Source organism: Anabaena sp. CCY 9613 (assembly GCF_963920895.1).
Classification (GTDB): Bacteria; Cyanobacteriota; Cyanobacteriia; order Cyanobacteriales; family Nostocaceae; genus Cyanocohniella.
On record NZ_CAWUDE010000011.1, the window covers coordinates 57,672 to 173,014 of the forward strand.

A 115,343-nucleotide genomic window follows, 5' to 3' on the forward strand; every position below is an offset into this window, starting at 1 on the left:
AAGTCTGCTCAGTTGAAAGGTATCACCAGTGTGCCGTTCTTCATGATCAATAACAAAATCAAGGTAGATGGTTCTCACTCGGTAGAGGTGTTCCTTCAGGCTTTAAATCGTGCCGCACTTATGGATATATCAGCAAAAATATGGTAATGGATATCAAGAAAACAAGTACATTTAACCTGCAACCAATTTGCCAAAGTGTTACGGTTAGTTTCAATTATGGAATTTACTTCACAAATAATTTGTTTGAGTTGAAAAATCCTACATTAGCCCAAGTGATTACAGCTGATGAGGAGACAAAACCGAAGAAAGTTGTAGCGATTGTCGATGCAGGGTTATTAGAGTTTTTTCCTGGTTTGCTTCAGCAATTAACGGCGTATACCAAGTTTTATGGGGAAGTATTAACACTCGCCCTTGAACCGATGATTGTTCCGGGTGGAGAAGCCGCTAAAAATAATCCCAAGTTGGTAGAGCAAATTCATCAGGTAATTGATACGGCTCGATTGTGTCGCCATTCCTACATATTGGCTATTGGCGGTGGTGCAGTGTTGGATTTAGTCGGATATGCAGCCGCAACTGCTCACCGGGGAATTCGCTTGATTCGGATTCCCACGACTGTGTTAGCACAAAATGATTCAGGTGTAGGAGTAAAAAACGGCATCAACGCCTTTGGAAAAAAGAACTTTCTCGGCACATTTGCGCCACCTTATGCGGTGATTAATGACTCTAGCTTCTTGAAAACCTTAGGCGATCGCGATTGGCGTTCTGGTATCGCTGAGGCTCTCAAGGTAGCGCTCATTAAGGATGCTAATTTCTTTGATTTTATTCATAATCGCAGTGCAGCCCTTGTCCACCGAGACATGGACGCCATGCAACAGTTAATTTATCGTTGCGCCCAATTACACCTAGAACACATTGCTAACAGTGGTGATCCTTTTGAAATGGGTTCATCTCGTCCTCTGGATTTTGGACATTGGGCGGCGCATAAATTAGAGCATTTGACAAACTACAATTTGCGTCATGGAGAAGCAGTGGCGATTGGTATTGCTTTAGATTGCACCTATTCTTATCTTTTAGGGCTACTTAGTAAAAAAAATTGGCAAAAGATACTGCATACTCTATCAGCTTTAGGTTTCACTTTGTATGTGCCGGAATTGGAAGATTCTCGTTGTTTATTTCGGGGTTTGACTGAGTTCCGCGAACATTTGGGTGGAGAATTGACTTTGACTTTGCTGCAAGGTGTTGGTAAAGGAATTGAGGTTCATGAAGTGGATCTATCTTTGTATAAGCAAGCAATATTGTTGCTGCACGAGTTTGTAGAAGATAAGCAGTCGCTGGTTGGGGTAAGCGTTCACTAGTTTTTTTTTGTAATTTGGTGTTTCAAAAATTAATTGAGGAGTGAGGAACGTAGATGCGTCAGCGGCTTTCCTGAGGATAGGGAGCAAAGTACACAAAGACCTCTTAGATAAATACTTTGGTGTGGCTACAAATATTCTTTAAGAGTTTCACGCAAAGGCGCAAAGACGCAAAGAAGAGTTTGGGAGAGTTCTTGCGTAAGAAGACACAAGGTATAGGAAATAAAGAGGATTGTTTACCCGCGTATTTTACATTTGTTAGGAATAAAAAAGATGAAAGTAGGAATTAATAATAATTTTCACTTAACCTATTGCTCTAATATTCACCCTGGTGAGGAATGGGAGCAGGTTTTTAGCAATTTAAAGCAGTATATTCCACCTCTTAAAGCCAGATTAGCACCAGATAAATCCTTTGGAATTGGGTTACGTTTGGCAGAGGTAGCAGCTAGCAAACTACTTCAAGGAAATGCCTTGAATGAGTTTAAGTTATGGTTGACAAAACATGATTTATATGTATTTACTTTGAATGGTTTTCCCTATGGTCAATTTCATTGGCAGGTGGTGAAAGACCAAGTTTATGCACCGGATTGGACTAAACAGGAACGGTTAGATTACACGTTGCAATTAACGAATATTTTGGCGGAATTGTTGCCTCATAATGTAGAGGGTAGCATTTCTACGCTGCCGTTATCTTATAAGCCTTGGTATGAGGGCAATCAACTTGTTCAAGCATTAGTTATGGATGATGCTAGTCTACAAATAGCCAATGTAGTAGCAAAAATGGTACACATCCGGGCGAAACAAGGAAAATTGCTGCACCTGGATTTGGAGCCAGAACCAGATGGATTAATTGAAAATGCTGCCGAAGTCATTGATTATTTCCAGGCGCATTTGTTACCTGTTGGTGGCGCTTATTTAGCCAAACATTTGGGAATTTCACAAGACGTTGCGGAAAGTCATTTATTAGAACACGTACGTATTTGTTATGATACTTGCCATTTTGCTGTCGAGTATGAAAACCCCCTCTCCGTTTTTCAGCAATTTCAAGCTGCGGGAATTAAAATAGGTAAAATTCAAATCAGTGCTGCGTTGCAGGTGCAGATACCAGAAGATATTAAACAACGCCACTTAATAGCAGAACGATTACGTCCTTTCGCTGAATCGACATATTTACATCAGGTAATCGCCCGCGAACCTAATAACAGATTGCTGCATTATTGCGACTTAGAAACCGCCTTACCCAACCTAGAATATACAAGCGCATGTGAGTGGCGAATCCACTTTCATGTACCAATTTTCATCCGCGATTATCAACTGTTACAGTCCACTCAAGATGACATCGCCAGCGTGTTAGATTTGCTGCAACATGACAACAGTTGCACCCATTTAGAAATTGAAACCTACACCTGGGATGTATTACCAGAAGCAATGAAATTAGATTTACTGGCATCTGTTCAACGAGAATATGAGTGGGTTCTAGCAAATTTATTAGCAAAACATTTAGTTGCTATTTAAAAAATATATGGGACTGTCGCAAAAACCCTTTTAATCTCTCTTTCCTTTGTGTCCTTCGCAGTACGTTTTCATGCAAAAAACTGTCGTTCTCAACATAGTAGGATTAACACCTAGCCTCATAGGTGAACATACACCTTTCCTTTCGAGTTGGTCATCCACCGGGATAGCATCAGTACAACCCGTATTACCTGCTGTCACCTGCACAGTACAAGCAACCTATCTCACAGGTAAACAACCAAGCGAACATGGAATTGTCGCCAACGGTTGGTACTTCCGGGATGAGTGCGAAATCAAATTTTGGCGACAGTCCAACAAACTAGTGCAAGCACCCAAAGTGTGGGAAATAGCCAAAGAACTAGATCCCAACTTCACCTGCGCCAACTTATTCTGGTGGTACAACATGTACTCATCGGTGAACTATGCAGTTACCCCCCGACCGATGTATCCTGCTGATGGCAGGAAAATTCCTGATATTTATACACAACCAGGAAAATTGCGATCGCAACTCCAAGCAGATTTAGGTCAGTTCCCATTGTTTAATTTTTGGGGCCCCAACACATCGATTCGTTCTACCCAATGGATTGCAGAATCAGCCAAATGGGTGGAAGAACACCATCATCCCACCCTATCACTTGTCTATCTACCACATCTAGACTACTGCTTACAAAAATATGGCCCTGATACAAACAAGGTAGCTCAAGACTTACAAGAAATTGATGCGGTTTGTAGCGATTTGATTCAATACTACGAAAATCGTGGCGTTCAGGTAATCGTTTTATCTGAATACGGAATTACATCAGTATCTCAACCTGTCCACCTGAATCGGATGCTGCGCGAACATGGTTTGCTAACAGTACGCCAAGAACTAGGAAGAGAACTGCTAGATCCTGGTGCAAGTAAAGCATTTGCAGTTGCCGATCATCAAATTGCTCATGTCTACGTCAACGATCCATTTTATATTCCTAAAGTGCGATCGCTTCTCGAAGAGACTGAGGGAGTTGCCTATGTTTTGGATAATGTCGAAAAGCCAGCCTATGGTTTAGATCATGCCAGATCAGGAGAATTAATAGCAGTATCTCAACCAGATACCTGGTTTACTTATTATTACTGGCTTGATGATAAAAATGCTCCCGATTTTGCCAGAACCGTAGATATCCATCGCAAACCAGGTTACGACCCTGTAGAACTTTTCCTTGACCCTCAAATCAAACTTCCCCAAGTCAAAATCGGTCTTAAACTTTTACAGAAAAAGCTGGGATTTCGCTACTTGATGGATGTTATTCCTTTAGATGCTGACTTAGTACGTGGATCTCACGGTTGTGTTCCACCTTCTCCCACTGAGGGGCCGTTATTGATTACCAAACAAACTCACTTGCTTGACTCTTCATCAATAAAAGCTAATGATGTTTGCTCACTCATTCTTAGTCATCTATTTTAAGATTGCCAAAATATCAGTATTTCTCGTATCCTGGCAAAACCAGGATTTTTTATTTCCCACATATACCTAAATATATAACTATAGGAAGAGGCAAGAAATCATAAATAGCATTCTTGAAAATTACTCATATATAAAAGTATAAAAACCAAATAAATTGTTACTGCTATCGAAGAATTGTTCATTTATTAGCTACTTTAAATTGAGTAGAATTTAAGAAATGATAAATAAATATTAATTGCATAATTTCTGGCAAACCTTCTTGAAATTGCCAAAACTTTAAAAAATCGAACTTGTTTAAATTTGAATTTAATCATGAGTAGCTTGTGACGAAGAACTAAGAAATATTCAGAGTAATTACCCATGATTGTTGACTCCCACTCCTACACAACACTTGGCAGTGTACATATCTTTCGCTCGGTTACAGAAGTTAACATGAATACTGCCCTGGAAAATATTCTATTCCACCTAAATTCTCAACGTGGAGGCTTGCTGAATAGCAGCTACGAATATCCAGGAAGATACAAAAGATGGGCCATCGGATTTGTCAATCCACCGCTAGAATTGACAACCAAAAAAAATACTTTCACTCTGACAGCATTGAACGATCGCGGTCAGGTACTTTTACCATTAATCTTCTATAATCTATCCGCATCTCCACAACTGCAAAATGTCATCCAAGATGATGATATTATCCTAGGTTCGGTAAAAAACACCCAAGAATTATTTACTGAAGAAGAGCGTAGTAAACAACCTTCAGCATTTACAGTAATTCGGGAAATACTACATATTTTCTTTAGTCAAGAAGACGAACATTTAGGATTATATGGTACTTTTGGTTACGACTTAATTTTTCAGTTTGAACCAATTGATCAGCAGTTAGAACGTCCCACAGACCAACGTGATTTAGTACTGTATTTGCCTGATGAATTAATCCTAGTTGACTACTATTTACAAAAAGCATTTCGACTTCAATATGAATTTGAAACAGCTGACGGTAGCACTAATAATCTGCCTCGTACAGGTGAATCGGTCGATTATCGAGGACAGCATCTCGTCCCGAATCAAACCGCTGATCATCAAAGAGGCGAGTATGCAAAACACCAAGTTGAGGCGGCACTAAATTACTTCCGTCGGGGCGATTTATTTGAGGTAGTTCCTAGTCAAAACTTTTTTGCAGCCTGTGAAGAACTACCCAGCAAACTATTTGCAACCTTAAAGCAAATTAATCCTAGTCCCTATGGATTTATTTTTAATTTGGGTGGAGAATACCTAATTGGTGCATCTCCAGAAATGTTTGTGCGGGTTGAAGGTAGACGTGTAGAAACCTGCCCAATTAGTGGCACCATTAGTCGGGGACAAAATGCTCTCGATGATGCCGATCAAATTCTTCAATTACTCAACTCACGCAAAGATGAAGCTGAGTTGACAATGTGTACTGACGTAGATAGAAATGATAAGTCCCGGATTTGTGAACCTGGTTCAGTAAGAGTCATTGGGCGTCGTCAAATTGAATTGTACAGCCACTTAATCCATACCGTGGATCATGTAGAAGGCTTACTCAGAAAAGAATTTGATGCTTTAGACGCTTTTCTCAGTCATACTTGGGCTGTGACAGTCACCGGCGCACCCAAAAGAGCCGCAATAGAGTTTATCGAACAGCATGAACGTAGCGCTCGCCGTTGGTATGGTGGGGCCGTTGGGTATTTAAACTTCAATGGCAATTTGAATACAGGATTAATCCTGCGGACAATCAGATTGAAAGACGCGATCGCAGAAGTACGAGTTGGTGCTACTGTTCTTTATGACTCCATCCCCCAAGCAGAAGAACAAGAGACAATTACTAAAGCAGCAGCCTTATTTGAAACAATTCGTCGAGCGCAGCAAAACGAAAAAACTGAAGATTGCAATTCCCTGATATCAAGCAAATGTGTCCCAGACGTTGCATCTGGTAAACGCGTCTTACTGATAGATCATGAAGACTCATTTGTGCATACCCTTGCCAATTACATCCGTCAAACTGGCGCAACTGTCACCACATTACGTCACGGCTTCCCTGAATCATTGTTGGATACAGAACAACCGGATTTAGTTGTATTATCTCCTGGCCCTGGTAGACCAAGTGATTTTCAAGTTCCCCAGACTGTTACCGCCTGTATGCGTCGTCAAATTCCCATATTCGGTGTGTGTCTGGGACTGCAAGGGATTGTAGAAGCTTTTGGTGGAGAACTAGGAGTTCTTAATTATCCCCAACATGGTAAATCCTCGCGGATTTTCGTTACCGATGCCGATTGTGTCTTATTCAAAAACTTACCAGAATCCTTCGCAGTCGGGAGATATCATTCATTATTTGCCCTACAGCAACAATTACCAAAAGAACTCAAAGTCACGGCGATTTCTGATGACAACGTAATTATGGCTATAGAACACCAGACACTTCCCATTGCTGCGGTTCAGTTTCATCCAGAATCAATCATGACTCTCACAGGAGAAATCGGTTTGGCAATGATTAAAAACCTGGTAAGTGCATATACGCAAACCAAAGAGTCATTAGTTATTAGATGAGCAGTTTATGAATATTCCAGTTGCCATTCATGGTCACATTCTCGAAGAAATTGTGTGGCACAAAAAGCCAGAAGTTGCACAAATGCAACAAGAAATATCTTTAGCATCTTTGCAACAACGGTTAACTGCTGCGCCACCTGTACGAAACTTCTTGACTGCGTTACAACAGAATCCCAGTCAACCCAGCTTAATTGCCGAAGTAAAAAAAGCATCACCCAGCCGCGGAATTATTCGGGCTGACTTTGACCCAGTAGCGATCGCTCAAGCATATGAACGAGGTGGTGCGGCTTGTCTATCAGTACTGACTGATGAAAAGTTCTTTCAAGGTAGTTTTGCTAATCTGCGGGCTGTGCGTTCTGCTGTAAAATTACCCTTACTGTGTAAAGAGTTCATCATTGACCCCTACCAAATTTATTTAGCACGGACAGTAGGTGCAGATGCTGTCTTATTAATTGCTGCTATCCTATCAGATACAGAACTCCAAGAATTTTTACACTTAATTCACGATTTGGGGATGAATGCCCTGGTAGAAGTCCATACCTTGAGTGAACTAGATCGAGTCCTAAGGTTGGAAGACCTGCGTTTAGTGGGAATTAACAACCGTAATCTAGAGAATTTTACAGTAGATTTACTAACCACACAGCAACTTTTAACACAGTGTCGGCAAAGAATCAAGAACTTGGATCTTACCGTTGTCAGTGAATCTGGATTGTATACACCTGCTGATTTATCCTTTGTGGCTGATGCTGGTGCGCGTGCAGTTTTAGTAGGAGAGTCTTTAATAAAACAAAGCAATATAGAACAAGCTGTACGTCGTATCTTGAGCTTATGAAAGCGATCGTGATCACAAACTTTGGCAGTCCAGAAGTATTTACACAACGGGATGTCAATAAACCCACACCAAAACCAAACCAAGTTTTAGTCAAAGTTTATGCAACTTCCGTAAATCCAGCCGATTGCGGAATGCGTCAAGGCTTTTTTGGACTCAGAGTAAAGCTACCCGCAATTTTAGGTTATGACGTTTCCGGTGTCGTTGAGGCAGTTGGTGAAAACGTCCAAGACTTTCAAGTCGGTGACGAAGTTTATTACGCCATTGAACTCATGAGTGGTGATGGTGCTAATGCTGAGTACCATGTTGCTGATGAATCAATTGTGGCGAAAAAGCCGAGAAATATCAATCATTTAGAAGCTGCTAGCGTACCTATTGCTGGTGGTACAGCCTGGGCTGCACTCATCACCAGAGCAAATATCAAAGTTGGTGAAACAGTACTAATTCATGGTGGTGGCGGTGGTGTTGGTACATTTGCTATCCAAATCGCTAAAGCCGCTGGTGCTTATGTTTACACAACCTGCGGTAGTTATGATGCCGAGTTTGTCAAGTCCCTCGGTGCAGACAGAGTAATAGATTACCGTAACGACAACTTTATTGAAATCATTCAGCAAGAAACAAACGGGAAAGGAGTTGATGTAACTTTGACTACCGTTGGGGGCGAAATTTTAGCTCAAAGTTTGGTAGTGACAAAAGCCGATGGTCGTGTTGTAACTGTCACAGGTGTTGAAGGTGATCTCAACGCCGCCATTTTCAAAAATATTACTATCCACTTCGTACATTTAGATCACACCCGTCCCAAGCTTGATGCTTTAAGAAACCTGATTGAACGGGGTCAAATCAAACCCGTGGTGGGGATGACTTTTCCATTAAATCAAGTCGCAGAAGCTCATAAAAAACTTGAATCACATGGCGAAGATGTCCGTGGAAAAATCGTGATTGAAGTTGCATAGAAACCATTTTTTGAGGTGAATTATCAAGATGGCTGCTATTTCTCATTCCTTTCAGACTTTACGCAATCGCCAACAGTGTGCTTTGATTCCTTTTATCACGGCTGGTGATCCTGACTTAGAAACTACAGCAGAAGCTTTACGCATCTTAGATCGCAATGGTGCTGACTTCATCGAGTTAGGCGTTCCCTACTCCGACCCCTTAGCCGATGGGCCTGTGATTCAAGCAGCCGCAACTCGCGCCTTGCAAAAAGGCATCAAATTAGAGCAAGTGCTAGAAATGTTGCAAGATGTTAGCCCTAGCCTCAAAGCACCAATCATTTTATTCACTTACTACAATCCCATTTTGCGCCGGGGGATTAAATCGTTCTTAGCAGAAATTGCTGTTGCTGGGGTGCAAGGGTTAGTAGTGCCAGACTTACCCTTAGAAGAATCAGAAGAATTAATACAAGCTGCCGCTGCCTTTGAAATTGAAGTAATTTTGCTTGTAGCCCCTACCAGTTCTAGAGAAAGGATAGAAGCGATCGCTCGTCAATCCCAGGGTTTTATCTACCTTGTCAGTGTAACTGGTGTTACTGGTATCCGCTCTCAACTCCAAGACCGAGTGCAGCATTTACTCACCGATTTACGCAGTGTTACCGATAAACCCATTGGCGTTGGCTTTGGCATCTCAGCACCAGAACAAGCACATCAAGTAAAAGAATGGGGTGCAGACGCAGTAATTGTTGGTAGTGCTTTTGTCAAACGATTAGCCGAAGGTAGCCCAACCGAAGGACTACAATCCGTAGAAAAATTTTGTCGAGAATTGAAAGCAGCAATTAGTCCCATATCTCTGCAACAACTTAGTGTCAAGTAAAAAATCCATCTCTCAAACTCTCACTCTCTGCGCCTTTGCGCCTTTGCGCGAAACAAATTCATCCTGAGTCCAAAGAGTAGCGTGCGCGCAGCACATACCGCCAAGGACACAAAGGAAATATCAAATTTTAAACAAAATAATTGCAGTAAGAGGTCTTAAACCGTGGTAAGTATATCAGACATCAAAAATACAATTGTGCAACCTGATTCCTTAGGCAGGTTTGGCAAATTCGGTGGGAAGTATGTTCCGGAAACATTAATGCCAGCATTAAGCGAATTAGAAGCCGCATTTCATCAATATCATAACGATGCGAGCTTTCAAACCGAATTGCAAAACTTACTACGGGATTATGTAGGACGACCCAACCCCTTATATTTTGCCGAACGCCTCACTACCCACTACGCCAAACCTGATGGCACGGGAGCGCAAATTTACTTAAAGCGGGAAGATTTAAATCATACCGGCGCTCACAAAATTAACAATGCTTTAGCTCAGGCTTTGTTAGCCAAACGCATGGGTAAACAGCGCATTATTGCAGAAACTGGTGCTGGACAGCATGGTGTGGCAACTGCTACTGCGTGTGCGCGTTTCGGTTTGTCATGTGTGATTTACATGGGCATCCATGATATGGAACGCCAAGCCCTGAATGTGTTTCGCATGAAGCTCATGGGGGCGGAAGTTCGTCCAGTTGAGGCAGGTACTGGCACTCTTAAGGATGCTACTTCCGAAGCGATTCGGGATTGGGTAACAAACGTAGAAACAACTCATTACATCCTGGGTTCGGTTGCTGGGCCTCATCCCTACCCGATGATAGTACGTGATTTCCACGCAGTTATTGGTAAAGAAACTCGCGTTCAGTGTCAGGATAAATGGGGAGGATTACCAGATATTCTCCTGGCTTGTGTGGGTGGTGGTTCCAATGCCATTGGATTGTTTCATGAGTTTATGAATGAACCTTCTGTGCGTCTAGTGGGAGTGGAAGCAGCAGGCGAAGGTGTAGATACAGAAAAACACGCAGCGACTTTAACGCGAGGCCAAGTTGGCGTACTGCACGGTGCCATGAGCTATTTACTACAAGATGATGATGGTCAAATCATTGAAGCACATTCCATTAGTGCAGGGCTAGATTATCCTGGCGTTGGGCCAGAACATAGCTATTTAAAGGATCTAGGTCGTGCTGAATATTACAGCGTGACTGATAAACAAGCATTAGCAGCATTTCAGAGGCTTTCGCAACTAGAGGGGATTATTCCCGCTTTAGAAACTGCTCATGCGATCGCCTATTTAGAAACTCTCTGTCCTCAATTAGATGGTAATCCTCGCATTGTCATTAACTGCTCTGGCAGAGGCGATAAAGATGTGCAAACTGTAGCCAAATTACTGCAATGATAGCCACAACTCAAGCTTTACCTCACAATATTCCCCTGTGTTTAGACTCCTACAACTGGTCAGCTTTATTGCAACAGTTACTTGACCGGCGATCGCTCTCTATTTCTCAAGCGGCGGATCTCATGCAAGGTTGGCTCACAGATGCCATTCCCCCCGTCATCTCAGGGGCGATTTTAGCGGCATTTCAAGCCAAAGGCGCATCCGCAGAAGAATTGGTTGGGATGGCTAGTGTTTTACAATCACAATCTTCTTCCCCCACTCCCAACTCACCACTCACCACTCCCCTGATAGACACCTGTGGAACTGGTGGAGATGGAGCTTCAACTTTTAATATTTCTACTGCTGTGGCCTTTGTCGCCGCCGCCGCCGGGGTGAAAGTTGCTAAACATGGCAATCGTTCTGCATCTAGTAAGGCTGGTTCGGCTGATGTGTTGGAAGCCTTGGGGATAAATCTCAACGCCAGTCCTGAGAAAGTGCAGGCGGCTGTTGCAGAAGTTGGGATTACCTTTTTGTTTGCTCCAGGTTGGCATCCAGCACTCAAAGCAGTTGCTGCTATGCGGAAAACTTTGAAGGTGCGGACTATTTTTAACCTGTTGGGGCCACTAGTCAATCCCATGCGTCCAACAGGGCAAATTATCGGTGTGAACGATCCACTTTTACTAGAAGCGATCGCGCAAGCCTTATCACAATTGGGATGTCGCCAAGCGATCGCCCTCCACGGACGAGAACGCTTAGATGAGGCTGGGTTGGCGGATGTGACTTACTTAGCTGTACTCCAAGGGCAAAAAGTACATTGCTTAACACTCAATCCTCAAGAACTAGGTTTAAGTCATGCACCAACTACAGCTATACGGGGTGGAGATGTCCAAGAAAATGCAGAAATCTTAAAGGCAGTTTTACAAGGCAAAGGCACTCAAGCGCAGCAAGATGTAGTTGCTTTAAATACAGCTTTAGCTCTGCAAGTTGGTGAGGCTATTGATGGCAACACAGATATTTTAGAAGGCTGTGTCAAAGGGATGATCGTTGCGAAAGAAGTTCTACGTAGCGGTGCTGCTTGGACAAAGTTAGAACAACTCACAGCCTTTTTGCAATAGTTACCAACTTCTATTAAGGATATTTTTGCGCCTTTGCGCCTTTGCGCGTTAGCAAAGCGGGGCGTAGCCCAACACAAATCATCCCACTAATCAGCAACGCCCAATTAATAATATAGAAAGGAAAACAAATGATTGTAGTACTTAAAAACGGAACACCCACTGACGAAATCACTCGCATTAGCGAAGATTTGCAAGACACTTGGGGAGTCACAGTAGAAAAAAGTGTCGGTGCGCGTAAAGTTATTCTGGGGTTAATTGGTGACACTACCACCATCGATAAAATGCAAATCCAGGAGTTCAGCCCTTGGATTGAACAAGTATTGCGAGTAGAAAAACCTTTCAAGCGGGTTAGTCGAGAATTTCGACATGGCGAAGCCAGCGAGGTTGTTGTACCCACACCCAATGGTCGTGTTTCTTTCGGAGAACATCATCCTATAGTGGTGGTAGCTGGGCCTTGTTCGGTGGAAAACGAAGCAATGATTGTGGAGACAGCAAAGCGGGTTAAAGCAGCCGGTGCAAAGTTTCTGCGTGGAGGAGCTTACAAACCCCGGACTTCACCTTATGCATTTCAAGGCTATGGTGAAAGCGCCCTAGATTTATTAGCAGCAGCGCGTCAAGCTACTGGTTTAGGCATCATTACAGAACTAATGGATGCTGCCGATTTACCAGCCGTAGCGAAAGTAGCTGATATCATCCAAATCGGCGCGCGGAATATGCACAACTTCTCGTTGCTGAAAAAGGTAGGCGCTCAAGATAAACCTGTGCTACTCAAACGCGGAATGTCAGCCACAATTGACGAGTGGTTAATGGCCGCAGAATATATCTTGGCATCAGGAAATCCCAATGTGATTCTTTGTGAACGAGGAATTAGGACATTTGATGGTAAATATGCTCGTAATACCTTGGATTTATCAGTGCTGCCAGTATTGCGATCGCTCACACATCTACCAATCATGATTGATCCGAGTCACGGTACTGGTAGATCTGAGTATGTTCCATCTATGGCTTTAGCTGCGATCGCAGCTGGTACAGATGCTTTGATGATCGAGGTTCACCCAAATCCCGCTAGAGCATTATCTGATGGGCCACAATCGTTAACTCCTGAAAAATTTGACCGCTTGGCTCAAGAAATGTCAGTTTTAGGTAAAGTAGTTAATCGTTGGTCTATACCTACATTGGTCACTTCTGTTTAGTTCTGCTCATACCTATTCTCCATAACATTGCACTTTTTAATATTAAGTGCATCATCATAGAGAATCAGTATCAGTTGCATTCAAAAGTAAATGTTGTGTAGCAAATAGCTTTATTAACTATCCAATATTTCTTTCATATTTGAATGCAACTTCTAGATAAATAATTGGCGCATGACATAGGACTATTATTTGCTTTTTGAAGGTGGGCATAGCCAAGCAAAAGGCTGATGTAATCAAGTACTGTTATCATGCGCTAAAATACGAAATTTTCTGAAATTGAAGGGAAAACGAGCCTTTAATTTTACATTTAAAGCTACCCAAATGATTAATATAAAACATAAAATATTATCATTAAAACCTAAAAATTATTCATTACTTTTCTAGCAAAAGCTTTCTAGAGTTGAATGTAAGATGAGCAAAAAATAATGAATATCTTGTTGTCAAACCAATAATTAAGATGTTCATTAACATGCATCGATTAATCTCAAAAATCTCATAACTAGCTAGAGAATTAGCAACAGAAAAGAATCAAAAAGCTGGTTAAATTTTCTCTATTTAATGTTCCAGCACTATCGAGATATTTATCTGAACAAGAGGAGAATTAATTTTCATGGAAGATTCAATGAATGGTGGTAACAGCAACTCCTCTCCTGGAGAACTACTTCGACAATCACCCTTTGGTGCTTTGTTCAATATTCCAGGTGTCACCGAAGAAACCATTATCCAGGGTTTTCTCAGCGCCACTGGTGGTAATGCTGGTGGAGAGAACCCTTTGGCTGGTGGCACCCCAAATGGAGGTGGCGCTCCCTCTGGAGGTAATCCCTTTACTGGCTTTGGCAACCCAAATGCTCCTGGTAGCCCATTAACTGGTGGTGTCAACCCTTGGGCTACTAATGGCGATTCCTTGACTGGTGGTGGCGGTAACCCCTTTGCTGGTGGTAGTGGTGATTCTTTGACTGGTGGTAGTGGTAATCCCTTTGCTGGTGGAGAGAACCCCTTTGCCGGCGGTAGTGGCGGTAATCCCTTTGCTGGTGGAGAGAACCCCTTTGCTGGTGGTAGTGGTAATCCCTTTGCCGGTGGAGAGAACCCCTTCGCTGGCGGTAGTGGCGGTAATCCCTTTGCTGGCGGTGGTAGTGGCAGTAACCCCTTCGCTGGTGGAGAGAACCCCTTTGCCGGCGGTAGTGGCGGTAATCCCTTTGCTGGCGGTGGTAGTGGCGGTAACCCCTTCGCTGGTGGAGAGAACCCCTTTGCTGGAGGTGGTGGCGGTAACCCCTTCGCTGGTGGAGATAACCCCTTTGCTAGTGGTGGTGGTAACCCCTTCGCTTAACCTATTTAACCAAATCCTTCCAATACCTTGTACACGGCATTGATGAAAAATTTCAATTGGCGTGGAATTAATTATGAACTACCCAGACTTACTTCATAGAGGTCTGGGTTTCTGCATTCAGATCACCAAATATAAAGTCTTCCAGACATTAATACATCATAGACTGCACTCTGTTAGAATACAAAGCTGCGGCACTTGCTCTGGGTCTTGGCGCTACTGCCCTTCAAACATTTATCCGTCCGCCTAAGACTGACGCCACCACAGGCGACAGGCCGATGTTAATTATGGAGTCTTATGTCTTTTTCTACTCTCGGCTTGTCAACTGAAATTATCCGTGCTGTCACCGAGCGAGGATACACCAAACCTACGCCAATCCAGATGCAGGCAATTCCTGCGGTGTTATCAGGTAGTGATTTGCTAGCTGGTGCCCAAACCGGCACAGGTAAGACTGCAAGCTTTACCCTGCCGCTACTACATCGATTGTCTTCTGAAAAGAATGTCAAAGGTACCTCTAATGGATACCCACCAATCCGGGCGCTGATTCTCACCCCGACTCGTGAACTCGCCGCACAAGTGGAATCAAGCGTACGCGATTACGGCAAGTACCTGAAGTTGAACACCATGGTCATGTTCGGCGGAGTCAGTATTGGTCCTCAAAAACAGCGTTTAAAGAGCGGCGTTGATATTCTGGTTGCTACCCCAGGGCGACTGCTAGACCATGTGCAGCAGGGTACGGTGAACCTGTCGCATATTGAAATTTTGGTGCTGGATGAAGCAGACCGAATGCTGGACATGGGCTTTATTCGTGATATCCGTCGTATTATCTCGCTCCTGCCTAAACAGCGACAAAACTTGCTATTTTTCGCCACCTTTTCCGAGAAAATCAAAGCACTCGCCGCGGGGCTGCTGAATCACCCGAAGATGATTGAAGTAGCACGCCGCAACGTTACGGCTGACACGGTGGTACAGAAAGTCTACAAAATAGAGCGGGACAGAAAGCGTCACTTACTTGCTCAACTGATTCGGCAAGATAACTGGTACCAAGTGCTAGTGTTTACTCGCACTAAGTTTGGTGCTGACCGTCTGGTGAAGCAGTTGAACTCTGAGCGCATTCAAGCACTGGCTATCCACGGTAATAAGAGCCAATCGGCGCGTACCTATGCTCTAGCGAAGTTCAAAAACGGCAGTTTACAGGTACTAGTAGCTACTGACATTGCAGCTCGTGGCCTTGATATCAGCGAATTACCCCATGTCGTCAACTTCGATTTACCCAATGTCCCAGAAGATTACGTTCATCGCATTGGTCGTACTGGCCGCGCTGGTGCGTCAGGTGAAGCTATCTCCCTCGTGTGCGCCGATGAATATCATCTATTGGCAGATATTGAAAAACTGATTGAACAGCGTTTGCCATTTGAAGTAGTCACTGGCTTTGAAGTCAATTCTCACACCAAGCCTGAAGCTGAAGCAATTCCAGATGGACACAAACACAAACCCAGTCCCAAAGGTAGCAAGCGTCCGGCTCGTGCTACTGCTAAACCTTCACCACAAACATCAGTTAAAAAATCGGCACCGCGAACCGTGGTAGGTGGCAAAAAAAAGTCCAATAGTAGTTCATCCGCATCACGCCGTGGGACTAAACGCGATCGCTGATCGAGTCATCAATACCAGATGCAATTGTCATCCTCCGCTCCCTATCCCTTATCCCCTCCCTACGAGTACGTTGAGGGTGGGGACTTCCTCGAGGCGTTAAACTCACTTTCAAAGTCGCTTTGATTTTTGATTAATAGATTCGATTCAAAATTCAAAAAAGGTCACTAGTCAGCGATCAGCCTTGCTTTCCTCAGCAGGAATTGAAGCACAGTATCTTCCCTAGAAATAATATCAACAGTACCCTCCATTCCCAGTTGGATCGCACATTGGTGTTGACTTTGACCTAGAGAAAGACTTTCTGGCTCAATCGTGATCTCGTAAAAGGCATTCATAGCAGATGTTTGTTGGCGAGTAGCTGTTATTGAGGTAGTAGTACTATTTCCTGGAGGTAAGGTCGCATCTGGAGCGATCGCCTTCACTTTACCCTTGAGAGTGCCATAATCTGGATACGGGCACGCAGAAACCCGCATCTGGACGTTTTGACCTGGTTTCAACTTGTTTCGATCTTGAAGCCCTACCATCGCTTTGACTTCCATACGAGCATTACTAGGGACAATGTGGGCAACCTCCCCTCCTGCAGGTACAGTTTGACCGGGGTTTCGCAGATTTAGCTTGAAGATGATACCGTCTGCTGTGGCTGTAATTACTGTCTGCTTAAGATCGTTATTAACTTGTTTAAATTCATGGGTATCGCGCTCTAGCTGTTTTTGAATTTCAATCCGGTTACTGATCAAAGCCTGATGTTCTTTATCTAATGTCGCGATCGCGGCTTCTCCCGCAGCTTTTTCTTGAGCCAGACGCTCAGAAGCGATCGCCACTTCTGCATTACTAGGATTGAGGGCAGTACGCAGGCGCTGTAATCTAGCTTTAGCAGCCTCAACAGCTTGTTCTTGCTGGCGCACAGCTAGTTTTGCGTCCTCAAATTGGTCTTGGGATAAAGCTCCCACTTTGACTACAGTTTCATACCTGTTGCGTTTGGTTTGGGCTGCTTGAAAACTAGCCATCGCCGCTTTAACGTTAGCCTCGGCTTCTTCGACATCAGCCGTAGTAATAATTTGCTTGTCTTGATAATCCCGGCTGCGGTGCGAAAGTTCAAATTCAGCAGCAGCAATCATGCGCTCAATTCGGTCAGATTCAGCTTGAATTTGACGAGCGATCGCGCTAATTTGAGAATCGATTTGAATCAGTTGTAATCGGCTCTGCTGCATGTTAGTTTGCAGTTGACTTTTTTTAGTTTGCAGCTTTGAGTTATCAATAGTAGCAATCACATCCCCTTTGTTGACAACTTGATTCTCTGCAACAAAAACTTGCATTACCTGACCCTCTGTAGCAGCTTGAACCAGTCGCAATTCCCCAGCCGGACGAACAGTAGCCTGTCCTTTGACTGTCACCTTATATTTAGTTACAGAGGCAATGGGGAGAGCTAGTCCCACAGCAAAGACAATAAACAATGCGCCGATAGTAGTCCAACGACCAATTGGTGGTAGAAACTCATTGTCTTGGATTGAAGGTAGGTAATCGGAGTTGGAAAGGTTAAGCATGATATTTTTATTTGCTGATAGCAGGAGATTTACCGTTCAGGTGAGAGTTGCAGTCTGGCAATATCAAGCTAGTGGTTGATAAAACAACACCGTCGAGGAAGTCCAAATGATCGCCAGATACTTGCCGTAGAGTTTCAGGAGTCCCTTGAATTTTCAAGTGTCCTTCCTCCAAAAGTACAATCCAATCTGCTCGCTCGATCACTTTGGGACGATGGCTAATTAAAATTGTGGTTTTCCCTTGTCGATGAGAAAGCAGTCTTTCTAGCACTTGGGCTTCACTCACTGGGTCGAGAGCGCCAGTAGATTCATCTAAAATTAGTACAGGCGGCTCGGTGACAATGGCTCTAGCGATCGCTAATCTCTGCTTTTGACCGCCAGAAAGATTCGCGCCAAATTCTCCTAAAACAGTTTGATACTTGTCGGGTAATTTAGTGATAAACTCATCCGCACCAGCAATCTCGCAAGCTTTAATAACTTGTTCAAAAGCAATTTGAGGATAGCTAAAGCGAAAATTTTCAATAATTGAACGACTCCAGAAATGAGGCTCTTGAGGAACTAAGACTACCTGTTGTCGCAAGCATTCCAAGGAGAGGTCTTGCTGATTGTACATCCCATAGCGGATATTGCCAGACTGAAGTGAATATAAACCAGCCATGATTTTGGCGAGGCTACTTTTACCACAGCCAGATTTACCAATCAAAGCCGTAACTTTACCACCTGGAATTGTCAGGGAAAAATCTTGCAGCAGGTCAACTCTACCTGCATGGTGGAAATTGAGATTAGTGCAAGTAATATCTGCATTGCCAGGAATTTCGCTCCAAGGCTTTTTGAAATCTTTTTCGTCTTCTGGAGTAGCATCAATCACCTCTGTCAGACGTTGGATAACAATTTGGGCAGTGATAAACTCATCAACTAAGCCAATAACCGAACTCAAAAAGCCGAGAAAGTTGCCACTCATACCGCTAAAGGCAAGCAACTGACCGATACTTAAGGTACGATTAATTACTAAATAACTACCTAACCAAAGTAAAGCGATACTAGTGCAACTAGAAAAAATACTAGTGATTGTGCCACTGTAAAGCCCTAATTTCATCGTACTCCAGCCCAAGTGAGCCAGACGACCGTAATTGGCCTGGTACTCTTGCCAAGCTTGGGGTGTGGCTTGGGTGGTTTTTAGCACCTGGACACCGCGAAAAGTCTCGACGAGAAAGCCTTGGTTTTCTGTACCTAAAACGATTTGGCTACGGGTTTTGGCACGTAAGGCAGGGAGAAACAACAGGTTGATTAAAGTGACAATCACAAAGGCAGCCAAGGAAGCTAAAGTTAGTCCCCAACTATAAAAGAGCATAAAACCCAAAGAAACCAAGGCGATAAAGAATTGGCTGGGTAAACCAAGGACAACTTCGGAAACTAGCTCATTAATGTGATCTATATCCGCAATGCGGCTGACTACTTCTCCACTGCGTCGCCCTTCAAAATACGACAGAGGCAAGCGCAACAGTTGTCGTCCGTATTCTAGAATTAGTCCTAATTGCAGCCGTTGACCAAAGTGACCGATTAAGTGAGATTGGACTAAAGCGATCGCACTGCTAAATAAATTCATGGCGATCGCCCCAATTGCAACTACAGTTAACAGTTGGGTATCTCCCCGCACTAGCACGTCATCGGTGAGCAGTTGCATCATTAAAGGAGAGACAAGGGAAAGTAGCCCAATGGCAATATTGATTGCAATGGCCTGAACGAGAATGGCACGATAGGGCAAAACTCGCTTCAGATAACGTCCAAAACCACCAATTTTTTCGTCCTGCTGCTCGTAAAAGCGGCTGTCATCTGGTATTAGGAGCAGCATCACACCATTACCCCAACCTTCGAGCAATTCTTTACGAGTGAGGTAGCGGATGCCTACAGCAGGGTCAGCAATTACATATTTTTTCCCTTTTTGGCCGTATAGAACTACCCAGTGATAGCCTTTCCAGTGAATGATTGCTGGTAAGGGGGCTTCATTGAGTTTGTCAATGAGTTGAGGAGTAGCTTTAACTTGGCGAGCATTGAATCCTAATGTTTCTGCACCTCGGCTCAAACCTAGTAGAGAGGTACCTCGCGCTCCCGTGCCGACTGCTTCGCGTAGCCGACTAATAGCAAGGGTGCGTCCGTAGTGTTTAGCAACTGTGGCAAGGCAAGCTGCACCACAGTCTTCTTCACTGTGTTGCAGAACTATTGGGTATTTCATCATCAAAGCTTTTAATAGAGAAAAAAGCTCGAAGAGCCACGAATTTATAAGCAGCCTTGCAAAAATAAATTGAATACTTTTAATTGGGAAGTAAGGCTATAGATTCTTCCAAATTAAATTTATCCAACTTATTTTTACATGATATCTAATAGACTTGTTACGTAATCGCTTAAAACACTTGTGGTATATTGGATTTATGTGCTTTTAGCACTATTTAGCAACAAATCTAAAGTCTTCAACTTGTTAGCTCAAAAATTTAAGTAGTTGGCTCTTCGAGTTGTATTAAACCAGGAAAATATAACCTGAGAGATTCAAAACAATAAATCCACTTGAGATTTACCTATTAAGCTACGCGATAGAGGTTGATATCGCCTCTATAAGAAGTTCTGCTGTCGGGTCGAAATTCATACCGACGATTATTGGACAAATTGTATCTGCGTAATTGGACTCCTGGGCGACGAACATCATAATCAAAAGCAACTATTCCTCCTCGTCCAGTAGTCCATCGTACTACCGAATTAGGGTTCGCGTTGAGTGTTCTTTTTCCATCAACTGTGTAAGGAATCCGAGCATTTGTTCGGTTAATAATAGTAAATCTCTCTAATGCACCTCCGCTAACTGTTTCAGCCTCTTTTTCATTTAAATCAACAAATAGGTCTTGATTAGCAGAAGTGCTTTCAGGTATTGCGTGATTTGACATGGTTTTGCTACTAATATTCAAGTGAATCAAAAAGCCTAAAGCTTTAAGTGAAGCGAGTTTAGGTTGTTTGGGTATTACCCATTTAACCTAAGCTCTTACTTATGTATCGGAGCCTAATTGAAAAACTATGAAAACTATTCAGCAGGTAAGTAATATATAAACGTTAGAAGCACATCTGCAAGCTACTTCTTGAGCTTCTGCAATGCTGCTGGGCAACTGAATTTAACAACTGGATTTCAAAGTTTTCATAATTTTTCGATTTATTACTGATATAGGAGTAAGGGCAGCTCAAGTGGTACTTACCATCTGGGCTACTGTCTTGCCAAACTATACCTTTTTCGTGCTAAAGCTTTTATGGACGAGCAGGAAGAACGCCTCCGCCAGTTAATTGCAGCTGCGTGTCAACACCCAGATGGCACTAAAGAATGGCGAAAAGCCATGAATCGGCTACTAATTGTGATTCAAGGACTACCAGAATTTAGGAAATACTCTGGACTAGACTGTCCCGACTATTTTTTAGATGCTTTAAATCAAACATGGGAGTGGTTGAGCCGCAATATAAGAAATTTTCAACCGCGTACATCTTCAATTCGCACCGATTTAATGAAATGGCTCAATACCTACCTTTACTGGCGATTGAAGGATTTAAAAACACCATCCTCCCTGACGGGAAAGATAAAATACTTATCTTTAGATGAAACTATTTCCGATTCAGATAGTGTAGAAATAGCAACTTGGCTGGAACGAGTATCACAAGAGGGACAACTGTTAGGAACACCATCTAACCCGCGTGTGCTCAGTGGGCTAGAAATTTATCTCGAACAACAGCAGCAACAGTCAGAACAGAACATAGTTACCAGCCTTGCACTTTACATTGAGCAAGATCCAGACAAGCAGCTACGAAATTGTTATCCTCGCCAACATCCTGAGTGTAATTGCCAGTTACTTAGCCAAAGATTACTGTTTATTTTTAAAAACCCACCAGACAAGCTGGCTGACATTGCCCATGAACGCAAAATCAATTACCAAACACTGGTTTCTCATTGGAAATTGAAGGGAATACCACTCCTGCAATCGATTGCCATTAAGCTTGGATACCAACCTAATTAACCGCCATGAATAGCTTAGAAACACAACGATATTTAACAGTCCCACTTGGACGAGAAGCCCATGTGATCGCTCACCAATTTGCTACTGAACAAATTACACCTCAAAAAGGAAAACAAATTTATTTGAATACGCTCGCAGTTTATGCGGTTCATCACTATCTCAAATGGCTACAAATCGATACGAATCTGAGTCAAAGTGATAGCTGGCATTCTCTAAAACGAGCATTATTTGATGTTGCCGATCTAGTTTTGACTGGTATTGGCAAGATTGAGTGCCGTCCTGTCTTGCCCGGAGAAACAGCATTTGCTTTACCTCTAGAAGTGACTGAAGACAGAATTGGTTATGTTGCTGTCGGTTTTAGCGATCGCCTCGATGAAGCACAGTTAATAGGATTTGTTAGGGTAGTTGATATTTCATCTGCTTTAGAATATGTAACGTTATCCGATCTCCAACCCCTCGATACTTTTCTTGACAGCATTCCCGATGTTGTAGAGCAACCCTTATCAAGTGTCAGTAAGGCGCGGGTGAACTTGAGCCAATGGTTGCAGAATGTTTTCACGACGGGTTGGCAGACTATAGAAGCAATGTTAAATGCAGAAGCTAGCAATTTTGCATTTGGTACTAGAAGTGTCGAGCAGTTGCGAGAAATTTACACTGATAGTCCAGCTATGAGTATCAGCGGCGCTAAGATAATCGACTTAGGAATGCAATTGGCAGGTCAGCAAATAATCCTCATTATTAAAATTACTCCGCAAGCAAAGCAGGAAGTAGACATTCGGCTGCGTGTTTGTCCGGCAGTAACTCAAAAGTATTTGCCGCCAAATCTACAATTAACGGTATGGGACGAAGTTGGGACTCAGTTGCAAGCTGAAGCTAGAAAGGGCGATAATTTTATACAATTAGAGTTTAGTGGCAAACTGGGAGAACACTTTAGTGCTAATCTAACTTTAGATAAGGTTAGCCTTACCGAAGACTTTGTGATTTAATATACTTATCGTATTTAAAAAATGGCCATGGGAAAGCAAGCCATCTTGACACTATTACGTGGTAGTTTTGAGCAGGGTTTCCCAGTCATTCTGCGGATTAGGGAAGATGGTGCTGCTGACACTGAAATTCAAGTTGAAGGTCATTTGCCTCCAGCAGTGGATATTCTGGAACCATTGGAAAATTGGCAGTCAAAATATCGCCAATCAGTAATATCACAAGAGCGCATTATTCCTCGACCAAATGCAGTGACTAACTTTTCTTGGATTGAGTTAAGCTCCCAGATGAGAGAGTATCTCAATAACTGGCTCAATTCCAGCTCTAGGGAATGGCGAAGAGTCCGCGATCAATTGCTTTGGAACTTGAGCGAAACTGATGATGAAATTCAGGTGCTAATTCAAACTAATGATGCTCAACTACGGCAATTACCCTGGAATTTGTGGGATTTATTCTCTGAGCAATACAGAAATGCAGAAATTGCCTTAAGTCTACCAGAGTTTAGACCGCCAAGACATAGATCGCTATCGGTTACCAACAATGTCAGAATATTAGCAATTTTGGGTGACACTACAAATATTGATGTCCAGCAGGATCGGGCAATACTTGAGCGATTACCGCAGGCAAAAATAGAATTTTTGGAAGAGCCTAAAAGAGATCAATTAAATAGGCAACTTTGGGAAAAACATTGGGATATTCTTTTTTTTGCAGGTCATAGCGATAGTAACGAGAGTGGTGAAATTGGTCGGATTTACATCAATCGCGATGACTGCTTAACCCTCGATGAGTTAGGGTATGCTCTAATAAAAGGGATTGAACAGGGATTAAAATTAGCAATTTTCAACTCTTGTGATGGGTTGGGATTAGCGCATAGACTAGCTACTTGGGGGTTGCCATACAGTATTGTTATGCGCCAACCAGTACCCGATGTAATTGCACAAGAGTTTTTAAAAAATTTTCTTGAGGCATTTGTCAGGCAAAAATCATTGTATATGGCAGTGCGGGAAGCAAGGGAAAAATTACAAGGGTTGGAGAAAGATTTTCCCTATGCTAGTTGGTTACCAGTGATTTGCCAAAATCCAGCAGCAAGACCTTTCAGTTGGTCTGAGCCTATGCATAATTCTATAAATGAATTGATTGCTTCTTCTGGGCAAGATCGGCTTGAGAATACTGACCAAACTTTGCTTTTTTCATCTACCCAGCCTGGGACTGAACTCTATCCAGTATCACCTTCTAATTCGCCAGAAAACTCAGATTTGGCTGCCGCAATTGCTCCAGATGAACCTAAACGTCACCAACCTCGCCAGCGTCATTTATATCATGTGATCTTTAAATATTTCACAATCTTATTGATAGGAGTGTCGATAGGATTGTTGACAAGGAACCCGTCGATCGTCTCTAACAGCCCTAACAGCCCTAGCCCAAGAGCTTGTAATTCGCCTGCGGCTGATGTCAGTGAAATTGCTTTTAGTCCGGATGGAGAGTATCTAGTCACAACTAGTTTAGACAAAACAGTCCGAGTTTGGAAGTTGAATGGAACGGAATTGACGCAAGTTGGTTGTGATGAGTCACACACAGATGGCGTAGTAGCTGTTAAATTTTCTCCAGACGAGAGAACAATAGCCACTGCTAGTTTGGATTCCAACGCACGCTTGATGCACATAACTGATAACGGCAGTATTGATAGTGACAGTTTCACACCTCTACGGCATCGATATCGGATTGATAATGACAAGTTTGTGTACCCTCCCGTGGTAGCACTGGACTTCAGCTCTGATGGAAAATATCTTGCTAGTGGTAGTACTGATGGCCGTGTCAGAATATGGGACACAAGTAACAGTGACGGAATCGCTTTTACACAAGAACTTAAGAATTATGTTAAGGGTGTTAGCTTCAGTCAAGATGGCAAATATTTGGCAATAGCTAATTTGAACAATAAAGCAAATGTATGGGACTGGGAAGCGAAAAAAATGATATCTTTAGCATCCGAAGATAATGTAATTGATGTTATCTTCAGTCCAAAAGATAATAATTATTTAGCCACAGTTAATGCTAACAGCATTATTCAAGTATGGGATATGAGCAGTAATTCCGAAATTAGCCGGCTTCCAAATCTTAACAATAACATCATCAATGTCAGCTTTAGTCCAAATGGGGAATATATAGCAACACTCAGTTCAGACAACAAGGCAGAATTGTGGAATTGGAGATTAAACCCAGACGCTATAAATTTGTCAAACAATGTAGCGGCAGTTGCTTTCAGTCCTACAAATGAGATTGCTACTGCTACAACTAATGGCAGTGTCCAAGTGTTGCAAGCTAATGGTGTAACAAGTAGAGACAAATCATTTTCTGATCAGGGCAATAGAAATAACAGCAAGGTAGTCAGCATTGCCTTTAACCCAAAAAATGATGACTACTTAGCTATAGCTAATGATGACGGCACAATAGAGATAAGAAAAAATGAGAACAATCAATCTAAATAATTCAATCACGACCACCCAAGTCTATCTTTAGTTTCTCTAGTCGCTTGATCCATTGCTTCATCAGCAGTGGAATCTCCTTTTATAGCTGCGCTGAGATGTTCTTGTAAAATCCTTGATGCCTCTTCATATTCAGGAATGCGTGGACGTGCCACCCAAGATTTATCAATCACATTCAGCAGTTCTGGATAATGATTGTATTTGGTCACAATTTTTGGCTCTAACAACAGTTTTCGATAACTTGGTACATATGGATGTGCTAAGGTAAATTGGCGTTGAACCGCAGCACTAGTGAAGAATTTAATTGCTTGTAAAGCTGCTTGTCTGTGTTTTGGTTTTATATTTTTAGCAATGCCAAAACCCCAACCTCCCAGGCAAGCACCACTTCTTTCTTTTCCAACTGCACGCACCATAGATGTAATAGCAATCTTGCCACGAACAGGAGAACCTGGTTTATTAGCCTCATCCCAGACATCGGGCCAGTTACGCATAAAAACTGCTTGACCATTTCGGAATAAGTCGCGAGTATCTTTTTCTTCATACTCAGTCATCTCTGGGGGAGAAATACCCTCCTCGATAGTGCTGCGTAAAAACTTAACTGCATCTTTTGCTTCTTGTTGGTTAAGTCCCACTGTTTTCTTTTCTGTATTAATCCATTCGCCACCATGGCCCTTAAGCACCTCAACAAACATTGCCGACAATGCTTCAGTTTTCCGACCCTGCCATAAGTATCCCCAACGAGCTTTGTTCTGTTTTTGCAATTCTTTAGAAATTTTTTTCAAATCATCAAAAGTTTTTGGCGGTGAGAACCCTGCCTCATCAAGCAAATCTTTACGATAGTAAAGCACGCCTACATCAGTGCGGAAGGGAATTCGGTACAACTTATCCTTATAGAACGCGTTGTAGACCTCACTCTCAAAAAATTCTGTTTTTAATTTATCCTTTTCAGGAAATTCTTTAGTCAAATCCATTAACCGATCATTTTCGACAAACTCGGGAACCCAAATAATGTCCATGTAAATCAAGTCATAAGACTGTGAGTTATTAAAAGCTGTGATATATGCGTTTTTTAACTCATCGGTGTTATCGCTATTAAACTTTGCTAGTTTAATCTTAATACCCTCGTTCTTAGCCTCAAATTGAGCAATTAGCGGTTGCCAATGTGGAGCTTCCTCCTGAGGCACAACAAAAGATAAAGTAACTGGCTCAGTTTCATTGTTAGCCCCAGCAAAAGGTAAAAGATCTAGCTTTAGGATTGTATTATATAGGAAAAAAATTAACGGGATTAACAGCAAAAAAAAGACAAGTCGCCTAAATTTAGGTAATCTGCGCTGGTGATGATTATTTTCCATCGTTGATACAGCCTGTAATAATCAAATAGTGAATAATTTTAATTTATTCATATCAGGACTTACTTTCACTGCATACTAATGAATGCGATCGCCTACTGCAAGCAAATGCAACATAAATTTAGCTAACTTAATGGGTAATGAGATGAAACTTGGATACTGCTGGCAAATATTTTTATCTTTTTGAGAGTAACTATAGCGTTTACTAAGCAACTGAGGTAAACCTGTATCTTCTTTAATAAGGTTAGTAGCTTTGAAAGTGTACCTCATTAGGTCTGGAACCGCTATATCAAAAGTGAAATAAATAAAAAGAGCATCAGAAAAATCAAAAACAAGAAAGAATTAAATGATTACGTTTAGTTAATCTGGCTGCCCAATTTAACTCCACAATAATTGTGCTAATTTTTTCCACAATAACGGCAGGGCCATTAATCTTATCTTCTGGTTGTAAATCTTCTCGTCGATAAACAGGTGTATCATGCCATTGGTCACCCGTAAACATTTTGACTATTTCAATACTTGAGGGAGCTGCATCTTGAGGTCGAGTACGAGTAATTAACGGTTCTTCAGGAGTATCCATTTTCTGAATTACTTCTACAGATATAGATTCGACAATTAAGGGTTTTTCTACTTGAATGAAACCGTAGCGAGATTTATGTTCAATTTCAAATTCTTGTCGCATTATCGCTACATTATCAGCAAAATTAATATTTAAGGTTGAGTTAGTTCCCTCATATTTTAAATTTAGTTTTTGGATAACTTCTGCTTCGCCATTGTCACCCTGTGAAGTTAATTCATTTCTTGCTTGGGTTTCTAAGGTTTTAATTAACTGCTGTAATTGCGGAATTAATGCTGGAGTTAAATGTTGTTCTACTCCTCTTTCTCTAATTGCTCGAATATCAGCCAATCCCATACCATAAGCAGATAAAACACCCGCGTAAGGGTGGAGAAATATTATTTTCATCCCTAAAATATCGGCGATTAAACAAGCAACTTGCGCCCCGGCGCCGCCAAAACAACAAAGGGTATATTGGCTGACATCATAGCCTCTTTGTAAACTGATTTTTTTAATAGCATTTGCCATATTTTCCACAGCAATAGCGATAAATCCGGCTGCTACTTGTTCGGGTGTACGATGATTTTGTGTAATTGCTGCAATTTCTTGAGCTAATTGGGTAAATTTGTCAAAAACAATATTTTTATCTAAAGGCAAATTACCATCTAAGCCAAAAACAGAGGGGAAATATTGCGGATGAATTTTACCTAACATCACATTGGCATCTGTAACTGCTAATGGCCCACCTTTGCGGTAAGATGCAGGACCAGGATTTGATCCGGCTGATTCTGGCCCGACACGATAACTAGAACCATCAAAAAAGAGAATGGAACCGCCACCAGCGGCAATGGTATTAATAGCTAAGACAGGAACTCTCATGCGCGCCCCAGCAATTTCGGAATTTAGTTGGCGTTCATACTCTCCTTTAAAATGGGCAACATCTGTACTGGTTCCACCCATATCAAAGGTAATAACTAACTCAAAACCTGCTCGTTGACTAGTTTGGACTGCACCGACAATTCCTCCAGCCGGGCCACTTAAAATACTATCTTTGCCTTGAAATTGTTGAGCCGCAACTAAACCACCATCAGATTTCATGAACATTAATTTGACTTCGGGTAATTGACTGGCTACTTGATTGACGTAGCGCCGGAGAATGGGCGTTAAATAAGCGTCAACAACTGTGGTATCACCCCGGCTAACTAATTTCATTAACGGACTGACTTGATGCGATACCGATATCTGCGTAAAGCCAATTTGTTGGGCAACTTGGGCTACCTGTTGTTCATGATGGTGATAGCGATCGCTATGCATAAATACTATGGCACAACTGCGAATACCTGTGTTGTAAACTGCTTGGAGGTCTTGTTTAACTTGTGAAATATTTACAGGTATTAATTCATTACCGTGAGCATCATAACGTTCATCAACTTCTATGACTTGTTCATACAACATGGTTGGTAAAACTATCTGCCGAGCAAAGATATCAGGACGATTTTGATAACCAATATGTAAGGCATCTTTAAAACCTTTGGTAATCAGAAGAACCACGCGATCGCCTTTTCGTTCCAACAGTGCATTGGTGGCTACTGTAGTACCCATTTTCACTACTTCTATTGCTTGTGTCGGCATCAATTCATTACTAGAAAGACTCAGGATATCCCGAATACCTTGAATCGCTGCATCGGCATATATTTCAGGATTTTCTGAAAGTAATTTGTAAACAATTACCCATTGCTGCCCAGGAATCGGCACAATTAAAAACCGCTCAGGATGTCGAGCAAGTTTATAAATAATTTCTGGATTATTAGTAATAGCAACTATATCTGTGAATGTACCACCACGGTCAGCAAATACTTTTAACATTTTTATTTCCTCAATGTTTGATATATCAAAAATTAAAATCTTGAGCAGCAACAATAATTTTGACCAACAAAACAAGTTTGTAATATTAATTTACATGAACCAGGTGCAAGTATTTGCTGATGTTGCCAGCCCGAACAGAACTGACACAGCAAGTTGTAAACTGACAAATAAAGAGCATTTTTAATAATTGAGAAGATGTCATTAACCCCTATTCCCTCGCTGCGTGAGCAACAACATCCCTTAATTCGCCAACTAGCTGATTGTATTGAAGCAGTTTGGCACAAGCACTTAGATCTATCACCTTACCACTTGCCTGCTGAGTTAGGCTATGTAGAAGGTAGACTAGAAGGCGAAAAACTGACCATAGAAAATCGCTGCTATCAAACACCCCAGTTCCGCAAAATGCACTTAGAACTGGCAAAAGTGGGCAATATGTTGGATATATTACATTGTGTCATGTTTCCTCGACCAGAATATGACATCCCGATGTTTGGTTGCGACTTAGTAGGGGGTAGAGGTCAAATTAGCGCAGCCATCGCCGACCTATCGCCTGTAAACTTAGAGCGTACCTTACCATTGGCATATAATACCCGACTCACAGCCCTGAGGCAGATCAACTTTTCCCAGCCACGTGAATTACCAGAATGGGGAAACATATTTTCCGATTTTTGCCTCTTTGTGCGTCCCAGTTCCCCAGAAGAAGAAACAACCTTTCTGTTACGTGTGCAAGAATTTTTAGACATTCATTGTACCCAGGCGATCGCCTCCAGTCCAGTTACCCCAGAAAAATCTCGACAAATCCTCGCCGGACAACGCAACTACTGCACCAAACAGCAACAAAACGACAAAACCCGCCGAGTCCTAGAAAAAGCCTTTGGCCAAGACTGGGCAGAAAATTACATGACTACAGTATTATTTGACCTCCCAGAATAACAGATGAGGGAGATGGGGGAAATAAAGGGGAAACTTTCTAGTCCCCAATCTCCATTAACCCTTATCTGTAGGTTCTGTTACGTTTTCCCAGAGCCGATGAATGTAGAATTTATTCAGCGAGAGTTTAATGGAGTAAGACAACATTAGTTTAGTTTTGGGATTAAATATCCAAAATATATAGATTGAGGTAAATAAACCTACAAATCGGTTGATCACCAATTTCAGGAAACTGTGATGTTTAGTACTTTATTTGAGATAAATTTGTAGTCTGTCGTTAACTCACTGAATACTCACTTCTGCCGTAAAAATGCTTTTTGAGACTGTTGGTATAGCCTCTCAAAAATCCAGCAGAAGTTATCGAAGTTTGAGAAAATGTTTGTCAATTTGTACTGGCAAATACTTATGTATGTAATGATATTTGCTGAATTTATACCAGGTTGCAAACAAAAATAGTTTTTGCATGATGTAACTCTCAATGATACTCAGAGCTACTGGAATGTCTTATTTACCAGGGTTGAGTGTTCATCAGGCAGTGGATTTTTAGCAAGACAAGCTCGAAATCACTGTTGTTTGTTTTTGTTGTTATCAGCTGGCCATTTACTAACAACTGTTTGGCGGAATTTAATTACCCCTAATTCGCTTTTTTTTATTTCCATCAGCACAATTCAAAAAGTGGGCAAAAACCATGTCAAGGGTGACTGAGAAGCCAAGCTCAAGAGAGCTGCTACTTGATCCGGAACAACCTAAGATTTGGTGGGGTATCGCTGTAGCCCTGCCAATTGTCATCGCCGCTGGGCTACTAACTACAGCTAAAGTTGAGCAGCTGAAAAAACTCGGCCCATCTGTACCCGTAAAACCATTGGCTAACAGCATTACTGCTGTGGGGCGTTTGGAACCCAAAGGAGAAGTGTTAAAGTTGTCGGCTCCTACGGCTGGATTGCAGTCTGCATCAAGAGTTCAACAACTCTTCGTGAATGAAGGCGAGCGGGTAAGGAAAGGTCAAGTAATTGCAATTTTAGACAACCATGACACTCAACTAGCAGCCCTAGAAGAAGCCAAAGCCAGACTACAAGAAGCACGGGCGAATTTAGCTCAAGTCAAAGTTGGCTCGCCTAGAGACATTGAAGCTCAAAATGCAATTATTGCTCGCCTACAAGCCCAATTAAACGGCGAAAGAGATGCTCAACAAGCAATGATTGCGCGGATAGCTGCCCAATTAAGTGGGGAAAAATTGACTCAACAAGCTACCGTTAATCGCCTAGAAGCCGAACTCAGAGGACAACAAGATAGTTTAAGCGCAACTGTTGCCCGCATCCGAGCCGAACAGCGCAATGCTCAAGTTGACGCTGGACGCTATGATATGTTGTACCGCGAAGGTGCTATTTCTCAGCAAGAACGGGATAGAAGAAGACTAAGTGCGGTAACTTCTAATCAGCAAGTTATTGAAAGCCAAGCCACCCTCAGACAAGTACAGGCGACTTTACGACAGCAACTAGCTGAAGCTAGAGCCAACCAGGTAAAAACTCTCGCAGTTTTAGAACAACAGTTGGTTGAAGCCAGAGTTAACCGCGATAAAACTCTAGTGAGTTTACAAAGGCAAATCGAAGAAGAACAAGCCAGACTGAATCGACTTGTAGAATTTCGCCCCACTGATATGCAAAGAGGACAAGCCCAAGTTAGTAATGCTATGGCTAATGTCAAAAGGGCAGAAGCAGAACTGAAATTAAGCTATGTCCAAGCACCAATTGCTGGCGAAATTTTAGCAATTCATACCAAAGCAGGAGAAGCCATAAACGCCCAAGGTATTGCTGAAATTGGACAAACCGAGCAAATGATAGTGATTGCTGAAGTACCTGAAGACAGTATTGCTCAAGTGAGATTGGGACAAACTGCTACTATCACCAGTGAGAATGGGGCATTTAGTGGAGAGTTAAAGGGAAATATCACGGAAATTGGCAGAAAAATTGGCAAAAGAGATGCATTAAGTATCGATCCTGTAGCAGATATAGACGCCAGAGTGGTGGAAGTCAAAATCGCCTTGAGTGCAGAAGATAGCCAGCGAGTTTCGGGTTTCACCAATGCCAGAGTAATTGCTGAAATTAGTAGACAAGTAAATACCGAAACAACAGTAACACCAAATTTTAAAAACAACACCACCGAGCAAAATAGTCCAACTCCCGATGAACCCTAACGCCTCTTAATTACGAATTAGCCTGTAAGCCTACCCAGCCGAAAAAATGAATCGTAAAATACCTCTATCGTGGTTACAACTGACGCGCGATAAAACTCGCCTAGCCGTGGCTTTGGCAGGAATTGCCTTTGCTGATATTTTGATGTTTATGCAAATTGGTTTTCGGGATGCACTCTATTATAGTAACGTCCGCTTACACGGTAGCTTACAGGGTGACATTGTGTTGATTAATAAACAATCCAATGCCTTACTAGCAATGGAACCCTTTTCTCAAAGGCGATTGTATAAGGCTTTAGAATTACAAGCTGTAGAGTCGGTACATCCAATATATTTGGATTATACAAGCTGGAGAAATCCTGTTACCGGTCGCCCCCGGAGCATTCTCATATTTGGTTTCAATCCAGAATCTAATTTGTTTGATTTGCCAGGTGTGCAAGATAATTTAGATAGATTGAAACTACCAGACGTGGTTTTATTTGACCGTTCTTCTAGGGAAGAATATGGCCCCATTGCTGCTGAATTAGATCAAGGAAATACAGTTACAGCAGAAGTACGCCGCAGGCGGATGAGAGTAGAAGGACTATTTACTTTAGGTGCATCCTTTGGCGCAGATGGTAACTTAATTACCAGCGACATTAATTTTTTAAGGATATTCACCGACCGTCAACGGGGATTAATTGATATTGGTCTAATTAAATTGAAGCCCGGCTCAAACCCTAATATTGTTGCTCAACAATTACGAAATTATGTGCCATCGGATATCAATGTTTTAACTAAGCAAGAATTTATCGACTTTGAGCGCAACTACTGGGCAGGTAGCACAGCTATTGGCTTTATTTTCACCTTAGGGACAATCATGGGTTTCATTGTAGGTACCGTGATTGTATATCAAATCCTTTATACCGAAGTTTCCGATCACCTGTCTGAATATGCAACTTTGAAGGCAATAGGTTATACACAAAGGTATTTATTAATAGTCATCCTCCAAGAAGCATTCTTATTAGCTTGCTTAGGATATATTCCTGGATGGATTGTGGCTATGTTTATGTATTCTAGCGCTAGAGAAGCTACATTGCTACCAGTATTAATGAGTTTTGGTCGAGCAACCACAGTGTTAATTTTGACCATAATTATGTGTTTTATATCCGGGGCGATCGCAGTACGTAAATTACGTTCGGCTGATCCAGCAGATATCTTTTAATAATTATCAATTACGAATTAAATATAAATGATAAATATTTATAGAGAAAAATCATTTATAATTTGTAAATGATATATATTCCACTCTTTACAGGCACTACAGTTCCGTCTCGGAACTATTAACACTTAACCAACCACTTTATCATGAGACAAGAACCTGTAATTGCCATTAAAAGCCTCAATCATTACTATGGCAAAGGCGCCCTAAAAAAACAAATTTTATTTGACATTAATCTCGAAATTTATCCCGGAGAAATTGTCATTATGACTGGGCCATCAGGTTCAGGTAAAACAACATTACTGAGCTTGATTGGTGGTTTACGGTCTGTACAAGAGGGAAGTTTAAAATTTTTAGGTGTCGAATTGTTTGGTGCTAGTCAAAATAAACTAGTGCAAATCCGGCGTAATATTGGTTATATTTTTCAAGCGCACAACTTGCTGGGATTCTTAACGGCTACGCAAAATGTGCAGATGGCGGTGGAATTGAATGATAATATCACTACCAGCGAAGCAATTGTGAAATCACAAGCCATGCTGGGTGCAGTTGGTTTACAAGACCGAATTAGTTACTACCCAGACAGTCTTTCTGGTGGGCAAAAACAAAGAATCGCCATCGCCCGTGCCCTAGTTAATAGTCCCCCACTGGTGCTAGCAGACGAACCAACAGCGGCTTTAGACAAACAATCAGGACGCGATGTCGTGGAAATCATGCAAGGGCTTGCTAAGGAACAAGGAACTTCGATCTTGCTAGTTACTCACGATAACCGCATCTTGGATATAGCCGATCGCATCGTCGAAATGGAAGATGGACTTTTAACCCGCGATTCGCAAACAGCAGTTATCGGTTACGATTCTGGAGTGGCAAATCATAATTCCTAACTCATACCATTGGGGATTTGAGACTTTAAATTGTGTTCAAGTTCGGATTGCTATTATATGGCAGCACCCTGAAGTCATAACTATCATTTAGCAGAGCCTGATTTTTTGACGCCCGGAGGATTCTGCGGTGCAGCAGCATTTCCTTGGCGACTAGTGCGAAAAGTCACATTCACGCCTTCATTAGATTGTTCCAGCACTAGTAAAGGCGTGGGTTTCGCTTTTTGATCCCAATGCATATAAGCAATCCGTCCTTGAATTGTCGGTTGCCAAGTATCCTCATCTTCAATGGGGCTAAGATAAGTTTCAATACAATCAATAATTTGGCTAATAGTCGCAGAAGTAGCTTGTGTTGGGAGCTTCATTAACCGGATTTGAATGCGAAACAATACTCGTTTAGCCGCAGTTGCACCTGCGCCAGTCTCATATTCGACATCAAAAATTTCATCTACCTGTCTTCCCGCACTACTAGCAATACCGACGATTCCTTGTTGGGCTTGATTGGGACGTAAAGCTTGAGATATTTTATCTTTGATCTTGATTTTAATTTGATTGATGATGGCAAAGTGAAATACTTCCTCTGACATCCGCATTCGCAGATAATCTAAATTAAAGTCTCGTGAGTTCACCAAATCAGGATTAGTTTCCATTTTGCGAATCGTTTCCAGCGCTAGCTTAAACTTCTTCTCGATTTCGCGCGATCGGAACTTTTCAAATTTGAGTGTTTTCTCAAACTTATCCATCTGAAATTTGCCATACACAATTAAAGCAATTATGCCTAAAGCCAGTCCTCCCGAAGTCATCACCAAAACAGGCGGTAGTTGGGCCTCACTTGCTTGTACTTGTTGAGATACGTTTTTTATCGGTGTCCTTGAGGATTGGGCCAGAAACATTGAAGTTAGCATGGTTGTCAAATATACAAAAGAGCAACAAGTGACTTATTATTTTTAGGATGCCCAAATCCTGAATCTCATCTAGCTGTATGATTATTATTTTTTACAGCATATGTATAGTCACTTAAACTCTCCTTCTCGGCAACCTCATCATCTCCCCCAACTGTCTCAGGCTTCTTGGAGCCAGATGCGTCTAATTGCTACAGATATGGATGGTACACTCACTCAACGAGGAAAATTTGCCGCCACTTTGCTGCAAGCTTTAGAAAATTTAGCGGCAGCTGATATCCAGGTATTAATTGTCACCGGACGTTCTGCTGGCTGGGTAAGTGGACTGAGTAGCTTAATGCCTGTCGTCGGGGCGATCGCCGAAAATGGCGGTTTGTTCTATCCATCTGGACAGGAGCAACTAGTAACTTTAACACCCATTCCTGATTTAGCAGCCCATCGACAGCGTTTAGAGTGGGCTTTTGCAGAATTAAAAACCAAATTTCCCCAAATTCACGAATCTGCCGACAATCGCTTTCGCATCACCGATTGGACATTTGATGTAGCTGATTTGAGTCCCAGTGAATTACAAACCTTGAGTAATCTTTGTCAACAAATGAATTGGGGATTTACTTACAGCAATGTGCAATGTCACATTAAGCCCCAAGGACAAGATAAAGCTGTGGGTTTGTTACAAGTATTGCGAGCATACTTCCCGGAATTTTTACCCAACCAAGTTGTCACCGTTGGCGATAGTCCCAATGATGAAAGTTTATTTAATCAAGATTATTTCCCCGTTTCTGTGGGTGTAGCCAATGTACTCAAATATACTAATCAGTTGCAACATCAACCTGTTTACATGACGACGGCGGCTGAAGGTGAAGGATTTTGTGAGTTATCTCAGTATATTTTGCAAAGTCGAAAAATCGAGCATTGAAAGCGATCGCCTGTTGGCATACTTCAATCACCAGAGTCAAAAGCTGCGGGAATATATTCTTGCAGATAAAATTGATATCCATCTGCTGATAAGCTAGCTAAAGGTTCTAGAGTCAGTCTTGATTCAGGGTATCGTGTTGAATAGTAGACAATAGCGACATCAAAACGACACAGGTACTCGGCTTTTTCAGGATACTGAGCTAAAAACATTGCCGCTGTCCGCCAAATTTTTACCTGCTTTTGTGGGGTAATGGCATTTCTACCCCCTGCATCCCAATTCCCGCAACTACGGGTTTTCACTTCCACAAAAGCTAATTGAGTCAGATGTTGTTCATGATGTTGGGCAATAATGTCGATTTCTCCCCAGCGGCTAGAAAAGCGACGATGCAAAATCATCCAACCTGTTGATTGTAACCATTGTGCTACCAGGTCTTCTCCTAATTGACCAATATCGCCATAATGAGAGGGAGGAGGGTTCGCCATTGGCTAAAAATTATGATGAATAATAGATTAAGTAAGGGAATTTGGGCAAGCATACTTAGTGTATTGCTTTGGTGTGTAGTTAGCATCACAGCTACTACAGGTTTTACCCCAACAGCATTAGCCCTCGAATACAACAAAGAAATTTTGGTAGAAGCTGATTTTTCTGGACGTGATTTAACAGACTCTAGTTTTACTAAAGCTAATCTGCGACAGAGTGACTTTCACAATGCTAATTTGCGCGGTGTTAGCTTTTTCGCAGCCAATTTAGAGTCGGCAAATTTGGAAAATGCTAATCTTTCATTTGCCACTTTAGATTCAGCTAGGCTGATTAAAGCAAATTTGACCAATGCAATTCTCGAAGGTGCCTTTGCTTCTAACGCTAGGTTTGATGGTGCAACCATTGATGGCGCAGATTTTACGGATATTTTGCTGCGTCAGGATGAGCAAGACAAATTGTGCCAACTTGCTAAAGGTACTAATCCCGTTACAGGACGAGACACGCGGGATACGTTGTTTTGTCCCTAACGATAAGGGAGGTAATCCTCTTTTCAAAAATTAAGAATTGTGTGGTTCATTGGTGTGAGAACATTAAAAATTATCAAGATGGTCTAAAGACGGTTAATGAAGTTTTAAGAAAATGGCACAACATCAGAAGTCAACAGTCGTGATCACGGGCGCTTCCTCCGGGGTGGGTTTGCAAGCCGCGAGAGCGTTTTCCCAAATGGGGCAATGGCATGTGGTGATGGCCTGTCGGAATTTATCGAAGGCGGAAGAAGCTGCCAAATCTTTGGGAATGCAGCCAGACACCTACACACTTATGCATATTGACTTAGCATCTTTAGAGAGTGTTAGGCAGTTTGTGAAGGAGTTTAGGGCCAGTGGTAAGTCTCTGGATGCCTTGGTTTGCAATGCAGCAATTTATATGCCTTTAATTAAGGAACCATTGCGTAGCCCAGAAGGATACGAACTGAGTGTGGCGACAAATCACCTTGGACATTTTCTTCTATGTAACCTCCTTCTCGAAGATTTGAAGAATTCGCCATCTCCAGAACCGAGATTAGTAATTTTGGGAACTGTCACCCACAACCCGAAGGAGTTGGGAGGTAAAATTCCCCCACGTCCAGACTTAGGTGACTTGCAAGGCTTTGAGGCAGGATTTAAAGAGCCGATTACCATGATTGACGGGAAGAAGTTTGAACCTGTCAAAGCTTATAAAGATAGTAAAGTATGTAACGTGTTGACCATGAGAGAGCTACATCGACGCTATCACGAGTCACACGGCATCACATTCAGCTCTTTGTATCCTGGTTGTGTGGCGACAACAGCATTATTCCGGAACCACTATCCGCTGTTTCAGAAAATTTTCCCCCTTTTCCAAAAGTACATTACTGGCGGTTTTGTAACTGAAGAAGAAGCAGGCGATCGCGTGGCGGAGGTAGTCACAGATCCCGCATACAGCCAATCTGGTGCTTATTGGAGCTGGGGAAACAGACAAAAGAAAAACGGTAAATCCTTTGTTCAAGAAGTCTCTAATGAAGCCAGCGATGATGATAAAGCTGAACGGATGTGGGAGTTGAGCGCCAAATTGGTGGGATTAGCGTAACACAACAAGATACCCCTGACATTGGATTGCGCGACATAAAGTGATCTTTGGAATCCCCCGCTACACCATGACGTTATAGATAACTTCAGGGTTAGCGGTGGGATGATGTCAAGAGGAAATTCTCATCACGACAAAGCACCATTAAAAATTTGGTTAGCAGTCAGTTTCAAATCTGGAAAAGTAAAAGATGTAATAAATTCGGTATTTCTAAATTGAGTGACTTGATATTCTTCATCAACTAAACGATAAATAGAAATGGTTGGTTGTTTGGGATTCCCAATAAATTTTCTGGCCCCCAGAGCTGCATAATCAACAATCCAATATTCGGGAATCTTCATGGCTTCATAATTCCCTAATTTAGTGTAATAATCATCTTCCCAGTTTGTACTCACAACCTCAATGACTAAAGGAATTGATTCACTTTGAGTGACGGTAGATTCTTTTTCCCACAATTCCTCATTGTGTAAATTAGCATCATTGATTAAAACCACATCTGGTGAGTAACCTGATGATTTTCTTGGTGGTTTTACTAACGCTGTTTTGGGGATAAAGTATGGCAGTTTCAAGCGCTTATACTCAACACTAATTTCCCCTGATAAAAATCCCGTGACTTTTTCATGTTTTCCGCTAGGTTGAGGCATTTCAACAATTATCCCATCGTGTAATTCGTAACGTTTCCCTGTGTTTTCCGGCAGCCACTTAACAAATTCTTCAAAGGTAAATAGTTTGGGTAAAGTTTGAGCCATATCAAAACCTCCACTTGTTTTGACTCTATCATTAATTTATACTTGTTGCTTTATTGCCTGTTGTGTAAGTGGGCAATGTTGAGCATTTACTCAATTTCCTGTTGTTATGAAAAACAAATTGTCATAGTTCATCAAAGCAAATCTGTAATGGAAAATTGTCTTTGGCGATCTAATTCTTGCAAACGCAGTTTTTCATTGTAGAAAGACTGATAATACGATTGCCATTTTTCCGGTTCGGTTTCTGCATCTGTTTGTTGCCAGAGTTCTAAAAAGTAACGATAGCGCTTCTCTCTTAATACTCTTTCCATACAGGCGATCGCCGCTTGAACTACTTGGGGTGTCCGCAGCATTTCTTTCTTGCTTGTCTCATTTACATGAAACAAATGGGACACTAATTCTATTTCTTCTGATAACTCTAAGTACCTATCTTGCAAACTTGAAACAAAATCTTCCTGTTCCCCTGTTGATTCTAAAATCTTCTGCCACAAAAATCGGTGGTGGGAAAGGCTAAATTCTAAATCTCGCTCTTCTAAGGTGTCAATAATAGTTTGCCTTTGTTCAGGACAGTGGAGGTAAATTTTGAGTAGTAAAGCTTCTGCTAATTCTAAAAGACTACGTTCGCCTGTAACCGAAGACTGGGTAATTTTTCTACTATCGCCTTTTTTCTTACTTGTTAAGGGTTGAGAATATGCCGCAGTAGTCGGAGCAATTTGAGTTAATAGATTTTCCACGCGTAAAGGTATCAGTCTCAAATCCCCTAAGCTGAGAATTTCGGCGCAGTGAGATACGTAATAGTTGCGTGTATCGCTGTTATCTATATTTTTTAGTAATTTTACTATCTGTTGCGTAACTTGTTGAAAATCGGTAGCTTGTTTTAAATCCCTTCCCGCAATTATTTGTTGAATCTGCCAATCAAGCCACAATGGGGCATTTACTAACAGTTGTTGATAATCTGCTGGTGTATGAGTATACAAGTACTCATCAGCATCCTTACCATCAGGGATGTTGAGAATCTTCAGCTGCACTTCCCCTTTGTATGCTAAATCAGCTATTTCCCCAATGGCTCGTTCTGCGGCGATATTTCCGGCTTTGTCAGCATCAAAGTTGAGGACTAATTGTTTAGATTCGGTGTATCGTAAAATTAATCTGACTTGTTCAATGCTTAAAGCCGTACCCAAAGAAGCCACAGCGTTGGTAATACCCGCAGCATGGAGAGCGATCGCATCAAAATATCCTTCTACTATCACAGCTTGATCAAGTTGGGAAATCCCTGTTTTGGCTTGATCAAGGGCAAATAAAGTTTTACCTTTACTAAAAAGCTCAGTTTCTGGTGAATTGAGATACTTCGGTTGCTCATCCGTCAGAGTTCTCCCACCAAAAGCAATGACTCGCCCTTGGATATCGCGGATGGGAATCATCAGGCGATCGCGGAATACATCATAGTAACCACTTCCTTCTTTCCGTGGCTTAATCAATCCCGCCTTTTCCACCAGTTGCACTGGATAATGTTTGTCTTCCACCAGATAGCGATGCAGGGTTTCCCAACCTGCGGGTGCATAACCCAAGCCAAACTGCTGAATTGTTTCTTCCTTCAGTTGGCGATCAGATTGCAGATATTCATATGCTGTTTTTCCTTGGCTTTGTCTGAGGGCGTGTTGATAAAACTGTCCGGCGGAAGCGAGAACTTCATATAACTGTTCCCGTAAAGAAATCTGACGCTGTAATTCTTGGCGTTGTTCGGGAGCGAGAGTTTGTACAGGTACTTGGTAACGCCGTGCTAAATCTAACACCACTTCCGAAAACGAGTGTTTGCCCAAATCCATCAAAAACTTAATGGCGTTTCCCCCAGCTTGACAGCCGAAGCAATAGTACATTTGCTTGGTTTGACTGACTGTGAAACTGGGACTCTTCTCATCATGGAAGGGACATAAACCCACAAAATCTTTACCACGCTTGCGTAAAACTACGTGTTCTGAAACCACATCAACAATATCAGCACGTTGTTTAATTTCCTCAATTGTGTCAGGGTGCAAGCGGGGAATTTGCATTTTGGCTCATGGGTTCGTAACTATCACTGCTGTGGGCTGACCCACTGATAGCTATTATATTCTTGTTGCCAAGCCAACAATTATGTATAAAATTGCTTACGCTTAATTTTCTTAGAGGAAATACTGACGATGGGACGTATTTTTATTTCAGCGGCTCACGGAGGCAAAGAAGCAGGAGGTATCGATCCTGGCTCAATTGCAGGTGGTACAACCGAAGCTAGAGAAATGATTCTGCTGCGGGATTTGATTGTCACAGAATTGCGATCGCGGAGTTTTGATGTTTTGGCAGTTCCCGATGACCTCAGTACTGTAGAAACTATTGCTTGGATTAATGCGCGGGGTCGTCGGGTTGATGTCGCCCTAGAAATTCATGCTGATGCTGCTAGCAGTCCGGCTGTGCGGGGTGCAAGTGTCTATTACATTGCCAACAATCAGGAGCGTAAAAGTAATAGTGAATTGGTTTTAATGGGGCTGTTGCGGCGTGTACCCCAGTTACCAAATCGGGGAGTCAAGCCAGACACCGATAGCGGGTTGGGGAGTTTAGCATTTTGTCGTCAAGTAGCTATTCCTTCTTTATTAATGCAAGTAGGCTTTATTAGCAGCCCTGAAGACCGCGCATTACTACAAAATCGTCGCCGTGATTTCGCTTTGGGAATTGCCGATGGCTTGGCATCTTGGAGTCGGGTAATTGACCCCACTGCGGTAACTCCCGTTGAACCAACTTATCCAGCAATTAATATTAATATTAATGGGCAAAAATATGCAGAGCAAGGAATATTAGTTAATGGTAATTCTTACATTCCTATTGATTTGGTAGATCAGTTACGAATTGATTTATCTAAATCACCCAATATTAACCGTATTAGTTATCGGAGAATAGTTTATATTAAAGCAGTAGATTTACGAGATTTTAATGTTGCTATTGGTTGGGATGCAGCAACTAGTACAGTTAGTTTACGCTCAAATTTATTAGTTTGCGCTGATAATCTTGACCGCATTATGTCACGGGGTAATACTTCAGAAGTAGAGTTGCAACTATTTCTGAGAAATAATAATGAAAATGCTTTGGTGACTTTTCCTGATATACCTAAATTGTATCGAGAAGAAGGTAATTCAGAGGGTGTGAATTATGACATTGCTTTTTGTCAAATGTGTTTAGAAACTGGATTTTTACGTTTCGGGGGTGATGTCAGACCCCAGCAAAATAACTTTGCCGGCTTAGGTTCCATTGGTGGTGGTGCTGAAGCTGCTTCTTTTTCTAGCGCTAGAATTGGTGTCAGAGCGCATATTCAACATTTAAAAGCGTACGCTAGTTTGGAACCTTTGGTAAATGAAGTGGTAGACCCACGGTTTCGCTTTATCACCAGGGGAATTGCGTCATCGATATATCAGCTTTCTGGGCGCTGGTCAGCAGATCTAGACTATGGTACAAAAATTTTAGCAATGATGAAACGACTGTATGAATCAGCACGACTTTTGTAATTCGTAATTCGGCACTAGGCTGATTTAAAAAATCGGATAATTTCGCGGACATGATCGAGAAATTGTCCGTCAGATGAAAGTTGAGCGATCGCACTTCTGGCTTCTCTGGCTAAACGTTCATGTTCGGTTTGATTTGTGGCCCGTAAATCTTCTAAACTAGCAGTTACCCTGGCTAAATCTCTGCGCGTTTCTTCGGTAAAGCGCTGTTGGGTTGCGGGTAATGAGTAATCTAGTTCTGGGTTGAGTTGTTGTTCTAAGCGTTTAACTGTGTCATCTAATTCATAAAAGCGATTACGGAGTTCCATTACATCTTCACGGGGATACCGAAATTCTTGGCTAATCATCCTCAACCGTGCATATAAATATTCGTAGGCGCGGATAGCTGGACGCAGGACGGTTAATAATAAAGCTGCACCAGAACTGATATATCCCACAGCGCTAATACCAGTGGCCGCAAGGGTATAAAGACCAACGGCTGAGAATAAGTGTAAAGCAACGGCTACCCAGAGCGATCGCTTGGCTAAAACGCTGACATACTTAACTTGCTTTTCATCTACAGGAATTTGTTTTTCCGTAGATTGTGCTGCTTCTGCTAAAACTTCTTTAGCCTGAAAATGTACACTCCAAGGTACAGTCACAATTACCAACAACCACCAAAAACTGGCACCACCAATTACCCAGTCTAGGAAGTTACCAGTAGGTATTTGGAACCATTGCAATACACCAAAACCCAGCAGTACTACAACTACAATTCCCACAATGGAACTGATGAAAAAATTCACATACATATTGCATAATCCCTAGTGAAACTATTACCTCAATCATGGCTACACATAAGGATTTATACGCAAATGCTTGTGATAGTTGTTCTAGCTGCACATCTTTGGGAACAATGTAGAGCCAATTCTCACAAGGTGTTTACAGGATTAGTGAAATGGGAAAAAATTCGGTTAATAAGTTGTCTGGAGCAGATGCTAACCGAGGCGGCGCGCAAGTGCAAGGATTGTGAAGGTGGGTGAGTACAAAGGTCCGGTGGGAAACACCGCCGAACTAGCCACATAGAGATTGTCAGTACCGAACACTCGACAATTCGGATCAACAACACCCTCTTCGGGTCGCCTAGCCATACGAGTGGTACCCATTTGGTGAGATGCATCGGTCATGTTCTCCAAACACGGCGGATCATTCTCGAAGTTAAAAAATCATCTGTTAGGAAAAATGGTTTTGCCTGAAAAGCCACAATCCGAGAATTTAAGTTTATGTATTACTTCAGAGGCGTTATCGCAAACAACCCTACCCCCACCTGTGGCGGTGATTTCCGGTTTAGAGGAAGTCAACTCTCAAGGAAAAGTCCTGAGTAAGCGTTTACCGCCGCCAGTCCGGCCACGCGGTGTTCATTTCTTTCTCGAAGAACTCGAACCCGGCAAATCTTACAATACTAAACAAACCCTGGTAGTTGAGCGTGAAGTGCTACAAAAAATTGGTGGTTGGGATAACCAGATGCGATCGCGCGTTCACTCAGAACTTTTTTTACGACTCAACCCAGCTTGCTCAATTATTGGTCTACCTAACATCACCTACCAGTTATATAACCACGGGGAGCCAAGAGTTTCACGCAATCCCATACTCCGCCAAGAAAGTTTTTTACGCCTAGTGCATAAACATCGTTCACTTTTTCAAGCCCATCCGCAAATGTTTGCTAAGTTTGTCTATCAACACGCTAACAAATGTTACGAAATGGGTTTAAAACGTGAAGCTTTCTACAATCTATGCTGGTCAATGCAACTAGATCCACTGCACATAGTGCCTAATTTTGCTGTCAAAATTTATCGGGCAGCTTGGCTAATTTCCGGCCGCACAATATAGTTATAGGCTGCTACATTGCTAGGAAGCGGTTCTATTCTCTCTTGAGCTACCAAAGTTTGGTGAATAAAAGCCGCCGCAGTGGCTCGTCTTAGAGGTTCATTTGGATTCAATACTTTGGGGTTGGGATAATTGACTACTAAATTCTTTTGCGTTGCTATTCCCACATAAGGAATGGCAGATTCAGGGATTTGGTCAGCATCTGTATAATATTCTCTTACAGTCCTAGCTAAAGGCTCGGCTACAGGAGTAGTAACTGGAGGTGTGGCTGGACGTGCTGCAACTACAGGCTGCATTAAAGAAGTCACAGCGAAAGGTAAATATATAGGTCTTCTGGTTGCTCGTCTTGTAGTTGTTTGGGCAGTTCGTGGCGCTAAATTTAAACCTCTAACTAAAGTGGTTAATGCCTCTACCCTAGAAACTGGTTGATTTGGGCGAAAATTCCCACCAGGACCACCGCTCATAAATCCTTGTTGAGCAGCTTCTTCTATTGGCTGTTCTGCCCAATATCCTTCAGGGACATCTTCATAGGCACTGCCACTTTCTATTTGCCTTACTGGCTCTTGATCAAAAGCTTGGCGAATCATAGCTGCAAATTCATCACGTTGTACAGCCTGTTCTGGTCGAAATGTTCCATCGGGATATCCAGCAATAATATTTTTTTGCGCTAAACGGTTAATAAATGGTTGTGCCCAATAGTCAGGTGGCACATCAGGAAAACTAGTTTGTGCTAAAGCAACAGAACTTAAACTTGCTGATAATCCTAAAGTTAAAAAAGATGCACTTAAGGCTGATAAGCCAGATAAAAAAGACATTTAACTTTTACCTCCACCCTATTTTGTGTATGGATACTTTTATATATAATTATAGTTTTTTTGCTTGCCTCAGTTATCTCTCAAATGATTTAAAAAATTATATCTAAAGTGATAAATTATGGTAGCATCAATGATTTAAGATTATATCAAGAGAAGGAAGTAAAAATAAAATTAAAATCATAAAATAAGGAGTGTAGATTTGGGAAAAATAATAATATGGCTCTTTATAAACTAAGAGATTTTGCTGGCGACTATAGAGATGCTGATTTTGATAATTATGAAATCAGAGATTTTGATGTTTACTCAGATATCAGCAATGAAAAAGTTGGCACAGTCAAAGATATATTAGTAGATGATGCAGGACGTTTTCGCTATTTAGTAGTTGATACAGGTTTTTGGATTTTTGGTAAGAAAGTTTTACTACCTGTGGGGCGTTCTCGCATCAGCTATGGTGATCGAACAGTCTATGCTACAGGGCTTAGTCGGGAACAAGTAGAAAGCTTACCTGATTTCCATGATTTAGAACGGATTGATTACGATTATGAAGAGCAGGTACGCGGAGTTTATCGTACTCCATTGGCAGAGAGATCCTTAGACACAGCAACGCCTCTAGAAGCTACATCACCCTTGGATACCCCACCAGCTTATGCTGATACTACACCAAGAGCAACTACACCTGCACCTACTTATGATCGCAATACTTATACGTATGAACGAGAACCAGAGTTGTACGACATGAGTGAGCAAAATCACCAAAACCTCAAATTGTACGAAGAACGTTTAGTTGCGAATAAATTTCGTAGGAAGACAGGGGAAGTAGCTATTGGTAAACATGTGGAAACCAATCAAGCAGAAGTTTCAGTTCCCGTGGAAAAAGAAAGAGTCGTAATTGAACGGACTACACCTACGGATGCGGGAAGAAAAGTTGCTCCTGGGGATGTAGACTTCCGCGAAGGTGAAGTTGCGCGTGTAGAGGTTTATGAAGAAACTCCTGACATCCGCAAAGAAGCCTTTGTTCGAGAAGAAGTTAATGTGAAGAAGGTTACGGAAGAGGATACAGTTGAGGCTCGAGAAACCCTGCGCCGGGAAGAATTAGACATTAATAAAGATGATCAATTGCGGAATAGAAAGAGCTAGTACCGCTGCGCGGAAGTCAAAAGTCAAAAGTCAAAAGTCAAAAGTCAAAAAGCTTTTATTAAGGTTATCAATTTAATTGATAGCCTTTTTGCTTATTTACAAAAATTAAAAAACCCGCCGAAGCGGGGTACCACACAACAAAACTATGAACTTCTGATTTAGCGGAAATATTGAATTTCTGCTTCTAGTTGATGAATCAACTGGGTGTCGCCCTTAGCCTTGGCTACTTGCAAACGATGCTCTAGGCTCTTTTGAATATTCACTCTATGAGTTTCTTGTGCTGTTCTCAAAGTTTGTAGTCTACTTTGACTCATAGTAACTAACTCCTATAAGTTTTATTATGTCTTGTATTGTTAACATAGCATATATTTTGTAGCTGTCGATACAGAAAATTATGTCTTAATATATTTTCATTATTTACTCATGTCCAAGTATCAAATCAGTCCATCATCGCTTCTTGTCCTGACGAGCGATTTTAGCGATCGCGATGTCTATGTAGGTGTAATCAAAGGTGTAATTGCCCAAATTAACCCCCAGTTAAGTGTAGTAGACTTAACGCACCAAATTCCGCCCCAGAATCTCGCCGCAGCTAGGTTTTGCCTGATGAATGCTTATCCTTATTTCCCCGTGGGGACAGTGCATATGGCAGTGATAGATCCAGGAGTGGGAAGTCAAAGACGAGCGATCGCAGTAGAATTGACCCAAGGGTTCCTGGTAGGGCCAGATAACGGGGTATTCAGTGGTGTACTCAGTCAAAGTCCAGCCGTTACAGCCGTCGAACTCACAAATTCCTATTATTGGCGAACTCCTGAACCTAGCAACACTTTTCACGGTAGAGATATCTTCGCACCAGTAGCAGCACATCTGGCCAGTGGTGTGCCGATTACAGAGTTGGGACAAGAAATCAATCCAGAAACTTTAATACAGCTGGATATAGGTGAGTGCAACCAAACAAATACTGGCGTCACAGGATGCATTCAATATATTGATTACTTTGGTAACTTAGTCAGCAATATTCCCCGAAGGTATGTGCAGCGTAAAACTTGGTGTGTGCAAGCTGCTGGGCTGTCCATACCAGGATGTGTAACTTACAGTGATGTGAAAGTGGGAGAGGTAGCCGCTTTAGTGGGGAGTCATGGCTGGGTAGAAATAGCGATTAATGGCGGTAATGCCCATTCACAATTACAGATAAATTTGCAAGATGCGTTACAAGTCTTATTTTTGGAGAAAAACCAAACCCCAGAAAATTGATAGAGTTAAAGTATAGTAGCAGCAATTTTAACTATGACTACACAAACATTATCTACACCAGAAGTTTATCAAGGTCAGTTTGGCGACTTTACCATCGATCAGAGCGATCGCATCGGTGTAATTATCTATCGTACTGGTTTAATAGTAGCGGCAATCAGCTTTGCCATAGGCAGCGCTTTGGTTTTGTTTAACAATAATCCCACTACCATCGCTGCCTTGACACCTTTATATGCCTGTTTTAGCCTGGCCCTGGGCGTGAGTTTAATCACTATTCACATCTACATGGCATTACTGCACCGACTGTTACAAGTTTTTTGGATAATTGGTAGTATTGCCGCAGTAGTTTTTGCCTTTTCTAGTAGTGAACCTTTAGCTGTGACAATTTACAACCAACCTCTAACATTATTTGGTGTCGGTTTTACATTTGTGGCATTGACAGGTATCTTTTTTAAAGAAGCTTTCTGTTTTCATCGGTTGGAAACAAAAGTATTAACCTTCACAGTACCTTTGCTGTTATTGGGTCATTTAGTAGGAATTTTACCAACTCAAGGCGAACAAATTTTATTAGGAGTTTGGGCAATTTTGTTGCTAGTATTTGCGGCGCGTAAGTCTGTGCAAGCAATTCCCGCAGATATTGGGGATAAGTCTGTATTTGCTTATTTACACAAACAAAAATCCGCTAAGATTTAACGTAAAATCATCAAAAATCCAGTTCAGACAACATCGATAAATGTGGACAACTACGGCTCAGGGATGGTTAATATTTCTGGTAATCATCGCTGTTGCCATATTTTATATCATTACTCATTTATACTCATTTCTCGCCGTAACTGCTCCCATCAAATCAGCAGATGCATTAGTCATTGAAGGATGGATATCAGACTACGCCATCGCTCAAGCATATACTGAGTTAAAAAGCGGCTCTTATAAATATATAATCACCATAGGAAGTTCCGTAGAACAAGGTTCATATTTAATTGAATACAATAATTTTGCGGAAATTGCCGCAGCAACGTTAAATAAAATGGGTATCCCCAAAGAAGATTTGGTAGTTGTTCCCAGTCAAGCGGTGGTGAAGGAGCGGACTAATGCATCTGCCATATCATTACTTCAGTGGTTATCACAGGCCAATTTACCCATAACATCCATAAATTTATTAACTTGTGATGCTCATGCCCGCAGAAGTTGGATGATATTTAAACATAGACTAGCTCCCCAAATTAAAGTCGGGATAATTGCTACTGAACCAGCAAATTATGACCCTGAAAAATGGTGGAATTCTAGTGAAGGAGCGCGGATAATTTTATCGGAAACCATTGCATATATATATGCTCAGTTTGTTAATTGGGAATCCTAATTGGGGAATACTCAAACCAGTAGACTGAGGATGACAAAGTGGGAGAAGAAAGGGCATATTGGCTGGCTTGGGCGCAAATTTCTGGAATTGGCCCGGTGTTGCTGCGACGCTTGCATCAGCATTTTGGTACTTTATCTACAGCTTGGAATGCCAACAAAGCCCAGTTAGCAGCAGTGGAAGGTTTTGGTGGGCAAACATTAGAGAAAGTCGTTCAACAGCGATCGCGTTTACATCCCGAAACATTACTTACCCAACACCAGCAAGAAAACCCTAATTTCTGGACACCAGCCGACGCAGATTATCCCCGCTTGTTACTGGAAACGCCTAGTCCGCCACCCATGTTGTACTATCGCGGTGAAGTTGACTTACAAGAAAATTCCGGACAAAAACCGCTGGTAGGGATTGTCGGGACACGCCGCCCTTCCGATTATGGTATCCGTTGGACGCGGCAAATTAGCACAGCTTTGGCGAAAAACGGTTTTACAGTTGTTTCGGGTATGGCTGAGGGAATCGATACAGAAAGCCACTTGGCCACGATGAAAGCAGGGGGAAGAACAATCGCAGTTTTGGGAACTGGTGTAGATGTGATTTATCCTCAGAAAAATCGGGATTTGTATAAACAGATTTTGAGTCAAGGTTTAGTAGTCAGTGAATATCCTGGCAAAACTCCACCCGATCGCACTCATTTTCCCCGGCGTAACAGAATTATTGCAGGTTTAAGCCGCGCTATTTTGGTCATGGAAGCCCCTGTAAAATCCGGTGCTTTAATTACTGCTACCTACGCCAACGAATTTGGCAGAGATGTCTATGCATTACCGGGAAGAATAGATGATCATCCATCCCAAGGGTGTTTAAAATTACTCAGCCAAGGCGCTTCGATGATTTTGCGGGAATTAGATGAACTGTTAAAGATGTTGGGAGCCATACCACAACTAGATGCTGTTGAGATAACACCAATTCCCGAAAAGTTAAGTGTGCCTAATTTATCACCAGAACTGCAACAAGTCATAGATGCGATCGCCTGTGATATCTTACCATTTGATTTTATTGTCCAACATACAGGCATGAATGCTGGTGAGGTTTCCAGTGCTTTATTACAGTTGGAACTGATGGGGTTAGTCTCGCAACTACCGGGAATGCGATATCAAAAAAATTAAATCCTCTGAAAAAAATTGGATATAAATTCAGGAATTGAAATTCTCAAATGCGTATTTACCTAAAGAGAAAAATCAAATCTACATCTAAGCTTTATGAAATCTTTCACTCCTGATTTAATTCGTGCTATCACCCCCCTATTTCTGGCAAGTATTGGAGCTTTTATTGGTGCGGCTGTGTTATTTTCACCCAAAATTAGTGATGCAAAATGGTCGGCTGGACTGGGACTAGCTAGTACTGCGATCGCAGGTGCGGCTGGCTTGGCTCAAACCAGTAAAAATGAGACAGACTTTTCAGTAAAAAAGCACGGTGATGATTTGCAAATTGAAACTCCATCAAATCAACAACACGACTAAATTATTGGCCCTTTGCTCCCAGAACTATCAACCGTAACCACAGCCATCCTAAACCACTGCCAATAAAATAATAGGGGAAATCTGCCCAAGTAAAGGAAGTCCCGATTAACATTCTTCCCCACCAAAATGAACGTACCCAATTGAGAAATGGTGGATGCCACAATTGCATAAACTCCAATAAGCAAGTAATTACCAATACCCATAAAGGTATTCGCCAAACTGAAGAGCGAGTGGTCATAAATAGAAAGGCGAATAAGCACCAAAATATCACATAAAAAATCCCTCCTATCTCTTGGTTTAACCACCAAATAGAATAGCGATAGTGACTATATAAAAGTCCAATGGTGAGAATAATACCCAAAGAAACAATAGTTCGCCCGCGAATATTTGTAAATAGTGGCATTATTGAGGATTTCCAATTAATTATGTACCCTCATCAGGGAAGATTCTATATTTTAATCTTATTTGAACTGTATATAAGTTATAGGGATATGTAATGCAGAAATATTGCTCATAACTGTTAAAAACTCAACCTACTTATCTAACGGTTGGATATCATGAAAATGCTGATAGTCAATATAGCGATGTCCCTCGGCTGTATGGTGCATAATATCTACAAAACTATGATTCCAAACAATTTCATTAGCACCATAAGTGTGACGAGCATGAACAACTTGTGCAACTGTTTCATCGATACCACTCATAGAGATGATGAGCAAAGTATTAGTCTGGGTTAATGATTCTGTAGTCATGTCATACAGAGGACTAGACTCATCAATTACATGCATTACAGACCAAGTTAATGTGAAGCTAGGGGATTGGTTTCTCACCAGTCTCAGGTCGTGAATCCGACGCATAAATTGTCCTTCTGCGGTTACTTCATCACGCATTAAGTAAACCTTCATCTGTGCCTCCAGGATCATGTTACGGCGCTGGTTAGCGGTGCGAAACATCAAAGTAGGTACTCCCTCATGAGGTATGATGACCACAAATCGACTAAACATAACACGAGCAGTAGGTTTAGAGAACCTAGCAAATGCTAGTCCTGTGATCACAGCAATTCCCATTAGTCCAACCATCGCTTCAATGGTGACAATAATATTGGCGTAAGTGGTTTTGGGATACATTGCACCATAGCCGATGGACGCTAGGGTTTGTACGCTAAAGAAAAAGAGATCTAAAAATGAGCCAGGTTGAGCATTAGCAATACAATCGCCCCCTACCCAGTAAGCCAGGGAAAATAAGATATTAATAGTTACATAAAAAGTACAAATGAGGATGATAAAGCAAGTCCAAGGAATTGTCAGCAGCAAATGGTAGGGATCACGCCAGTAGGAATACCATGCACCCATACCCATAATCTCAAATAGTCCATTTTGGATCTTAATGTGAATCCGTGGAGTGAGAGATTGTTTTTGCTTACGTGAAAGTTTAGTCAATGGAAGTTTCATTGGGAGTATTCAAAAAAACGGCGAATAGTGAGTATGAGTGGAGTTGACAAGCCGCTCACTAAAAAATTTGTGATTATAAATCAATACGGTTCATTTAAGAGGAAAAGTAGTAACTCACCAGTAGCTTTGGTTAAGCCATAGGGTAACCCAACAAAGCCTTGAGGTGTTGGGTTACCCTGTGGGAAAATGTATCAACTTTCAAGTGAAACTGTATGAGTCCTATCGGTTATTGTGCTAGCCACAAAGCCACATTCAACACATACATCTTAATGTCTTCTAAGGCACGTGGTTCAGTTTTCATACCATCTCCCGGTGGTTCATCCACAAATGTCGGACAGCCTTTAGTGATGTCCCAGTTGTAATCCACGAAGTGATGGAAACTCGAATTAGCTACTACACGCCCTATACGATTTCCCTGTGCGTCGGGATAGTGATCGAGGGCTACCACTAGATTAAAATCCCGACCTGTAGCCAAACTTTTACTCAGTGCAATTACTCGTGCATGGGGATTATCTGGAGACACTCCTATACCACCCTCGTGGGGATGTGATGGGAAAAACTCAATGAACCCAGAAGGAGAAAGGGGATTTTTTAACAGTTCATGAATCGGTGTAACTGGGGTGATTTGTTGATAGTCACCGTTAGCGCCAGAATAGTAGTTAGGCCAAGAAATATAAGTTGTATGTGGATCATCTCGACTCCAACGAGAATTATCGGGATCGGGATTTTGGGTATTGAAATAATGTAAATCGCCAATGTCGATTAAACCGCACATCGAACAGCCCATATCCTGATGATCGCGTGTCGTGAGAATTCCCCTTCCACGCTGATGAAAGGCGTTAATACCAGCAATATCTTTATCTGTTAACCCTTCGCCAGTATCTAAAGCAAATAACCACAATTGGTTAAAATCTGACTCACCCAAACTACTCAAAACCGGGTCATTACCTTCTGCATCACTGGTGCGATCGCGTGCTATAACTTCAAATAATTGGTTTCCTGCTGCGTCTTGCATAGATGCTAGATAATCCTGTAACAGTGAAAACCGGAAAATGCTCCAGTCATCTTCAGTTGTAGGAATGGTAGTCTGCAAAAGAATGCGAATTGGTGTTGTCATAACTTCCGCAACTTGATGTTCGAGCCAATGAATTTATTGGTCGTTATTACTGAGAGTACTGTACGACAAATTACTCTCTTATTTTCCTGGAAGTTATATTTGCTAAGTTTCTCCGTATTCCATACCATTCGCCTCAGCATAACGATGCAGAAATCGCATGACTCGCTCCCAATGGTCATCTTGCTCAACTTCAAATTGACATTCTACCCGTTGTAGTTCATCACCTTCGTCACCCCCGAAAATGAATTTGGTTGCGGAAGGCGTGACACTAATTTCGCCTTCTTCATCAGTTAACAGCAAGGAATTTAAAGATGGCTTGGTGAAGCTATTGAATCTTTCCAACGCTTGCAATTGACTAAAGAGCATCACAACGACACGTTTACCAGTGCGGACTTCTCGCCGCAAACTGATATTACTCAGTTCTTCAAAAATTCCTGCAAAAAATTGAATAGAGGGGGTGATAGATGTCATAAGCCATTACCGAAAATTTACCTAGAAGGGAAAGATTGCGGAGTCGAGAAAGGAGTTTGATTTCCACCTTGGGGGAGAGTATTTCCCATTGGGTTGGGTGTCGGGGAATTGCTGACTGGGTTCTGATAACTCGTGGGGGGAATAGTACTTGTCGGATTATGAGGTACAGAATTTTGGCTAAATTGTTGATAAGCAACGCGAGAAATCGAGCTAATCAGTTTTTCGGCGGCTGGGTCATTATTAGGGCGTTGTACCATCACAGCAGCGATGTAGCGTTTACCTGTGGGAATATCAATTAAACCAACATCGCCCAGCATGGTAGCAATATCGCCTGTTTTGTGATATGTTCTGGCTCCTGAACCTAACCCAGAAGGCAATAAATGATTTCTTTCAGTGCGGCGCATGATATCTAGCATTAAATCACGCGATCGCATACTCACAAAATTGCCCCGATTCACCATTGCCATCAAGTTACCCAATTCTTTGGGACTGGTGGTATTTGTGCCTTGTAAATCTGGTAGGGGATTGCGAATGGTAGTATTTGTTAATCCCCAACTTTGAAAACGCTGATTTAACGCTTCCATTCCTCCTAATCGGGCAATTAGCATATTGGTGGCTGTGTTGTCGCTGATGGTACTCATGCGTGTAGCCACTTCTAGTGCAGTGTACTGGGTGCCTACAGGTTGCGATCGCATATCTCCCGAACCACCAGCCACCATGTCTTGTTCCATCGTTAGCATTTCATCCAGGCGCACTTTCCCGGTATCGACATCTTGGAAAAAGGCAATCAAAATTGGCACTTTAATCGTGCTGGCGGACGAAAAAGGGGTAGAAGCATTGACATCTACGTAAGCACCAGTATCTAAATCAACCAAAAATACACCAGGTGTCAGATTGGCATTGGCCGCCGCCAAATTTTGCACAGCCTCTTTCAAAGGAGTAATTTCTTGGGAAAGGTATAAACTAGCAGCCGCATTGGGGGTAGGTTGTGGCTGATTTGTACCCACATTACTAGTGTTAGATTGTACCGCCGGATTTGTGGGCATTCTAGTAGCCGGATCTAATATTGACAATACCGTACCCACAATCGCCCCGATACCAACTCCAACAATTAACAGCCGCAGAGCATACAATAAGGTTCTGGCCATTGGCTTTAACCGTGTTTTCCGCGATACACGTCTGGCTACTTTGGGTGATAGCTGCTTCTGCGCCCGTACTGTCTTTAACTTCATCGGACTGGGATTATAAGCTGGTATGCTTCGCTGCACATGGGGAATGGGTTTGACTGCTGTTGGCATGACTACCCTTGATTTTGACCGCTGCGCCCCAGTAGCGACGGGAGAAGGGGTAATCGCAGGGGAGAAGCGCGTCAGAGCCACTTCTTGTTTAGCAACACGTTGTGGCTGAATGGGAACCTTGACTTTTTTCTTAACGACTTTTTGGTCTGGACGCTGACGCGGGCGGCGATTTGTAGGTTGTCGCCGGGGAAAAGCTTTGAAGTTGTCACTTGACTCTGACACTGTTACTCCTTGTGACTTAATAATTCGTAATTCGTAATAGAGCCTACGGCACGCTAACGCGAACGTAATTAATGGAAATTTATTTATAGAGATTTTTCAGGGAGGTGATCCATTTTTTCAGTTTCCGGATTCATTCCTGACTTAAAAATTACTTCTGAAGTTGCTTGATGCGGAAATTACCCTTGGCTACTCAGTAGCATTTTTGTGTTTAGTTTAAGCTATATTCGCTATTTTGGGGGAATAATTTCGTACATATTAAACGAAGAATTATGAGTTTTCATTTTCTCTGTGGTTTTTTATTGCCCATTCTATTTGTCGGAGAATCCCTCTGAGCATAGCTACCTCCTGAGTTTGGAGGTGAGCGCGATTATATAGCTGCCGGAATTTTTCCATGCGACTAGCTGCTGTATGTGGATACAAGTAACCAATATCTAGTAGTAGCGATTCTAATTGCTGGTAGTATGTTTCTACAAGATCCAAAGGAGCTAGTTCAGTTTGCCTTGGGGTTGGCGTTGCTGGTGGTGCTGCATATTGGGATAGTTCATAACAGCAGATGCCCACAGCAGTAGCTAAATTCAGGGAAGCATAATTTTCATGTGTGGGAATGCGGACAAACCGTTGGGCATAGTTTAATTCTTCGTTACTTAAACCCCGGTCTTCTCTACCGAAAATCAGGGCTGCGGGTTGGTCTGGTGCTTCTAGTAACCAAGGTAATGCCGTCCGGGGTGCTTCTAAAGGTGTTTCCCAATCACGCACACGAGCCGTGGTAGCGATCGCTCTAATACATCCTTGCAATGCTTCTGGTAATGTGGTTACCAATACCGCCGATTCTAAAATCTCTTTGGCATGAACTGCCATTTTCAAAGCTTCCTCTGACAGTGGATCGCATTGGGGATTGACTAATACTAAATGATGTAGTCCAAAATTCTTCATTACCCTGGCGATAGACCCCAGATTTATCGGGCCAGCTGGTTCCACCAAGACAATTCTTAACCCAGCTAATCCCATTGTTTACCTCCTGCGATCGCTTGTGCTGATTTTGTGCATTCTACCTAAGAGTTACCTCACGGTGAAAGTTTCACAAAAAAAAGAGTTTAAGGTACAAATCATACCCTAAAGCTCCTGTGAAGTAACGGTTTAACTTCCGATTCTGCAACCTATAATTGACGCTGACGGCGACGCAGATAAGTTAGCCCCATTCCCGCCAACAATATACCGCCAATTGTGTTTGGTTCTGGGACGGTTTTGCTAACAGTTCTGGGTGTGAGTAAGAAAGCTCGTAACTCACCGTTTTGATTTCTCCCGGAGCCAACAATCTCACCCTTATTGTTAATTGCATTTGCCCTCTCTATGCTCCAACCTAAATTAGGGTCAATAAGATTATTGAGGTCAAGTCTACCAGTCTTTTCACTCCAAAAAAAACCGCCAAAACCCACTACCTGAGTTTTATCGTTAATGCCAGTAGGTTGTACACCACTACCAATCTCAGTTATGCCAGTATCTTCATTCCATAAAAATACCGTATCGTTATTGAAGAAGCTGTCCCATCTAATCCCCACGACCTGACCCAAATTATTGATAGCATAGGCCTCACTATAAATCTGTTCATCCGGTTCCCAGCTAGGACTAGGAGCAATGGAGGTAAAGCCATCGCTACGACTCCATAAAAAGGCTCCACCTGGTACAGTTCCCAGAGAACCGACAATTTGACTAGCATCATTGATATCATAGGCAATAACACCGATACCACTACTGTTAAGAAAGTTTATCGGTACGCCAATGTCTTCACTCCACAAATATGGTTGTGCGCCAAAACGTCCACTAGCACCTACAACTTCTCCACGATTATTAATAGCATTAGCAAAGTCCCCATAGATATCACCCAGCAAGTCACCGATGGAGAACATACCCATGTCATTACTCCAAATAAATGATCTAGGTGCTGGCCTATATCCAAAACAACATTCAGCAAAGTCAACAGTAGAAGTTCCTACAACCTGACCTAGATTATTTATGTCATAGGCGACACTATCATACCTGAGACTAACAGATGAAATATCATAATCATCACTATATTCATCCTCAGGTAGATCTGGCAGGAAACCAAGGTCAGTCATGCCTATGTTTGGACTCCATAAAAAAGCTCGACTACCATTGCTGATACTAGAAGTACCCACCACCTGACCAAAATCATTAATCCCATAAGCGGTACTACTCGTCCCGCCTGGTAGAGTACCAAGGTCTGTCAGGTTATAGAAAATTGCTGCCATTGCAGAGGCATTCATACTCAGTGTCATCAGCACAGCACTACTACTAACAACAGCTAGTTTTTTCACTACTGCTTTGAGACTATTTATCTTCACCATATAATTTACTCCTCTCTCAACTCACAATAAACCGTAAGATACAGCTGAATAACCAGCTGTATCACCAAGCGAGGAAGGAATAATTCTAGGGTGCTTAGGGTTTTTGGGTAGAGATAGCTAACTTTGCTCCTTTTACCTGACGTACCTGATCCATTATTGTCACTACTTGACCATGCCCTACTTTTTCGTCAGCATTAATAATTACCAATGCTTCTGAGTTAGAACCAATTAAAGTCCGCAGCTGCTCTGCTAATGCATTAACGGTACTAGGTTCACGATTAACGCTCATAGCTCCTTTTTCGTCTACCGTAATGGTAATTCTCATGGGAACTTGCTGTTGTGTTGCTGTTGTTGCTGACGGTAAATTTACTGGTAATCCTTCAGACCTAGTTAAAAACAGCGTTGACATGATGAAAAAGGTTAAAATTGCAAATATGACATCAATCATCGGTAAGATGTTGATCTGTGCTGGTATATCAGCTTCATCTGGTAGACGCATAGCTTTTCTCTCCTCTTTCGTAGCGTCGGCGGTAAAGTAATTCTAATTGTCCCCCATACTCCTGAATGAGTGCTATTTGACGTACATATAGCCCCCGAAAGGAGTTGGCAAATAAAAGTGTAAATATAGCAACTACCAAGCCTGTTGCTGTAGAAACTAACGCTTCACTAATCCCAGCTGTGACTCCTGCCGTTTTCGTGCCGCCCACGTCACCAATATCTAAAGAAGCAAAGGACGTAATCAGTCCTAAAACAGTACCCAGTAGACCCAATAGGGGGGCCAGACCGATGATTGTCTCAAAAATGTTTTGAAAGCGTTTGAGTAAAGGTATCTCAGCTTGGGCTTCACTTTCTAAGGCTAAACGAAATTCTTCGGGATTTGCTTCTTCCAATTCCAAAGCTGCAAGAAAAATGCGTGCTAGAGGCAAGTCTGCATTTTTCCGTAGTTTATCCAATGCACCAACTACGTTATCTAGCCGATAGAGATTCAACACGTCTCTAATAACGCGGCTTTGACGGTTATTGATTCTCACCCAAAACCGGACACGCTCAATAATCAATGCCACTGCCAACACGGAAAAACCGAACAAGGGCAGCATCACAACGCCGCCTGCTGTAAACAGATTATTAATTCCCATCTAGTGCCTCTTTACAAATCAGTGATACACAGCCAGATTAGCAGAATTCCTGGGTAAATTGAGAGTCTTTATCAATAGACCTTAAAATATAATGTAAGTCTTTTTCAAGTACATGTTATTGTTATTTCTAATAAAACAACAAAAAAATTACATAAAATTACGTGTGGAAAAGAGTTTTGGCATACTCTGAGCAGTATTTATGTCAATAAATTCTCATTTGTTGTGGTGCGTTGCGTTGAACGACAACACACCTGGTATGGAAGTCTGACTAAGTTAATGGTAATGATGTAATTGTTGGCAAGAGCTTTTTGGATATTGTTATCAATTGTGGTTTTCAACCAGCTAGCGCTACTACCCACTGCTAATTTTCGCGGAAAAACGTTGATTTGTCCCAGTATTAGGGTGTTGATTCAGATGTCGATGATGGTTGCAAATTTCTAGCTTTGTAAAATAATTCTAAGCTATGGCGATCGCCTACAAAACGCCAGTGCCAAGGTTCATAACTCACGCCTTGGGGGTTATCTTTGGGAAAGGACATCTCAAAGCCAAAACGGGCAGCATTTGCTTGTAACCAATTAAATGCCTTGGTATTTTCAAAATTGCTTTGGAGATTAGTGGCTGGTACTGCTCCATCGCCAATATCTACAGCGTAACCAGTGTGATGTTCACTGTGACCTGGAGGCGCACTGAGGGCTGCCCTTTGTGATGGAGTTTGATTGCGTTGGGCACCAACAGCAAAAAACAACTGTTCCTGCTGCTTCACCGAGCGAAAGCCAGATATTGGCACTAAAATTACACCGTCTTTGCGTGCTGCTTGTGTCATTGCCTGATACCTTTGGGCAGCCGCTTTTAGCATTTTGATCCGCCCATCTGCGGTAATGGCCATGAGTTCTGATTCTGGTGCTTCTGGGTATTTTAAATGCCCTAGCAGCGCATCGCTGGGTTTGGCTGGTGGGTTGACAGAATTACTAGTATCTGTGTCTGGTGCAGTTGCCGTACTAGTTGATGCCGGTTGCGGATCAATGGCTGTTTTGGGGGCTGTTACGTAAAAGAAAAAACCAGTGATTAAAGCCAACAACAGAAAGCCCCCTACCCCTCCCATGACTAAAATTAGGGTTCGCAAAGATAGCTTGCGGGTAGCATCAGGAGTATCGCGTAAAGCCACTGGAATATCTTCACCAAAGACACCTGATAAATTTTGTGGTTGTTCAGAAAATCCAGCTTTATCCAAGACTCAACTCCTGCTTGTGTGCAATATTCATAACAGATTGTAGACTAGACAGAAATAAACATATTGGGTAGCATTTTACATCTATAATTCTTAGGCGCAATCTTGGCAAATCTCCTAGAACTATACGTCAAATTAGTGGGATTAGTCCTAGTAGGTTTTATTCTGGGACGTAAATTATCTAACACAGTTCCTAACCGTGTAGGTCAGTTGCTTTTTTGGGTGGGAGTACCTATAAGTATTGTAGCTTTTTTACGGGGAGCCGACTTGTCTGGGCAAATTTGGATTGCGCCGGCCATCGCCTATATAGCCATTTTTTTAGGAGCATGTTTGGCTTGGGTGGGCATTCAAGGACAAGCTTATTTCACAAATACCATTTCCCAAAAGCCCACTCAAGGTAGCCTAATTTTAGGGGCTATGGTAGGTAACACAGGTTATCTTGGCTTTCCCATCACCCTAGCGATGGTAGGACAAGAATATTTTGCCTGGGCTTTATTTTACGATTTGTTGGGGTCACTGTTCGGGGCTTATGGCTTAGGAGTAGCATTAGCATCTCATTATGGTGGTAGTACTAGTAATTATGGGCACATGACAAAGGCCATATTAATTAATCCTGCCCTGTGGAGTTTTGGCGTGGGCTTACTATTTCGGGAAATAAAACTTCCCAACTTTGTAGAATTTAGTCTGGAGAAATTAGGTTGGAGTGTCGTTGCTTTGTCTCTAGTATTAATTGGGATGCGACTTTCTCGACTAAATTCTTGGCATAGACTACCACAGGCAGGGATCAGCTTAGTAATTAAAATGTTACTAGTTCCCTTAGTTGTTGGCAGCACATTACCACTTTTTGGTGTAACTGGTGAACCAGCCCAGGTGATTGTCTTACAAATGGCTATGCCGCCAGCATTTGCCACACTAGTAATAGCTGAAACCTTTAATCTTGATCGTGACCTTGCAGTTACCTCCTTAGCCGTGGGATCTATGGTATTACTGGTTACGCTTCCTGTGTGGTTATGGATATTTTAATGTACTCTTTGCCATGTTAACTATTTGTTGATTTTTCCTGCTGATATTGCATTGCTTTAGCATAGTCTCCCAAGGCATAGCAAGCGACTTTTAAACTGGCTAGGGCTTGGTCTTCAATCCGGTGGTCTTTAATTTTTCTGGCTAACAATAAACGTTCTTCATAATATTTAATTGCCTTTTTATAGTCACCTAAAGCTTCACAAGCAACCCCTAAACTACCAAGAGACTGTTCTTCACTACGCTGATCTTTGAGTTCTTTGGCTAATTGCCAACGCTCTTCATAATAAAGAATAGCTTTGCCGTAATTGCCTGTAGCATAACAAGCATTGCCGAGATTTTTGAGTACCTGAGAAGCACTACGAAGATGGTTAAGTTTGCGGGCTATTCTCACACACTTTTCATAGTAGGCGATCGCTTGCGGATAATCATCCAACGCATAGTAAGCATTACCGAGGTTTTTAAGTACCTGTTCCATGCCCCAATTATCTTGAAGTTCTTGGACAATTTCTAAACTTTGTTTTTGATACTCAATGGCTTGTTTAAAGTTACCCACAGCTTTATAGACTAATCCGAGATTATTTAATGCGGCAACTTGACTGCGCTGATTAGACATCTGACGGGTAATTTTCAAACACTCTTCTAGATACTTAATTGCCTGATTATGGTCGTTCAAATGACGATAAGAATTACCCAAGTGAGAAAATGCCTGCATCTGTATGGATAAATCTTGGTTAGCTTTATCCAAGGACAGACATTGTTGGGAGTAAGCAATAGTACTTTTGTAATCCCCTGAGGCATAGGTTAAAAGTGCTAGACAAGAAAGTGCTTGTTCTTGATTTTCTATATCTTCAACTGCTTGAAACATTTCTAGGGCTTGTTGTAAAGACTGTAAAGCAGCTATTACTTCACCAGCTTGCTGCTGTTTCATGCCTTGATGCAGTAGCTTGCTTGCTTCCGATAACTGGTCTTCACTTTCCTGTGACAAAACCATTTCCCCCAATGAATTTTGGTCAAATTCATGAGTAATTGTGTTGCGTTTGATTTGTTTCAAGTGTTTTGCAGGCACTTGCAGAGGAAGTGTTTTGTTAATACTCTGGCTAGATTCACCGTTGGGCATCGACCAATTCCTGTTAAGTTTGGTGATAAACCTATTGTTCCCAAAACTGTAGTTTTATTTTCATTGGCGAAATAACAGGGAGATTAATCATGCAAAGACTGTTGGAACCAGAAGTTATGGATACCTGGGAAGAAGCCATTGAGTATGATGCAATGGACTTCACTGAAGTAAATACAGCTTTTGCGAAAGAAGCGATCGCTTTGGGGCCAAAAGAACAGGGTTTAGTCTTAGATGCTGGTACTGGCCCTGGGCGGATTCCTCTCTTAATGTCTCAAATGCGTCCCCAATGGCAAATTATTGCTATTGATTTAGCAGCAAATATGTTACAAATTGCCTCACAACATGTGCAAAAAGCTGGGTTACAACAGCAAATTCGCTTGGAATTGGTTGATGCGAAACAATTACCTTATGACGATGGTGTGTTTGATCTGGTTATTTCCAATAGCCTAGTTCATCATTTACCCGATCCTCTACCGTTTTTCCAAGAACTGAAGCGCGTCACCAAATCCTACAGTGGTATTTTCATCCGCGATTTATTGCGCCCAGTTGATGAGGTGACTATGAATGGCTTGGTAGAAAGTATCGGTAATGAATATGACGCCCAGCAGAAAAAATTATTTCGTGATTCTCTCCACGCTGCACTGACAATAGATGAGGTGAATCAGTTAATTTCGGCTGTAAATTTGACTGGGGTGGAGGTTTATCAGTCAAGCGATCGCCATTGGACGGCTAAACGAGGTGAGAGTTGCCAATGATGAAAAATAATTAGGTGCGTTTTGTCTACACAGACTGCACTACGCACCTTCCCTTTCTATGGGGTAATTTGACAAAATGCTTAATTTCAGCCCGCCAGTTTTATCGATTCATAGGTGTTTTTGTACTCCACACTTGTTCAAATTCAGCTTTGGTAATGCCAAATTCTTGAAGATCCTCTGCACCTAAAGGTTTATCGCATAACATGCCATGATTATCTGAAAAGTGGCTACCGTCATAAAATAAGACATTGCCATTTTCATAAACCTCTATTTGTCGCACGGCACATAAATCATGGCCCACTTCCATAAAATAGGTGCTGGTACCCCAAGCATCATAGTCACCGCCGAGAGATTCATCCCAGAACCATTTGCAATATTTCTTGATCTGTGTTGATAGAGACATAATTTCTTTACTCCTATAAGGGATTGCTGCTTTGAAGCTACTCTACGAGAATCTGCTTTTCTGATGTTGAGACAAGTGTGTCTTGAAAACTTGTGTGCAGCAACACGCTCTTGCAAGATAAGACTCTACGACAATTGGGTGGCTATCAAGATTAGTTTCACACTTTGAGATTGCTTTCCTCTAAGATACCCTTTGAGACGTCTGCAAGAGCAAGCATTAACAACAATAGTATTATTTTAACGTATTATTCTCCCCCATTGTCTTGTTGGTTAGGATGACACAGAATCTCACGCACTTCCATTAATATGATGCTCAACATATTTTTGCCGCTATTATTAGCACCACAACCCCAATAGTAGTCTTATCTTTAGCTATTTAAAACAATTATTTAAAGGAAACAACAACAACCTTGATAGTAAAAGCTTTACATCATAGAATACTAAAATAAAGTTTTTCTACGATGTAATCAAAGTTTATAAAGTAGGGAAATCAGTTAGAAGCAAGTTGATTAAATTAAAATAACCAAAGCGTATTCCAAAAACTCTAAATCAAGAACAGGTCAATCGTTTCATTGACGGATGTGCAAGAATAAGAGACAAATTTTTAATAACTCTTTTGTGTGAAAGTGGAATGCGAATTGGTCAAGCTTTGGGTTTAAGACATGAAGATATTCAGTCTTGGGATAATTTAATTACTATTGTTTCCAGGAATGATAATACTAACGGTGCAAAGGAGAAAACCAAAGACACTTACAACATTCATGTTTCTCAAGAGCTAATGGATTATATACCGACTATTTGCTCAAAGAATTTGATGAATGCGACAGCGATTATGTTTTTGTTAACTTGTGGGATGGAGTAATTGGACAGAAAAGATTATTGAAACTGCCAAGGCTAATGGCTGGCAGCGCCAAGTTGAAATGAACCAAAAAGTAAAAGAAAACTTAGAGCATATCATTTCCGCTCTGGAAGAAAACGACAATGAAACACCAGCGTAATATAAATGGATTGCGTCAAAATGCTCAGAAGAAGAGAGAAGAAGCATTTAACAGAACAGAAGATGCAATAAAGCAACTCATCAAAGATGGACGACCAATTAACTTTAAATCAGTAGCCGAGAGGGACAACTGTACACGCAGGAAAAGATTGAGGTGTTTGACCATGATTGGCCTATGCTGGCGACTGGGGTTGCTATTCCCCACGGGCTGTACGACATGACAGACAATGGGGGCTATATCCAGATTAGCATCAGCCACGACACCAGTGAATTAGCCTGTGACTCAATTCGCTACTAGTGGAACACTTATGGTAAGGTGCGCTATCATGCAGCAAACTCGATTCTGCTGTTATGCGATGGAGGCGGCAGCAATAGCTCTCGCTATTACATCTTCAAACAGGACTGACAGACGTTGGTCAATGAACTGGGCATCGAAATTGGCATTGCTCATTATCCGCCCTACACCTCCAAGTGCAATCTGATTGAGCATCGTTTGTTTCCAGTTATATTAGGATGCACAAAGTAGAATCTACACGACAAAATCAAGACTAAAATGACCTATTTAGAAACAGCCGCACAATTTTATAGTGAAGTTGCAGAAACTCCACAACTGGGACTTTGTTGTGTTCAAAGTACTCCCTTGCAATTACCAGGACTAAAGATTCCTCTGCCAATGCAGGAAATGAACTATGGTTGTGGTACTACTGTTCACCACACTGAACTCTCAAACCAACCCACCGTATTGTATGTAGGTGTTGGCGGTGGCTTAGAAGCACTGCAATTCGCTTATTTTTCTCGTCGTCCGGGTGCTGTGATTGCCATTGAACCAGTTGCGGCTATGCGAGAAGCCGCTACACGCAACCTCAAACTGGCCGCTACCGACAACCCGTGGTTTGACACCAGCTTTGTGGAAATTCGGGAAGGGGATGCCTTTAACCTCCCAGTGGCTGACGCTACCGTCGATATCGTGGCGCAGAATTGTCTTTTTAATATCTTTGAACCAGAAGATTTAACCCGTGCTTTAAAAGAAGCATATCGGGTGTTAAAACCAGGTGGACGCTTGCAGATGAGTGATCCCATTGCCACTGCGCCAATTCCCGCGCATTTACAGCAAGATGAGCGACTAAGAGCCATGTGTTTATCAGGGGCACTCACCTATGAAGAGTATACTCAACGCATTATTAATGCTGGTTTTGGTCAAATTGAAATTCGCGCTCGTCGCCCTTATCGTCTACTAGATACTCAGACTTACAACTTGCCCGAAAATCTACTTTTAGAAAGTCTCGATTCTGTGGCTTTTAAAGTCAATATTCCTGAAGATGGTGCTTGTATATTTACAGGCAAGACGGCAATTTATGCTGGTACAGAATCCTTTTTTGATGACTCGGCCGGTCATCTGCTACAGCTTGGTATTCCTGCGGCAGTGTGTGATAAAACTGCGGCTAAACTTGCCGCTTTACAACCAGCAGAAATCATGATTACTCCCTCAACCTGGCACTATAGCGGTGGTGGTTGCTGTTAACTTTTAACGCCACAAAAATGTTAATAATTAGTTTATTTCTAGCTACGCTGTTTTTAGCTTATGCAAATGGAGCCAACGACAATTTCAAAGGTGTAGCAACGCTGTTTGGTAGCCGGACAACTAGTTATCAAACAGCCATTTTGTGGGCCAGTGTCACAACTTTTGCTGGTGCAGTAACTTCTGTTTTTTGGTTAACAGGAATAGTTGAAAATTTTTCTGGACAAGGCATATTTGACGATAAGATAGCTAATGTACCAGAGATCCATTTAGCAGTGGCAATAACTACTGGTTTGACTGTGTTAATTGCCGCCCTACTGGGATTTCCCATTTCCACAACTCACACTATAACAGGCGCACTACTGGGTACTGGATTAGTTGCTATTGGACTCAAAGTTAATTTTTCAGTTTTAGGAACTTTATTTATTTTACCCTTATTTCTCAGTCCTATTATTGCTATTTTATTAGGAGCAGGAATTTATAAAATATTACAATATATTAATACAAAATTGCACTGGCAAGCTAACGAACAAGTAGTTGATACATGCCATTTTATCAGTTCTGGTTTTATTAGTTTTACTAGAGGATTAAATATCACGCCCAAAATTGTTTCCCTCGTTCTAGTTATTGATTATTTCTCTGTTCAAGGGGGAATGCTGACAATAGCAATGGCTATGGGACTTGGTGGGTTACTAAATTCGCAAAAAATTGCCCAAACCATGAGTGAAAAGATTAGTTCCATGAACAATACTCAAGGTTTATCTGCCAATATTGTTACTGGAATGCTGAGTATTGCTGCTATTTATTTGGGACTTCCTGTATCTATAACCCAAGTTTCCGTTAGTTCTATATTTGGTGTGGGACTGATTACTAAAAAATGTAATACGCGTATTTTTTATCAAATTTTGATTTCCTGGATGTTGACTTTACCTGTGGCCACAATTATTGGTGGTATAACCTATAGATTATTACAATAAATTCACTTCCTAAACTTGAAGTTTACCAATCCCCATAAAATTAGTTCCTTATGCAGACTATATCAACCACTCCTTTTCAAGATAAACTGAATTCTCCTTTGACAAAAAAGCAGATTTCAGTTTTACAAATTAATTTAGGTAAGCGTTGTAATCTTGCCTGTACACATTGTCATGTCGAAGCTAGTCCCAAACGTACCGAAGAAATTTCTCTCCAAATTTGCGAAGATTTAATTTCTTTAATTCATAAATTTCCCCAAATTCAGATTGTCGATTTAACTGGTGGCGCACCAGAAATGAATTATGGTTTTAAGCCATTAGTCGAAGCAGCAAGAGTTACTGATAAACAGGTAATTGTTCGGTCTAATTTAACCATTTATTTTGAAGAGGGATTTGATGATTTACCCGAATATTTTGCCCAACATCAAGTAAGGGTTGTGGCTTCCCTGCCTTGCTACTTAGCAGATAATGTCGATAAAATGCGCGGTAATGGTGTTTTTGATAGATCAATGCAAGCCTTGCAGTGGCTTAATAAATTAGGGTACGGGAAGCAAAAAAATTTAATTTTGGACTTGGTTTATAATCCGCCTTTGCCCACAAATGACAAATTTTCCTTGGCACCGGAACAAACTAAACTGGAGCAAGATTACAAAATATTTTTGCAAGAACATTTTGACATTGTATTTAACAACTTATTCACCATTACCAACCTGCCAGTTGGCAGAACAAAAATGCACTTAGAACGTCAAAAGTTGCATACTAGCTATTTGCAGTTTTTAGAATCGCATTTCAATGGCAGTACAGTTGAACATTTAATGTGTCGAGATCAACTGTCAATCGACTACCTGGGCAATGTGTATGATTGCGATTTTAACCAGATGATGCATCTACCTGCTAAAACTCATAATGGTGAGTTGCTTACAGTTGCCAAATTGCTAGAGTTTGATAATTTAGACTTAATTAATGAGATCCAAACGGCTAGCTATTGCTATGGTTGTACTGCTGGATGTGGTTCTAGTTGTGGTGGCGCTTTACTATAATGTCATCAAACCCAAACTGTGTAACAAATTCTATTACGTGTGCATCGCTAATAATTAAATGAGTTTATGATGAGGTGAGTTAAGTCTCCTCACACCACAGTAAAAAACCGTAGAATTTGATAATTTTCTACGGTTTTTATTTTTTATTGAGGATAAAATCAAACATTAACTAATAAATGTTAAATCAAAATGCTTTCAGCATTTTCGCCTGTTGGCATTCTCAAAATGCCCTTGGAGTATAGCTTTTACTAACTACGGAGTATTCGTTACTTGCAACAACAAAAGTAGCGTAGCCACACTAGCGACTGGAAACAAGTATCCAGGGAGGGGGCAATGTTAATTTGCTTAAGTAATGCTAGCGTCATCGAGTCAAAAAATTTCGTTACCAAAATTGTTACGAGCAACTTGCCACTTTGGCATTACTTTATGATGGTACTTAGTTAAGCTCCTCACACTACACCAAAAGCTATGCAATATTATTTTGCATGGCTTTTTACTTTTTACTACCGATGCTCAGGTTAAAACACTGAATTGAGTGTTGTGAGAAATCATTCAGAAAAAAGATGCAGCAATAATGAAAAAAGTAGTGTAAGAATTACCACTCACAAAAATTGCAAAATGAGTTAAATTTGTCTGTGGTACGCTGAAAAGCCAGACCATACCCATGACTCTGTTCCCCGTTGCTCGTTCCCTATTTGCTGGGAAATAACTCATACTAAGTTAAAATCTCAATTCCCACTCAGTGTTCTAGGCTAAAGTCCTTTTTCCTATAGCTTGTACAGTGTTTGAGGATAGTTGAGAAGATTTTCGTTTAATCAAATCAATACTAAATTAGCCTTGACATCCTGGTTTTCAAATCCTTACCACCAAGAACCATTCATACCTGCCGCCGAACAAACTCCTCGACAATTTCAAATTCGTGCGGCTACAACTGCTGATTTGCCCAGTATTGCTCAAATTATTGCCGAAAGCTTTCACTCACAAGATGGTTTTTGGGGATGGGCTTTTCCGCTGCTACGTTTGGGTATTTACGAAGACCTAAGGTATCGCTTATCATCACCTGCACCTCATCATGTTTGTTTGGTGGCCATTGATACTACCGATTCGACTAGTAAATTAGTGGGAACTGTAGAATTAGGTGTGCGCTTCAGCGATACATGGATACCCATTGGCAGGAGTTGTCCCTATCTATCTAATTTAGCTGTTCACCCCCAATATCGTAGACATGGTGTGGCTTCAAAGCTACTGATTAGCTGTGAGAACTTCTCCCATGAGTGGGGATTCCAAGATTTATACCTCCACGTTTTGGAAAATAACCATCAGGCCCGGCAACTTTATTTCAAGTTAGGATATAAGGTGCATAAATTAGAATCTAATTGGAATAAATTTTTCTTCAGGCGTTCCCAGCAGATATTGTTGCACAAGCACTTAAGACTTAATTCAATTATTTGAAATTATTTTGTTGATATACATCAATTGTTTGGTAAACAAAGTGTTCTGAATAAAATCTCAATGAGCTAATGTCAGGTTTCAGGTCACAATATCATGACTAATGCCATTGTGACGACACTCATTGTTTGACTGAAGATTTGGTAAATTAGCTGACATTTACGTAAATAAGTTGAGGGTTATTTGCTAGCTACAACTAGGATATACTCCCAGTTTTCCCCGCAAATCACACCTAAATTGTAGAGATTATATTTTTTATGTAGGCATAATAAATAGATAAATTGTTAGTACTGCTATATTTAAGGCTATTTTTTACATATTTTTGTTATGATAATCTTATGAATGTATTAAAAAATTAACCAAACTCTGTGTCTAATAGTTAAACATTTTATGTTACGCAGATTTGGAAAAACAGCGAAATAGTCAATAATTTTAAATATTCAAGACAGACTATAATGGGTCAACCGTGAAATTACGCTTAATTACATTTAAATTTCTCATATAGGACTACTATTTGATTTTTGTTGGCGTAGCCTGTGTTTTGTGCTTACAGATGTGTAGTGGCATGACACGACTAAAAGGATGCAAAAAATTGGAGGTTGGGGAGCCACTGCTTGGGGCAGCTTTGCCAACTTGTAGCAAGTGGCGTTTGACTTCAGGAAACCCAACATCATTGGCAGCGTTGGGTGGCGCTGCGCTTAACCCAACCTACGTTAAATACACTATTTTAGCTTTGTCACGTCATGACAATACTTAATTTTTTTTATAAATCAAACCTAATTCCTATAATAACTTTGTATTTTATATATTCATCTTTATAAAAACTTTAAAAAAATCAACCTTTTTACAGCGACAAATCCCATCAAATCCCATAGAATATGATTAATTATTTGCTGATTCAAAGCTTGTTTTTTAAAACTTAAGTTAAAGTAAGCAGTAAATTTTGATCACCAAAAAACTTTAAGAAACATCAAAAATCTAATTTAGTTTAATGGCAACTTCCTATCTGAAGTGCATACAACTACCAAATTAATCCCAAGTTCAAGAAAAATGGATAGCGAAAACTACCAACGCTATCAAGCTGCTATGGTATCCACTTACTGCCCTGACACTAGTTTCCTTGACCATCTTGTCATGCCAGATGGAACTGAGCAATCATATGGCTCGGATATCCTGACACTTCTGCACAGTGGAAAGGTTTTCGTGGTCAATAGTCGTAAGCGCAATGGATTAATACTCTTTAAACGCTACCATGCAGAATTTGCTGGGCCAGGTGCAGCCGTGGGCGGGAATTACGATGGTGATTGTGAAATGGTATTGCCTATAGGTAATTTGTCTTTATTAACTCCGGAATCGTATGAAGAGCGCCAGAAGGCTTATTTGATTAGACGACAGTGGATTCGGTTAATCAAGCAAATTACAGAAAACCCGCTGCCTCAGCAGCGAGTCCAGAAGATTTTAGATCAATTTGAACAATACTTTCCCTTAGAAATGGTGGCACAGATGCCTGATATTGTCTTTGCTCTGTTAGTGGGGGTATTGCCACAAACTGTAGGAACAGTACGTCGTTTGGGCAACACTGTAGACGGTAGACTGAATTACTGATTAAGATTTGAGATTAGCTAAAGCAGCTTGTATTCTATTTAAGGTGCGAGCATTTTCTTGGGCTGTGCCAATTGTAATTCGCAATCCTCCACTAATTTGGCGGACAAGAGTGCCAGAAATTCGGAGTTTTTGGTGAAAATTGTTTAAAGTCGCGTTTTGTGTGTCCGAGCCATTTGGTTTGAGACGCAGGAAAATAAAGTTAGCCGTACTTTGTGTCACTTGTAATGCTGGATATACTGATAAAGCTTCTATAAGTTTGGCTCGTTCATTTAAAGTCGGCGGAATTGACTCTAGCAAAAGTTGGCTATTTTGCATAGCAATTAAGGCCGCAGCAATTGAGAAGCTGGGGAGGTTGTAGGGCAAGCGGACTTTTTCTAAGATAGCGATCGCCTGCGGATGAGCGATACAATAGCCAACGCGCAGAGCTGCTAACCGAAAGGCTTTGGAAAAGGTGCGGAGTACAACCCAGTTAGGATACTGTGCTAATTCACCCACTAAAGTATTTTGGCTAAATTCAAAGTAAGCTTCATCAATCACCACCAAAATCTGTTCACTTAAACTTCTTAACCATGTTAATTCCGCCGCAGTTAAACAATTACCTGTCGGGGAATTGGGATGCACAACGAACACCACCCGAATCGGCGGATTGTCAGTTTGTTCTAGGGCCGACTGTGCAGCTTTTAAGTCAATTTCAAAATTCTCTGCATTTCTGTCTACCGTCACGACAGGAATCCCCAAAGTCTTGGCCAAAATCCCGTACATCGAGAAAGTGGGATTGGCGACTAAAATTGAACCTTCTCCTCCCAGACAGGTGGCGATCAATAAAGAGCGAATTAGTTCATCTGAACCATTGCCCACAGAAATATTAGCAGCAGTGAATAAAGATGAGGCAACAGATGCTGACTGATTGACATATTGAGCGATCGCCTGTTTCAGGGTTTCGTGTCCACCATCTGGATAACGATTAGTTTCAATTACCTGCTGATACATCCAAGCTAGCTTTTCTTTTAACTCAGGTGGCAAATCATAGGGGCTTTCGTTTGTATCCAGCCGATCAAGCTGCGCGGGAACGGCTGCGTCTGTATCGCTGCTGGGGTGGGGCTTATACGCGGTGAATTGGGCTAAATCTGATCGGATGAAGGGAAGCATATGATTTAATTCGTAATTCTTAATTGATGGAGTTATCAGGAGAATATATATTTGTAGGCTTTTTTGAGAGAGTTGGTTTTATATTGTAGAGCTTCCGGGTAACTGACAGAATCGGTAAATTTCTGACCACATTTCTGCCATGACGTTGCCTAAGGAGTGATCGCTATCGAGTTCTACTAATTCCACCCAAGGACGCGATCGCCTAAAGTCTCGACTGGCTGTAATGGGGATGACTTCATCCTGTTTGCCATGCAAAATCAGTGTGGGTATGGGGCGTTGTAATATATTTTCTTGGTATTGAGCTGCGTCGGTGACGAAATCGTAACTTAGCGGTAGCGATCGCCCTTCTCCATAGTGGTAAATCATCCGATATTTTTCCTGTTGCCAACGCTTGATTTCTGCATCGCCTAGTTTGAGCAACCAATGGGATAAAAAACCAAAAGCTGGTGCTAGCAAAACCAGGCGTTGTACTTGTGGATATTGCTGTGCCAAGTGGGCAGATGTCAAACCACCTAAGCTTGAGCCTATTAGGGTTACTGGTACAGAATCATGAGGAAATTCTGCTGCTACTTGTTGTAGCTGACGCGTGATGGTTAGGTGGGAAAAATCGCCAGCATTTAGATCAAGAACTTGAAGTTTTAGAGAAATTTGGGCAAAGCGATCGCTCATATCCTGCGCTTTGGCAGATTGAGGACTGGAAGCAAAACCGTGCAGGTAGATGTAGTAATTCACTGATTAGCTTTGAAACTATTACAGGTGATTAGTACTAAATAATACTTTTGACAGAGGAATCAGTCAGGCATAACCAGATTCTGGATAGATAAATTTGTACTCCTGAACTGCTTAAAATGATGCCAACAAGATTAAATCACGGAATTTCATTAGTTATGTCTAAAGAGAAAAAACCAAAATCTAACGAAGAAAATACTACTCCCAGCGCTTCTGGCGGTTATCAAACTCCGGTTGAGCCAAGTATTCGTAAGACTGGCAATGCTGCTAATACAGATACAACACCCGGTTCTGAACCAGAATCCCCCGGTGAAGACACTGTAGCGGGTAGCCCTAACCAGGGGACTGAATCCCGTTAAATTGTTGGAAATGACCCAAGTTGCCATAATTTCATTGGGTCTTTTCTCTTACATATCATGGGAAAGTTTAATTAACAAAAAAATATTAAAGGGTGCCTCAAACTCCATGGCCGTTTTCAAATAAAAATATTTTCTGATGACTTTTTGATTTCAGATTTTTCAGCTTGATTTTTTTGGCTGATTTAGGCGATCGCACTACAATTTACCGACCAGTGCGATCGCTCATACGAGAGCCTTAAATTACAGCTTCATCACGTTGGCAATCAAAAACAACCATGAAGGTAGCGTTGGGTGTGGTTTGGCTTAAATGCTGCATATAGCCATCTGCATCAGAACGAGTGCGAAAACGAGCCACAATTTCTCGTTGTGTATCAGGAAGGAAACGAGCGATCGCCCAAGAATTAAGGCGTGCTTTGTAAGCAATTGGTTGAGTTTCTGAATTGGCAGCTTTGTAATCAGTATTTTGTGGCATGGTTTATGTTAATCGTGTGAAGTTTAGTTAAGTACGTAACTGAATCTTGTGGCAGGGGATTTTAATGCATTTTTTTAGTGATGCTGCCACCTTGTTATTCGATTATTTTTAAATTGTCAATACTGAGGGTTACATTTGAGACTAGATAACTTTAAATTTTTAATTAGCAATAAATTGCCCAGCTTTAATTTGCAACTCAGGTAAAGAATCAAGCTCGATATGTGACAATTTTTCTCACTGAAAAACTGCTGAGTTTCTTGAGCTTAAAGAAGCATAATCTTTGCCGTAGAGGTTTATGCAATCTGCGGGATAGTTTACGTTTGTTATTGGTATACTCAGGGTATAAAGTCTACTTAAATATCAACACATATAGTTAGCACCAGTAACCGTAGTCCAAATATTTTTTTGTCTCAAAAAATACTACTCCTTTTAAATTTTATCAGAGAAACTAATGTAATTACTTAAGACTAATCTGCACTATAACATTCATAAGTTATTAATGAAAGCAAATAAACTAAGTTGATAGTTTTTATCGCTTTTTAAAACGTCAAAATTAATTATCTATTTTACCTGAAAATATCCAAATATTACATTAGTTTTTCACAAGATAAATATAATTAATTATTATTTATAAATAACAATTTTCTGTTTTTTGCTTGAACAATTCTTAAGATATCTATCAACAGGCTTGCAAAAATCTGTTGATATGAATTTATTTTCTGAAAAATCTGAGCAATGACAACTAATAGGAAAATACACGCTTTAATTTATCAGCGTGAATCTAAAAAGTGTGTCGTGGCTTCTTAGTACAACTATATTCAAAGACTGTAAAAAAATGAAAATATGGCTATATTTATATCTATAAATGAGCCATTTTTTCTGAAAAAGGAACCAGGGAGTGGGAACTAGTATTTTTTCCTCAGCACTCAGACTCAGCAGTTTTTCATTTTATTTCTTGCGGCGTTGCAATTCTGTTTGAATGGCTTCTACAACTGTTTCTATTACTTTGACTCTGGCATAGTATTTGTCATTGGCTGCAACAATTGTCCAAGGAGCCGTAGGCGTGCTGGTGCGCTGAATTGCCTGATTAACTGCCACTTCGTAAACAGACCAATTCTCCCGATTACGCCAGTCTTCATCAGTAAGTTTGTACTGTTTAAAAGGATCGTTTTGGCGCGCGGTAAAGCGATTGAGTTGTTCTTCGGGGCTAATGTGTAGCCAAAACTTGACTAAAACGTAGCCTGCACTTGTTAACTGCGCTTCAAATTCATTAATTTCTCGGTAGGCTCGACGCCATTCGATTTCCGAGGCGAATCCTTCTACTCGCTCAACGAAGACCCGGCCGTACCAGGAACGATCAAAAATGCCGATGATACTAGCCGTGGGTAATCTTCGCCAAAATCGCCAGAGGTAATGATGAGCTTTTTCTTCATCTGTGGGGGCAGCAAAAGGATGAACGAAGTAACTCCGGGGGTCGAGAATATCAGTCAACCGCTTAATTGCTCCGCCCTTACCTGCTGCATCCCAGCCCTCAAATATCACCAGTACAGGAATTTGATGTTTGTGGATGCTTAACTGCAATTTGCGTAGTTGTACTTGTTCGGTGGCTAATTGCTCTTCGTAATCTGCTTCGGTAAGACTCAGGCTCAAATCAACTGATGCTAGTACATCCGAGTCTGTGGGTTCTAATTGTGTCTGTGTAGGCAAGCTAGGGGTGGGAATCTGAATTTTTAGTCGATCTAGGGCAGCAGTCAAAGTGGCAGCCAGCTGACTTAGCACTTTCACCTGTGCCCACCGTTCGCAGTTCGCTTCCACTAAAGTCCAGGGAGCAACACCAGTACTGGTTTGCACGAGCATCTCTTCTGCATAGGTGGCGTAGCGGTCATAATGTTTTGCTTGTTTCCAATCTTCTTTCCGTACCCGCCAAGCAGTTAATGGATCTTTGGCATATTCTTTTAAACGACTTTTTAATTCTTTGCGACTGAGGTGCATCCAAAATTTAGCGATCGCAGCTCCATCATCCACCATTTGGCGCTCAAAGGCGTTAATTTGCCACATTAGTTGAGGCACTGAGGGAATTTGATCAGTTCCTACCCGATCAAGTAAACGTTCTTCTAGAACATGAGTATACCAACTGTGATAAAAAAAGCTGATTTTGCCTTGGGTGGGGAGTTTTTCCCAAAATCTCCACATGAAGGGATACTTGCGCTCCTCTTTTGACGGCGGCCAAATAGGATGTACTTGAAATCCCCGCGGGTCCATATAGGAAACCATTTGCTTTACCAGCCCACCTTTACCAGCGGCTGCCCACCCCTCTAACACTACAATTACAGGTAATTTTTTGTCCCAACAGGCACTTTGCAGTTCTCGCAGTTGATGCATGAGCCTGTCAATTTCTGATTTATAAGTTGCTTTATCCAAAGAAAGGGTTAAATCTAATGTATCGAGCATAGAAACTTTGATATCTAGGTGTTACCACAATACCGTTCAGTTAAGGATAAAAACTACAACTGGCGTAGTGGCGTGACAAGCTTAATTCTTCGTTAGTAATCAAGGATATTTAAGCCCCTTTCCGCATCAAAGAGGGGTTGGGGAGAGGTTCATCGAACTCACGTCAGTTTAAGATTAGGGTTATATCTGTGTAAGCAAATTATCAAAGCTCACGGTGGTGAAATTGGTGTCAGCAGTGAATTAGGTACAGGAGCAACATTTTGGTTTACATTACCTAATAGTTGCCAACAAATATCTATAACTTTACCCGCGCCTGCTTCACCATTGCAATCAGAGTTTGGTGAGCATCTTCTGCATCGGCTAAGACATGATCAAACTGAATGCGAACCGGCACTGTTTCCTCATTTACCTGGGCTGTTAAATTCATCCCTTCAGCATCGATTGACAACATTTCTGCAGCCGTCGCATCTGTAACACCCCCAAAAGCCTGAGCATAAATAACAACCGCATTAGCATGATCTTCGTTCATATGCTTACAAATGCGTGAACTAATTTCAGCCGAGAACTGATCAGACATGGTGAGTGAGTGGGTTAATAATACAGCTATTTTCTTAATTTTAAGCTAATCTGAATTAAATTTGCATATTTTGACATAACTTCAGCCAATACTCAGTCTTACCTCCTGCTGACGGCTGACTCCCCACTTTCAAGTTATATTCCCACAGACGTATTTTTAATACCATCTGATTTCACAAGATAACAATTAAAATAAGATAAAAGTTAAATTTGTCAAGTGCTTTTTATGATTGCGGAAACCAAACCACTTAAACTGTAGCCAAATTATTCAGCTAAACTATTGAAGCTAAGAGCCGATGAGCGAAACTAGCCAACGTCGAATTTTTATTGGGGATGTGCATGGACACTACGAAGGGTTGATGAAATTGATGGAGGCGATCGCCCCGGCATCAGACGATGAAATTTATTTTCTAGGGGACGTAATTGATCGTGGCCCGCAAAGCTGCGATGTCATAGATTTTGTCATCCAGAACAATTATGTCTGTCTGCTGGGAAATCATGAGCAGATGTTATTAAACATTCTCACCAATGAAAATACTGCTACAGCCGCAATGCAAGCATGGTTGTATGGTGGAGGCCAAGCAACCATAGCCAGTTACCAAGAAGCCACTATTCCTGGCGAGCATTTGGATTGGTTAAAGACACTACCTACATATCTCGACTTGGGAGATATTTGGTTAACTCATGCTGGTGTTGACCCTTACCTGCCTTTATCAGCCCAAACTGCCGAGCAATTTTGCTGGATACGTGATGAGTTTCATAGCATTGAGCAGCCCTACTTCTGTGATAAGCTGATTATCATTGGCCATACTATAACTTTTACATTTCCTGGCGTTCCCCCTGGCAAACTAGCACAAGGACAAGGATGGCTAGATATAGATACTGGTGCATACCATCCCCGCAGTGGTTGGTTAACTGGATTAGACATGACAAATCATTTAATTTATCAGGCCAATATATTTAACAACAGCCTCCGCGTCTTGCCCTTGGCAGAGGGAGTAATTAATGTTGATCCCTGCCAAATAGCAGCTCGCCGCAACAAGCAACGAGCATAACAGGGATGAAGAAGACAACAGACAATCTCAAATGTGGGCTTTTTCCTAGGTACAAAAAAGTTAAGACTATAGTAAGCTGCGGATCTTAGCTCGATAAGCAGCATTATCTAATCCGTCACGCTGATTGCTAGGTTGGGCATCAATAGCACGTTGGAGAGCCGTAATGCGATCAGCTGTTCCAGGGTGAGTACTCAAAAATGCAGGCATTGATCCTCCTTTTTGCATCAGCTTTTGCATAAAGGAAACCATTGCTGACTGAGCATAACCAGCCTGGGTCAAAGTTCTTAATCCTCTGTTATCGGCATCAAATTCATCTTGACGACTGCGGGGACGATTGAGTGCAAGTTCTACCCCAATTCCCACGGCTGCATTCCGGTCTAAACCTGCGGCTGAAGCGACACCACCTGCGATCGCTCTTTGTCGCATTTGTTGAACTAAGTGTCTACCGCCGATGTGACCGATTTCGTGGGCAATTACACTCGCTAGTTCCGCCTCATTATCTGCGGCTCGCATTAAACCGGTGTGGATATAGACATAACCACCCAAAGTAGCAAAGGCATTAATAGCGTTATCTTCCACAACTTGGAAGGTAAAAGGGAGATTAGGGCGATCGCTATTAGCCGCCAAACGCCGACCAATTTGTTCTACATAGCGATTAATTTCCGTATTCCGGCTGAGTCGAATATTACTACTCTGCAATTGCTGATTCATCTGCTGACCCAGATCAACCTCCTGGCGATCAGAGATGTTAGACATTTGAATTATCTGTACCCCCCGAAACAGTAAAGACCGGATATCGAAAGCCTGTCCGGGCATGGGTGTAGTTAGGCACACACTTAGGGCAACAACCACTGAAATTAATGGATAAAACCAGCGCCGCCGCCACATATAGTGATTAGCAAAAAAACCTTTCCAATTCATTGTAATTAGGTCTAGTGGGATAAATTATAGGACGAATTTACCATCTTCTAAGTTGCATTATTGACTCAAAACCCCTCCAGGCGATCGCCCATACAGTTCTCAGTATGGTCTAGTTAATTATTCCCATCCTCTCATCTTCACTTTCCTTGTGATAAACTGTCGCATGACTACAACGCCCCAGGGTGTGTCCTTGATAAACCTTATTGCTAAAATCAATTATTCCGTTTGTATTTGGGAAAAGTTTATATGGCTATTTTAGATTCCAAAGGACGCTTGTTCGGTAAAATCAATATTCTCGATTTCGGTGCTGCACTAGTTATTCTGCTAGTGATAGTCGGTATATTTTTCTTACCGGGTACGACTGGTTCAGTTGCCCAAGTTGGGATTAAAATGGTACCCATTGAAGTAGATTTAGCTGTGCGTGGTTTAAATGTCCGCGACCCTGAACGTTTGTTTGAGAAAGGATTCACTAAAGGCGGTAAAACAAACGTGATTATTCGCAATCAACCCTACGGTCAAATTGGGATAAAATCAGTTCAAGTATTACCTAGAACCGTCACAGTTTCCCAACCAGATGGATCTGTCAAAGAACTACCAGATCCCAGAAGTAATAATTTTAGTACAGATATGCTGTTAACTCTAGAAGGTAAAGCCCAAATTACTGACACTGGGCCAGTTTTAGGCAACAGCAAAGTAAAAATTGGTATGCCTTTTGAGTTAGAAGGTTTTAACTATAACTTTAATGCCACTGTCATTGATGTCAGGGTGGAAGACAAATAGTATTTTATTTTTTTGGTAATAGCTATCCCCATTGCCTTTTGGTGTATGGGGTTATTTTTTCGGCATCCTGAAATAGACCAGAGAAGAGACAATAGTCAGTTGTCAACAACTGACTACTGATTTACTACTAATTAAGTAAAGGCAAAAACTTCCTAATTAATCCAATAGTCACTGCTGGTAGTTCTAACTGCGGCGTTAATCCCACATCTTCCAATGGTTGAAACACGCGGATCGCTTGGGGATTCTTCTCAGCCAGACGACGACCAATTTCGGGGCCTGTAAACTGTGACTTTTGTCCCCAAATAATCGCGGTGGGAGTTATCAACTGTTGAACGTAAAGGGCTAAATCAAAGCATAAATCACCACGCACAAAAGATAACGCGGCATATTCGGCATTTGGTTGCTGGGCAGATTTTAAGTAAGCCTCAACAATTTCCTCGTATATGCGATTAGACTGGGCAAATTGTCGTTGTTCTAAAAAACTGCGAATCCCGCCACTGGTAGCAATTCCGGTGCTATACAGTAAACGATCCAATACCGGAACACCGACTATTTGGGCAAAAAAGCTGCGGGAGTAGTCTTCACCAAAGTCCGACAGTCCGGCTGGTGTGACTAGAATTAAAGACTTAAATAAATCAGGATAGGCGATCGCTACACGAATTGTGAAGGCCGCAGTCAGAGAAGATGCGATCGCAGTTACTGGCCCTGTACAAGTCTGCTGCACAAACTCTCGAATGGTGATCAAATAATCATCAATGCTGTAGTTGCGTACTGGATGCTCAGATCTACCCCAACCAATTAAATCTGGTGCTAAAAGGCGATATTCCGCAGCAAAAGCTGGATAAACTTTCGACCACTCATAGGCAGAAGAACCACCACCAAAGCCATGCAGGAACACTAACGTTTCTCTGTCACGATTTGCGGTCACATTATCCTGCCAAGGTGAGTTACTAGCTGTATAGTAAACCATTTTACCTAAAGAGGTAATTATGGAACGTTGTTCAAATCCTTGTGGCTGAAACATAAATCTTGATTACTGATGACAGTTCTGTGATAATTGCTAGATGTGATGGATATTTACTTGATCCCAAAGCGCTGACTTTGTAAATTCCAACTCCTGACAATTGTTATTATTGGTGAATTAATAATTTCCGCACATCTGGCCCCCGTCAGATTAAGTAGATATAAAATTCTAGGTTTCCTTATAAAGTTTTAGTGATTTTTTTTATCCTACCACCAAATATATTTGCTAGAAAATACTCCGCTACAAGGCTTTGACGATTTTATTGGGTTAAGTAGTCTCACTTAAAACATAGTGATAATATGAGATTTTCGTGGTAGTCTAAAAGGGAAATCACGGTTAGGTTCAGCGTTGAGAATAGTCAAAACTCTCAATTAAATAAAGCTAATAATATTTCTACATACAGAAACAATAGCTTTTGATGTAATTACTAATCTGATGATGAATGCAGTCATATTTTAATGGGGTGTCATGGTAAAACAGGCTACTCTTCAATCGCAGAAAGGAATAACGTTTGAAGACTCTAAATTTGCACTGGAAAACCATGATCTGTCGAACCAAGTTATGGCTTCATCCAGTCGAGATCAGATTCAGGAAGTAATTACAGCTACTCAGCTGACTGTACCTACTTGTATTTGTTTAAACTTCGACGATCTAAAATGTTTTGAAACCGTCGAGCATCAGTATGAGCGATGGGGAGTCATTTTTGATAATTGCTTGGCAATACAGCCATCAAATCCAGCGTTTCCCACCCATTCAGGGCTAACAGTATTGATGAGTTCGCCCAAGAGCAAATTTTTAGCAGCTACTTTCTCGCATCCTGTTAACTGTGTAAGTTCATTGGTAACAAGTTCACAGCGGCTAGTTTTGTCTGCATACAACCACGACGGTCAACTATTAGCACAAACCATACTCCCCAGCGGTAATCTTGCCAATACTGACTCTTCAATGCCCCCCAATGCCTTATTATCCATCACAGCCAAGAATATCCACTCTGTTACCTTCAGCGCCTTTGATGGTCAATTCACCCTAGATAATTTTCGTTTTTGTATTTAATTACAAACTCTCTTCTCTAGTCCCTAACCTCTAGCCTCTAGCCCCTAGCCCGGTTATTCTAATACATTAGACCATCAATATTGTAATTAGGTAGGTACACACTGTGGCAAAGGCTTCATTTTCTTGGCAGCAACGGATCAACCAGATTCCCATTTGGTCGCTTTTAGAGTTCAAGACAAGAAGCCAGCAGCAAAGAACTTTCAAGCCTTTCTCTGGGCCAGGTGGCATTCTCGGCTTCCTGACAATTATCATTGCTATGCTGCTGTGGAACTGGAAACTCCTCTTGGCACTGATAGTAGGTATTGGGGTAATGTTATTAGTTTACTCAATGCCAAAATGGAACTGGCAACTACACTGGTCGGAAGTGCGGAAGTTTTTAAATGGCCCTAACTGTCGTTTAGCCTTAGCGGTTGGTAGTGGAGGTATTGCTACTGTTAGTACATATATGGCATCTGCAATCTGGGTTGAGTCTACCAGTTCTTGGATCGCCACTGGTATGATTTTGCAGGGTTTGGGGACGCTATTAACTTTAATTTTATTGGTGTGGCAAATTGTCAACTTTTATGGAAACCGAGAGGAAGACAGTATTAATCAGTGGATAGTCAATTTAACCGAGTCAGATCCTTTGAAGCGTTTGATTGCTATCCGCCAATTAACAAAAATTATCACCAATAAACATCTTGATTCTCAGGTGCAGCAAGAAGTTATCCAATACTTGCGACTATTACTCAATCAAGAACAAGAAGCAGTCATCAGAGATGCCGCTTTAGAAAGTTTACAAACCTTGAATGGTTCACAATCAATATCATCCAGTGCCATGCCGACTTTGATTCCGCTATCGACAAAAGTCAAAACTCGCATGTATCAGTAGTTTTTTCATAGCACCACATAGCACACATACAAGGCGATCGCTTGATCAAACCCTATAATTTAACACGCTTTAATGAAGGTCTTGAGGCTTCAGCGTGTTTCGTACTTAGGGTCTGTTTTCCATACCGACACATCAACTAGTTTTGTCTTTGATTATTTCCAGAAAAAGCTGGTAAAAATTCCATATCAATATTCATCCTCCAAAATCTGAAGAATTTTGAAGGATTGATTGCGGGGTTTCAGGAGGCTACTTTATGGTAAATTTTCCCATTGCGGACTTGTACCACAGGATGATTGCACCGACGGACTAGTTGTTCATCGTGGGTGGTGACAATGACTGTGGCCCCAAATTTATTTAACTTTTGGAAAATCTGCATGATTTGCCAAGAATTATCTGGATCAAGGTTACCTGTTGGTTCATCGGCTAAAAGTAAAGGTGGCGTTCCCACGATCGCCCGCGCAATACTGACGCGTTGTTGTTCTCCGCCAGAAAGCTGATCGGGAAAACAATCGGCTTTAGACAGTAAACCCACTAGCTTTAATGTAGGTTCTAAACGCCGTTGAATTTCCTTCCGGGTATACCCTTGAGCTTGCAAGACAAAAGTGACATTTTCGGCGACTGTGCGCTGGGGAATCAATTTGTAGTCTTGAAACACAATCCCAATGCGTCGGCGCAATAATGACAAGCGATCGCCCCGCAAATTCTTGACATGGCACTCATCAACAATTACATCGCCCTGTGTGGGTAACTCTTCGCCATACAACAGTTTTAAGAGGGTGGATTTTCCCGAACCACTTGGCCCCGTAATAAAGAGAAATTGTTTCTGTTGCACCTCTAAATTCACGTCCAACAGCGCATAACAACCGTTGGCATATGTTTTACTCACAGCTTGCAATTGCACCATGGCCGCAGTATTGCTACTGTGCTGTTGAGTGTTGCCCTCTTCTGTGTTGACCGATTTGTCAGTAGTTCCTGGGGTTACTAATACTGGCATTGCTAGACTTTCCTCACGTCCTCAACCAAATAGCTGGAAATTTGCGATTTGAGATGCACCTTAAAACCAGGATTCCCAGGCAGCACCCGGGAATCTCAAATCACCAACCCAAAAATTAAAGTTTTGGAAGTTGTGAGGATTTAGCCAGTAATCATCCTGAATACTAAGTACTAAATTGCACCCTTAATAGTTAAACGATACAGAAAAGCTTTCAATGCAAACTCCGGCAAAGCCAACATTCGCCGCCAACGCCAAGGTTCTTGATAAAGCCGATATAACCACTCTAAGTTATTATTGCCCAACCAAGCTGGCGCACGAGTTTTCGTCCCTGACCAAATATCAAAACTTCCCCCGACACCAATCCAAATTGCTTGGGGACACAAATGGCGGTTTTGGGCAATCCATAATTCTTGACGTGGTACTCCCAAACCCACAAAAATTACTTGTGGCTGCAATTCTGTCAGTGTTTGTTTTAATTGCTCTTCTTCATCTGGGGAATGGTAACCAGAGTGAGTACCTACTAAATTCAAACTAGGAATTTGCTGCTGCCAAAACTCTGCTGCTTTTGCTGCTACTCCAGGCGCTCCACCATAGAAAAAAAGTTTGGCATCTGTCTGCTGTTGTCCTATTTCACGCAACAAAGTTTCTGCTAGCTCAATTCCCGGACAACGCTGTACTTGTTGCCAGCAAAGCCACTGCAAATACAGAACTACCCCCGCACCATCGGGAATCACTAGCTCGGCATGATGAATTACCTCAGCTAAAGAAGGATTCCGTTCTGCCTGCATAGTCATTTCTGCATTGAGCGTGACTACATGAGTACCTTTGCTAAGTTGCAAGCATTCTAGCAACCAGCCTGGATAGTTACTCATCACATGAACTGGTATTCCCAGTACCGAAAACATTTTAGGCGGTTTAGACATAGCCTAGTTCTTGATTAAACTCACACCAGATTCTCTAGAACGATAGTCTATCAAATTTTTTAATAGGCCGCCTGCGGCAAAGTGAGTAATAAATAATTAGCTAGTTGAGCCAGAAAAACTAGGCCAACTAACTACTTAAGATGCGTAAGCAGGCTGAAGTAAGACTATATACCACGAGTTTTATTTAATAAAAATATTTTATATCACCGCCAGAGCTTTGTATCAGCGATTTTTGACAATATTTTTGGCCCTACAAACCAGAAATATGAGGTTTCGTTGGCTTTATTTCATCTTGTGAGTTCACACACCTGCCACAATAGAAAGCAGAATTAAACTACTTGGGGTTAATCTTCGCGGCTGTTATATTGAAGTGTTTTGTACAAATGTTTTTAAACACACTGCATCTATATCAAAGTTTTTAGTCAAACATTTCTCGCCATGCAGCAATGCAGAGGTTTCCACAGCGAAAAAATTTAATGTACCCCATTGAAGTTAAGGTAATGTCACGTGCGGAATTTGGCTATGAGTAAAATTCGGATTGCTCTGATTGAAGATCATGACCTCACTCGTGTAGGTATTCGGACAGCTTTACTCCAGAAGAACGAAATCGAAGTTGTGGGAGAAGCTGCCAATGCAGTAGAAGGGTTGAAGATGTTAAAAATGGCACAACCAGATATTGCCATTATCGATATTGGTTTGCCAGATAAAGATGGTATTGAACTAACGCGGGAATTGAAAGCTCTTACTGGTGGAGAAGACTCATCAATTAGGGTGCTGATTTTAACGCTTCAGGATAATAAAGAAGCTGTGCTGGCAGCTTTTGCCGCCGGAGCCGACTCATACTGCATGAAGGATATCAAGTTTGATAATTTACTAGAAGCTATACGTGTAACCCACAATGGCAATGCTTGGATTGATCCAGCGATCGCCCGGATTGTCTTACAACAAGCACAACAAAATCCGCCGAAACTAGACACAGATACCACAGATCACAAAAATTCTTCGCAAAACTCAGATTCTGAGGAATATCAAGAAAATATTGATGCTTATACCCTTACAGAAAGAGAATTGGAAGTGTTACAGTTAATCGTCGAAGGTTGTAGTAATGCACTCATTGCCGAACGACTATATATCACCGTGGGAACTGTGAAAACACACGTCAGAAACATTTTAAATAAGCTATGTGCCGACGACCGCACCCAAGCGGCAGTACGTGCCTTACGTTCTGGATTAGTAGGATAAATTTAATTTTTGGGTGTAGCAAGCCCGAAGTTAACTAAAAGAAGTTAAAATTTTTGAGTCAATTTATACACTCAAACTGGGTAACTTCTATTACAAGATAGGTTGTTGATAATTATTAGGTGAGATAAAAATTATTCTATCTCGCCACTTAAGCGTCCGTAAATTTAAAGTCAAATATGACTGATACAGAGATAGAAAAACTAAAGCTCATGGTCGTAGATGATGAGCTAGATAACTTAGATTTACTTTACCGTACTTTTAGGCGAGATTTTCAAGTATATACAGCTAATCATGCCCTGAGTGCGCTAGAGATTTTAGACAAAGAAGGCGAAATGGCTGTGATTATCTCGGATCAAAGAATGCCGGAAATGAACGGTACCGAGTTTCTTAGTCGCACAGTCGAGCTATTTCCCGATACAATTCGGATTTTACTCACGGGGTTTACTGATGTTGAAGATTTAGTAGATGCCATTAACTCTGGTCAAGTATTCAAGTACGTCACCAAACCTTGGAAGCCCGAAAGCTTGAAGGTTTTAGTTGAACAAGCCACTGATACATATCGCGTAGTTAAGCAGCGTACCCATGAGTTACGTCGGGCCTTGCGGCGGGAATCATTGTTTAATGCAGTGACAACGGCAATTCGGGAATCTTTGGATTATGGCAGTATGCTACAAAAAATTGCTGCTACCATCGGTGAAACATTTGCCGCTACTTATTGTTTACTCAAACCAGTAGAAGGCGATCGCCTAACAACAGACGAGTTTTACTATCAAGATCCTCAACAGAGTTTACCTTGTTGTGACTATGAGCCTGATTTGTTAATTGAAAAAGTTCTGCAAACTCGCCATTATCTACTGACTCAAAATACCTATGACGGCAAATTATGTCACCACTTGGTTGTACCACTTTCTTACCAACAACACCTGTTAGCCATCCTCGCTATTTACCAATGGGGAGACGAACCACCTTGGCACAATGAAGAAATTCAACTAATTGCAGGTGTTGCCGAACAAGCAGCTTTAGCTTTATCTCAAGCAAAACTTTACCAGGATCTCCAAGAAAAACAAGCGCAGCTAAGAGCTGAGTTAGAAGTTGCTAGACAAATTCAAAATAATCTACTGCGCCAAACTTTGCCGGATATCAAAGATGCGAAGTTACAAGCCTGCTGTTACCCTGCGCGGGAAGTGGGAGGTGATTTTTTTGAAGTCTTTGTCCATCCCAAGGGTGATTTATGGATAGCCGTAGGCGATGTTTCTGGTAAGGGTGTTCCTGCGGCTTTATTCATGGCTAGTGCTATTTCCGTATTGCGTCGAGAATTATCTCAAGAAACACCAGCCGAACCGAATGTGGTGGTACATAATCTCAACAGCGCTCTTTGTGATGACTTAATTGGCAATAATTGCTTTATTACTCTCATCTTAGCCCGTTATACCCCGACCACAAGGGAATTGGTATACGCTAACGCCGGACATATTTATCCCCTACTTTGGTCACGCCCAGATACTATAGCTGCTGAACCTCATTATCTCAAGGTGCGTGGCATTCCTTTAGGTATCTTGCCTCGGTGGCAGGCTCAGTCGGGTCAGTTAGTTCTCGCGCCTGGAGACACTATCTTGCTAGCCAGTGATGGAATTACTGAAGCAGTGGTATCAAATGAACTGTTGAAATGGGGTAAATCCGAGGGTAGCCTCCAGCCAATTGGTCGTTCTATGCTGAATCAAGAAGGTCTGTGGCAACTCTTGCAAACTGAACCCCAACCGTTCTCGTTGAATCATTTAATAACTCGCATCCAGGCAGATAACCACGTTCAAGAAGATGATCAAACTATACTTTCACTGGAGGTTTTGTAGGTAATGAAAAGTGAGCTGCATGTACCAAGTGACTTAAATTATTTAAACATAGTCGAAAGCTGGTTACTAGGATGCTTAAAAATCCAGCTCAAAGAATCTGTTGATTGGTCACGACAATCAAGTCGTTTGCGACTGGCTTTGGTGGAAGCGTATTCCAATGTAGTGCGTCATGCCCACAAAGAGCAGGCAAATTTGCCAGTATTACTACGATTGGAACTGAAAGATCGAGATATTGCCCTAGAAATTTGGGACTATGGCGAAGGCTTTGATATGTCTACTTACTTTCCACCCAATCCTACAGATAAACAAGAAGGTGGCTATGGTTGGCTGATTATGAATCGTCTGATGGATAACGTAGAGTACCAATTACAAGTTGATGGCGCAAATTGTCTTAAGTTAGAAGCTACTTTACCAGAACTAGCTAGTTGATAATTTTGACAATTTTCAATGCTCAGATTGCCGATTGCTAGACTTTTCCTGTCTTCTCTGCGCTCACTTACAGAAAAAGTCTGGTAATTGCCAAATTTTCTATATACTCAGAAAGCTTTTTGGGGTATTTTGTTGAATGATCCCCTGCGATAATCAGAGTCTTTTACGTTGACACAAACTGCGGTTCTAATAATGAACAGCCTAATGCTTTGATACATGAAACAATCCTTAATTCATGGGGATAGCGAGGACGTGGGTCATTGACTAACCACACAGGTGGTACCATCATCGCTTCATAGAAGTCAATTGTATAAAAGGCCCCCGGTTGAGCTTTCAATTCCACAACCGATCCTGGTAAATACTCAAACGCTTCATCCCAATCGGTTGCTGTCTCAAAGTTCATAATATTAAATCAAATTATTTATGCATCAACAATAGAAATCACTTCTGTGCAACCGCATCTCACCGTAGCTTGGCACCCAAGCAATCCAACTATCCTGGGATTCCTGGCATAGCAGCAGTGCTTCGTCAAAACTATACTCATCGGGAAGTTGAAGCAGCTTGACCCACGAGTCACGATTATAAGTAATGTTGCAGACAGGATGCCCTGTAGGCGCACTTGTCTTGTAAATTTCTGGAACCAATGGACAGGTTAGATAAGTTGATTTCAGTAGCATTTCTTGCCTCCGTCTCGCTCAAGGGAATTTGGCTTGGGGCAACTTCACCCGCCAAGCCAATAAATACAATCTAATTTATTTCTGTATCTATTGTTACAGTTTTTGGATTTATAGCTTTAATTATTTTGCATAAATTTACAAAATACTGAAAATTCCTCATTAAAATTTGCAGAGGTAATTTTATTAAAAAATATTAAGCGAGTTACTAACTTTTGCTAGCTTTATTTGATTTATCACTAATAACTATTAAATACTGGAATATGGGCGCAAAAACACCAATATCCCTGTTGAGTTTTTGAGATCAATTTTGGGTGGCGCTGCGCTTAACCCAACCTACATTTAATGCCACATTTTAGCCTTGCCACGCCACTACATCAAATTTTCTGAATATAGTTTTAAAGATTAGCACCGACTTATTTATTATCTACTGGTGAATCTTCCCGACGCAGAGAAAGTAACTCTTGGGGAGAAGCTAGCAGCTTGATATTAGTGCTGAGAATTTGCTGTTGCTGGTTGAGGGTAAATAGCCACTTCACATTTACACCACACCAAGAAGTTTGAGCCTTACCTACTACTTGAACTTGGATTTCGCCATTTTCTAAAGTTTCAGCAGTTCCTTGACGGGGAAAGGCTTGAATATTGTCAGCTTCTTGTTGTAAATAAGTAGCGATCGCACTTGGGCCCACAATACCAGATTCAAAAGGCGGATACATCACACCATCATCGGCAAATAAGGCAGCAGTAGCCGGAAATTCTCCGGCATTTAAAGTTTGAAAGTATCGTAGAATGCTCGATTCTGCAATTCCCTCAATTTCAAATTCTTTTGCCGCAATTGATTCAGCAGCTGTCATAGAATCACCTGATATTACGCTAGCTGAATATTCATTGAAATATAAAAGTAGATATAAAAAAAGTTGCTATGGAGGTAGATTGCCAAAAGTACAAATAAATCTTTCTCGAGAAATATTAAATATCACTTGTGAAAGAATTTTTTTCCAGGTGTGAGCCGGGGATATACAATTGGCAACACATTGAGGTTGGAAACTTATCGACAGCTGTTTATTCGGCTAGGAGGTCAACGCTCATCTCTGCTACAACTTCGCGGAATCAGAAGTAAATGTCATGATGGCACCACAGTTGATGAATTTAGGTAAAAAGGTAATCAATGTGAGGTTTACATTACTCTGGGTTACTTGACCTCTGTGTCTATATTCTGCATTATTTCTTAACAAACGGCAAATAAAATTCACATATAGGTGTGGTAACAAATATTGAACACAGGCTGTAGATGCATAATGTATGAAGAAGTTGCCCAGAATTGCGGCCCAATTCACATAGAGAAATGAGTCAGTATTCCGTAACCAACAGCAGTCTAGTTAAAGAAAAAGCCAAAGAGTTGGGATTTCATCAGGTAGGGATTGCTGCCATAGCAGAGGGAGATAATACAGATAATCAGAGGTTAGAAGCATGGATAAACCAGGGTTATCACGCCGATATGCAGTGGATGAATAACCCCAAGCGTCAAGATATTCGCTTAGTAATGCCAGAGGCGCGATCGCTTGTCTGTGTCGCCTTGAATTACTACACCCCACATCAACGTCCAGAGGGCGAAGAATACGCTAAAATCTCCCGTTACGGCTGGGGTAGAGACTATCACAAGGTGATGTACAAAAAGCTTAAGGCGTTGACAACCTGGCTAGAATCACTGGATGCAGATATTAAAACTCGTTATTATGCCGACACGGGCCCAGTACAAGATAAAGTCTGGGCGCAACGAGCTGGTATTGGATGGATTGCCAAAAATGGTAATGTGATCACAAAAGAATATGGCTCTTGGGTATTTTTGGGAGAAGTGTTGACAAATCTGGAACTAGAGAGCGATCGCCCACACACAGAACACTGTGGTAGCTGTACTCGTTGCTTAGACGCTTGTCCCACAGGTGCTATTACTCAACCTTTTGTAGTGGATGCTAATCGCTGTATCGCCTATCATACCATTGAAAATCGGTCAGAATCATTACCAGAAACCGTCTCCCCTCATTTACAGGGTTGGGTTGCTGGTTGCGATATTTGTCAAGATGTTTGTCCTTGGAATCAGCGTTTTGCTCAGACAACGAATGTGGAAGATTTTCAGCCTTATCCTGCCAATGTTACGCCCCAACTGATAGAATTAGCCAACATCTCAGATGAGGAGTGGGATAAACGATTTCCGGCATCAGCGTTGCGGCGGATTAAGCCAGAAATGTTACGACGAAATGCCCGTGCTAATCTTGACGCATCCAGACAACAGCATGACCCAGAAAGTAATTATTTTTGATTTTGATGGCACGATTGCGGATACAGTAGATGCTCTTGTCAGTATCGCCAATCGTTTCGCTGTAGAGTTTGGTTATGTCCAAATTACGCCAGAAGAACTTGCCTTATTAAGAAATTTCACCTCTAGGGAAATTATTAAATATTCCGGCATCTCTTTATTAAAAATTCCCTTTCTCCTAAAAAAAGTCAAAGGAGAATTAAAACACAAAATCCAGGAATTTAAACCAATACCTGGAATCCAAGAAGCGTTAATAGAACTGCAAAGCCAAGGTTATAGATTAGGAATTATTACTTCTAATTCCCAAGAAAATGTCACAGCCTTCTTGAAAAATAATGAGTTAGATCAATTATTTGATTTTATTTATTCAGGAGTCACAATTTTTGGCAAGACAACAATAATCAATAATGTTTTAAGGCAAAAACAACTGAAAACTCATGCGGTAATTTATGTTGGAGATGAAACCAGAGATATAGAAGCCTCAAAAAAAGCTAATATTAAAGTGATTGCAGTAACTTGGGGCTTCAATTCTCCAGAAGTATTAGCTAAACAAAATCCAGACTTTTTGATTCATCAACCCAGCGAAATTTTAGCAGTGATCAAAAGTTGTGAAAATTAAAACTGCCTTCACCCTAAGAGGGTGAGGCTGTGCAGATAAAATTTGTTTTTCTCGCCTTGGAGAGATTTAGGAGAATTTAATCTTAATTAAATCCCGATAAAATTACTTTTGCCGTTCACCTTTTTTCAATGCTTGTTGCATTAAATCATCATTAACATTGCTGACAGCCTCATTTTTAGAACCCCCGACTTCCTTCGCCATTTCTGAGTAGTCACTGGGATTTCCGGTTGATTGGGCCTCAGATTTAGTTTCTTTAGCTTCAGGCATTTTTTGTTCAGGGGCGGTAGCAGTAGCAGCAGCAGCTTTACCTTCGCCTGTGCGATCAATGTCACTGACACTAAATTTCTGAGCAGCCGCATAATCAGCTTCAAAATCAACCTTTGGTGTTTTTTCTTCACCACTAGCCATATTTTCAGCAGCTAATTGTGCATCATGGGTGGGTGCTTCGTTGACGTTGGGCTTTATTTTATCGTTCTTATCACTCATATTAATAATGCTTGGGATAATTTTCTAATTGCTGGAGCGATCTTACCAAAGCTATAGGTAATAACATTTCCGTCTAGGGAGATATTTGTATATCTATTAAATGGTAGGTAATATTTTTCACAACCAATAAATATAACTCTTACTTCAGGAAGTAGATTGTAAGTGCTTAACTCTGATAATTCTTAGTTGACTCTATAAAATTATCATGGAGATCAGTTGTGACTGCAAGTTCAAATAAAACTACTCAAGCCTTGAGTAATGAAACTCTAAACGTAGTAGAAGCCTTTAATGCCTTAGATACCGATGCTAAATTAGCTTGGTTTTATTTAGTTTATAAAAAAATGGGTAAATCCATTACTCCAGCAGCTCCCGAAGCGACTGATCCAGAACTTGCTCCTCTGCTGTTGGGAGATTATTTCCAATTATCAGATGATCAACAAATGGCAATTATGCGGGATATAGTTAACTGTGCAGACACAGAATATTCCCGCGCCTATGGTGCGTTGAAAGAAAACAACCAACTTTTAGTTTGGTATGCTTGGGCAGTAGCTATGGGAAATACGGTTATTGGAATGCCTGATAACTACCAGCCAACTGATGCGATTAAGAATTTGCTTTCTCAAACTGAAAAACTAGATTTTGAAGGGCAAATATCCGTATTCCGCACCATCGCTGGTGAAATGGGTCACAGCGATGTCAAACCCATTGAAACCCAAGCACAAACAGGGAAAACTTCTAGTTTGTAGGGACTGGTGACTGGTGACTGCGAATTGTTTAAGACAGAGTTAGTTGAGTCAAATCGTTTGGGGTCAAGTTGGTGTGAATTACTTCACCATCACGAAACCAAACAACGCGCTGTGTTTGACGGGCTACTTCTGATTCGTGAGTCACCATAACAACCGTAATTCCACTGGCATTTAATTCGCTAAAGATATCTAATACTTCTTGAGTTGTATGAGAATCTAGGGCGCCAGTGGGTTCATCGGCGAGGAGGACAACGGGACGGTTGACAATAGCACGGGCGATCGCCACCCGTTGTTGCTGTCCACCAGATAATTGAGTGGGTTTGTTATTCAGGCGCTTTTCCAGACCTACTTTTGTTAAGGCTTCGGCGGCGCGATCGCTTCTTTCTCTGGAGTCAACACTCGCATACACCATTGGCAACATGACGTTTTCTAAGGCTGTGAGTTGGGGTAACAGATGGAACTGTTGAAACACAAACCCCAATTTTTTATTCCGAATTTTTGCCAAATCTGCATCGTTCATTTGGGCGACATCAAGATTATCTAAATAATAATGTCCGGTGGTGGGGCGATCTAAGCAGCCAATAATATTCATGGCGGTAGATTTCCCAGAACCGGAAGGCCCCATAATTGAACAATATTCACCTTCATAGATAGTCAAATTCACATCATTCAATGCTTTGACTTCAGTTTCACCACTACCATAGATTTTAAAGATATTCTCTAAACGAATAATTGCCGATTGCGGTGCAGGATTAGGAACGAGAGCATCGGTAATTGTGATAGTTTTTGCCATAATAATTTATTAGTTTATTTACTTCTTATCTACAATATTAGGCGGTAAGCATTAGCTATGTTGTCAGGCTTATCGCCAGCCACTAGCACTCCGCGTCATCGCTCAAAGGCTGAATGCTACTATTGTAAAAAATTATAACAATTTAGTTATATGACTCTTAGCCAATCTCACCCTTATATTTCGCCAGAAGAATATCTGGAAACTGAAAAATCTAGCCCAATTAAACATGAATATGTCCAAGGCCAGATTTATGCAATGGCAGGGGCGAGTGATGCTCATGTAACAATTACCGCTAACTTAGTCACCCTGCTGAGAAATCACATTCGCGGAACTGAGTGTCGTGTTTACGTTGCTGACATGAAAGCACGCATCGAATCTCTAAATATTTTTGACTATCCTGATATCATGGTGACTTGCGACCAAAGAGATACAAATTTTGAATATTTCAAACGCTATCCCAGCTTAATTATTGAAGTTCTATCACCCTCCACTGAAGCTTTAGACAGAGGTGATAAATTTAGTGACTATCAAGAATTAGAAACATTGCAAGAATATGTCTTAATTAGTCAAAACCGTCAACGTGTTGATTGTTTTCGGCGTAATACAGCAGGTAGATGGGAGCTTTATAGCTACAGAGGAAATCAAGAATTACAGTTGATCAGCCTTAATTTTTCTTGTTCCCTAACTGATGTTTATGAAGATGTCTCCCTTCCCAAATCTTTTAACCCTACTGCTACTTAATTTATACCTTTCATGTCAAGGTCAATTATTTTGAGTATTTATTTCTCCACAGGTATTAGTTTCACAGGATACAATGGCTCAGATCCATTTAATTGCCAAATTTTAAATACCAATACAGCAGCTACAGTTAGCCATACACAAGAAAATGATAAAGTCATTCCGGCTACAGGATTAGTTTGCCAATAAATTGCCGTCACCACTACAGAAGATAACCAAGGGCCTAAAATAACTACAGGAACAGCAGCACCTAATCTCCGTTCTACAGTAAAAATCGTATTCCAAGTATCTCCTAGAGCCAGATGTACCACAAACAAAATTAAAGGCACCACTAAAAATTGGTGATTCATTTGCTGCCAAACTAATAAAGAAGAAATTACCCGCAAAACGGCAATTATCATCCAAACTATGGGAAATGCCAAAGGTGGAGGGGCCCATGTTGGTCTGATTATTTGGTCATAGGTCTGACGAGAACGGGTATTATCTAAAAGAGAAAAAATTCGGGAACGGATACTTAATACAGCAAAAAATAATCCAGTCAATAAAGTACTAAGCCAACTGGGAAAGGAAGAATTGTTATCAATCAACATTACTAATTTTTCCATTCCCAGCAACACAAGAATCATAACTCCTATTTGTAAAATAGTTCCTAGTTTGTAAACTAAAACAGCGCTGATATCTAGTTCTTGTGTAGTAGCTATTGATGTATCTGGAGACTGTTGTTGATTAAGATTTTTTACCCCCATAACTGTATTGACAAACTGTTCAATTATTCCACTATTATTGGATTGATTCATAATTAAGAAATTGTGCGTAGTTTGTAATTAGTTATAAGCTGGTAATTTTTTTGTGATGTATTCCTCATATTTGGTTGATTTGTTCTAGCAAACATATTTATATTTGGTCAATAATGCCTTCCACTATTCTGTAGTGATCAAGATTTTGTAACCTTAATTTCAGACATTTTAGTGGGTTCATTATTGATGCTCTAGTCTTTGCTAATTCGTTGAAAAAGATAACCGGTTCCTCTTGCTGTCAGGATATATTCGGGATTTTCGTGGTCATCTTCTAACTTCGAGCGCAAACGCGAGATATGCACATCCACTACACGAGTATCCGCGTGTTGTTCTGAACTGTAACCCCACACCTGTTGTAAAATCTCTCCACGAGAAAACGATTTTCCACTGTGGCTCACCAGCAACTCTAGCAAACTATACTCTACACCCGTCAGGCGAATCCGCTCATCGCCTCTGTAGACTTGTCGCTTATTTGTATAAATTTTCAGATTATCTACTTGGATTATCCCTGAACTGGGAACACCCACAGCACTTGTTTTACTGAAGCGTCGCCGTAAAACTGAGCGAATTCGCGCCTCTAATTCTTTGGGTGAGAATGGCTTAACTACGTAGTCATCAGCGCCTAATTCCAGTCCAGTAATCCGATCTGCTACATCTGCCAAGGCTGTTAGCATAATAATGGGCACATCAGATTCTTTACGTAATTCTTGACACACACCATAGCCATCTAGCTTTGGCATCATCACATCTAAAACTACTAAGTCCGGCTCAGATGAGTGAAAAATTGACAACGCCTCTTCGCCATCACTAGCGGTGACGACATCGTAGCCAATCATGGAAAGACGCGTTTCTAAAATCCGGCGAATGCTAGCTTCGTCGTCTACCACCAGAATTTTTTCTTTGTGACTTTCCAAGTTTTTCAATGCTCCTTCACGGTAACAACTCTTATATGGGGACAGTTAGGGGAATACCATTATCAGTGGTTTTCAATTTTAGTATAAATGGCACAGCTTTCAATACCCATTCAGATACAGGGGTATAATTGGACGCTTCTTCCCCAAAGCTAATAGAGAGCATATCAGTATGAATGATCCCTGGATTAAGAGGAATAGCTGCCATACCAGCAGGAAGTTCTTGTGCTAGAGAACGAGTTAATCCTTCTATTGCCCACTTGGAAGCACAGTATGGTGCCACTTGGGGAGAAGTAGAGCGTCCCCAACCAGAACTGAAGTTGACAATAATACCACGCTTGTTTTTTACCATTGCTGGAACAAAATGGCGAATGATATTCACTACTCCTTTAATATTAATATCAATCAACTCGGAAAATTCATTAGAGGGTACTTGCCATAAAGGTGCGGGGTAATTAACAATTGCTGCGTTGTTAATGAGTATATCTGGTGGTTGATATTTGTTTAGTACGTGTTTTGCCCATTTTTCTACTTGCTGTTCATTTGCTACATCTACAGCGGTGAAATCGTTTGGCTGGCTAAACTTCTGACGTAGTTCCTCGATAGCTGCTGATGAACGAGCGCAACCAATAATAGTATGACCTTCTTGAATAAAACCCTCGGTCATAGCGTAACCTAAACCTTTGCTTATGCCTGTAATTAAAATGAGCTTGTTCATATTTTCCTAAAATCTAAGTAGGACGGCGTAAATAATTAAAGGTTTGTAGTGAGGACTTTAGTCCTCAAAGTGAACTAAGTATATTGCGCTAAATTCCGTAAAAGCGCATACTCAAGATGTATCAATAATCAAATCCCAACCAGCCTGATAGTCTGATATTGCTCTTGAGCCACACCAGTCACAATCAATGATTAATAGTAATTCCATTAAGAGAATACTACTTTTAGCTGCCAATCCCATAGGCAGTAAATATCTGCGCCTAGATGAAGAAATGAGGGAAATCCAGGAGGGTCTAAAAAGGTCAAAGAATCGAGAGCAATATGCAATAGCTATAGCACCAGCAGTTCGTTATCGGGATATCCACAGAGCAATTTTAGAACACGAACCACATATCATTCACTTTTCCGGACATGGAGCAGGAGAAGAAGGCTTACTATTTGAAGATGAATCAGGTCAAGTAAAATTCGTTGATGCAGAAGCCTTAGCAGGATTATTTCAACTATTTTCCGAACAAGTAGAATGTGTAGTTTTAAATGCTTGTTACTCTCAATGCCAAGCCCAAGAAATAGCACAACATATTAATCATGTTATAGGCATGAAGCAAGCAATTGGTGATAGAGCAGCAATTGAATTTGCCGTGGGTTTTTATGATGGACTGGGTGCAAATAAAGGCTATGAGTTTGCTTATAAATTAGGTTGCAATTTGATACGTATTGCCGGGATAGCAGAAAACCTGACACCTCAATTAATTACTAAAAGAGAAACAGCATTATCAAATCCTCCACATGAGTCAAAGATAATATATATTGAACGTCCACCCATTGAAGTTAAATGTTATCAAGCAATTATCCAACCGGGGGCGTTAATTCGCACTAAAGCACCGCAAAAAATGGGCAAGACATTACTGCTGGAAAAAATACTAGATTATGCGAGACAACAGGGTTATCAAACAGCAAAAATAGATTTGCAACTGGCTGATATTGATATTCTGGATAACTTAAAAACATTTTTGCAATGGTTGTGTATTGATGTTGCTGACAGTTTAGATTTAGAACCAAAACTAGATAAATATTGGCAAGACATTTTTGGTATCAATAAAAACTGTACTCGTTATTTTCAAAAATATTTATTATCCATTACCGATACTCCTCTAGTTTTAGCCATAGATAATTTTGAAAGACTGTTTGATTATCCAAATATTTTTCCCCAATTCTGTTTATTACTACGTGGGTGGTATGAATCAGCGAAACAAGGAGACAAGATTGGGAATATTTGGAAGAAACTGCGGTTGGTGGTAGTTCACTCTACTGAAGCTTATCCTTCTCTAGACACTAATCACTCACCTTTTAATGTGGGAACAGCAATTGATTTACCTGAATTTACACTGCAACAAATATCAGAACTCGCCAAGCAAAACGAGTTAAGGCTGTTGGGAGAACAAAGCTTAATGCAATTGATGGCTTTAGTAGGAGGACATCCTTATTTAATACAGCAGGCTATCACCCAACTGAAAACTCAACAAGTCAACCTAGAAGAACTGTTAAAACTAGCACCAACAGAACAAGGAATTTTCAGCGACCACTTGCGACAACAATTGTGGCATTTACAACATAATTCTCAGCTTGAGTTAGGGTATAAACAAGTAGTAATGGCGAATGCACCAGTTAGGCTAGATACTGAAGTTGCATTCAAGTTGCATAGTTTGGGTTTGGTAAAACATTCCAGTAATGATTGTGTTCCTAGTTGTGATTTATATCGTCAGTATTTCTCAACTCATTTGGGGTAGGTAAATCATGGTTGACCAATACATATTCTCTGGAAGTCTACCGGAAAATGCCACTACCTACGTCACGCGAGAAGCTGATGCTGATTTATATGCAGGATTGACAGCGGGAAAGTTTTGTTATGTATTAAATTCGCGCCAAAGTGGAAAATCTAGCTTGCGTGTGCGAACTATGCAGCGATTGAGAGAAGATGGTGTAAAGTGTGCTGCAATTGATCTTTCTGCGGGTGGTATTCAGAATGTCCCGCCTGAACAATGGTATGCAGATTTAATTGATACGCTTATTGATAGTTTTGCATTAGATTTAGATTTTGGTGATTGGTGGGAGGCGAATCAGTTAAATTCATTAGTCACACGATTTCGCAAGTTTATTGAAGAAGTATTACTTGTGGAAGTTCGAGAAAATATCGTTATTTTTATTGATGAAATTGATAGTGTTCTGAGTCTGAATTTTCCTACAGATGACTTTTTTGCTTTAATTCGTGCTTGTTATAATAAGCGTGTTGATAATCCTGAATACAATCGTCTCACTTTTTGTTTGTTAGGGGTTGCATCACCTAGCAATTTAATTGAAGATAAACAGCGTACTCCGTTTAATATTGGTAAAGCTATCAGCCTCAAGGGTTTTCAATTACATGAATCGGAACCATTAGAAACAGGTTTGCGCGGTAAATTTAGTCATCCCCAAGAGATAATGCAAGAAATTTTGCAGTGGACGGGGGGACAACCATTTTTGACGCAAAAGCTGTGTCAGTTCATGGTGGAAGAATCGGAACAAAAAAACCCTCGTTCTGTTGCACAAGTTGTCAAATCACGCATTATTGAAAATTGGGAATCGCAAGATGAACCGGAGCATTTACGCACCATTCAAGCCAGGATTCTTAGAGATGAACAACGGGCAGGATATTTATTAGAACTGTATCAACAAGTGCGGCTGAGTGAGGAAAAATCTGAAGTAATAGCAGATGATACATTAGAGCAAAGCGAATTACAGCTTTCTGGCTTAGTGGTGAGACAGCAAGGTAAGCTGAAAATTTATAACCAAATTTATCGAGAAATATTTACAGAAAATTGGATTGAAAATCAATTAAAAAATCTGCGTCCATATTCTGAAAGTTTTCGCTTTTGGGTAGCTTCTGGTGGTGTTGATGACTCACGACTGCTGCGAGGAAAAGCATTAGAAGAAGCGGAAGTATGGGCGAGGGATAAAAATTTAAGTTATCAGGATAAACAGTTTTTAGCAGCGAGTAAAGAGAAGGAAATTCAAGAGGAAATTGCTGCTAAAGAACAAGAAGCTGCTTTGGAAAGAGAAAGAAAGGATAGAGAAGCGGCGGAAGCAAGGACTGAATTATTGAGTCAGGCGAATAAGAAGGCTCAACAACGAATTGTTATTGGAGGTTTTATTTTAGTTGTAGCAGTTCTGGGCGCAGGAATTGTGGGGGTGTTGTCGAAAAATCAGGTAAACATAGCAAATGCTGAAGTTAAAAAAGCGCAAACAAGTTTAACAGAAGCTCAGGAAAAGGCTAAAACTGCACAAGAAAGTGAACAAAAGGCGAAAGTGAGTGCTGAACAAGCCAAGGAACAAGAAAGGAAAGCTAGAGAAAATGAAGAATTAGCACGAAAAAAAATAGTAGAAGCTGAAAAAATTGCTATAGATGCACAGCAGCAAGAAGATATTGCCAAAAAAAGTGCGTTGAAATTTGAGAAAGATGCTCAAACAGCAAGACAGTATTTAGAAACAGCACAGAGTGATTTAAATAAGAGAAGTCTGGAACTATCTGATACTACTAATCAGCTTAGTCTGGCGCAAAAACAAGAATCAGAGATTTTGGCAAAATTGACAGATAAAGAAACTGAATTAAATCAAATCAGTGCCAAAAATCAAGAAGCTCAAAGCGAAGTAAAAACTGTGAGAAACCTTGTGCAACTGGCTGGAGAATTACGGCAAAATCAAAATTCATCAGATTCAGATGAAGCTTTAAGATTAGCTGCACTATCATTTAATATTGAGGAAAATCATCACCTTAAACAAACATTGTTGTTTGCTGCTAAGTCACAAGCGTATCAAAGATTAGAAAACTGGGATCAGGCAAAATCAGCAAGTGAAAAAAGCAATGAATATCTAGCTAAAATAGATAAAAATAAATTAAATTCTGATGAACAGCACTTACAAACTCAAGTATTATTTTATAGATATCAAGGTGGCTTATTAGATAAAGATAAAAAATATAGTGAAGCTATAAAATCTTATAAGACGGCATTTGATATTTTAAATAATCATCCAAATAAAACTGATTTCACTAAAGAGAATCAGTTGATTACAGCCGAAAATATTGAAGCTGTTCATCGAGAATTAATCAAGCTAGTATCTCAAACTAATACAGAAGAATCGTTAAAAAAAGAGGTGGAAGCATCTCTCACTAAACATTTATATGCTCAACTTGAATATTTTTTAAAGGCAAACAACTGGGAAGCAGCAGACAGACAAACAAACCGACTCATGCTCAATATTGCTAGAAGGGAACAAGAAGGATGGTTAGATTTAGAACAAATTAATAATTTTTCTTGTCCAGACCTACGAAAAATAGACCAGCTTTGGGTAAGCAATTCAAACCAACGTTTTGGCTTTAGTGTGCAAAAGGAAATATGGATTAATACCGGAAACAGGCTGGGTGTCACGCTAGCACAGTGGACTAGCAAAGATTCAGAAAATTATCTGAAGTTTGCCAGGGTAGTAGGATGGTATGATGATAAAAAAAGAGCAAATGAAACAGGCGGCACAAGAGGAGGCAAATGGGTGAACAAGTACGCGGAACTTATGAAGCGTATAGAAGATAACCCAAAAATCCGAGGAGCTTACCCTTGGGCGATACCTACTCCAGAGTCCGACCGAGTTGTATCTTCTTTTCTCGCGCTGCGAGTTGTGAATTGTAATATATAAAGCTTTCAGAAATTTGTAAACATTTTTCTTAGCCTCCTTTGCCACGCAATAATCAGTATTTCAAAAATCCGATACCTGTCACCGTGGGCTGTAACAATTCGCCTGAATAAATTTTGTTGCGACCTCATGCACCTCAGTACTCTCTGTCACCCTCTACTTCTCCCAAGGTAAACTCACCTCTGCAATTCGCAATTCGCAATTCGCAATTAAGAAACTTAGATGCAGCAAAGCTTTCAGGCTTTACATCTGTATTAGATTTTTCATGAAGTGGTATGACCTGGTGAAGACTTTTTCTGTAAATATTTTTGTCCAATTACTTAAAAGCCTTGAAAAATAAGGGTTTTATATCGTTCTCTAGCGATAGTGATTAAAGAGGTGTAAGTAGCCATCCTTAGTTCATTCAAATAGCAATCAGATTAAACTCCGTAACTCAACGAGTTGAATTTGTTCTATCAAACACGCAAGAACTACCGTAAATACTGAGATTTAGGCTAAACTAATGCCATTGTGTGAGGAGTGAACGATGGCAAGTCAGAGGTTTGTGCAGTTATGCTCATTGGGATTTATTAGTGGTTGTTTTGTTCTTGGCATTGGTATTGGAATATTCATTCGCTTTGGACAACTGCAACCTTCAGATGCTGCTACTACATTCACCGAACCCGATTTATTTCCCTTTGCTGTACCCGAACCCAAGCCACCATTAGGAGAAGAGGAAACTTTTCTAGACACCATCACCATCAAAGCTGTTGGGGATATTATTCCTGGAACTAATTTCCCTGATTATAGATTGCCTCAATCTAAGCATAAATTATTGCCACAGTCTTTGAGAAGTCACCTGCAAGGAGCCGATATTTTGCTGGGTAACTTGGAAACCACTTTAACCAACCATCCTTACACTGCCAAAGATATTAGTCGGGGACAAGTTTTTGCCTTTCGCTCCCCACCCACCTATGCGGCGCTCTTTGCTGAAGTGGGGTTTAATGTCTTCCACATAGCAAATAACCATGCAATGGACTTTGGCTCAGTGGGTTTCCAAGATACAGTAAAAAACCTCAAAGATGTTGGTATTGCCACACTAGGTCATAAAAATCAAATTCTCTATTTAGAAGCTAATAATACTGCGATCGCCTTGATCGGATTTGCTCCCTATGATATGTATAATTCTATGCATAATCTGGCGGCAGCCCAGGCGCTGGTAGCAGAAGCGAAAAAGAACGCCAAGATTGTTGTAGTATCTATGCACGCTGGAGCGGAAGGAACAGCAGCACTGCATGTTAAAAATCAAACTGAATATTTCTACGGTGAAAACCGAGGTAATTCTATCGGGTTTGCCCGGAAAATGGTTGATGCTGGAGCCGACTTAGTATTAGGACATGGCCCTCATGTTCCCAGAGCGATGGAAATGTATAAAGGAAAACTCATAGCTTATTCTTTAGGTAATTTTCTGGGATATCGGACATTATCCACAACTGCTCAGACTGCATACTCAATGATTTTAGAAGTACAACTGAGCGCCCAGGGTGATTTAGTGGCAAGTAAAATTATCCCAGTGCATTTAAATCGCCAAGGAATCCCCGAAATCGATCAGCGTTTTCGCACTGTGGGACTTTTGCGGGAATTGAATCAGAATCAACATCTTGTTGGGCCCATTAAAATTAATAATGAAGGGGAAATTGTGTTGCTCAACAATAATGCCAGTGTTACCAATTAATAATTGGAACATTATTTAAAACCAAATTCAATTTTCTGTCCGCAATAACCAAAAGCCGCTATAAGTCATACCGGAATCATCAGGCTGCACTAACAAAAAGTGTAATCCTTGACTCTGCTGTTGACGCTGTTGATAAAGTTGCGCCGCCGCAGTTACTTCTGCATCCTCAAAGGTGGCAACAATCCACCTATCTGCTAAACTAGCTTCTAAGATTAAACCATCTGGCGCACCAGCTATGTAATTCAATGCTACAGGATGGGCTTGTGCTAACCATCGTGCTAAACGCATTGATTGCTTTCCTCCATAGATAACTACACCAGGTACGGGTACTGTTGATGCTAAACCCAAATTTATGGGTTGGAGAAATTCTGGTACAGACAAAATAGGAATGGGGCGTTGGGCAAATATATCTATGAGTTCACCTGCTGGGAGTGTTGCAAAACGCCATTCTTCTCCCCAGAGGTTTTCTGGTAGTGGTGCTGGGGGTGGTCTATCTACAGTTACAGGATATTGCTTTTCTTGCAACCATTGTTTTAATGCCAAGGTGTGGCGAGTGGGTTCGACATTAATGCCTAAGTTGCGTCCAGCTGCTTGAATTAAACTTAAGGACTGGGGGCGAAATACTTGAATTACACGGGGAAATTGTTCTTCGGCTGCTAGCTGGAGTTGGTCTGTCACCCAAGTGGAATTGGCTTCTGACTGGGGACAGGTGGCTGTATACTCGAAGCTACGATTAGGATCACAAATCAATAGCTCCCAGAGAATTTGTCCATTGGGATCTTTTTGTGGACTACGATAAAAATCGGCTTGCCAAGTTTTCATGTTTTTTGCCTCGCGCAAAGGCGCAAAGACGCAAAGAAGAATGCAAAAGTATGATTAGTGTCAGTATTACAAAAAAAGGGGGCAGATAATCCACCCCTTATATCTAACCAGGAAACTTAAAATGCTTTACACTATCACCTTAGCCAAAATTGGTGACACACGGGTAGCGATTTCTGGTACATAGACTTGGGAAACGTAGTCGGCTATCATTCTGTCTGTGTTGAATAGAGGGGCATTGGTTTTAATTGATGCTTTCATCATTTGTACCCAGCGATGGGGGATACCTTGGGCATCTTGGTCGTAGTATAGAGGTACGATTTCTTCTTCTAAGAGCTGATAGAGCGATCGCGAATCAATTCGGTCTTGTAGTTCTTGGTCGCTGGTATGGGCGTCTTCTCCTATGGCCCAACCGTTAGTGCCTTTACCGTCGGGCCCTGCTTGGTAACCTTCACACCACCATCCGTCTAGGACGCTGCAATTAATTCCGCCGTTGAAGCAGACTTTTTGCCCACTGGTTCCAGATGCTTCTAAGGGACGACGGGGGTTGTTTAACCACACATCGACACCTTGCACTAGTTTTTGTCCGGTGTAAATGTTGTAGTCTTCAATAAAAGCGACTCGGTTGAGAATCCCAGAATTTTGGCACCATTCCATTAAGCGCTGGATGATGCGTTTGCCTTCTTCATCTGCTGGGTGGGCTTTACCGGCAAAGATGATTTGTACTGGACGTTGTGCATTACCAAATATTTTTAATGCTCGTTCAGCATCTCGCAAAATTAAATCGCCACGTTTGTAAGGGCTGAAACGTCGGGCAAATCCAATTGTCAGGATTTTCGGGTCAAGTAAGTTATCTGTGGCTTGAATGAGTTGGTAATCTTCACCACGTTGTTCTCTGGCTTTCTTGACTTTGTAACGGGTGTATGCGACTAGTCTTTCTTTGAGGATGAGATGTAGCGACCACAGTTTTTCATCGGGTATGTCGTCAACTTTCGCCCACATTTTGGGGTCAACGGCACGTGTTTTCCAGTCTGCTCCCAAATATTGATTATATAGGTCAGCTAATAAAGGTGCAGTCCAAGTGGGTGCATGAACGCCATTGGTGATGTAACCGATGGGCACTTTGTCTTCAGTCCGGTTGGGGAAGAGAACTGTCCACATTTTGCGGGAAACTTGACCGTGCAATTCACTCACACCGTTACAAGTGCGACACATCCGCAAAGCTAAAACGGTCATCCCGAAGGGTTCCCAAGGGTCACCGAGTCTACGTGCGCCTAATGCCAAAAATTGCTCGCGGGAAAGTCCCAGTTGTGGCCAGTAGTGGGCAAAGAATGAGTCAATTAAATCGGGAGAGAACACATCGTGTCCGGCTGGGACGGGGGTATGGGTGGTAAATACACAACTATTGCGTACTTGGGCTTCGATGTCGTAGAAAGATTTGCTTGTGCGTTCAATTTCTAGTCTGGCAATTTCTAAGGTACAGAAGGCGGCGTGTCCTTCGTTGAGGTGATAGACGGAAGGCTTTATTCCTAAAGCATCTAAAGCTTTAACACCGCCAATGCCTAATACAACTTCTTGAGCAATGCGGGTTTCGAGGTTACCACCATACAAATGTCCTGTTAACCAACGGTCAATGGGATCATTGTCATGGCGATCGCTATCTAGTAAATATAAACTGACTCGCCCTACTTGTACGCGCCAAATTTGTACTTTTACATGGCGTTGGCGAATTTCTATTTGGATGGTGACTGGTTCCCCTTGGTTATTGGTAATTAACTCTAAGGGCATCCGGTGGAAGGGATTATCGAGATAGTAATCTTCTTGCCAACCTTGGCGATTTAAGCGCTGCCGAAAGTAACCTTGGCGATACAATAATCCTACCGCAACCATCGGTACACCCAAATCTGATGATGATTTGAGGTGGTCTCCGGCTAAAATACCCAAGCCGCCAGAGTAGACGGGTAGAGATTCATGGATGCCAAATTCGGCGCAAAAATAAGCGATGGGGCGTTCTTGCGAAACTTTGGGGGCTACGCGACTCACCCAAGTATCTTGCTGCGCCATGTAAGTATCAAACTCTTGGGCTAAGGCGGAAATCTGCTTGAGGTAAAATGGATCTTCCGCTAATTGGGTGAGGCGTTCGTAAGTTGCCGACTCTAAAATTGCTACTGGGTTATGCCCACAGCGTTCCCATTCTTGAGGATCAATGGTTTGGAATAGGGCGATGCGATCGCTTGTCCAACACCACCAATAATTATAAGCCAAATCTGCTAATCGTTTGAGGGGCAAAGGTAACTTCTGCGCCAAGTGAGTTGCTGCTGTCATTGCACTGCTATTAGCCATACAAATCTACACTTTTCGTTAATTTTTTCTCTATTTCACTTAACATCTGCCCCCAATTAATCTACCATTCAACTTAATTTTTTATTGGTAAATTATTCTCTAAAGTAGGAGCAAGTTATAGACATCACATTTTAGCCAATTTGAATGGTTTTTATGGTTTCTGTCTTGTTAGAGATTATCCTGTTTTTCACTAATTTAGATATTTTTATACATCAAATTACTTGACATTGTTTTAAAATATTTATTTTATTATTAACATTTATTGAAAATTTGATTATAAACAAACAAAATTTCACATTACGTCTAAAGAATAGTCAATTAAAACCAAAAACATCAATATTTTTTATATGCCAATTACAGTAATTGTACTTAAAAAATGAGTCAGACGTCTAAATTTTTTTGTTGGCTTTTATCACAAGTTTTGCTAGAAGTATAGGCCTGATAAATCAATATTTGTCAGGAAACGCTTACACAGATATCTGGCATCGGTTGTAGTATATCCGCGCACTTTAACGTAATTCTCACTTTGGCAGGGAATAAGGAAGAGAATCTGCTAAATTTCATTTATGAATGCAAATTTGTCATAATTTTTATCAGGGTGGCACTGTGGAGCGTGTGCCCAATCCCTGAGTCACCAAATTTATTTAAGTTTCCGCATTTTAGCCATATAATTCAGCAGAGTTACAATAACTATCAAAGTGTAGCAAGCATAAATAGCCACACTGAAAGTCAGAAATACAGGTAGATTAAGCCTTTTAATTAAAATTACTGTTCCCATGCTAAAAATTGTACTAGCTACAAAAGCTAATAAATTTTTATTCAAAATATTCTCCTATGAATTATTTGGTGTTAAATTACTAATAATAGATTTCCATATCTAAATACCGTAAGCAATGTTACGTTTAGAGCTATTTTAATTTTTTTAAATTAGTTTAATATTGCACTAAGCTAAATTCTTTACTTAATTGATGCCAGAGCGATTGCATGGTGGCGGATATGGTCTTCAATAAAACTAGCAATAAAATAATAACTATGGTCGTAGCCTGCTTGATATCGTAAATTTAAAGGCTGGTTAACAGACGCGCAAGCTTGCTCAAACACCTCTGGTAATAACTGTTCAGCTAAAAACTTATCAGCAGTACCTTGGTCAATCAAAATAGAACTGTGGTATCCCCCTTGTTTGACTAATTCACTAGCATCATAGGTAAGCCATGTTTCTTGATTACTTCCTAGATAACGACTGAAAGCTTTCTGTCCCCAAGGACAACGCATAGGTGCAGTGATGGGTGCAAAAGCAGATACAGATTTATATAGCTGGGGGTTTCGCATGGCACATACTAGGGCCCCATGTCCTCCCATTGAATGACCAAAAATACCTTGTTTATTTGGTTCTATTGCAAAGTTGGCTGCAATTAAAGTAGGTAATTCTTCAACGACATAACTATACATTTGATAGTGCTGACTCCAAGGTTTTTCTGTAGTGTCAACATAAAACCCTGCACCTGTACCAAAATCCCAATCATCATCTTCACCTGCAATACCAGTATTACGGGGGCTGGTATCTGGTGCAACCAACATCAAACCATACTCAGATGCGTAGCGTTGCGCCCCCGACTTTGCCATAAAATTTTCTTCACTGCAAGTCAACCCAGAGAGGAAATAAAGTATGGGTACTGGTTGTTGAGTGGCTTGTGGTGGTTGGTAGACAGCAAAGCGCATTTCACCATTGCAGGTTGAAGAAGCGTGAGAGTAAAAACCGATTTTACCGCCAAAGCTTTGATATTCTGAGAGCAGGTTGAGGTTGGTCATGAGTCAAGCATTATGATATGAGGTTTTGACGCTATTATTCCATACGACCAAAATTTTTCTTAGCATCAGTAAATACTGAAAACAAGCAATAAGGCTTTAAGTTCACGCTGAAAATAGGTTGCACTAGCTTTAAAAATATTAACTAGTATATTCTGATACTATTTGTATTTTTTTGACATAAACTCATCTATCTAATGACAGATTTTAAATAAGTAAAAAGCAAATATGTTATTAGAAACAGATTATATAAAGCAAATATACTGTTAACAACACCTTAAAATGAGGTTTGCTGAGTTTGTAGCCAACTGAAGCAGGATATTAATACAAATAATAGCTATGCTAACTTCTTCATGTTCAGTTCTTAGCCCTTATATTGCTGTTGATTCGAGAGTGGATTTAGATGAACAAGACATTCTAAATTGTGCTTTTTCTACTTCCAGTGCAGCCATTAAAGCGAATAGTTATTATTTTGGGCATCCTGAATGGGCAAAAAATTACTTTGAAAGCTGTCATCGTGATCAAATTTTCAAGTCTTGCTGGCAGGCAGCTATGGGGAGTTGGGATCATAAAATTGTTGTAGACATTGGTTGTGGTCCGGGCAATTTGTATGCAACGCTTGGAGGAAAACCACAATTGTTAATTGGTGTAGATATTAGCTATGGAGCATTGAGAATGGCTCAACATCTTGGCTATACACCAGTGCTTGCAGATGCCCACCAACTTCCTTTCATCTCCCACTTTGCTGATGTTGTAGTACTCAATGCTACTCTTCATCATTGTGAATACATGGATAAAGTATTAGCAGAAGCCGCACGTTTAGTCCGTCCAGGTGGCATCCTCATCACAGATCACGATCCTCAGTTAACTGCCTGGAACTTCCAAGGATTAGGTTTGTGGTTATGGAATTTACGTTTATGGCTATATCGGTTAATCAAACGAGGAGGTCATACTTCAGCATCTGAGCAAACTTGGGCATTAGCCAGTGAGGTTCATCACCGACCTGGAGATGGAGTAACGCCAGAGCTTTACGACAAAATTCTCAAGCCCCTTGGCTTTAATGTCAAGGTTTATCCACACAACCATACAGTTGGTGTGCAAGTTTTGCAAGGTCATTACGGTAAATCTGACAAGAAATATCGCTTGGTTCAATTATGCTCTGGTATCAATCCTAATTCACCACAAGCAGCATTATCGCTTATGTGTGTAGCCACACGCCATACCTAACAAAGCTATATCTGTAGTGTTGATATGCAACTGTTCGATTGGATTTGCTCAGACTTTCGCTGGTATCGCCGTCTGCGGCGTGGGCAGTGGTGGCAAGTAGAAATTCCCTTATTTGATGGTTCCCGAATTACTTGGGTGCATAACAAACCTGAATCTGAAGATCACATTTTACAAATAGAGAGATACTAGAACATCGATTCAGTAATGCAGACATGAGTAGTTTTTAAGTGAATTACCAGCAGCAGTTAGGGTGACAAACTGACGGCGATTTATCTTAGTCATAATTACCCCTCTTCTGGATTTTTGACTTTTTACCCTTGTATCAAACTTAGTAATTTTGATATTCCTTAAAAACTTTGACTTCACCCTTTTTATCAAACGCCATAATTGTAAACGGTTGTTTTATATCGCCTGATTCCATTCCTGGTGTTCCTAAAGGCATTCCCGGTACGGCTAAACCCAGGAATTGGGGTTTTTGTTTAAGAAAACGCTTAATATCATCGGCAGGTATATGTCCTTCCATTACATAGCCGTCAATTATTGCCGTGTGACAAGATGCTAAATCTTGAGGCAAGTTGTACTTTTGTTTAATTACCTCCATCTCTTCAGTTTTGATATCTTCTTTAATTTTAAATCCGTGCTTTTGTATATGTTCAATCCACGCTCCACAGCAGCCACAAGACGGACTGCGATAAACTGTAATTTCTCGATTTCCTAGGTAAGATTCAGTCTCTTTATCCCAGATACTTGTGGTAGAAATTAATTGAGGATTGCTTACTACTGTTAGTGGATTATTGTTTAAATCAACATTATCTCCTTTGCTCAACCCAACTACCGTTGCATAAGTAGTGGCTAAAACTCCAGTAGTAATTACTACTGCTAAAGAGAAACGTGAGAACTTACTCATCCAGTCAGATAAACGTTTTTTCATTGTCAAAATCCTCAATTAATTTTTTTGTGACTGATGATGACTTGATGTAGCTCGTGGCTTCAAACCATTTTTTCTAGTTTATACTCTCCAGTTAGATGGAGAGTCAACTAAAATCATTGCTAATTATTTTAATACCTGTCACTGAGTACATAAGTATAAATTTACAATTGATTTTAATTTTAAAATGTTGCTTTCTAACTACCAGATCAAAATGAAATCAAGATGAAATTTAACATATCTGCAAGTAATAAATTTCAAAATTTTGTTCTATTCCCTTAGTTAGAAGCACTGTGTTGAAGTATTTTTATATTCTTTTAACTACAAAAGTATAAATAGCAGAAAGAGAGGTTTATATGCTTTTAGTTCACGAAAAATACCAGTCTAGCTTCGATGTCGCAATGCGTTGTGTAGTGGAATGCGAACACTGTGCAGAAGCTTGTATGGGTATGTCAGATATGGTTCAGTGCGCTCGTAGTTGCCTTGATTGTGCAGAAATCTGTCGTACTGCTGCAACTTACATGGTGCGCGGTTCACGTTACATTTCTCACTTAGCGCGTGCTTGTGCAGAGATTTGTGAAGCCTGCGCCACTGAATGCGAAAAGCATGATGCAGAACACTGTAAGAAGTGTGCAAAAGCTTGTCGAGATAGTGTAAAAGAATATAGCAAAATTGCTTCTGTAGCAGCAGCATAAGTTTAATTTACTTTAACAGTAGAGCAAGCCTTTTTTCAGTAACCTGCACCCTTCGGATAAACAACTGATTTAGCCTTGCTTTACAGTTCCCTAAACTTATAAGGACAAATCTAAAATGGAATCCAAATCTGGCATGAAGCCCTATATTAGCCTACTGATTGCATTGTCAATTTCTTACATCGTAATGTTCGCCCTGATGTTTTCGCGGGTCAACGAGTTTGCTAACTTGTTCCTTAGCCTTAATCAAGTGTACATGGCAGGACTAATGATAGCGGCGATGCTGATCATCATGTTGACGGCGATGGGTTCAATGTACCAAAACAAAAAGTTAAATATCGCACTTCTCATGGTGGGAACTGCAATGATAGCAATCTTCTGGACTTTTCTGCGATCGCAAACCGGAGTAGGAAACCAACAATTTTTGCACTCAATGATACCACATCACGCTGCTGCTATTCTCGTCTGCGAGCAGTCATCACTAACAGATCCACGTATTCAAGAGCTATGCACAGAGATTATTACAACACAAAAAGAAGAGATCAGGATTATGAAATCACTTATGGAATAGGAATAGTTACGTGCCAGGAGCCAAGCATATTTACCTGCCTCATCTAGATCAAAACTTAGACAAATTAAGAGATGGTAAGGATGGGTATCAGTTAGGCCAAGAGGATTGAATTTAAAAAGTGAGCAAAACAATGATTATAAGAAATACAAGTATCGCTAATTATTTTGTCACTGTCATTACAGTATTAGGATTGAGTGCTGTACCATCTATAGCTCAAACGAACCCTTCTACATCAAGTCCTCTCAAGCAAAGTTCAGAAATGAACTTGCAACAGATGTATCAGTATCAACGAGAAATGATGGCACACATGGGAAAGATGCACCAAATGATGGGACAAATGCAAATCAATATGGGTCAAATGCAGCAGAGAATGTCTCAGATGACACCTGAACAGATGCAACGAATGATGCAAAGAATGACCCCACAGCAAAGAGAACAGCACCATCAAAAAATGATGATGCAAATGCAAGAAATGATGAAAAATATGCAGCAGATGGAACAAATGATGGGAACTGGTAGTGAAATGCCAAAAAAATAAAATACTAATTAGTGCTATTGATCATGACAAACCACAATAGAAGAACACCGACACATCCGATTCCCGAACATAACGAACATGGTGGACACGCAGAACATGGTAAACACGCAGGACACAGCCCAGAAATTTTCAAACGTCGCTTTTTTATCTGCCTTGTTCTAACTTTACCAATTTTGTATTTTTCCACCCAACTACAAGATTGGTTAAATTATGAGGCAATTAATTTTCCTGGTTCTGAATGGATTAATCCGGTTTTAGCTATCATCATCTATTTTTATGGTGGTTGGGTATTTCTCAAAGGTGCTTGGAACGAACTCCACAGCAAAATCGGGATGATGACTTTGATTGCGTTGGCAATCACAGTAGCATTTGTCTATAGCTTGGCAGTTTCTCTTGGTTTGCGGGGAATGCCTTTCTATTGGGAATTAGCAACCCTAGTAGATATTATGTTGCTAGGACATTGGGTAGAAATGGCTTCTGTTCAAGGTGCTAGCCGCGCTCTAGAAAATCTGGCGGAATTAGTACCTTCCCAAGCGCATCGCATGACTAATGGTAAAGTTGAAGATGTTGCAGTTAGCGACATTCAAGCAGAAGACGTTATCTTAATTCGTCCGGGTGAGCAGGTTCCCAATGATGGGATTGTGATTGAGGGAAACACCAATATTAATGAATCTTTTCTCACAGGTGAATCTCGTCCTGTTTCTAAACACGAAGGCGATGAAGTTGTAGCTGGTTCGGTGAACGGTGAAGGCTCGGTAAAAGTTAAAGTTTCTCGTGTTGGTGGTGATACTACAATTAGTCAAATCATGCGCTTAGTAGAAGAGGCGCAGGGTTCAAGAAGTAAGTATCAAGTTTTAGCAGACAAGACAGCTTATTGGTTAACTATAATTGCGATCGCAGCGGGTAGTACAACTTTCTTTGTTTGGCTATTTATTAGCGATTTACTTTTTGCTGTCAACCGTACCGTAACCGTACTAGTTATTACTTGTCCTCACGCCCTTGGTTTAGCGATTCCTTTGGTAATTGCCAACTCAACTAATTTAGCTGCTAAAAATGGCATTTTGGTGAGAAACCGAGATGCTTTGGAACGGGCAAAAGATATTAAAAATATGGCGTTCGATAAAACTGGAACTTTAACAGAAGGACGCTTTGCAGTTCAAAGAGTTGTCAGCGACTCGTTAGATGAACAACAAGCCTTAGGAATAGCCGCAGCTTTGGAAACTTCTTCTGAACATCCTTTAGCTAAAGCAGTGGTAGAAACCGCCGAACGCCGTCAACTTGATTTACCCCAAATGACTGATTTTAAGACAGTAACAGGTCGTGGAGTTGAGGGTAAAGTTAACAATCAAACTTATCGTATCGGTCGTCCAGAGTGGGTGGAAGAACAAAATCTGACTTTGCCATCATCTCTGCGTCAAGGACTAAATACAGCAGATGAACGCGGTGAAAGTGCAGTAGTTTTAATGACAAATAAAAGTGCTGTTGCTGTAATTTCAATGGCCGACCAAGTACGGGAACGAGCGCGAGAAGCAGTAAATAAATTAAAAGAAAAAGATATTCAAGTAGTCATGATTACCGGAGATGCTGAAGCTGTAGCCCGTGCAGTTGCTCAAGATTTAGGTATTGACCGTTACTATGGTCGGGTTTTGCCAGAAGATAAGGTTAGTATTATCAAACAATTGAAACAAGAAGGTGCAACAGCTTTTGTTGGCGATGGGATTAACGATGCGGCTGCACTTTTAGAAGCTAATATTGGGATTGCCATTGGTGCAGGAACTAATGTTGCGATCGAATCGGCTGATTTGGTACTGATTGAAGATGATCCTTTAGATGCCGTTAAGGCTTTAAACTTAGCACAGAAAACCTACAGCAAAATGATTCAAAATCTGGCATGGGCGACAGGTTACAACGTAATTGCTATTCCTCTGGCTGCTGGTGTGCTTTACAGATGGGGATTTTTGCTGTCGCCAGCTGTGGGGGCGTTGTTAATGAGTTTATCAACAGTGATTGTGGCGATTAATGCTGTGATGTTGCGACGGGCGAAGTTGGCTTAGTTTTAAAAGCAAAAGGACGCTAAGGAAAGCGCACCGGTGCTATTGATGATTATCGCACTTCCATGATGGGTAATCACCCCGATGAAGTGATTATCGTTTCTTTGGATGAGCCAGAGTTTGGACTACCTGCGGTGGCGTTTCTTGCTCATGTTGATGGTCGATTCCTTCCGCCTCTAATGCCTTTTCTTGAAATTGCTTGAGAGCTTTCCGGGCTAATTTTACATAAGTTTTGACAGTAGACTCACGCATCTCTAAATCCTCAGCGATCGCCTTGAGTGAATCTCCCATTTCTCTACGGGCCAGAACTGTTGCCCAAGTGGAGGCAATTTTATCCGTGCGATCGCCTCCCTTGCGTTTACGCTGTGCTGTAAATATCTGCGTCAGTTCCTCGATCTTTTCTGCCAACATATTCTCCAATAACTGAGCCGATGTAGTTGGCTTTTGTTCTACCCAGTCTAAACATGTTTGTCCTAAACCAAAGGTTGTTTTATGCCCTGTGCCGCAGTAAGGAGCTAACTTCACTAAAGCATAAAATAACTGGGTAAATTCAGTATTGGCTAGAGCCGCATTGCTTAAACCCAAACTTATTGCTCCTGTAAAACCTGTGACTGACCCTCGCTTTCCTGCTGCTACTTTGTGTGATTGCAATCGGTGCTGATGAATGATGACACTTTGTGTTATCCACTCCAGAAAACTCTCTTGGTCTACTGACATCAGCGAAAAATCGTTCCATCGTCGCAAGTAACTATGAAACAGATTTTCTGGTACTGGTAGAGGGAAATGATGCCCTTTGCGCCGAAAACTAGTTGGGGAAACAAAGCTGAGATTAACTACAGATTGTTGTACTGATGATTGCCACAACTGTGCATAAGTTGTTGGAGTATGAGCGATACTCACTTGTTTTATCTGTAGAGGTGTGCTACTTAGCTCGATAGTTTTTGGTAAGTTCCTCAACCATTCTTTGAGGAACAATGCCACTCTTTGAGATAGTGCATTGATGTGCCACTGGTACGTTTGGTTGGCAACTAATTTCAGTTGCTTACCACTAGGCAGCAATTGTCCTTCTAATGCCGATATATTGAACGGTTTTTCTGATTCTCCATCATGAAGATACGCTGAAAGTTCTGGGTCAACTTGCTGTACTTGATGCAAAAACCATGCATGAAGTCCAATTGTGTATTGCGAATATAGAGAAGCTGAGTCAGTTACCTCTAAGTCAAACACCAAGCCTACCAATTCTGTATCATCTGCCCATGTCGGGGCTGGAGATATTGGCACTAATTTAGCTCTAGTCTTGCGTTTGGGAGTTGTAGCGGCTCTTGGCATCGCTTGGTTTGACTCACATTGATGTTCAATATTGTAGGCGATTTCATCCCCCTCTGGGGAAGAGGTTTTGGAAAGTGGGGTGACTACGATTCTCCAAGTAAAAACAATAAAGTTTCCATCCCCGTTAGGGGAAGAGGTTTTGGAAAGTCTTGAACATCATGGACTTCTCGAATAAAAACACAGTTTCCATCCCCGTGAGGGGATTTGGTAAATGGAAACATAAACCACAAATTAAGCGATTTATCATATAGAAAAGTGTTTCAGTCCCCGTGAGGGGATTTGGTAAATGGAAACCAACGTGCAGCGACTTTATATCAAGCAGGGATCGTGTTTCAGTCCCCGTGAGGGGATTTGGTAAATGGAAACTTGAGCGCTAGTTATCCATCTGTTGAGGAGGATGTGTTTCAGTCCCCGTGAGGGGATTTGGTAAATGGAAACTCTCAAAGTTCAAGATATTTGCCGCTGCCTCCAAA

109 protein-coding genes, 2 pseudogenes and 1 CRISPR repeat array (2 of these 112 cut by a window edge) are annotated in these 115,343 nt (G+C 41.2%); of the genes and pseudogenes, 63 read left to right on the plus strand and 48 right to left on the minus strand.

Annotated elements, in window-relative coordinates:
* The 13 genes from ACM0OT_RS14390 to ACM0OT_RS14450 form a co-directional block, all read left to right on the plus strand.
* On the plus strand, positions 1-147 hold the 3' end of the coding sequence (locus tag ACM0OT_RS14390) for a DsbA family oxidoreductase (protein ID WP_414565022.1). The gene continues 501 nt to the left of window position 1, outside the view; only the last 147 of its 648 coding nucleotides appear in the window; its start codon lies off the left edge, out of view; it ends in the stop codon at positions 145-147.
* Positions 141-1,355 (plus strand): 3-dehydroquinate synthase, encoded by a 1,215-nt coding sequence (locus ACM0OT_RS14395; protein ID WP_414565023.1) that lies wholly within the window; start codon positions 141-143, stop codon positions 1,353-1,355. The genes ACM0OT_RS14390 and ACM0OT_RS14395 overlap by 7 nt, the downstream gene beginning before the upstream one ends.
* Before the next feature lie 270 nt (positions 1,356-1,625).
* A complete protein-coding gene (eboE, locus tag ACM0OT_RS14400; protein WP_414565024.1) occupies positions 1,626-2,867 on the plus strand; it encodes a metabolite traffic protein EboE in 1,242 nt (413 codons plus the stop codon).
* Between the two features lie 70 nt (positions 2,868-2,937).
* Positions 2,938-4,305, plus strand: coding sequence for an alkaline phosphatase family protein (locus ACM0OT_RS14405; RefSeq protein ID WP_414565025.1), 1,368 nt, complete (start codon positions 2,938-2,940; stop codon positions 4,303-4,305).
* A gap of 360 nt (positions 4,306-4,665) precedes the next feature.
* The gene (locus tag ACM0OT_RS14410; protein WP_414565027.1) at positions 4,666-6,867 is read left to right on the plus strand and encodes an anthranilate synthase; all 2,202 of its coding nucleotides are present in this window, start codon (positions 4,666-4,668) and stop codon (positions 6,865-6,867) included.
* 7 nt (positions 6,868-6,874) lie between these two features.
* Positions 6,875-7,699 (plus strand): indole-3-glycerol phosphate synthase TrpC, encoded by an 825-nt coding sequence (gene trpC / locus ACM0OT_RS14415; RefSeq protein WP_414565028.1) that lies wholly within the window; start codon positions 6,875-6,877, stop codon positions 7,697-7,699.
* A gap of 8 nt (positions 7,700-7,707) precedes the next feature.
* Positions 7,708-8,649: a zinc-dependent alcohol dehydrogenase family protein gene (locus tag ACM0OT_RS14420; protein WP_414565029.1), complete on the plus strand. Its 942-nt coding sequence runs from the start codon at positions 7,708-7,710 to the stop codon at positions 8,647-8,649.
* Between the two features lie 28 nt (positions 8,650-8,677).
* The gene (gene trpA, locus ACM0OT_RS14425; RefSeq protein WP_414565030.1) at positions 8,678-9,502 is read left to right on the plus strand and encodes a tryptophan synthase subunit alpha; all 825 of its coding nucleotides are present in this window, start codon (positions 8,678-8,680) and stop codon (positions 9,500-9,502) included.
* Positions 9,503-9,664: 162 nt separating this feature from the next.
* A complete protein-coding gene (gene trpB, locus ACM0OT_RS14430; protein WP_414565031.1) occupies positions 9,665-10,891 on the plus strand; it encodes a tryptophan synthase subunit beta in 1,227 nt (408 codons plus the stop codon).
* Positions 10,888-11,985: an anthranilate phosphoribosyltransferase gene (gene trpD, locus ACM0OT_RS14435; RefSeq protein WP_414565033.1), complete on the plus strand. Its 1,098-nt coding sequence runs from the start codon at positions 10,888-10,890 to the stop codon at positions 11,983-11,985. Before trpB ends, trpD begins: the two co-directional genes overlap by 4 nt.
* Before the next feature lie 128 nt (positions 11,986-12,113).
* Positions 12,114-13,178 (plus strand): 3-deoxy-7-phosphoheptulonate synthase, encoded by a 1,065-nt coding sequence (gene aroF, locus ACM0OT_RS14440; protein ID WP_414565035.1) that lies wholly within the window; start codon positions 12,114-12,116, stop codon positions 13,176-13,178.
* Positions 13,179-13,788: 610 nt separating this feature from the next.
* Positions 13,789-14,505 carry a hypothetical protein gene (locus ACM0OT_RS14445; protein ID WP_414565036.1) on the plus strand — a complete coding sequence of 239 codons (717 nt, stop codon included), beginning with the start codon at positions 13,789-13,791 and terminating at the stop codon, positions 14,503-14,505.
* 294 nt (positions 14,506-14,799) lie between these two features.
* Positions 14,800-16,155: a DEAD/DEAH box helicase gene (locus tag ACM0OT_RS14450; RefSeq protein ID WP_414565037.1), complete on the plus strand. Its 1,356-nt coding sequence runs from the start codon at positions 14,800-14,802 to the stop codon at positions 16,153-16,155.
* Positions 16,156-16,319: 164 nt separating this feature from the next.
* On the opposite strand, the gene ACM0OT_RS14455 is transcribed toward ACM0OT_RS14450, so the two are convergent.
* The 3 genes from ACM0OT_RS14455 to ACM0OT_RS14465 form a co-directional block, all read right to left on the minus strand.
* Positions 16,320-17,696 (minus strand): HlyD family secretion protein, encoded by a 1,377-nt coding sequence (locus ACM0OT_RS14455; RefSeq protein WP_414565038.1) that lies wholly within the window; start codon positions 17,694-17,696, stop codon positions 16,320-16,322.
* Between the two features lie 7 nt (positions 17,697-17,703).
* A complete protein-coding gene (locus ACM0OT_RS14460; protein WP_414565160.1) occupies positions 17,704-19,926 on the minus strand; it encodes a peptidase domain-containing ABC transporter in 2,223 nt (740 codons plus the stop codon).
* Positions 19,927-20,269: 343 nt separating this feature from the next.
* Positions 20,270-20,626 carry a hypothetical protein gene (locus tag ACM0OT_RS14465; RefSeq protein WP_414565040.1) on the minus strand — a complete coding sequence of 119 codons (357 nt, stop codon included), beginning with the start codon at positions 20,624-20,626 and terminating at the stop codon, positions 20,270-20,272.
* Positions 20,627-20,980: 354 nt separating this feature from the next.
* Here ACM0OT_RS14465 and ACM0OT_RS14470 point away from each other — a divergent pair, with 354 nt between their 5' ends.
* The 3 genes from ACM0OT_RS14470 to ACM0OT_RS14480 are packed head-to-tail and all read left to right on the plus strand — an operon-like array spanning position 20,981 to position 25,203.
* Positions 20,981-21,736, plus strand: a complete 756-nt coding sequence (locus ACM0OT_RS14470) for a hypothetical protein (protein WP_414565041.1) — start codon at positions 20,981-20,983, stop codon at positions 21,734-21,736.
* Between the two features lie 5 nt (positions 21,737-21,741).
* A complete protein-coding gene (locus ACM0OT_RS14475; RefSeq protein WP_414565043.1) occupies positions 21,742-22,722 on the plus strand; it encodes a DUF1822 family protein in 981 nt (326 codons plus the stop codon).
* 27 nt (positions 22,723-22,749) lie between these two features.
* Complete coding sequence (locus ACM0OT_RS14480) at positions 22,750-25,203, plus strand: CHAT domain-containing protein (RefSeq protein ID WP_414565045.1); 2,454 nt, start codon at positions 22,750-22,752, stop codon at positions 25,201-25,203.
* A 5-nt stretch (positions 25,204-25,208) separates the two neighbouring features.
* On the opposite strand, the gene ACM0OT_RS14485 is transcribed toward ACM0OT_RS14480, so the two are convergent.
* The 3 genes from ACM0OT_RS14485 to ACM0OT_RS14495 form a co-directional block, all read right to left on the minus strand.
* Positions 25,209-26,552, minus strand: a complete 1,344-nt coding sequence (locus ACM0OT_RS14485; RefSeq protein ID WP_414565046.1) for an ABC transporter substrate-binding protein — start codon at positions 26,550-26,552, stop codon at positions 25,209-25,211.
* Positions 26,553-26,627: 75 nt separating this feature from the next.
* Positions 26,628-26,819 (minus strand): hypothetical protein, encoded by a 192-nt coding sequence (locus ACM0OT_RS14490; protein WP_414565047.1) that lies wholly within the window; start codon positions 26,817-26,819, stop codon positions 26,628-26,630.
* Between the two features lie 55 nt (positions 26,820-26,874).
* Complete coding sequence (locus ACM0OT_RS14495; protein WP_414565048.1) at positions 26,875-28,971, minus strand: hydantoinase/oxoprolinase family protein; 2,097 nt, start codon at positions 28,969-28,971, stop codon at positions 26,875-26,877.
* A gap of 195 nt (positions 28,972-29,166) precedes the next feature.
* Between ACM0OT_RS14495 and ACM0OT_RS14500 the strand changes: the two genes are divergently transcribed.
* The 4 genes from ACM0OT_RS14500 (at position 29,167) to ACM0OT_RS14515 (ending at position 34,174) form a co-directional block, all read left to right on the plus strand.
* Positions 29,167-29,904, plus strand: a complete 738-nt coding sequence (locus tag ACM0OT_RS14500) for a phycocyanobilin:ferredoxin oxidoreductase (RefSeq protein ID WP_414565049.1) — start codon at positions 29,167-29,169, stop codon at positions 29,902-29,904.
* Between the two features lie 685 nt (positions 29,905-30,589).
* A complete protein-coding gene (locus tag ACM0OT_RS14505) occupies positions 30,590-32,095 on the plus strand; it encodes an HlyD family efflux transporter periplasmic adaptor subunit (protein WP_414565050.1) in 1,506 nt (501 codons plus the stop codon).
* Positions 32,096-32,141: 46 nt separating this feature from the next.
* Complete coding sequence (devC, locus tag ACM0OT_RS14510) at positions 32,142-33,296, plus strand: ABC transporter permease DevC (protein WP_414565051.1); 1,155 nt, start codon at positions 32,142-32,144, stop codon at positions 33,294-33,296.
* Positions 33,297-33,439: 143 nt separating this feature from the next.
* A complete protein-coding gene (locus ACM0OT_RS14515) occupies positions 33,440-34,174 on the plus strand; it encodes a DevA family ABC transporter ATP-binding protein (RefSeq protein WP_414565052.1) in 735 nt (244 codons plus the stop codon).
* Positions 34,175-34,257: 83 nt separating this feature from the next.
* Here the strand turns inward: ACM0OT_RS14515 and ACM0OT_RS14520 are convergent, their stop codons facing one another.
* On the minus strand, positions 34,258-35,076 hold the full coding sequence (locus ACM0OT_RS14520; protein ID WP_414565053.1) for a hypothetical protein: 819 nt from the start codon (positions 35,074-35,076) through the stop codon (positions 34,258-34,260).
* Between the two features lie 100 nt (positions 35,077-35,176).
* Here ACM0OT_RS14520 and ACM0OT_RS14525 point away from each other — a divergent pair, with 100 nt between their 5' ends.
* Positions 35,177-35,989 carry an HAD-IIB family hydrolase gene (locus ACM0OT_RS14525; protein WP_414565054.1) on the plus strand — a complete coding sequence of 271 codons (813 nt, stop codon included), beginning with the start codon at positions 35,177-35,179 and terminating at the stop codon, positions 35,987-35,989.
* Between the two features lie 23 nt (positions 35,990-36,012).
* Here ACM0OT_RS14525 and ACM0OT_RS14530 read toward each other — a convergent pair whose 3' ends face one another.
* Positions 36,013-36,471 (minus strand): YraN family protein, encoded by a 459-nt coding sequence (locus tag ACM0OT_RS14530; protein WP_414565055.1) that lies wholly within the window; start codon positions 36,469-36,471, stop codon positions 36,013-36,015.
* A 15-nt stretch (positions 36,472-36,486) separates the two neighbouring features.
* On the opposite strand from ACM0OT_RS14530, the gene ACM0OT_RS14535 reads away from it, so the two are divergent.
* Both ACM0OT_RS14535 and ACM0OT_RS14540 read left to right on the plus strand, forming a co-directional pair.
* A complete protein-coding gene (locus tag ACM0OT_RS14535; RefSeq protein WP_414565161.1) occupies positions 36,487-36,996 on the plus strand; it encodes a pentapeptide repeat-containing protein in 510 nt (169 codons plus the stop codon).
* 112 nt (positions 36,997-37,108) lie between these two features.
* The gene (locus ACM0OT_RS14540) at positions 37,109-38,074 is read left to right on the plus strand and encodes a protochlorophyllide reductase (RefSeq protein ID WP_414545357.1); all 966 of its coding nucleotides are present in this window, start codon (positions 37,109-37,111) and stop codon (positions 38,072-38,074) included.
* Positions 38,075-38,199: 125 nt separating this feature from the next.
* Here ACM0OT_RS14540 and ACM0OT_RS14545 read toward each other — a convergent pair whose 3' ends face one another.
* Both ACM0OT_RS14545 and dnaG read right to left on the minus strand, forming a co-directional pair.
* Positions 38,200-38,820 carry a Uma2 family endonuclease gene (locus tag ACM0OT_RS14545; protein ID WP_414565056.1) on the minus strand — a complete coding sequence of 207 codons (621 nt, stop codon included), beginning with the start codon at positions 38,818-38,820 and terminating at the stop codon, positions 38,200-38,202.
* 131 nt (positions 38,821-38,951) lie between these two features.
* Positions 38,952-40,868, minus strand: coding sequence for a DNA primase (dnaG, locus tag ACM0OT_RS14550; RefSeq protein WP_414565057.1), 1,917 nt, complete (start codon positions 40,866-40,868; stop codon positions 38,952-38,954).
* Positions 40,869-40,997: 129 nt separating this feature from the next.
* Between dnaG and ACM0OT_RS14555 the strand changes: the two genes are divergently transcribed.
* Complete coding sequence (locus ACM0OT_RS14555; RefSeq protein WP_414565058.1) at positions 40,998-42,350, plus strand: N-acetylmuramoyl-L-alanine amidase; 1,353 nt, start codon at positions 40,998-41,000, stop codon at positions 42,348-42,350.
* Between the two features lie 14 nt (positions 42,351-42,364).
* Here the strand turns inward: ACM0OT_RS14555 and ACM0OT_RS14560 are convergent, their stop codons facing one another.
* Together ACM0OT_RS14560 and ACM0OT_RS14565 are read right to left on the minus strand one after the other, a co-directional pair.
* Positions 42,365-43,138 (minus strand): hypothetical protein, encoded by a 774-nt coding sequence (locus tag ACM0OT_RS14560; protein ID WP_414565059.1) that lies wholly within the window; start codon positions 43,136-43,138, stop codon positions 42,365-42,367.
* A 186-nt stretch (positions 43,139-43,324) separates the two neighbouring features.
* Complete coding sequence (locus ACM0OT_RS14565) at positions 43,325-43,513, minus strand: GMC family oxidoreductase (protein ID WP_414565060.1); 189 nt, start codon at positions 43,511-43,513, stop codon at positions 43,325-43,327.
* Between the two features lie 55 nt (positions 43,514-43,568).
* Between ACM0OT_RS14565 and ACM0OT_RS14570 the strand changes: the two genes are divergently transcribed.
* Positions 43,569-44,216, plus strand: coding sequence for a hypothetical protein (locus ACM0OT_RS14570; RefSeq protein WP_414565061.1), 648 nt, complete (start codon positions 43,569-43,571; stop codon positions 44,214-44,216).
* On the opposite strand, the gene ACM0OT_RS14575 is transcribed toward ACM0OT_RS14570, so the two are convergent.
* Positions 44,177-45,028, minus strand: coding sequence for an S-layer homology domain-containing protein (locus ACM0OT_RS14575; protein WP_414565062.1), 852 nt, complete (start codon positions 45,026-45,028; stop codon positions 44,177-44,179). The genes ACM0OT_RS14570 and ACM0OT_RS14575 overlap by 40 nt on opposite strands.
* A gap of 216 nt (positions 45,029-45,244) precedes the next feature.
* Between ACM0OT_RS14575 and ACM0OT_RS14580 the strand changes: the two genes are divergently transcribed.
* Positions 45,245-46,165, plus strand: coding sequence for a DUF2382 domain-containing protein (locus tag ACM0OT_RS14580; protein ID WP_414565064.1), 921 nt, complete (start codon positions 45,245-45,247; stop codon positions 46,163-46,165).
* Positions 46,166-46,323: 158 nt separating this feature from the next.
* Here ACM0OT_RS14580 and ACM0OT_RS14585 read toward each other — a convergent pair whose 3' ends face one another.
* Complete coding sequence (locus ACM0OT_RS14585; protein ID WP_414541580.1) at positions 46,324-46,479, minus strand: hypothetical protein; 156 nt, start codon at positions 46,477-46,479, stop codon at positions 46,324-46,326.
* Between the two features lie 109 nt (positions 46,480-46,588).
* Here ACM0OT_RS14585 and ACM0OT_RS14590 point away from each other — a divergent pair, with 109 nt between their 5' ends.
* The 5 genes from ACM0OT_RS14590 (at position 46,589) to ACM0OT_RS14610 (ending at position 50,284) form a co-directional block, all read left to right on the plus strand.
* Positions 46,589-47,416 carry an S-adenosyl-l-methionine hydroxide adenosyltransferase family protein gene (locus tag ACM0OT_RS14590; RefSeq protein ID WP_414565065.1) on the plus strand — a complete coding sequence of 276 codons (828 nt, stop codon included), beginning with the start codon at positions 46,589-46,591 and terminating at the stop codon, positions 47,414-47,416.
* Positions 47,417-47,449: 33 nt separating this feature from the next.
* The gene (locus ACM0OT_RS14595) at positions 47,450-48,106 is read left to right on the plus strand and encodes a DUF2301 domain-containing membrane protein (protein ID WP_414565066.1); all 657 of its coding nucleotides are present in this window, start codon (positions 47,450-47,452) and stop codon (positions 48,104-48,106) included.
* A gap of 40 nt (positions 48,107-48,146) precedes the next feature.
* A complete protein-coding gene (locus tag ACM0OT_RS14600) occupies positions 48,147-48,773 on the plus strand; it encodes a YdcF family protein (protein WP_414565067.1) in 627 nt (208 codons plus the stop codon).
* Between the two features lie 38 nt (positions 48,774-48,811).
* Entirely contained in the window at positions 48,812-49,930 is a 1,119-nt protein-coding gene (gene dprA / locus ACM0OT_RS14605; protein WP_414565068.1) for a DNA-processing protein DprA, read from the plus strand.
* 93 nt (positions 49,931-50,023) lie between these two features.
* A complete protein-coding gene (locus ACM0OT_RS14610) occupies positions 50,024-50,284 on the plus strand; it encodes a hypothetical protein (RefSeq protein ID WP_414565070.1) in 261 nt (86 codons plus the stop codon).
* A 1-nt stretch (position 50,285) separates the two neighbouring features.
* Here ACM0OT_RS14610 and ACM0OT_RS14615 read toward each other — a convergent pair whose 3' ends face one another.
* The 10 genes from ACM0OT_RS14615 to ACM0OT_RS14660 all read right to left on the minus strand — a co-directional run bounded on the left by ACM0OT_RS14615 (position 50,286) and on the right by ACM0OT_RS14660 (position 59,576).
* The gene (locus ACM0OT_RS14615) at positions 50,286-50,687 is read right to left on the minus strand and encodes a DUF2809 domain-containing protein (protein WP_414565071.1); all 402 of its coding nucleotides are present in this window, start codon (positions 50,685-50,687) and stop codon (positions 50,286-50,288) included.
* A 130-nt stretch (positions 50,688-50,817) separates the two neighbouring features.
* Positions 50,818-51,735, minus strand: coding sequence for an ion channel (locus ACM0OT_RS14620; RefSeq protein ID WP_414565072.1), 918 nt, complete (start codon positions 51,733-51,735; stop codon positions 50,818-50,820).
* Positions 51,736-51,961: 226 nt separating this feature from the next.
* Positions 51,962-52,852, minus strand: a complete 891-nt coding sequence (locus ACM0OT_RS14625; protein WP_414565073.1) for a hypothetical protein — start codon at positions 52,850-52,852, stop codon at positions 51,962-51,964.
* A 102-nt stretch (positions 52,853-52,954) separates the two neighbouring features.
* Complete coding sequence (psb28, locus tag ACM0OT_RS14630) at positions 52,955-53,323, minus strand: photosystem II reaction center protein Psb28 (RefSeq protein WP_414565074.1); 369 nt, start codon at positions 53,321-53,323, stop codon at positions 52,955-52,957.
* A gap of 17 nt (positions 53,324-53,340) precedes the next feature.
* Complete coding sequence (locus tag ACM0OT_RS14635) at positions 53,341-54,843, minus strand: serine hydrolase (RefSeq protein WP_414565075.1); 1,503 nt, start codon at positions 54,841-54,843, stop codon at positions 53,341-53,343.
* A 267-nt stretch (positions 54,844-55,110) separates the two neighbouring features.
* A complete protein-coding gene (locus ACM0OT_RS14640) occupies positions 55,111-55,851 on the minus strand; it encodes an RNA methyltransferase (RefSeq protein ID WP_414565076.1) in 741 nt (246 codons plus the stop codon).
* Between the two features lie 149 nt (positions 55,852-56,000).
* Positions 56,001-57,209 (minus strand): PEP-CTERM sorting domain-containing protein, encoded by a 1,209-nt coding sequence (locus ACM0OT_RS14645; RefSeq protein WP_414565077.1) that lies wholly within the window; start codon positions 57,207-57,209, stop codon positions 56,001-56,003.
* 94 nt (positions 57,210-57,303) lie between these two features.
* On the minus strand, positions 57,304-57,708 hold the full coding sequence (locus ACM0OT_RS14650) for an ExbD/TolR family protein (RefSeq protein ID WP_414565078.1): 405 nt from the start codon (positions 57,706-57,708) through the stop codon (positions 57,304-57,306).
* A complete protein-coding gene (locus tag ACM0OT_RS14655; RefSeq protein ID WP_414565079.1) occupies positions 57,692-58,345 on the minus strand; it encodes a MotA/TolQ/ExbB proton channel family protein in 654 nt (217 codons plus the stop codon). Before ACM0OT_RS14655 ends, ACM0OT_RS14650 begins: the two co-directional genes overlap by 17 nt.
* Positions 58,346-58,742: 397 nt before the next feature.
* Positions 58,743-59,576: a D-alanyl-D-alanine carboxypeptidase family protein gene (locus tag ACM0OT_RS14660; protein ID WP_414565080.1), complete on the minus strand. Its 834-nt coding sequence runs from the start codon at positions 59,574-59,576 to the stop codon at positions 58,743-58,745.
* Positions 59,577-59,678: 102 nt separating this feature from the next.
* Between ACM0OT_RS14660 and ACM0OT_RS14665 the strand changes: the two genes are divergently transcribed.
* The gene (locus tag ACM0OT_RS14665; RefSeq protein WP_414565081.1) at positions 59,679-60,596 is read left to right on the plus strand and encodes an AEC family transporter; all 918 of its coding nucleotides are present in this window, start codon (positions 59,679-59,681) and stop codon (positions 60,594-60,596) included.
* Between the two features lie 16 nt (positions 60,597-60,612).
* Here the strand turns inward: ACM0OT_RS14665 and ACM0OT_RS14670 are convergent, their stop codons facing one another.
* Positions 60,613-61,713, minus strand: a complete 1,101-nt coding sequence (locus ACM0OT_RS14670; RefSeq protein WP_414565082.1) for a tetratricopeptide repeat protein — start codon at positions 61,711-61,713, stop codon at positions 60,613-60,615.
* An 89-nt stretch (positions 61,714-61,802) separates the two neighbouring features.
* Between ACM0OT_RS14670 and ACM0OT_RS14675 the strand changes: the two genes are divergently transcribed.
* Entirely contained in the window at positions 61,803-62,468 is a 666-nt protein-coding gene (locus ACM0OT_RS14675; RefSeq protein WP_414565083.1) for a class I SAM-dependent methyltransferase, read from the plus strand.
* Between the two features lie 100 nt (positions 62,469-62,568).
* Here ACM0OT_RS14675 and ACM0OT_RS14680 read toward each other — a convergent pair whose 3' ends face one another.
* Positions 62,569-62,871: a hypothetical protein gene (locus ACM0OT_RS14680; protein WP_414565084.1), complete on the minus strand. Its 303-nt coding sequence runs from the start codon at positions 62,869-62,871 to the stop codon at positions 62,569-62,571.
* A 531-nt stretch (positions 62,872-63,402) separates the two neighbouring features.
* Here ACM0OT_RS14680 and ACM0OT_RS14685 point away from each other — a divergent pair.
* From ACM0OT_RS14685 to ACM0OT_RS14720, 8 genes and pseudogenes are all read left to right on the plus strand, one after another.
* Entirely contained in the window at positions 63,403-63,732 is a 330-nt protein-coding gene (locus tag ACM0OT_RS14685; protein WP_414565162.1) for a tyrosine-type recombinase/integrase, read from the plus strand.
* Positions 63,719-63,868, plus strand: coding sequence for a hypothetical protein (locus ACM0OT_RS14690; RefSeq protein WP_414565085.1), 150 nt, complete (start codon positions 63,719-63,721; stop codon positions 63,866-63,868). The genes ACM0OT_RS14685 and ACM0OT_RS14690 overlap by 14 nt, the downstream gene beginning before the upstream one ends.
* A gap of 129 nt (positions 63,869-63,997) precedes the next feature.
* Positions 63,998-64,393: pseudogene (locus tag ACM0OT_RS14695) on the plus strand (ISAzo13-like element transposase-related protein).
* Positions 64,394-64,420: 27 nt separating this feature from the next.
* Positions 64,421-65,389: an arsenosugar biosynthesis arsenite methyltransferase ArsM gene (gene arsM / locus ACM0OT_RS14700; RefSeq protein WP_414565086.1), complete on the plus strand. Its 969-nt coding sequence runs from the start codon at positions 64,421-64,423 to the stop codon at positions 65,387-65,389.
* A 17-nt stretch (positions 65,390-65,406) separates the two neighbouring features.
* A complete protein-coding gene (locus ACM0OT_RS14705; protein ID WP_414565087.1) occupies positions 65,407-66,363 on the plus strand; it encodes an anion permease in 957 nt (318 codons plus the stop codon).
* A gap of 50 nt (positions 66,364-66,413) precedes the next feature.
* A complete protein-coding gene (gene arsS / locus ACM0OT_RS14710; protein ID WP_414565089.1) occupies positions 66,414-67,400 on the plus strand; it encodes an arsenosugar biosynthesis radical SAM (seleno)protein ArsS in 987 nt (328 codons plus the stop codon).
* Between the two features lie 837 nt (positions 67,401-68,237).
* Positions 68,238-68,852, plus strand: a complete 615-nt coding sequence (locus ACM0OT_RS14715) for a GNAT family N-acetyltransferase (protein ID WP_414565090.1) — start codon at positions 68,238-68,240, stop codon at positions 68,850-68,852.
* 1,047 nt (positions 68,853-69,899) lie between these two features.
* Positions 69,900-70,454, plus strand: a complete 555-nt coding sequence (locus tag ACM0OT_RS14720; protein ID WP_414565091.1) for a hypothetical protein — start codon at positions 69,900-69,902, stop codon at positions 70,452-70,454.
* Here ACM0OT_RS14720 and ACM0OT_RS14725 read toward each other — a convergent pair whose 3' ends face one another.
* Both ACM0OT_RS14725 and ACM0OT_RS14730 read right to left on the minus strand, forming a co-directional pair.
* The gene (locus tag ACM0OT_RS14725) at positions 70,455-71,603 is read right to left on the minus strand and encodes a histidinol-phosphate transaminase (RefSeq protein ID WP_414565092.1); all 1,149 of its coding nucleotides are present in this window, start codon (positions 71,601-71,603) and stop codon (positions 70,455-70,457) included.
* A gap of 78 nt (positions 71,604-71,681) precedes the next feature.
* Positions 71,682-72,335 carry a YqiA/YcfP family alpha/beta fold hydrolase gene (locus ACM0OT_RS14730; RefSeq protein WP_414565093.1) on the minus strand — a complete coding sequence of 218 codons (654 nt, stop codon included), beginning with the start codon at positions 72,333-72,335 and terminating at the stop codon, positions 71,682-71,684.
* 155 nt (positions 72,336-72,490) lie between these two features.
* Between ACM0OT_RS14730 and ACM0OT_RS14735 the strand changes: the two genes are divergently transcribed.
* Positions 72,491-72,691 carry a hypothetical protein gene (locus ACM0OT_RS14735; protein ID WP_414565094.1) on the plus strand — a complete coding sequence of 67 codons (201 nt, stop codon included), beginning with the start codon at positions 72,491-72,493 and terminating at the stop codon, positions 72,689-72,691.
* 235 nt (positions 72,692-72,926) lie between these two features.
* Here ACM0OT_RS14735 and ACM0OT_RS14740 read toward each other — a convergent pair whose 3' ends face one another.
* Positions 72,927-73,163 (minus strand): hypothetical protein, encoded by a 237-nt coding sequence (locus tag ACM0OT_RS14740; RefSeq protein WP_414565095.1) that lies wholly within the window; start codon positions 73,161-73,163, stop codon positions 72,927-72,929.
* 948 nt (positions 73,164-74,111) lie between these two features.
* Positions 74,112-75,614, minus strand: coding sequence for a polyphosphate:AMP phosphotransferase (pap, locus tag ACM0OT_RS14745; RefSeq protein ID WP_414565096.1), 1,503 nt, complete (start codon positions 75,612-75,614; stop codon positions 74,112-74,114).
* 105 nt (positions 75,615-75,719) lie between these two features.
* On the opposite strand from pap, the pseudogene ACM0OT_RS14750 reads away from it, so the two are divergent.
* Positions 75,720-75,890, plus strand: a pseudogene (locus ACM0OT_RS14750) (ATP-binding protein); the annotation flags it as partial.
* Positions 75,891-75,909: 19 nt separating this feature from the next.
* Here the strand turns inward: ACM0OT_RS14750 and ACM0OT_RS14755 are convergent.
* Entirely contained in the window at positions 75,910-76,191 is a 282-nt protein-coding gene (locus tag ACM0OT_RS14755; RefSeq protein ID WP_414565097.1) for a DUF2470 domain-containing protein, read from the minus strand.
* Between the two features lie 295 nt (positions 76,192-76,486).
* On the opposite strand from ACM0OT_RS14755, the gene ACM0OT_RS14760 reads away from it, so the two are divergent.
* Entirely contained in the window at positions 76,487-77,245 is a 759-nt protein-coding gene (locus tag ACM0OT_RS14760) for a metallophosphoesterase family protein (RefSeq protein ID WP_414565098.1), read from the plus strand.
* A gap of 66 nt (positions 77,246-77,311) precedes the next feature.
* Here ACM0OT_RS14760 and ACM0OT_RS14765 read toward each other — a convergent pair whose 3' ends face one another.
* The gene (locus ACM0OT_RS14765; protein ID WP_414565099.1) at positions 77,312-78,166 is read right to left on the minus strand and encodes a M48 family metallopeptidase; all 855 of its coding nucleotides are present in this window, start codon (positions 78,164-78,166) and stop codon (positions 77,312-77,314) included.
* Positions 78,167-78,412: 246 nt separating this feature from the next.
* On the opposite strand from ACM0OT_RS14765, the gene ACM0OT_RS14770 reads away from it, so the two are divergent.
* Positions 78,413-78,946 carry a DUF4330 domain-containing protein gene (locus ACM0OT_RS14770; protein ID WP_414565100.1) on the plus strand — a complete coding sequence of 178 codons (534 nt, stop codon included), beginning with the start codon at positions 78,413-78,415 and terminating at the stop codon, positions 78,944-78,946.
* Between the two features lie 127 nt (positions 78,947-79,073).
* Here ACM0OT_RS14770 and ACM0OT_RS14775 read toward each other — a convergent pair whose 3' ends face one another.
* Entirely contained in the window at positions 79,074-79,970 is an 897-nt protein-coding gene (locus ACM0OT_RS14775) for an alpha/beta fold hydrolase (RefSeq protein WP_414565101.1), read from the minus strand.
* 468 nt (positions 79,971-80,438) lie between these two features.
* Between ACM0OT_RS14775 and ACM0OT_RS14780 the strand changes: the two genes are divergently transcribed.
* Both ACM0OT_RS14780 and ACM0OT_RS14785 read left to right on the plus strand, forming a co-directional pair.
* Positions 80,439-81,023: a hypothetical protein gene (locus ACM0OT_RS14780; protein ID WP_414565102.1), complete on the plus strand. Its 585-nt coding sequence runs from the start codon at positions 80,439-80,441 to the stop codon at positions 81,021-81,023.
* A 103-nt stretch (positions 81,024-81,126) separates the two neighbouring features.
* Entirely contained in the window at positions 81,127-81,894 is a 768-nt protein-coding gene (locus tag ACM0OT_RS14785) for an armadillo-type fold-containing protein (RefSeq protein ID WP_414565103.1), read from the plus strand.
* Between the two features lie 238 nt (positions 81,895-82,132).
* Here the strand turns inward: ACM0OT_RS14785 and ftsE are convergent, their stop codons facing one another.
* A complete protein-coding gene (ftsE, locus tag ACM0OT_RS14790) occupies positions 82,133-82,888 on the minus strand; it encodes a cell division ATP-binding protein FtsE (protein ID WP_414565104.1) in 756 nt (251 codons plus the stop codon).
* Between the two features lie 170 nt (positions 82,889-83,058).
* On the minus strand, positions 83,059-83,811 hold the full coding sequence (locus tag ACM0OT_RS14795; RefSeq protein WP_414565105.1) for a WecB/TagA/CpsF family glycosyltransferase: 753 nt from the start codon (positions 83,809-83,811) through the stop codon (positions 83,059-83,061).
* 522 nt (positions 83,812-84,333) lie between these two features.
* Between ACM0OT_RS14795 and ACM0OT_RS14800 the strand changes: the two genes are divergently transcribed.
* The 3 genes from ACM0OT_RS14800 to ACM0OT_RS14810 all read left to right on the plus strand — a co-directional run bounded on the left by ACM0OT_RS14800 (position 84,334) and on the right by ACM0OT_RS14810 (position 87,332).
* Entirely contained in the window at positions 84,334-85,053 is a 720-nt protein-coding gene (locus tag ACM0OT_RS14800) for a response regulator (RefSeq protein ID WP_414565106.1), read from the plus strand.
* A gap of 176 nt (positions 85,054-85,229) precedes the next feature.
* Positions 85,230-86,903, plus strand: a complete 1,674-nt coding sequence (locus ACM0OT_RS14805; RefSeq protein WP_414565107.1) for a SpoIIE family protein phosphatase — start codon at positions 85,230-85,232, stop codon at positions 86,901-86,903.
* Positions 86,904-86,906: 3 nt separating this feature from the next.
* Positions 86,907-87,332, plus strand: coding sequence for an ATP-binding protein (locus tag ACM0OT_RS14810; protein ID WP_414565108.1), 426 nt, complete (start codon positions 86,907-86,909; stop codon positions 87,330-87,332).
* A 163-nt stretch (positions 87,333-87,495) separates the two neighbouring features.
* On the opposite strand, the gene ACM0OT_RS14815 is transcribed toward ACM0OT_RS14810, so the two are convergent.
* From ACM0OT_RS14815 to ACM0OT_RS14825, 3 genes are all read right to left on the minus strand, one after another.
* Positions 87,496-87,735 carry a hypothetical protein gene (locus tag ACM0OT_RS14815; protein WP_414565109.1) on the minus strand — a complete coding sequence of 80 codons (240 nt, stop codon included), beginning with the start codon at positions 87,733-87,735 and terminating at the stop codon, positions 87,496-87,498.
* Positions 87,736-87,760: 25 nt separating this feature from the next.
* Positions 87,761-88,009, minus strand: coding sequence for a hypothetical protein (locus ACM0OT_RS14820; RefSeq protein WP_414565110.1), 249 nt, complete (start codon positions 88,007-88,009; stop codon positions 87,761-87,763).
* Between the two features lie 413 nt (positions 88,010-88,422).
* Entirely contained in the window at positions 88,423-88,860 is a 438-nt protein-coding gene (locus ACM0OT_RS14825; protein ID WP_414565111.1) for a YybH family protein, read from the minus strand.
* Between the two features lie 491 nt (positions 88,861-89,351).
* Between ACM0OT_RS14825 and queG the strand changes: the two genes are divergently transcribed.
* Together queG and ACM0OT_RS14835 are read left to right on the plus strand one after the other, a co-directional pair.
* Positions 89,352-90,326, plus strand: a complete 975-nt coding sequence (gene queG / locus ACM0OT_RS14830) for a tRNA epoxyqueuosine(34) reductase QueG (RefSeq protein ID WP_414565112.1) — start codon at positions 89,352-89,354, stop codon at positions 90,324-90,326.
* A complete protein-coding gene (locus ACM0OT_RS14835; protein WP_414565113.1) occupies positions 90,301-90,942 on the plus strand; it encodes an HAD-IA family hydrolase in 642 nt (213 codons plus the stop codon). The genes queG and ACM0OT_RS14835 overlap by 26 nt, the downstream gene beginning before the upstream one ends.
* 102 nt (positions 90,943-91,044) lie before the next feature.
* On the opposite strand, the gene ACM0OT_RS14840 is transcribed toward ACM0OT_RS14835, so the two are convergent.
* Positions 91,045-91,428, minus strand: coding sequence for a hypothetical protein (locus ACM0OT_RS14840; protein WP_414565114.1), 384 nt, complete (start codon positions 91,426-91,428; stop codon positions 91,045-91,047).
* 218 nt (positions 91,429-91,646) lie between these two features.
* On the opposite strand from ACM0OT_RS14840, the gene ACM0OT_RS14845 reads away from it, so the two are divergent.
* The gene (locus ACM0OT_RS14845; protein WP_414544165.1) at positions 91,647-92,174 is read left to right on the plus strand and encodes an orange carotenoid protein N-terminal domain-containing protein; all 528 of its coding nucleotides are present in this window, start codon (positions 91,647-91,649) and stop codon (positions 92,172-92,174) included.
* A gap of 28 nt (positions 92,175-92,202) precedes the next feature.
* Here the strand turns inward: ACM0OT_RS14845 and ACM0OT_RS14850 are convergent, their stop codons facing one another.
* Positions 92,203-92,967 (minus strand): ABC transporter ATP-binding protein, encoded by a 765-nt coding sequence (locus tag ACM0OT_RS14850; RefSeq protein WP_414565116.1) that lies wholly within the window; start codon positions 92,965-92,967, stop codon positions 92,203-92,205.
* A gap of 150 nt (positions 92,968-93,117) precedes the next feature.
* Between ACM0OT_RS14850 and ACM0OT_RS14855 the strand changes: the two genes are divergently transcribed.
* Positions 93,118-93,708, plus strand: a complete 591-nt coding sequence (locus tag ACM0OT_RS14855) for a Uma2 family endonuclease (RefSeq protein ID WP_414565117.1) — start codon at positions 93,118-93,120, stop codon at positions 93,706-93,708.
* A gap of 38 nt (positions 93,709-93,746) precedes the next feature.
* On the opposite strand, the gene ACM0OT_RS14860 is transcribed toward ACM0OT_RS14855, so the two are convergent.
* From ACM0OT_RS14860 to ACM0OT_RS14870, 3 genes are all read right to left on the minus strand, one after another.
* Positions 93,747-94,502 (minus strand): TspO/MBR family protein, encoded by a 756-nt coding sequence (locus tag ACM0OT_RS14860; RefSeq protein ID WP_414565118.1) that lies wholly within the window; start codon positions 94,500-94,502, stop codon positions 93,747-93,749.
* A gap of 191 nt (positions 94,503-94,693) precedes the next feature.
* Entirely contained in the window at positions 94,694-95,416 is a 723-nt protein-coding gene (gene rpaB, locus ACM0OT_RS14865; RefSeq protein ID WP_414565119.1) for a response regulator transcription factor RpaB, read from the minus strand.
* Positions 95,417-95,447: 31 nt separating this feature from the next.
* Positions 95,448-96,131 carry an SDR family oxidoreductase gene (locus ACM0OT_RS14870; RefSeq protein ID WP_414565120.1) on the minus strand — a complete coding sequence of 228 codons (684 nt, stop codon included), beginning with the start codon at positions 96,129-96,131 and terminating at the stop codon, positions 95,448-95,450.
* 187 nt (positions 96,132-96,318) lie between these two features.
* Here ACM0OT_RS14870 and ACM0OT_RS14875 point away from each other — a divergent pair, with 187 nt between their 5' ends.
* The 3 genes from ACM0OT_RS14875 to ACM0OT_RS14885 all read left to right on the plus strand — a co-directional run bounded on the left by ACM0OT_RS14875 (position 96,319) and on the right by ACM0OT_RS14885 (position 102,566).
* A complete protein-coding gene (locus ACM0OT_RS14875) occupies positions 96,319-97,917 on the plus strand; it encodes an AAA-like domain-containing protein (RefSeq protein WP_414565122.1) in 1,599 nt (532 codons plus the stop codon).
* Positions 97,918-97,924: 7 nt separating this feature from the next.
* A complete protein-coding gene (locus ACM0OT_RS14880) occupies positions 97,925-100,855 on the plus strand; it encodes an AAA-like domain-containing protein (protein ID WP_414565123.1) in 2,931 nt (976 codons plus the stop codon).
* Between the two features lie 523 nt (positions 100,856-101,378).
* Positions 101,379-102,566 carry a CapA family protein gene (locus ACM0OT_RS14885; RefSeq protein WP_414565124.1) on the plus strand — a complete coding sequence of 396 codons (1,188 nt, stop codon included), beginning with the start codon at positions 101,379-101,381 and terminating at the stop codon, positions 102,564-102,566.
* 27 nt (positions 102,567-102,593) lie between these two features.
* Here ACM0OT_RS14885 and ACM0OT_RS14890 read toward each other — a convergent pair whose 3' ends face one another.
* The 3 genes from ACM0OT_RS14890 to fghA form a co-directional block, all read right to left on the minus strand.
* Complete coding sequence (locus tag ACM0OT_RS14890; protein ID WP_414565125.1) at positions 102,594-103,388, minus strand: Tab2/Atab2 family RNA-binding protein; 795 nt, start codon at positions 103,386-103,388, stop codon at positions 102,594-102,596.
* A 126-nt stretch (positions 103,389-103,514) separates the two neighbouring features.
* Positions 103,515-105,728, minus strand: coding sequence for an alpha-glucan family phosphorylase (gene glgP, locus ACM0OT_RS14895; RefSeq protein WP_414565126.1), 2,214 nt, complete (start codon positions 105,726-105,728; stop codon positions 103,515-103,517).
* 957 nt (positions 105,729-106,685) lie between these two features.
* Positions 106,686-107,537: an S-formylglutathione hydrolase gene (gene fghA, locus ACM0OT_RS14900; protein WP_414565127.1), complete on the minus strand. Its 852-nt coding sequence runs from the start codon at positions 107,535-107,537 to the stop codon at positions 106,686-106,688.
* Positions 107,538-107,873: 336 nt separating this feature from the next.
* On the opposite strand from fghA, the gene ACM0OT_RS14905 reads away from it, so the two are divergent.
* Both ACM0OT_RS14905 and ACM0OT_RS14910 read left to right on the plus strand, forming a co-directional pair.
* A complete protein-coding gene (locus ACM0OT_RS14905; RefSeq protein WP_414565128.1) occupies positions 107,874-108,761 on the plus strand; it encodes a class I SAM-dependent methyltransferase in 888 nt (295 codons plus the stop codon).
* Positions 108,762-108,785: 24 nt separating this feature from the next.
* Positions 108,786-108,950 carry a hypothetical protein gene (locus ACM0OT_RS14910; protein WP_414565129.1) on the plus strand — a complete coding sequence of 55 codons (165 nt, stop codon included), beginning with the start codon at positions 108,786-108,788 and terminating at the stop codon, positions 108,948-108,950.
* A gap of 139 nt (positions 108,951-109,089) precedes the next feature.
* Here the strand turns inward: ACM0OT_RS14910 and ACM0OT_RS14915 are convergent, their stop codons facing one another.
* Positions 109,090-109,692 carry a DUF411 domain-containing protein gene (locus ACM0OT_RS14915; protein WP_414565131.1) on the minus strand — a complete coding sequence of 201 codons (603 nt, stop codon included), beginning with the start codon at positions 109,690-109,692 and terminating at the stop codon, positions 109,090-109,092.
* A gap of 353 nt (positions 109,693-110,045) precedes the next feature.
* Between ACM0OT_RS14915 and ACM0OT_RS14920 the strand changes: the two genes are divergently transcribed.
* The 4 genes from ACM0OT_RS14920 (at position 110,046) to ACM0OT_RS14935 (ending at position 113,544) form a co-directional block, all read left to right on the plus strand.
* Positions 110,046-110,384 carry a four-helix bundle copper-binding protein gene (locus ACM0OT_RS14920; RefSeq protein ID WP_414565132.1) on the plus strand — a complete coding sequence of 113 codons (339 nt, stop codon included), beginning with the start codon at positions 110,046-110,048 and terminating at the stop codon, positions 110,382-110,384.
* Positions 110,385-110,499: 115 nt separating this feature from the next.
* On the plus strand, positions 110,500-110,952 hold the full coding sequence (locus tag ACM0OT_RS14925; RefSeq protein ID WP_414565133.1) for a DUF305 domain-containing protein: 453 nt from the start codon (positions 110,500-110,502) through the stop codon (positions 110,950-110,952).
* Between the two features lie 130 nt (positions 110,953-111,082).
* A complete protein-coding gene (locus ACM0OT_RS14930; RefSeq protein ID WP_414565134.1) occupies positions 111,083-111,490 on the plus strand; it encodes a hypothetical protein in 408 nt (135 codons plus the stop codon).
* Between the two features lie 23 nt (positions 111,491-111,513).
* Entirely contained in the window at positions 111,514-113,544 is a 2,031-nt protein-coding gene (locus tag ACM0OT_RS14935) for a heavy metal translocating P-type ATPase (protein WP_414565135.1), read from the plus strand.
* A 90-nt stretch (positions 113,545-113,634) separates the two neighbouring features.
* On the opposite strand, the gene cas6 is transcribed toward ACM0OT_RS14935, so the two are convergent.
* Positions 113,635-114,870, minus strand: coding sequence for a CRISPR-associated endoribonuclease Cas6 (gene cas6, locus ACM0OT_RS14940; protein ID WP_414565136.1), 1,236 nt, complete (start codon positions 114,868-114,870; stop codon positions 113,635-113,637).
* A gap of 182 nt (positions 114,871-115,052) precedes the next feature.
* Positions 115,053-115,343: direct repeats of the CRISPR family, unit length 37 nt; unit sequence GTTTCAGTCCCCGTGAGGGGATTTGGTAAATGGAAAC (it continues 1,599 nt past the right edge of the window).

What these genes read in the sequence shown, in the direction of transcription:
- ACM0OT_RS14395 (WP_414565023.1), top strand. Translation starts at nt 141, where the DNA reads ATGGTAATGGATATCAAGAAAACAAGTACATTTAACCTGCAACCAATT.
- eboE (WP_414565024.1), top strand. Translation starts at nt 1,626, where the DNA reads ATGAAAGTAGGAATTAATAATAATTTTCACTTAACCTATTGCTCTAAT.
- ACM0OT_RS14405 (WP_414565025.1), top strand. Translation starts at nt 2,938, where the DNA reads ATGCAAAAAACTGTCGTTCTCAACATAGTAGGATTAACACCTAGCCTC.
- ACM0OT_RS14410 (WP_414565027.1), top strand. Translation starts at nt 4,666, where the DNA reads ATGATTGTTGACTCCCACTCCTACACAACACTTGGCAGTGTACATATC.
- trpC (WP_414565028.1), top strand. Translation starts at nt 6,875, where the DNA reads ATGAATATTCCAGTTGCCATTCATGGTCACATTCTCGAAGAAATTGTG.
- trpA (WP_414565030.1), top strand. Translation starts at nt 8,678, where the DNA reads ATGGCTGCTATTTCTCATTCCTTTCAGACTTTACGCAATCGCCAACAG.
- trpD (WP_414565033.1), top strand. Translation starts at nt 10,888, where the DNA reads ATGATAGCCACAACTCAAGCTTTACCTCACAATATTCCCCTGTGTTTA.
- aroF (WP_414565035.1), top strand. Translation starts at nt 12,114, where the DNA reads ATGATTGTAGTACTTAAAAACGGAACACCCACTGACGAAATCACTCGC.
- ACM0OT_RS14445 (WP_414565036.1), top strand. Translation starts at nt 13,789, where the DNA reads ATGGAAGATTCAATGAATGGTGGTAACAGCAACTCCTCTCCTGGAGAA.
- ACM0OT_RS14450 (WP_414565037.1), top strand. Translation starts at nt 14,800, where the DNA reads ATGTCTTTTTCTACTCTCGGCTTGTCAACTGAAATTATCCGTGCTGTC.
- ACM0OT_RS14455 (WP_414565038.1), bottom strand. Translation starts at nt 17,696, where the DNA reads ATGCTTAACCTTTCCAACTCCGATTACCTACCTTCAATCCAAGACAAT.
- ACM0OT_RS14460 (WP_414565160.1), bottom strand. Translation starts at nt 19,926, where the DNA reads ATGAAATACCCAATAGTTCTGCAACACAGTGAAGAAGACTGTGGTGCA.
- ACM0OT_RS14465 (WP_414565040.1), bottom strand. Translation starts at nt 20,626, where the DNA reads ATGTCAAATCACGCAATACCTGAAAGCACTTCTGCTAATCAAGACCTA.
- ACM0OT_RS14470 (WP_414565041.1), top strand. Translation starts at nt 20,981, where the DNA reads ATGGACGAGCAGGAAGAACGCCTCCGCCAGTTAATTGCAGCTGCGTGT.
- ACM0OT_RS14475 (WP_414565043.1), top strand. Translation starts at nt 21,742, where the DNA reads ATGAATAGCTTAGAAACACAACGATATTTAACAGTCCCACTTGGACGA.
- ACM0OT_RS14480 (WP_414565045.1), top strand. Translation starts at nt 22,750, where the DNA reads ATGGGAAAGCAAGCCATCTTGACACTATTACGTGGTAGTTTTGAGCAG.
- ACM0OT_RS14485 (WP_414565046.1), bottom strand. Translation starts at nt 26,552, where the DNA reads ATGGAAAATAATCATCACCAGCGCAGATTACCTAAATTTAGGCGACTT.
- ACM0OT_RS14490 (WP_414565047.1), bottom strand. Translation starts at nt 26,819, where the DNA reads ATGAGGTACACTTTCAAAGCTACTAACCTTATTAAAGAAGATACAGGT.
- ACM0OT_RS14495 (WP_414565048.1), bottom strand. Translation starts at nt 28,971, where the DNA reads ATGTTAAAAGTATTTGCTGACCGTGGTGGTACATTCACAGATATAGTT.
- ACM0OT_RS14500 (WP_414565049.1), top strand. Translation starts at nt 29,167, where the DNA reads ATGTCATTAACCCCTATTCCCTCGCTGCGTGAGCAACAACATCCCTTA.
- ACM0OT_RS14505 (WP_414565050.1), top strand. Translation starts at nt 30,590, where the DNA reads ATGTCAAGGGTGACTGAGAAGCCAAGCTCAAGAGAGCTGCTACTTGAT.
- devC (WP_414565051.1), top strand. Translation starts at nt 32,142, where the DNA reads ATGAATCGTAAAATACCTCTATCGTGGTTACAACTGACGCGCGATAAA.
- ACM0OT_RS14515 (WP_414565052.1), top strand. Translation starts at nt 33,440, where the DNA reads ATGAGACAAGAACCTGTAATTGCCATTAAAAGCCTCAATCATTACTAT.
- ACM0OT_RS14520 (WP_414565053.1), bottom strand. Translation starts at nt 35,076, where the DNA reads ATGCTAACTTCAATGTTTCTGGCCCAATCCTCAAGGACACCGATAAAA.
- ACM0OT_RS14525 (WP_414565054.1), top strand. Translation starts at nt 35,177, where the DNA reads ATGTATAGTCACTTAAACTCTCCTTCTCGGCAACCTCATCATCTCCCC.
- ACM0OT_RS14530 (WP_414565055.1), bottom strand. Translation starts at nt 36,471, where the DNA reads ATGGCGAACCCTCCTCCCTCTCATTATGGCGATATTGGTCAATTAGGA.
- ACM0OT_RS14535 (WP_414565161.1), top strand. Translation starts at nt 36,487, where the DNA reads ATGAATAATAGATTAAGTAAGGGAATTTGGGCAAGCATACTTAGTGTA.
- ACM0OT_RS14540 (WP_414545357.1), top strand. Translation starts at nt 37,109, where the DNA reads ATGGCACAACATCAGAAGTCAACAGTCGTGATCACGGGCGCTTCCTCC.
- ACM0OT_RS14545 (WP_414565056.1), bottom strand. Translation starts at nt 38,820, where the DNA reads ATGGCTCAAACTTTACCCAAACTATTTACCTTTGAAGAATTTGTTAAG.
- dnaG (WP_414565057.1), bottom strand. Translation starts at nt 40,868, where the DNA reads ATGCAAATTCCCCGCTTGCACCCTGACACAATTGAGGAAATTAAACAA.
- ACM0OT_RS14555 (WP_414565058.1), top strand. Translation starts at nt 40,998, where the DNA reads ATGGGACGTATTTTTATTTCAGCGGCTCACGGAGGCAAAGAAGCAGGA.
- ACM0OT_RS14560 (WP_414565059.1), bottom strand. Translation starts at nt 43,138, where the DNA reads ATGTATGTGAATTTTTTCATCAGTTCCATTGTGGGAATTGTAGTTGTA.
- ACM0OT_RS14565 (WP_414565060.1), bottom strand. Translation starts at nt 43,513, where the DNA reads ATGACCGATGCATCTCACCAAATGGGTACCACTCGTATGGCTAGGCGA.
- ACM0OT_RS14570 (WP_414565061.1), top strand. Translation starts at nt 43,569, where the DNA reads ATGGTTTTGCCTGAAAAGCCACAATCCGAGAATTTAAGTTTATGTATT.
- ACM0OT_RS14575 (WP_414565062.1), bottom strand. Translation starts at nt 45,028, where the DNA reads ATGTCTTTTTTATCTGGCTTATCAGCCTTAAGTGCATCTTTTTTAACT.
- ACM0OT_RS14580 (WP_414565064.1), top strand. Translation starts at nt 45,245, where the DNA reads ATGGCTCTTTATAAACTAAGAGATTTTGCTGGCGACTATAGAGATGCT.
- ACM0OT_RS14585 (WP_414541580.1), bottom strand. Translation starts at nt 46,479, where the DNA reads ATGAGTCAAAGTAGACTACAAACTTTGAGAACAGCACAAGAAACTCAT.
- ACM0OT_RS14590 (WP_414565065.1), top strand. Translation starts at nt 46,589, where the DNA reads ATGTCCAAGTATCAAATCAGTCCATCATCGCTTCTTGTCCTGACGAGC.
- ACM0OT_RS14595 (WP_414565066.1), top strand. Translation starts at nt 47,450, where the DNA reads ATGACTACACAAACATTATCTACACCAGAAGTTTATCAAGGTCAGTTT.
- ACM0OT_RS14600 (WP_414565067.1), top strand. Translation starts at nt 48,147, where the DNA reads ATGTGGACAACTACGGCTCAGGGATGGTTAATATTTCTGGTAATCATC.
- ACM0OT_RS14610 (WP_414565070.1), top strand. Translation starts at nt 50,024, where the DNA reads ATGAAATCTTTCACTCCTGATTTAATTCGTGCTATCACCCCCCTATTT.
- ACM0OT_RS14615 (WP_414565071.1), bottom strand. Translation starts at nt 50,687, where the DNA reads ATGCCACTATTTACAAATATTCGCGGGCGAACTATTGTTTCTTTGGGT.
- ACM0OT_RS14620 (WP_414565072.1), bottom strand. Translation starts at nt 51,735, where the DNA reads ATGAAACTTCCATTGACTAAACTTTCACGTAAGCAAAAACAATCTCTC.
- ACM0OT_RS14625 (WP_414565073.1), bottom strand. Translation starts at nt 52,852, where the DNA reads ATGACAACACCAATTCGCATTCTTTTGCAGACTACCATTCCTACAACT.
- psb28 (WP_414565074.1), bottom strand. Translation starts at nt 53,323, where the DNA reads ATGACATCTATCACCCCCTCTATTCAATTTTTTGCAGGAATTTTTGAA.
- ACM0OT_RS14640 (WP_414565076.1), bottom strand. Translation starts at nt 55,851, where the DNA reads ATGGGATTAGCTGGGTTAAGAATTGTCTTGGTGGAACCAGCTGGCCCG.
- ACM0OT_RS14645 (WP_414565077.1), bottom strand. Translation starts at nt 57,209, where the DNA reads ATGGTGAAGATAAATAGTCTCAAAGCAGTAGTGAAAAAACTAGCTGTT.
- ACM0OT_RS14650 (WP_414565078.1), bottom strand. Translation starts at nt 57,708, where the DNA reads ATGCGTCTACCAGATGAAGCTGATATACCAGCACAGATCAACATCTTA.
- ACM0OT_RS14655 (WP_414565079.1), bottom strand. Translation starts at nt 58,345, where the DNA reads ATGGGAATTAATAATCTGTTTACAGCAGGCGGCGTTGTGATGCTGCCC.
- ACM0OT_RS14670 (WP_414565082.1), bottom strand. Translation starts at nt 61,713, where the DNA reads ATGCCCAACGGTGAATCTAGCCAGAGTATTAACAAAACACTTCCTCTG.
- ACM0OT_RS14675 (WP_414565083.1), top strand. Translation starts at nt 61,803, where the DNA reads ATGCAAAGACTGTTGGAACCAGAAGTTATGGATACCTGGGAAGAAGCC.
- ACM0OT_RS14680 (WP_414565084.1), bottom strand. Translation starts at nt 62,871, where the DNA reads ATGTCTCTATCAACACAGATCAAGAAATATTGCAAATGGTTCTGGGAT.
- arsM (WP_414565086.1), top strand. Translation starts at nt 64,421, where the DNA reads ATGACCTATTTAGAAACAGCCGCACAATTTTATAGTGAAGTTGCAGAA.
- ACM0OT_RS14705 (WP_414565087.1), top strand. Translation starts at nt 65,407, where the DNA reads ATGTTAATAATTAGTTTATTTCTAGCTACGCTGTTTTTAGCTTATGCA.
- arsS (WP_414565089.1), top strand. Translation starts at nt 66,414, where the DNA reads ATGCAGACTATATCAACCACTCCTTTTCAAGATAAACTGAATTCTCCT.
- ACM0OT_RS14720 (WP_414565091.1), top strand. Translation starts at nt 69,900, where the DNA reads ATGGATAGCGAAAACTACCAACGCTATCAAGCTGCTATGGTATCCACT.
- ACM0OT_RS14725 (WP_414565092.1), bottom strand. Translation starts at nt 71,603, where the DNA reads ATGCTTCCCTTCATCCGATCAGATTTAGCCCAATTCACCGCGTATAAG.
- ACM0OT_RS14735 (WP_414565094.1), top strand. Translation starts at nt 72,491, where the DNA reads ATGTCTAAAGAGAAAAAACCAAAATCTAACGAAGAAAATACTACTCCC.
- ACM0OT_RS14740 (WP_414565095.1), bottom strand. Translation starts at nt 73,163, where the DNA reads ATGCCACAAAATACTGATTACAAAGCTGCCAATTCAGAAACTCAACCA.
- pap (WP_414565096.1), bottom strand. Translation starts at nt 75,614, where the DNA reads ATGCTCGATACATTAGATTTAACCCTTTCTTTGGATAAAGCAACTTAT.
- ACM0OT_RS14755 (WP_414565097.1), bottom strand. Translation starts at nt 76,191, where the DNA reads ATGTCTGATCAGTTCTCGGCTGAAATTAGTTCACGCATTTGTAAGCAT.
- ACM0OT_RS14760 (WP_414565098.1), top strand. Translation starts at nt 76,487, where the DNA reads ATGAGCGAAACTAGCCAACGTCGAATTTTTATTGGGGATGTGCATGGA.
- ACM0OT_RS14765 (WP_414565099.1), bottom strand. Translation starts at nt 78,166, where the DNA reads ATGAATTGGAAAGGTTTTTTTGCTAATCACTATATGTGGCGGCGGCGC.
- ACM0OT_RS14770 (WP_414565100.1), top strand. Translation starts at nt 78,413, where the DNA reads ATGGCTATTTTAGATTCCAAAGGACGCTTGTTCGGTAAAATCAATATT.
- ACM0OT_RS14775 (WP_414565101.1), bottom strand. Translation starts at nt 79,970, where the DNA reads ATGTTTCAGCCACAAGGATTTGAACAACGTTCCATAATTACCTCTTTA.
- ACM0OT_RS14780 (WP_414565102.1), top strand. Translation starts at nt 80,439, where the DNA reads ATGGTAAAACAGGCTACTCTTCAATCGCAGAAAGGAATAACGTTTGAA.
- ftsE (WP_414565104.1), bottom strand. Translation starts at nt 82,888, where the DNA reads ATGCCAGTATTAGTAACCCCAGGAACTACTGACAAATCGGTCAACACA.
- ACM0OT_RS14795 (WP_414565105.1), bottom strand. Translation starts at nt 83,811, where the DNA reads ATGTCTAAACCGCCTAAAATGTTTTCGGTACTGGGAATACCAGTTCAT.
- ACM0OT_RS14800 (WP_414565106.1), top strand. Translation starts at nt 84,334, where the DNA reads ATGAGTAAAATTCGGATTGCTCTGATTGAAGATCATGACCTCACTCGT.
- ACM0OT_RS14805 (WP_414565107.1), top strand. Translation starts at nt 85,230, where the DNA reads ATGACTGATACAGAGATAGAAAAACTAAAGCTCATGGTCGTAGATGAT.
- ACM0OT_RS14810 (WP_414565108.1), top strand. Translation starts at nt 86,907, where the DNA reads ATGAAAAGTGAGCTGCATGTACCAAGTGACTTAAATTATTTAAACATA.
- ACM0OT_RS14815 (WP_414565109.1), bottom strand. Translation starts at nt 87,735, where the DNA reads ATGAACTTTGAGACAGCAACCGATTGGGATGAAGCGTTTGAGTATTTA.
- ACM0OT_RS14820 (WP_414565110.1), bottom strand. Translation starts at nt 88,009, where the DNA reads ATGCTACTGAAATCAACTTATCTAACCTGTCCATTGGTTCCAGAAATT.
- ACM0OT_RS14825 (WP_414565111.1), bottom strand. Translation starts at nt 88,860, where the DNA reads ATGACAGCTGCTGAATCAATTGCGGCAAAAGAATTTGAAATTGAGGGA.
- queG (WP_414565112.1), top strand. Translation starts at nt 89,352, where the DNA reads ATGAGTCAGTATTCCGTAACCAACAGCAGTCTAGTTAAAGAAAAAGCC.
- ACM0OT_RS14835 (WP_414565113.1), top strand. Translation starts at nt 90,301, where the DNA reads ATGACCCAGAAAGTAATTATTTTTGATTTTGATGGCACGATTGCGGAT.
- ACM0OT_RS14840 (WP_414565114.1), bottom strand. Translation starts at nt 91,428, where the DNA reads ATGAGTGATAAGAACGATAAAATAAAGCCCAACGTCAACGAAGCACCC.
- ACM0OT_RS14850 (WP_414565116.1), bottom strand. Translation starts at nt 92,967, where the DNA reads ATGGCAAAAACTATCACAATTACCGATGCTCTCGTTCCTAATCCTGCA.
- ACM0OT_RS14855 (WP_414565117.1), top strand. Translation starts at nt 93,118, where the DNA reads ATGACTCTTAGCCAATCTCACCCTTATATTTCGCCAGAAGAATATCTG.
- ACM0OT_RS14860 (WP_414565118.1), bottom strand. Translation starts at nt 94,502, where the DNA reads ATGAATCAATCCAATAATAGTGGAATAATTGAACAGTTTGTCAATACA.
- ACM0OT_RS14870 (WP_414565120.1), bottom strand. Translation starts at nt 96,131, where the DNA reads ATGAACAAGCTCATTTTAATTACAGGCATAAGCAAAGGTTTAGGTTAC.
- ACM0OT_RS14875 (WP_414565122.1), top strand. Translation starts at nt 96,319, where the DNA reads ATGATTAATAGTAATTCCATTAAGAGAATACTACTTTTAGCTGCCAAT.
- ACM0OT_RS14880 (WP_414565123.1), top strand. Translation starts at nt 97,925, where the DNA reads ATGGTTGACCAATACATATTCTCTGGAAGTCTACCGGAAAATGCCACT.
- ACM0OT_RS14885 (WP_414565124.1), top strand. Translation starts at nt 101,379, where the DNA reads ATGGCAAGTCAGAGGTTTGTGCAGTTATGCTCATTGGGATTTATTAGT.
- ACM0OT_RS14890 (WP_414565125.1), bottom strand. Translation starts at nt 103,388, where the DNA reads ATGAAAACTTGGCAAGCCGATTTTTATCGTAGTCCACAAAAAGATCCC.
- glgP (WP_414565126.1), bottom strand. Translation starts at nt 105,728, where the DNA reads ATGGCTAATAGCAGTGCAATGACAGCAGCAACTCACTTGGCGCAGAAG.
- fghA (WP_414565127.1), bottom strand. Translation starts at nt 107,537, where the DNA reads ATGACCAACCTCAACCTGCTCTCAGAATATCAAAGCTTTGGCGGTAAA.
- ACM0OT_RS14905 (WP_414565128.1), top strand. Translation starts at nt 107,874, where the DNA reads ATGCTAACTTCTTCATGTTCAGTTCTTAGCCCTTATATTGCTGTTGAT.
- ACM0OT_RS14910 (WP_414565129.1), top strand. Translation starts at nt 108,786, where the DNA reads ATGCAACTGTTCGATTGGATTTGCTCAGACTTTCGCTGGTATCGCCGT.
- ACM0OT_RS14915 (WP_414565131.1), bottom strand. Translation starts at nt 109,692, where the DNA reads ATGAAAAAACGTTTATCTGACTGGATGAGTAAGTTCTCACGTTTCTCT.
- ACM0OT_RS14920 (WP_414565132.1), top strand. Translation starts at nt 110,046, where the DNA reads ATGCTTTTAGTTCACGAAAAATACCAGTCTAGCTTCGATGTCGCAATG.
- ACM0OT_RS14925 (WP_414565133.1), top strand. Translation starts at nt 110,500, where the DNA reads ATGGAATCCAAATCTGGCATGAAGCCCTATATTAGCCTACTGATTGCA.
- ACM0OT_RS14930 (WP_414565134.1), top strand. Translation starts at nt 111,083, where the DNA reads ATGATTATAAGAAATACAAGTATCGCTAATTATTTTGTCACTGTCATT.
- ACM0OT_RS14935 (WP_414565135.1), top strand. Translation starts at nt 111,514, where the DNA reads ATGACAAACCACAATAGAAGAACACCGACACATCCGATTCCCGAACAT.
- cas6 (WP_414565136.1), bottom strand. Translation starts at nt 114,870, where the DNA reads ATGCCAAGAGCCGCTACAACTCCCAAACGCAAGACTAGAGCTAAATTA.